The sequence below is a fragment of the Psychrobacter cibarius genome, from assembly GCF_904845955.1.
GTDB classification, from domain to species: Bacteria; Pseudomonadota; Gammaproteobacteria; order Pseudomonadales; family Moraxellaceae; genus Psychrobacter; species Psychrobacter cibarius_B.
Window position 1 is genome coordinate 57,672 of sequence record NZ_CAJGYX010000005.1, and the last position, 115,343, is coordinate 173,014.

The 115,343-nt window shown below is 43.2% G+C and carries 96 protein-coding genes, 4 tRNA genes and 4 pseudogenes (2 of these 104 cut by a window edge); 51 read left to right on the plus strand and 53 right to left on the minus strand.

Going from position 1 to position 115,343, the window contains the following annotated elements:
• The 4 genes and pseudogenes from betA to JMV76_RS10615 form a co-directional block, all read right to left on the minus strand.
• Window positions 1–585: pseudogene (betA, locus tag JMV76_RS10600) on the minus strand (choline dehydrogenase); it reaches 1,115 nt to the left of the window's first position.
• A 116-nt stretch (window positions 586–701) separates the two neighbouring features.
• The gene (betB, locus tag JMV76_RS10605) at window positions 702–2,216 is read right to left on the minus strand and encodes a betaine-aldehyde dehydrogenase (RefSeq protein ID WP_201502660.1); all 1,515 of its coding nucleotides are present in this window, start codon (window positions 2,214–2,216) and stop codon (window positions 702–704) included.
• Window positions 2,217–2,343: 127 nt separating this feature from the next.
• Window positions 2,344–2,916, minus strand: coding sequence for a TetR/AcrR family transcriptional regulator (locus tag JMV76_RS10610; RefSeq protein ID WP_201502661.1), 573 nt, complete (start codon window positions 2,914–2,916; stop codon window positions 2,344–2,346).
• A gap of 1 nt (window position 2,917) precedes the next feature.
• Entirely contained in the window at window positions 2,918–3,262 is a 345-nt protein-coding gene (locus JMV76_RS10615; protein WP_055125113.1) for a DMT family transporter, read from the minus strand.
• Window positions 3,263–3,760: 498 nt separating this feature from the next.
• Between JMV76_RS10615 and JMV76_RS10620 the strand changes: the two genes are divergently transcribed.
• From JMV76_RS10620 to JMV76_RS10630, 3 genes are all read left to right on the plus strand, one after another.
• Window positions 3,761–3,836, plus strand: a tRNA-Asn gene (locus JMV76_RS10620).
• 374 nt (window positions 3,837–4,210) lie between these two features.
• Window positions 4,211–4,552 (plus strand): hypothetical protein, encoded by a 342-nt coding sequence (locus JMV76_RS10625; protein WP_045447190.1) that lies wholly within the window; start codon window positions 4,211–4,213, stop codon window positions 4,550–4,552.
• A gap of 230 nt (window positions 4,553–4,782) precedes the next feature.
• Window positions 4,783–5,517, plus strand: a complete 735-nt coding sequence (locus JMV76_RS10630) for a hypothetical protein (RefSeq protein ID WP_201502662.1) — start codon at window positions 4,783–4,785, stop codon at window positions 5,515–5,517.
• A gap of 91 nt (window positions 5,518–5,608) precedes the next feature.
• On the opposite strand, the gene JMV76_RS10635 is transcribed toward JMV76_RS10630, so the two are convergent.
• The 4 genes from JMV76_RS10635 to JMV76_RS10650 all read right to left on the minus strand — a co-directional run bounded on the left by JMV76_RS10635 (window position 5,609) and on the right by JMV76_RS10650 (window position 9,327).
• Window positions 5,609–5,699 (minus strand) — tRNA-Ser (locus JMV76_RS10635).
• Between the two features lie 83 nt (window positions 5,700–5,782).
• Window positions 5,783–5,873 (minus strand) — tRNA-Ser (locus JMV76_RS10640).
• Window positions 5,874–6,035: 162 nt separating this feature from the next.
• A complete protein-coding gene (locus JMV76_RS10645; RefSeq protein ID WP_201502663.1) occupies window positions 6,036–7,226 on the minus strand; it encodes a type I glyceraldehyde-3-phosphate dehydrogenase in 1,191 nt (396 codons plus the stop codon).
• Window positions 7,227–7,401: 175 nt separating this feature from the next.
• Entirely contained in the window at window positions 7,402–9,327 is a 1,926-nt protein-coding gene (locus JMV76_RS10650; RefSeq protein WP_201502664.1) for an AAA family ATPase, read from the minus strand.
• A gap of 290 nt (window positions 9,328–9,617) precedes the next feature.
• Between JMV76_RS10650 and exaC the strand changes: the two are divergent.
• From exaC to JMV76_RS10695, 10 genes and pseudogenes are all read left to right on the plus strand, one after another.
• Window positions 9,618–11,143 (plus strand): annotated as a pseudogene (gene exaC / locus JMV76_RS10655) (acetaldehyde dehydrogenase ExaC).
• 97 nt (window positions 11,144–11,240) lie between these two features.
• Complete coding sequence (gene adhP / locus JMV76_RS10660; RefSeq protein ID WP_201502665.1) at window positions 11,241–12,269, plus strand: alcohol dehydrogenase AdhP; 1,029 nt, start codon at window positions 11,241–11,243, stop codon at window positions 12,267–12,269.
• 206 nt (window positions 12,270–12,475) lie between these two features.
• Window positions 12,476–12,802, plus strand: coding sequence for a DUF779 domain-containing protein (locus JMV76_RS10665; RefSeq protein ID WP_060491624.1), 327 nt, complete (start codon window positions 12,476–12,478; stop codon window positions 12,800–12,802).
• Window positions 12,803–12,998: 196 nt separating this feature from the next.
• On the plus strand, window positions 12,999–13,463 hold the full coding sequence (locus JMV76_RS15095) for a GMC family oxidoreductase (RefSeq protein ID WP_265090293.1): 465 nt from the start codon (window positions 12,999–13,001) through the stop codon (window positions 13,461–13,463).
• Window positions 13,464–13,474: 11 nt separating this feature from the next.
• A complete protein-coding gene (locus JMV76_RS10670; protein ID WP_374190060.1) occupies window positions 13,475–14,641 on the plus strand; it encodes a GMC family oxidoreductase in 1,167 nt (388 codons plus the stop codon).
• 465 nt (window positions 14,642–15,106) lie between these two features.
• The gene (locus tag JMV76_RS10675; RefSeq protein ID WP_201502666.1) at window positions 15,107–16,747 is read left to right on the plus strand and encodes an ABC transporter substrate-binding protein; all 1,641 of its coding nucleotides are present in this window, start codon (window positions 15,107–15,109) and stop codon (window positions 16,745–16,747) included.
• Between the two features lie 206 nt (window positions 16,748–16,953).
• Window positions 16,954–17,970: an ABC transporter permease gene (locus JMV76_RS10680; protein WP_201502667.1), complete on the plus strand. Its 1,017-nt coding sequence runs from the start codon at window positions 16,954–16,956 to the stop codon at window positions 17,968–17,970.
• Between the two features lie 141 nt (window positions 17,971–18,111).
• A complete protein-coding gene (locus tag JMV76_RS10685) occupies window positions 18,112–19,026 on the plus strand; it encodes an ABC transporter permease (protein WP_201502668.1) in 915 nt (304 codons plus the stop codon).
• Window position 19,027: 1 nt separating this feature from the next.
• Complete coding sequence (locus tag JMV76_RS10690) at window positions 19,028–20,110, plus strand: ABC transporter ATP-binding protein (protein WP_265090294.1); 1,083 nt, start codon at window positions 19,028–19,030, stop codon at window positions 20,108–20,110.
• Window positions 20,107–21,078 carry a peptide ABC transporter ATP-binding protein gene (locus JMV76_RS10695; protein ID WP_201502669.1) on the plus strand — a complete coding sequence of 324 codons (972 nt, stop codon included), beginning with the start codon at window positions 20,107–20,109 and terminating at the stop codon, window positions 21,076–21,078. Before JMV76_RS10690 ends, JMV76_RS10695 begins: the two co-directional genes overlap by 4 nt.
• A gap of 12 nt (window positions 21,079–21,090) precedes the next feature.
• Here JMV76_RS10695 and JMV76_RS10700 read toward each other — a convergent pair whose 3' ends face one another.
• The 4 genes from JMV76_RS10700 to serS all read right to left on the minus strand — a co-directional run bounded on the left by JMV76_RS10700 (window position 21,091) and on the right by serS (window position 26,516).
• Window positions 21,091–22,110 carry an NERD domain-containing protein gene (locus JMV76_RS10700; RefSeq protein WP_201502670.1) on the minus strand — a complete coding sequence of 340 codons (1,020 nt, stop codon included), beginning with the start codon at window positions 22,108–22,110 and terminating at the stop codon, window positions 21,091–21,093.
• A 75-nt stretch (window positions 22,111–22,185) separates the two neighbouring features.
• Complete coding sequence (locus JMV76_RS10705; protein WP_201502671.1) at window positions 22,186–22,842, minus strand: LysE family translocator; 657 nt, start codon at window positions 22,840–22,842, stop codon at window positions 22,186–22,188.
• Window positions 22,843–22,975: 133 nt separating this feature from the next.
• Window positions 22,976–24,973, minus strand: coding sequence for a transketolase (gene tkt, locus JMV76_RS10710; RefSeq protein WP_201502672.1), 1,998 nt, complete (start codon window positions 24,971–24,973; stop codon window positions 22,976–22,978).
• A gap of 256 nt (window positions 24,974–25,229) precedes the next feature.
• Window positions 25,230–26,516, minus strand: a complete 1,287-nt coding sequence (gene serS, locus JMV76_RS10715; protein ID WP_201502673.1) for a serine--tRNA ligase — start codon at window positions 26,514–26,516, stop codon at window positions 25,230–25,232.
• A gap of 433 nt (window positions 26,517–26,949) precedes the next feature.
• Here serS and JMV76_RS10720 point away from each other — a divergent pair, with 433 nt between their 5' ends.
• Window positions 26,950–27,609, plus strand: coding sequence for a YcxB family protein (locus JMV76_RS10720; protein ID WP_055125130.1), 660 nt, complete (start codon window positions 26,950–26,952; stop codon window positions 27,607–27,609).
• Between the two features lie 374 nt (window positions 27,610–27,983).
• A complete protein-coding gene (locus tag JMV76_RS10725; protein WP_045453127.1) occupies window positions 27,984–28,460 on the plus strand; it encodes a Dps family protein in 477 nt (158 codons plus the stop codon).
• A gap of 95 nt (window positions 28,461–28,555) precedes the next feature.
• On the opposite strand, the gene JMV76_RS10730 is transcribed toward JMV76_RS10725, so the two are convergent.
• From JMV76_RS10730 to JMV76_RS10740, 3 genes are all read right to left on the minus strand, one after another.
• Window positions 28,556–29,245: a DUF2057 family protein gene (locus JMV76_RS10730; protein ID WP_201502674.1), complete on the minus strand. Its 690-nt coding sequence runs from the start codon at window positions 29,243–29,245 to the stop codon at window positions 28,556–28,558.
• Window positions 29,246–29,320: 75 nt separating this feature from the next.
• Window positions 29,321–30,124, minus strand: coding sequence for a DnaA regulatory inactivator Hda (hda, locus tag JMV76_RS10735; protein WP_060491634.1), 804 nt, complete (start codon window positions 30,122–30,124; stop codon window positions 29,321–29,323).
• A gap of 332 nt (window positions 30,125–30,456) precedes the next feature.
• On the minus strand, window positions 30,457–31,563 hold the full coding sequence (locus JMV76_RS10740; protein ID WP_060491635.1) for an AI-2E family transporter: 1,107 nt from the start codon (window positions 31,561–31,563) through the stop codon (window positions 30,457–30,459).
• 341 nt (window positions 31,564–31,904) lie between these two features.
• Between JMV76_RS10740 and purM the strand changes: the two genes are divergently transcribed.
• Window positions 31,905–32,954, plus strand: a complete 1,050-nt coding sequence (gene purM, locus JMV76_RS10745; protein WP_201502675.1) for a phosphoribosylformylglycinamidine cyclo-ligase — start codon at window positions 31,905–31,907, stop codon at window positions 32,952–32,954.
• Window positions 32,954–33,646, plus strand: a complete 693-nt coding sequence (purN, locus tag JMV76_RS10750; protein WP_201502676.1) for a phosphoribosylglycinamide formyltransferase — start codon at window positions 32,954–32,956, stop codon at window positions 33,644–33,646. The genes purM and purN overlap by 1 nt, the downstream gene beginning before the upstream one ends.
• Window positions 33,647–33,796: 150 nt before the next feature.
• Here purN and JMV76_RS10755 read toward each other — a convergent pair whose 3' ends face one another.
• Together JMV76_RS10755 and JMV76_RS10760 are read right to left on the minus strand one after the other, a co-directional pair.
• Complete coding sequence (locus tag JMV76_RS10755) at window positions 33,797–35,179, minus strand: NAD-dependent succinate-semialdehyde dehydrogenase (protein ID WP_201502677.1); 1,383 nt, start codon at window positions 35,177–35,179, stop codon at window positions 33,797–33,799.
• A 474-nt stretch (window positions 35,180–35,653) separates the two neighbouring features.
• Complete coding sequence (locus JMV76_RS10760; protein ID WP_045444529.1) at window positions 35,654–36,643, minus strand: LysR family transcriptional regulator; 990 nt, start codon at window positions 36,641–36,643, stop codon at window positions 35,654–35,656.
• Between the two features lie 689 nt (window positions 36,644–37,332).
• On the opposite strand from JMV76_RS10760, the gene JMV76_RS10765 reads away from it, so the two are divergent.
• Entirely contained in the window at window positions 37,333–38,919 is a 1,587-nt protein-coding gene (locus JMV76_RS10765) for an isocitrate lyase (RefSeq protein ID WP_045444527.1), read from the plus strand.
• A 138-nt stretch (window positions 38,920–39,057) separates the two neighbouring features.
• Here JMV76_RS10765 and JMV76_RS10770 read toward each other — a convergent pair whose 3' ends face one another.
• On the minus strand, window positions 39,058–40,299 hold the full coding sequence (locus tag JMV76_RS10770) for a DUF4349 domain-containing protein (protein WP_201502678.1): 1,242 nt from the start codon (window positions 40,297–40,299) through the stop codon (window positions 39,058–39,060).
• 251 nt (window positions 40,300–40,550) lie between these two features.
• Between JMV76_RS10770 and JMV76_RS10775 the strand changes: the two genes are divergently transcribed.
• The gene (locus JMV76_RS10775; RefSeq protein ID WP_201502679.1) at window positions 40,551–42,236 is read left to right on the plus strand and encodes a CYTH and CHAD domain-containing protein; all 1,686 of its coding nucleotides are present in this window, start codon (window positions 40,551–40,553) and stop codon (window positions 42,234–42,236) included.
• Between the two features lie 334 nt (window positions 42,237–42,570).
• Here JMV76_RS10775 and JMV76_RS15195 read toward each other — a convergent pair whose 3' ends face one another.
• The 3 genes from JMV76_RS15195 to JMV76_RS10785 all read right to left on the minus strand — a co-directional run bounded on the left by JMV76_RS15195 (window position 42,571) and on the right by JMV76_RS10785 (window position 43,939).
• A complete protein-coding gene (locus JMV76_RS15195) occupies window positions 42,571–42,789 on the minus strand; it encodes a hypothetical protein (RefSeq protein ID WP_307783667.1) in 219 nt (72 codons plus the stop codon).
• Between the two features lie 42 nt (window positions 42,790–42,831).
• Entirely contained in the window at window positions 42,832–43,185 is a 354-nt protein-coding gene (locus JMV76_RS15200; protein ID WP_307783668.1) for a nitroreductase family protein, read from the minus strand.
• Window positions 43,186–43,399: 214 nt separating this feature from the next.
• Window positions 43,400–43,939: a L,D-transpeptidase gene (locus JMV76_RS10785; RefSeq protein WP_201502680.1), complete on the minus strand. Its 540-nt coding sequence runs from the start codon at window positions 43,937–43,939 to the stop codon at window positions 43,400–43,402.
• Window positions 43,940–44,085: 146 nt separating this feature from the next.
• Between JMV76_RS10785 and JMV76_RS10790 the strand changes: the two genes are divergently transcribed.
• On the plus strand, window positions 44,086–45,384 hold the full coding sequence (locus JMV76_RS10790; RefSeq protein WP_201502681.1) for a hypothetical protein: 1,299 nt from the start codon (window positions 44,086–44,088) through the stop codon (window positions 45,382–45,384).
• A gap of 144 nt (window positions 45,385–45,528) precedes the next feature.
• Here JMV76_RS10790 and JMV76_RS10795 read toward each other — a convergent pair whose 3' ends face one another.
• Window positions 45,529–46,767 (minus strand): argininosuccinate synthase, encoded by a 1,239-nt coding sequence (locus JMV76_RS10795; protein ID WP_201502682.1) that lies wholly within the window; start codon window positions 46,765–46,767, stop codon window positions 45,529–45,531.
• A 327-nt stretch (window positions 46,768–47,094) separates the two neighbouring features.
• Between JMV76_RS10795 and pyrC the strand changes: the two genes are divergently transcribed.
• The 4 genes from pyrC to JMV76_RS10815 all read left to right on the plus strand — a co-directional run bounded on the left by pyrC (window position 47,095) and on the right by JMV76_RS10815 (window position 49,741).
• Complete coding sequence (pyrC, locus tag JMV76_RS10800) at window positions 47,095–48,165, plus strand: dihydroorotase (protein WP_201502683.1); 1,071 nt, start codon at window positions 47,095–47,097, stop codon at window positions 48,163–48,165.
• Window positions 48,166–48,456: 291 nt separating this feature from the next.
• Window positions 48,457–49,116 (plus strand): ribonuclease T, encoded by a 660-nt coding sequence (gene rnt, locus JMV76_RS10805; protein ID WP_227690336.1) that lies wholly within the window; start codon window positions 48,457–48,459, stop codon window positions 49,114–49,116.
• Window positions 49,117–49,414: 298 nt separating this feature from the next.
• Window positions 49,415–49,612 carry a hypothetical protein gene (locus JMV76_RS10810; protein WP_140412980.1) on the plus strand — a complete coding sequence of 66 codons (198 nt, stop codon included), beginning with the start codon at window positions 49,415–49,417 and terminating at the stop codon, window positions 49,610–49,612.
• A gap of 53 nt (window positions 49,613–49,665) precedes the next feature.
• Window positions 49,666–49,741 (plus strand) — tRNA-Glu (locus JMV76_RS10815).
• Between the two features lie 383 nt (window positions 49,742–50,124).
• Here the strand turns inward: JMV76_RS10815 and JMV76_RS10820 are convergent.
• From JMV76_RS10820 to JMV76_RS10870, 11 genes and pseudogenes are all read right to left on the minus strand, one after another.
• Window positions 50,125–50,748, minus strand: coding sequence for a BLUF domain-containing protein (locus JMV76_RS10820; protein ID WP_045444510.1), 624 nt, complete (start codon window positions 50,746–50,748; stop codon window positions 50,125–50,127).
• Window positions 50,749–51,153: 405 nt separating this feature from the next.
• A complete protein-coding gene (ispD, locus tag JMV76_RS10825) occupies window positions 51,154–51,927 on the minus strand; it encodes a 2-C-methyl-D-erythritol 4-phosphate cytidylyltransferase (protein WP_201502685.1) in 774 nt (257 codons plus the stop codon).
• Between the two features lie 123 nt (window positions 51,928–52,050).
• Window positions 52,051–52,359 carry an FtsB family cell division protein gene (locus JMV76_RS10830; protein WP_055125147.1) on the minus strand — a complete coding sequence of 103 codons (309 nt, stop codon included), beginning with the start codon at window positions 52,357–52,359 and terminating at the stop codon, window positions 52,051–52,053.
• A 124-nt stretch (window positions 52,360–52,483) separates the two neighbouring features.
• Entirely contained in the window at window positions 52,484–53,800 is a 1,317-nt protein-coding gene (gene eno, locus JMV76_RS10835) for a phosphopyruvate hydratase (RefSeq protein ID WP_055125148.1), read from the minus strand.
• Between the two features lie 320 nt (window positions 53,801–54,120).
• Window positions 54,121–56,480, minus strand: a pseudogene (locus JMV76_RS10840) (heavy metal translocating P-type ATPase).
• 219 nt (window positions 56,481–56,699) lie between these two features.
• Entirely contained in the window at window positions 56,700–56,924 is a 225-nt protein-coding gene (locus tag JMV76_RS10845) for a heavy-metal-associated domain-containing protein (RefSeq protein WP_201502686.1), read from the minus strand.
• Between the two features lie 233 nt (window positions 56,925–57,157).
• Window positions 57,158–57,412: a heavy-metal-associated domain-containing protein gene (locus JMV76_RS10850; RefSeq protein WP_201502687.1), complete on the minus strand. Its 255-nt coding sequence runs from the start codon at window positions 57,410–57,412 to the stop codon at window positions 57,158–57,160.
• 30 nt (window positions 57,413–57,442) lie between these two features.
• Window positions 57,443–58,318: a 3-deoxy-8-phosphooctulonate synthase gene (gene kdsA / locus JMV76_RS10855; protein WP_201502688.1), complete on the minus strand. Its 876-nt coding sequence runs from the start codon at window positions 58,316–58,318 to the stop codon at window positions 57,443–57,445.
• Between the two features lie 230 nt (window positions 58,319–58,548).
• Window positions 58,549–60,183 carry a CTP synthase gene (locus tag JMV76_RS10860; protein WP_201502689.1) on the minus strand — a complete coding sequence of 545 codons (1,635 nt, stop codon included), beginning with the start codon at window positions 60,181–60,183 and terminating at the stop codon, window positions 58,549–58,551.
• A gap of 195 nt (window positions 60,184–60,378) precedes the next feature.
• On the minus strand, window positions 60,379–61,437 hold the full coding sequence (locus JMV76_RS10865) for a porin (protein ID WP_201502690.1): 1,059 nt from the start codon (window positions 61,435–61,437) through the stop codon (window positions 60,379–60,381).
• 733 nt (window positions 61,438–62,170) lie between these two features.
• Window positions 62,171–64,369: a malate synthase G gene (locus JMV76_RS10870; RefSeq protein ID WP_201502691.1), complete on the minus strand. Its 2,199-nt coding sequence runs from the start codon at window positions 64,367–64,369 to the stop codon at window positions 62,171–62,173.
• A 630-nt stretch (window positions 64,370–64,999) separates the two neighbouring features.
• On the opposite strand from JMV76_RS10870, the gene JMV76_RS10875 reads away from it, so the two are divergent.
• Window positions 65,000–65,752: a tRNA-(ms[2]io[6]A)-hydroxylase gene (locus JMV76_RS10875; RefSeq protein WP_201502692.1), complete on the plus strand. Its 753-nt coding sequence runs from the start codon at window positions 65,000–65,002 to the stop codon at window positions 65,750–65,752.
• A gap of 155 nt (window positions 65,753–65,907) precedes the next feature.
• Here the strand turns inward: JMV76_RS10875 and JMV76_RS10880 are convergent, their stop codons facing one another.
• The 6 genes from JMV76_RS10880 to mtgA form a co-directional block, all read right to left on the minus strand.
• Entirely contained in the window at window positions 65,908–66,111 is a 204-nt protein-coding gene (locus JMV76_RS10880; RefSeq protein WP_201502693.1) for a hypothetical protein, read from the minus strand.
• A 78-nt stretch (window positions 66,112–66,189) separates the two neighbouring features.
• Complete coding sequence (locus JMV76_RS10885) at window positions 66,190–66,588, minus strand: hypothetical protein (protein ID WP_201502694.1); 399 nt, start codon at window positions 66,586–66,588, stop codon at window positions 66,190–66,192.
• Window positions 66,589–66,712: 124 nt separating this feature from the next.
• Window positions 66,713–66,964 carry a hypothetical protein gene (locus JMV76_RS10890; RefSeq protein ID WP_201502695.1) on the minus strand — a complete coding sequence of 84 codons (252 nt, stop codon included), beginning with the start codon at window positions 66,962–66,964 and terminating at the stop codon, window positions 66,713–66,715.
• Between the two features lie 75 nt (window positions 66,965–67,039).
• Window positions 67,040–67,210, minus strand: a complete 171-nt coding sequence (locus JMV76_RS10895; RefSeq protein WP_201502696.1) for a hypothetical protein — start codon at window positions 67,208–67,210, stop codon at window positions 67,040–67,042.
• 371 nt (window positions 67,211–67,581) lie between these two features.
• Entirely contained in the window at window positions 67,582–69,789 is a 2,208-nt protein-coding gene (gene ppk1 / locus JMV76_RS10900) for a polyphosphate kinase 1 (protein WP_201502789.1), read from the minus strand.
• A gap of 224 nt (window positions 69,790–70,013) precedes the next feature.
• Window positions 70,014–70,700, minus strand: a complete 687-nt coding sequence (mtgA, locus tag JMV76_RS10905) for a monofunctional biosynthetic peptidoglycan transglycosylase (RefSeq protein ID WP_201502697.1) — start codon at window positions 70,698–70,700, stop codon at window positions 70,014–70,016.
• A gap of 227 nt (window positions 70,701–70,927) precedes the next feature.
• On the opposite strand from mtgA, the gene JMV76_RS10910 reads away from it, so the two are divergent.
• The 4 genes from JMV76_RS10910 to JMV76_RS10925 all read left to right on the plus strand — a co-directional run bounded on the left by JMV76_RS10910 (window position 70,928) and on the right by JMV76_RS10925 (window position 74,623).
• Window positions 70,928–71,245: a glutaredoxin family protein gene (locus JMV76_RS10910; RefSeq protein WP_201502698.1), complete on the plus strand. Its 318-nt coding sequence runs from the start codon at window positions 70,928–70,930 to the stop codon at window positions 71,243–71,245.
• Between the two features lie 36 nt (window positions 71,246–71,281).
• The gene (locus JMV76_RS10915) at window positions 71,282–72,469 is read left to right on the plus strand and encodes an alpha-hydroxy acid oxidase (protein WP_201502699.1); all 1,188 of its coding nucleotides are present in this window, start codon (window positions 71,282–71,284) and stop codon (window positions 72,467–72,469) included.
• Between the two features lie 136 nt (window positions 72,470–72,605).
• On the plus strand, window positions 72,606–73,580 hold the full coding sequence (locus JMV76_RS10920; protein WP_201502700.1) for a rhomboid family intramembrane serine protease: 975 nt from the start codon (window positions 72,606–72,608) through the stop codon (window positions 73,578–73,580).
• A 230-nt stretch (window positions 73,581–73,810) separates the two neighbouring features.
• Complete coding sequence (locus JMV76_RS10925) at window positions 73,811–74,623, plus strand: MipA/OmpV family protein (RefSeq protein WP_201502701.1); 813 nt, start codon at window positions 73,811–73,813, stop codon at window positions 74,621–74,623.
• A 90-nt stretch (window positions 74,624–74,713) separates the two neighbouring features.
• Here JMV76_RS10925 and JMV76_RS10930 read toward each other — a convergent pair whose 3' ends face one another.
• Together JMV76_RS10930 and fumC are read right to left on the minus strand one after the other, a co-directional pair.
• Entirely contained in the window at window positions 74,714–75,145 is a 432-nt protein-coding gene (locus JMV76_RS10930; protein ID WP_201502702.1) for an ACP-like domain-containing protein, read from the minus strand.
• Between the two features lie 439 nt (window positions 75,146–75,584).
• Entirely contained in the window at window positions 75,585–76,988 is a 1,404-nt protein-coding gene (fumC, locus tag JMV76_RS10935; RefSeq protein ID WP_201502703.1) for a class II fumarate hydratase, read from the minus strand.
• A 195-nt stretch (window positions 76,989–77,183) separates the two neighbouring features.
• On the opposite strand from fumC, the gene JMV76_RS10940 reads away from it, so the two are divergent.
• The 3 genes from JMV76_RS10940 to JMV76_RS10950 all read left to right on the plus strand — a co-directional run bounded on the left by JMV76_RS10940 (window position 77,184) and on the right by JMV76_RS10950 (window position 78,661).
• Window positions 77,184–77,834 (plus strand): 5-formyltetrahydrofolate cyclo-ligase, encoded by a 651-nt coding sequence (locus JMV76_RS10940; protein ID WP_201502704.1) that lies wholly within the window; start codon window positions 77,184–77,186, stop codon window positions 77,832–77,834.
• On the plus strand, window positions 77,834–78,082 hold the full coding sequence (locus tag JMV76_RS10945; RefSeq protein WP_201502705.1) for a hypothetical protein: 249 nt from the start codon (window positions 77,834–77,836) through the stop codon (window positions 78,080–78,082). Before JMV76_RS10940 ends, JMV76_RS10945 begins: the two co-directional genes overlap by 1 nt.
• 141 nt (window positions 78,083–78,223) lie before the next feature.
• Window positions 78,224–78,661, plus strand: a complete 438-nt coding sequence (locus tag JMV76_RS10950; RefSeq protein ID WP_201502706.1) for a hypothetical protein — start codon at window positions 78,224–78,226, stop codon at window positions 78,659–78,661.
• A gap of 94 nt (window positions 78,662–78,755) precedes the next feature.
• Here JMV76_RS10950 and JMV76_RS10955 read toward each other — a convergent pair whose 3' ends face one another.
• Window positions 78,756–80,129, minus strand: a complete 1,374-nt coding sequence (locus tag JMV76_RS10955) for a Na+/H+ antiporter family protein (protein WP_201502707.1) — start codon at window positions 80,127–80,129, stop codon at window positions 78,756–78,758.
• 616 nt (window positions 80,130–80,745) lie between these two features.
• On the opposite strand from JMV76_RS10955, the gene lon reads away from it, so the two are divergent.
• The 3 genes from lon to JMV76_RS10970 all read left to right on the plus strand — a co-directional run bounded on the left by lon (window position 80,746) and on the right by JMV76_RS10970 (window position 85,180).
• Window positions 80,746–83,178, plus strand: a complete 2,433-nt coding sequence (gene lon / locus JMV76_RS10960; protein WP_201502790.1) for an endopeptidase La — start codon at window positions 80,746–80,748, stop codon at window positions 83,176–83,178.
• 144 nt (window positions 83,179–83,322) lie between these two features.
• Window positions 83,323–84,423 (plus strand): hypothetical protein, encoded by a 1,101-nt coding sequence (locus JMV76_RS10965; protein ID WP_201502708.1) that lies wholly within the window; start codon window positions 83,323–83,325, stop codon window positions 84,421–84,423.
• A gap of 199 nt (window positions 84,424–84,622) precedes the next feature.
• On the plus strand, window positions 84,623–85,180 hold the full coding sequence (locus JMV76_RS10970) for a superoxide dismutase family protein (protein ID WP_045444459.1): 558 nt from the start codon (window positions 84,623–84,625) through the stop codon (window positions 85,178–85,180).
• A 169-nt stretch (window positions 85,181–85,349) separates the two neighbouring features.
• Here the strand turns inward: JMV76_RS10970 and topA are convergent, their stop codons facing one another.
• The gene (gene topA, locus JMV76_RS10975) at window positions 85,350–88,016 is read right to left on the minus strand and encodes a type I DNA topoisomerase (RefSeq protein ID WP_201502709.1); all 2,667 of its coding nucleotides are present in this window, start codon (window positions 88,014–88,016) and stop codon (window positions 85,350–85,352) included.
• 288 nt (window positions 88,017–88,304) lie between these two features.
• A complete protein-coding gene (locus tag JMV76_RS10980) occupies window positions 88,305–88,901 on the minus strand; it encodes a hypothetical protein (protein WP_201502710.1) in 597 nt (198 codons plus the stop codon).
• Between the two features lie 500 nt (window positions 88,902–89,401).
• Here JMV76_RS10980 and JMV76_RS10985 point away from each other — a divergent pair, with 500 nt between their 5' ends.
• A complete protein-coding gene (locus JMV76_RS10985) occupies window positions 89,402–89,875 on the plus strand; it encodes a DUF2799 domain-containing protein (protein WP_201502711.1) in 474 nt (157 codons plus the stop codon).
• A gap of 157 nt (window positions 89,876–90,032) precedes the next feature.
• Here JMV76_RS10985 and JMV76_RS10990 read toward each other — a convergent pair whose 3' ends face one another.
• The 3 genes from JMV76_RS10990 to JMV76_RS11000 all read right to left on the minus strand — a co-directional run bounded on the left by JMV76_RS10990 (window position 90,033) and on the right by JMV76_RS11000 (window position 92,259).
• Window positions 90,033–90,434 carry an ExbD/TolR family protein gene (locus JMV76_RS10990; RefSeq protein ID WP_045444454.1) on the minus strand — a complete coding sequence of 134 codons (402 nt, stop codon included), beginning with the start codon at window positions 90,432–90,434 and terminating at the stop codon, window positions 90,033–90,035.
• Between the two features lie 82 nt (window positions 90,435–90,516).
• Window positions 90,517–91,206, minus strand: coding sequence for a MotA/TolQ/ExbB proton channel family protein (locus tag JMV76_RS10995; protein ID WP_201502712.1), 690 nt, complete (start codon window positions 91,204–91,206; stop codon window positions 90,517–90,519).
• Window positions 91,207–91,284: 78 nt separating this feature from the next.
• Window positions 91,285–92,259 (minus strand): energy transducer TonB, encoded by a 975-nt coding sequence (locus JMV76_RS11000; RefSeq protein WP_201502713.1) that lies wholly within the window; start codon window positions 92,257–92,259, stop codon window positions 91,285–91,287.
• Window positions 92,260–92,772: 513 nt separating this feature from the next.
• Between JMV76_RS11000 and JMV76_RS11005 the strand changes: the two genes are divergently transcribed.
• From JMV76_RS11005 to JMV76_RS11020, 4 genes are all read left to right on the plus strand, one after another.
• A complete protein-coding gene (locus tag JMV76_RS11005; RefSeq protein ID WP_201502714.1) occupies window positions 92,773–93,822 on the plus strand; it encodes a siderophore ABC transporter substrate-binding protein in 1,050 nt (349 codons plus the stop codon).
• Window positions 93,823–93,939: 117 nt separating this feature from the next.
• On the plus strand, window positions 93,940–95,040 hold the full coding sequence (locus JMV76_RS11010) for an ABC transporter permease (RefSeq protein WP_265090295.1): 1,101 nt from the start codon (window positions 93,940–93,942) through the stop codon (window positions 95,038–95,040).
• Window positions 95,041–95,156: 116 nt separating this feature from the next.
• Complete coding sequence (locus JMV76_RS11015) at window positions 95,157–96,218, plus strand: iron chelate uptake ABC transporter family permease subunit (RefSeq protein WP_201502715.1); 1,062 nt, start codon at window positions 95,157–95,159, stop codon at window positions 96,216–96,218.
• A gap of 100 nt (window positions 96,219–96,318) precedes the next feature.
• Window positions 96,319–97,089 carry an iron ABC transporter ATP-binding protein gene (locus tag JMV76_RS11020; RefSeq protein ID WP_201502716.1) on the plus strand — a complete coding sequence of 257 codons (771 nt, stop codon included), beginning with the start codon at window positions 96,319–96,321 and terminating at the stop codon, window positions 97,087–97,089.
• Between the two features lie 493 nt (window positions 97,090–97,582).
• Here JMV76_RS11020 and JMV76_RS11025 read toward each other — a convergent pair.
• A pseudogene (locus JMV76_RS11025) lies at window positions 97,583–99,013 on the minus strand (PepSY-associated TM helix domain-containing protein).
• Window positions 99,014–99,144: 131 nt separating this feature from the next.
• Window positions 99,145–101,214: a TonB-dependent receptor domain-containing protein gene (locus tag JMV76_RS11030; protein ID WP_201502717.1), complete on the minus strand. Its 2,070-nt coding sequence runs from the start codon at window positions 101,212–101,214 to the stop codon at window positions 99,145–99,147.
• A 656-nt stretch (window positions 101,215–101,870) separates the two neighbouring features.
• On the opposite strand from JMV76_RS11030, the gene JMV76_RS11035 reads away from it, so the two are divergent.
• Window positions 101,871–103,280 (plus strand): uracil-xanthine permease family protein, encoded by a 1,410-nt coding sequence (locus JMV76_RS11035; protein WP_055124608.1) that lies wholly within the window; start codon window positions 101,871–101,873, stop codon window positions 103,278–103,280.
• A 150-nt stretch (window positions 103,281–103,430) separates the two neighbouring features.
• Here the strand turns inward: JMV76_RS11035 and JMV76_RS11040 are convergent, their stop codons facing one another.
• Window positions 103,431–104,096, minus strand: a complete 666-nt coding sequence (locus JMV76_RS11040) for a TetR/AcrR family transcriptional regulator (protein ID WP_055124609.1) — start codon at window positions 104,094–104,096, stop codon at window positions 103,431–103,433.
• Window positions 104,097–104,350: 254 nt separating this feature from the next.
• On the opposite strand from JMV76_RS11040, the gene uraD reads away from it, so the two are divergent.
• From uraD to JMV76_RS11090, 10 genes are all read left to right on the plus strand, one after another.
• Window positions 104,351–104,872: a 2-oxo-4-hydroxy-4-carboxy-5-ureidoimidazoline decarboxylase gene (gene uraD / locus JMV76_RS11045; RefSeq protein ID WP_201502718.1), complete on the plus strand. Its 522-nt coding sequence runs from the start codon at window positions 104,351–104,353 to the stop codon at window positions 104,870–104,872.
• Between the two features lie 42 nt (window positions 104,873–104,914).
• On the plus strand, window positions 104,915–105,283 hold the full coding sequence (gene uraH / locus JMV76_RS11050; RefSeq protein ID WP_201502719.1) for a hydroxyisourate hydrolase: 369 nt from the start codon (window positions 104,915–104,917) through the stop codon (window positions 105,281–105,283).
• Between the two features lie 113 nt (window positions 105,284–105,396).
• Window positions 105,397–106,722, plus strand: coding sequence for a urate hydroxylase PuuD (locus JMV76_RS11055; protein ID WP_201502720.1), 1,326 nt, complete (start codon window positions 105,397–105,399; stop codon window positions 106,720–106,722).
• 111 nt (window positions 106,723–106,833) lie between these two features.
• Window positions 106,834–107,814 carry an allantoinase PuuE gene (gene puuE, locus JMV76_RS11060; RefSeq protein WP_201502721.1) on the plus strand — a complete coding sequence of 327 codons (981 nt, stop codon included), beginning with the start codon at window positions 106,834–106,836 and terminating at the stop codon, window positions 107,812–107,814.
• A gap of 55 nt (window positions 107,815–107,869) precedes the next feature.
• Entirely contained in the window at window positions 107,870–108,706 is an 837-nt protein-coding gene (locus JMV76_RS11065; protein WP_201502722.1) for a bifunctional allantoicase/(S)-ureidoglycine aminohydrolase, read from the plus strand.
• Between the two features lie 182 nt (window positions 108,707–108,888).
• Window positions 108,889–109,437, plus strand: a complete 549-nt coding sequence (locus JMV76_RS11070) for an ureidoglycolate lyase (RefSeq protein WP_227676499.1) — start codon at window positions 108,889–108,891, stop codon at window positions 109,435–109,437.
• Between the two features lie 241 nt (window positions 109,438–109,678).
• Window positions 109,679–109,954 carry a Trp family transcriptional regulator gene (locus JMV76_RS11075; protein WP_193008648.1) on the plus strand — a complete coding sequence of 92 codons (276 nt, stop codon included), beginning with the start codon at window positions 109,679–109,681 and terminating at the stop codon, window positions 109,952–109,954.
• A 112-nt stretch (window positions 109,955–110,066) separates the two neighbouring features.
• Window positions 110,067–111,485, plus strand: a complete 1,419-nt coding sequence (locus JMV76_RS11080) for an anthranilate synthase component I family protein (RefSeq protein ID WP_201502723.1) — start codon at window positions 110,067–110,069, stop codon at window positions 111,483–111,485.
• Between the two features lie 33 nt (window positions 111,486–111,518).
• On the plus strand, window positions 111,519–112,166 hold the full coding sequence (locus JMV76_RS11085; RefSeq protein ID WP_201502724.1) for an anthranilate synthase component II: 648 nt from the start codon (window positions 111,519–111,521) through the stop codon (window positions 112,164–112,166).
• A 287-nt stretch (window positions 112,167–112,453) separates the two neighbouring features.
• Window positions 112,454–113,401, plus strand: a complete 948-nt coding sequence (locus JMV76_RS11090) for a DMT family transporter (RefSeq protein WP_201502725.1) — start codon at window positions 112,454–112,456, stop codon at window positions 113,399–113,401.
• Between the two features lie 163 nt (window positions 113,402–113,564).
• Here JMV76_RS11090 and JMV76_RS11095 read toward each other — a convergent pair whose 3' ends face one another.
• The 3 genes from JMV76_RS11095 to JMV76_RS11105 form a co-directional block, all read right to left on the minus strand.
• Window positions 113,565–114,308, minus strand: a complete 744-nt coding sequence (locus tag JMV76_RS11095; RefSeq protein ID WP_201502726.1) for an amino acid ABC transporter ATP-binding protein — start codon at window positions 114,306–114,308, stop codon at window positions 113,565–113,567.
• Between the two features lie 91 nt (window positions 114,309–114,399).
• A complete protein-coding gene (locus JMV76_RS11100; protein WP_045444414.1) occupies window positions 114,400–115,137 on the minus strand; it encodes an amino acid ABC transporter permease in 738 nt (245 codons plus the stop codon).
• Window positions 115,137–115,343, minus strand: partial view of an amino acid ABC transporter substrate-binding protein gene (locus JMV76_RS11105; protein WP_201502727.1) — the end only. It continues 630 nt past the right edge of the window; 207 of the gene's 837 nt are visible here — the last part of the coding sequence; its start codon lies beyond the right edge, outside the window; its stop codon occupies window positions 115,137–115,139. The genes JMV76_RS11100 and JMV76_RS11105 overlap by 1 nt, the downstream gene beginning before the upstream one ends.

Below are 115,343 nucleotides of genomic sequence, written 5' to 3' on the forward strand. Positions count from 1 at the left end.
AAAGCGGTCCATCGGCCCAAAACCTTCTTGCTGATAGCCGTTTAAATCATCGGTACTTGGATAGCCTGCTTGCACGCCTGCTTCGATCATCGCTTGGAACAGCGGATTGACTCCTGGCTTTGAAGTGGTCATCTCGACGGGACCACCGACGCCATGATAGTCATTTTCACCAGCATCGCGATTTTCTAACTTTTTGAAATACGGCAAGCAGTCCAAATAGCTCCAATCTTCTAAACCTTTGATTTGAGACCAATCGTCAAAATCCAAGGCATTACCACGGATATAACACATCCCATTAATCAGAGACGAGCCACCTAACCCTTTACCGCGACCACAATCCATGACGCGGTTATTCATATAAGGCTCAGGATCGGTTTTATAACCCCAGTTATAAGTAGTACCTTGCAACGGCATAGCGAGCGCTGCTGGCATCTGCGTGCGAAAGTCTAAGCGATGGTCTGGACGACCCGCTTCTAACAGCAACACCTTAATGTTGGCATCTTCGGTCAAACGGGTGGCCAGCACATTGCCTGCTGAGCCTGCGCCGACGATGATGTAGTCATATTCAGGTGTGGTTGATGTCATAAAACGCTCCATAATATTAAAAAATCCATCACTTCATATCAGTAAGGCGGTGCCAAAAAGACAAATCAGTCCTAATAATTCAGCCTTACCGTTTTAAAATTTCACAGCACAAGTGATTAAAATACCGATTCAAACTTACCAAGCTCTACTTGGATAGATTTGGTCTGCGTATAATGCTCAAGGGCTTCAATGCCGTTTTCGCGGCCGATACCTGAGTGCTTATAACCACCCACTGGCATTTGTGCAGCCGACTCGCCCCACGTATTTAACCAGCAAATACCCGCTTCAATCTGTGCAATCACGCGATGAGCGCGAGTCAAATCAGCGGTCACGACTCCTGCAGCCAAGCCATACTCAGTATCATTGGCACGGCGAATGACTTCTTCTTCGGTTTCGTAAGTCAATATCGACATCACTGGGCCAAATATCTCCTCACGTACGATAGTCATTTCATCGGTGCAATCAGTGAATACCGTCGGTGCGACGAATGCGCCAGTTGCCAATTTGCCTGTTGTGATACGTTCACCACCCGTCAATAGACGTGCACCGCTAGCCTTACCTTGCTCGATATAACCAAGCACTCTTTCCATATGTGGGAAGCTGACCAATGGACCCATATTAATATTTTCGTCCATCGGATCGCCCAACTTAATACGCTCAACACGTATCAAGATAGCTTGCTCAAATTTGGCTTGTAAGGCTTTTGGAATGAAAACCCGCGTGCCATTGGTACAAACTTGACCCGTGCTATAGAAGTTCGCCATCATCGCGATGTCAGCAGCGGTATCGATGTCCGCATCATCAAATATAATCAATGGCGACTTACCACCAAGCTCCAAGGTTACGTCTTTGAGCGACGATGATGCCGCACTCGCCATCACTTTTTTACCCGTTGGTACGCCACCAGTAAATGAGACTTTAGCGATATCAGGATGCTGGGTTAATGCTTCGCCGACTTTATAATCCCCTTGCACGACGTTGAATACGCCATCTGGCAGACCTGCTTCTGTCAATATTTCTGCCAGTTTTAGTGCCGTTAGAGGCGTGAATTCAGAAGGTTTAAAAACCATCGCATTCCCAGCGGCTAACGCTGGTGCTGCTTTCCACATCGCGATTTGAATAGGATAGTTCCACGCACCGATACCTGCGACGACGCCAAGTGGCTCGCGGCGAGTATAGACAAAGCTAGTATCACGCAATGGAATCTGACGACCTTCAATCATCGGCGCACGCCCTGCATAATACTCAACGACATCAGCACCAGTCACGATATCGACATATTTGGTTTTAGAGCGCGCTTTACCCGTGTCTTTGGTTTCAAGCAATGCGAGTACATCATTGCGCTCGCGTAATAATGCAACCGCCTTTAACAATATACGACTGCGTTCAACCGCGGTCATCGCCGCCCAAACTTTTTGACCTTTTTGTGCCGCTTTTACGGCTTCATCAATCTGTTCACTGGTCGTTTGCTGAACGGTAGTTAACACTTCACCCGTGGCTGGATTGATGTCTTCAAAAGTAGCAAGCGATTCGTCGATTGCTAAGTAACGACCATTAATATAAGCAGTTTGTATTTGTTTTAAATCGATGATGTCTGTTAAGTTGTTGAGGTCTATTTTTGAATCTGTCATGCGGTGCTCCTATTAACGACTGGCAAAAGCTCTATAAAAAAGTTAATACCGAATAATGTCGTCATGGGTTAAGTATTTAAAATCAATTTATAGTGTCTATTCCGATAAGTCATTTAACAGCGGCGCTTTATTCTTGCGCAGCTTGTGTCATATTTATCAAGCGCTTATGGATGGATGCTTTATCTGAGATATTAATCCCCGAAAAATCAGAGAGCCAAATACCATCAGCCACCAGACGCACCATACATAATGTTTCGGTATTGTCGGTTGCTTGATGTTTCTTTAATTGTGCATTTGCCCACTTGGCCCACAACTCACGTAACTCGCTATCGCCTAGCATCAATGCATATAAGGTTGCTTGACTATCGAGCTCTTCCTGCCCTTTTTCGCCTAAGCTAATCGTGGCATTGATATAGGCACGAGTAAAAGAGCCATAACGCACAGGGTCTTCTGCCATGGCTTGATTGACTTCTGCCTCAAACCTCGCCATCGCATCATGAAACACTTCAAGGATGAGTGCATTTTTAGTGGTGAAATGATGCATCACCCCGCCTTTGGTCACCCCGACCGCATCAGCGACCGCCTGAAAGGTCACTTTTGATAAGCCCTGCTCTAACGTGATTCGCGCTGCCTGATCTAGTAGCGCACGACGGACAACTTCGGGCTGTTTTTTACGTTTGTAAGCGTTTTCCATTTCCATATCAGTGCACCACAGAATTAGAGAATAAGTTCATCACCACGACACCGCCCACAATCATAGCGATACCAACCACAGCTGCTGTATCAAGACTTTGCTTAAAAAACATCAAGCCTACGAGCGATGTAAGCACAATCCCCAATCCGCCCCACAGTGCATAAGCAATACCAAGCGGTATGGTTTTGATGGTTTGTGTCAATAAGTAAAATGAGATGGCATAAAGCACACCCATAATCAGGGTCGGCACCAAACGCGTAAACTGCTCTGACTTGACTAAAAAGGTCGTGCCAACCACTTCGCAAATGATGGCGATGGCTAGATAACCGTAAGCAATAGTGGTGGGACTCATAATTAGGTTACCTGTTTCAGGTTGATCACATATTAATAATGTATATACATTAAAGAAACCATACGGTCGGTATTCTATAGAAATATTCTAGCAATGTGAAGGGCTGTTTATGATTTTTTTGTTTCGAGGGAGATACAGATTGCTTTACTATTCAAAAAGATAGGCGACTTGTCTAATCAAATTGCCTCTAGATTTTATATCAAACCTACATAAATAAGGGTTTTGACCACTTTTAGCTCATTCTTTAGCCCATTTAGAGATTTATCGATTGAATTGAAGACACGCCCTAGTCAAAAAATAATATTTTAGCGGTCAAAATTTGCCAAAACAGCCCGCTTTATCAGTGATTGCTGGTTATTTTTGATAGATAACAACAATATTTACAATTAATGGCATAATAAGGTTGACAGCCTATAACAACTTGGCTAAAATGTGCCCCACATAACGCAAACAAGACAAGAAATAGCGCTTATCTAACTTATCGTTATACCAACTTATTCTCCAATAGCTCAGTTGGTAGAGCAACGGACTGTTAATCCGTGTGTCCCTGGTTCGAGCCCAGGTTGGAGAGCCATATACTAAAAACCTTCATCATTATTTGATGAAGGTTTTTTTATGGTTGCCGTTTTCAATTAAGAGGATAGCCGCAATCTTAGGGCGTGTCCTCATTTTAAAAGTGGTGACAAAAATGAGATAAATTGCCGTCAAACAAGGACAGTAGCACAAATAATGTCGAGATATTAATAAGCTATTTGACGATGTTTGGCAAAATTTAGCCATTTTTAGCCCATTTAGAGGTTAATAGATTGAATTGAGGACATGACCTAGTGCGATTGGCATGGCTACGGTGTTCTTTTAGGCGTTTTTGTTGTATGGTAAGGATAGTTTTGATTGGGTTAGTTTTTGTCTGAGTGCTTTACTCCTACTCACTAAAAATAATGGTTTATTATGATACCTGTACGTGTGAAAAATAAGTTTTCTGATCATCCGCAAAAAATCATGCGCCCGATCAGTATTCGTTTGTCTGAAGAGATGATTTCGCTATTAGAAGCCACTTCAAAAGAGTTGGGGTTTAAACGCATCCAAGGGCTTATTCGTTTATATATTCGCCAAGGGCTTGACCGCGATCATCAAGACTACACCCTAGCCCATGACGAGGTGTTCATCGAAAGCCTGCGTAAACGCGGAGTCAGCCAGCGTATTATTGATGAGGCCATTGTTGTGACCCACAATAATAATATTACTCACTCACTATCTGAGCTGCAAGAAAATGACCAGACTCATGACTAACCATTCAAACAGTCGTTAGGTGTTACTGCTGTTAATAAAAAAAGACTGAGTTTGCTTAACAGCACTCAGTCTTTTTTTGTGGGCGTAACAAAAATATGCCTATTTTGCTTGCGATACAGCATTTAGCGATAATTAAACACAACCTTTCATCAAACGAGGTATATTAAGAAAACGCTCATTATTTTGTTGTCATTCTTTATTATCCATAAAGATTTTTAAGGAGGTGTACGATGGCGAGTTTACATCAACGCTTGAATAAAGCTTTGTTATTGACGATTGCCTTAGCGATACTACCAATCGTTTCTGGTTGCTCACAGCCAACCGCGGATCCAACCAAAAAAACCATACCGACCAACTCAGATCAGTGGCAGAAAAAACTCGGCACCACTTTTGAGCAGTTACCTGAATCTGAGCAGCAATTACTCAGCCGCTACATGTTGCGAATGAAACTCAGCGGTGCCTATGAGTCGGGGGCGATGCCGCGTACCACTATCAAGCAAGCCCTTTTGCAACAGCGTGAATACGAACGACTACATCCAAACAATCCAACAGGTAAAAAAAGCCCCATCGTCAGCAGCCAACCAGCTTATAGTGCCAATGCGCAGAACTACCCTGTCGCTCTACTACCAGTCAAAACCAGCGATAGTGACAGCTTAAATCAAGTAAAACTTCAGTTTATGCTCTCTAATCACGGCAAGGTCGCCATTCAAAGCTTTAAGGGCACACTGACCATGCAAGATGCGAACTTGGCGCAGGGCAAAAGCTTTAACGTACCACTAACACAGTTTGACCCACCTATTAAACCAGAGCAGTCTGGTAAGATCATCATCGAGAGCAGTATTGAAGACATCAATGTTATGCGTGCCATTAAAAACACCAAAGACTTGACCATCATGATCAGTAAAGGCACATTGATATTGGAGAATGGGCAGGAAATTAAGTTTGATGAGTCGTTAATGAAATAAAAAAACGCTACAGAATATTTATAAAATAATAGGATAAATATCCAGCATAAAAAAAGCCCCAATCATCACTGATTAGGGCTTTTTTTGAATTTGGAGGAGACGGAGAGATTCGAACTCTCGAAGGGCTACAAACCCTTGTCGGTTTTCAAGACCGGTGCATTCAACCACTCTGCCACGTCTCCATTTGTGCATTATTATAACGATATAAAATAAAAATGCAACAAAAAAAGCCGCAATCATTAATAATGATTGCGGCTTTCGAATTTGGAGGAGACGGAGAGATTCGAACTCTCGAAGGGCTACAAACCCTTGTCGGTTTTCAAGACCGGTGCATTCAACCACTCTGCCACGTCTCCATTTGTGCGTTATTATAGCGATATAACATGAGAATGCAAGCAATTAATTGCACGAATTTAAATTATTCTGATGCTATCGTTGATTCAGTTTAAAAAAGAGTCAAGGCAACTGAGTCCAAATGTATATGTAATGCTTCAAGCAAGGTTAACGCGGTCACTTTTTTATAGAGAATTGACGATAGGTTTTTTATGAGAAGCCAGATGTAGACACATATCTAGTAGTCTATTGGCATAACCCCATTCGTTGTCATACCATGCAAAAACCTTGTACTGGCTACCCGCTTGCATGAGCTGCTGACCATCAATGATCAAAGACTCAGTCTGATGGATAAAATCGCTAGAGACCAGTGGCTCATCCGTATAAGCCATGATGTCAAGCAAATGTGCCTGACTGGCAGATTTGAGTGCCTCGCGGACTGCCTCGACAGACACATCGGGCGTATCAAAAACAAAGGTCACATCAATAGCCGCTACATCAATGGTAGGTACGCGTATCGAATGCCCATTTATCTTGCCTACCATAGCAGGTAGGACACGCTCTGTCGCCGCGATACTGCTAGAGGTGGTTGGGATAATGTTATAACCAGAAGCTCGTGCGCGTCTTGGGTCACGGTGCGCTTGATCAAGCACTGTCTGATCAGCGGTGACCGCATGAATCTCCGTCATCATCGCTGACTTTACCCCAAATGCGGTATCAAGCGTCGCAATCAAGGGAACCAAGGCCTGCGTGGTACAAGAAACGCTCGATATAATCGGCAGCTCACGTGTTAGCTCATCAGTATTAACGCCCATAACGATACAAGCATCGACATCATCGAATGGTGCCGCACCGATAATCACCTGCTGCGCGCCAGCCTCTATGTGCAGTTGTGCTTGCTCGTAAGAGCGGAAATGTCCGGTACACTCTAGCACTACATCGACGCCCAACTCCTGCCACGGTAGTTTTTTTGGGTCAGATTTTGAGAGCATCTTAATACAGTACGTTAAATTGTTCTTCGTCAGACAAAGCTGTGTGGCGCTGTTATTGTTACCGTCATCGCTAGCATCATCGTTGCTACTTGCCACAATATCAGCACTGACCCCAAGGCGACTTAGGCGACCATGCGTGCTGTCAAACTTTAATAAATGCAGCAAAATATCCGCGGGTGCTAAATCATTAATTGCCACGACATGGATCGCACGGCCTAATACCTCAAAGCGCTCTAGCAATGCCCGCAAAACGTTGCGCCCTATACGTCCAAAACCATTGATAGCAACCCTCAGTGGCTGTGTGTCATCACTAGATGCATAAAACGCCGCTGCTGCTACTGGGTCAGACGTTAATTGATAAGTGGCGCTCGAAAAATCAGGCATAAAAAGATATCGCTATAAAGGGATAAAAAGTTGAGCACTACAAAGTCAGCGCTACAATGAAACAAAACCAACAAGTCGTTAATCGGCTCTAAGGATTGTTATATAAAAGCTAAATGGCTTTGGTGAATGCTTGAACCCTGAATTGTCATACTCAGTATCAAGACGCCATTCGGCATTAAGGCGTTATAAAAATCAGTGCCAAACGAATGGCATTGTAATCAATACTTTGCTTAAGATGATCGAATATTGGACGCAATTTAATACTGCCATCATCATTGAAATCATTTGGATTATTGGCGACTTTAATCGCGACGTAGGCATTACCAACCGCCGTCATCACCTCATCCTCTGGCCGCAAATGATCACAAGCGAGGCTTGGATCTTGAGATTTTAGGTCAGCAATATGACGCATAATCGTTGATTGTGAAAGCTGACGAGCTTGTGATATTTCTGCAATCGACAAGCTTTCTTCTAGCAACACTCTGGTCGCAAGCAAGGTACTGTCCGACTTATCAGAAACTTGATTGCCCAGTTTCTGTTTTTTGTCTATTTGCGCTTGTTGTTGCTCGCGGCGCTTTTTTTGCAAAGTGGCATAAGCATCAATCACTGACTTACTCAGCGTACCGCCCGATTTTAAAATAAACTTCTCATGTGCCTGCGTCATGCTCTCTTCATCAAGCATCGCATAATTGGCATCAGCTTCTTCTGACAGCACCAAAAACCGTTTGTCCGCGCCGCGTGCTAGCGGATCAAGCTGCAAGCTCATATCATTCATACCCAGCAACTGCAAACCTGCCAACGACTTTAACCGTGACAATGCCACATAGCCCTGCCCTAGCTCAAAGGTGCGCGATAAGTCTATTTCAGCAGCATCGAGGGTCATGCCTTGTGATTTATGAATGGTAATTGCCCATGCCAGACAAAGCGGCACTTGCTCATAGCTTGCCAGCACATCTCCTGTCTCATCTTCGATGATCCATTCTTCAGGCTCAGCGACAACTTCACGCCCTGAATTGAGCCGAACCACGGGCATTTTTTGCGTCGTTGGCTTTTTGGCTTTGGGTTTCTCTTTTATGGCTTTTTTACTTTTGCCTTTTACATTCTTATTCGTCTCACTTTCAGTATTTTCATCATCGTCTTCGATCAAATCATCACTGCTGTCTTTGCTATCATCGATTTTAACAGCGGCAAAGCCAATTAGTTCACCCATCGTACCGTTAGAGACGCCAAGTTCGGTATTGTTTTTAATAAACATCACCTTGGCACCGACTTTTAATACCAAATCATCTTGGGTACGTACCGTTTTTTTAAGGGTCTCAACCAATTTACTATCGCCCGTAGACGTAGCGGTAAAGCGCATCATCTCGCCCTCTAACGCGGCAAGCTCTTTATCATTGATTCTATTAACGTTGAGATTGTGGGTATAAAGGCGGGTACGTTTGATATCGACATTTTGATCAAAGGTTGCTTCTAATGCGGCAATCGATTCAAAAGTGACTTCCTGACGACGAATTTGGTTGAGAATATCGTCCAAATCAAGCCCGCCATTTGCCGCTTCACTAACCTGCCTATGTTGCTCAGACAGATAGCAAATATGGAACTTGGCATCAAGCCACGCTTCCGACATAAAGGCAAATTTTTCACGGTTGGTTTCACCCTTACTACCAATCGGCGGCAGCTGAAAAAAGTCCCCTGCCACGACCACTTGAATGCCACCAAAGGCTTTGTCATTTTTGCGGACATGCTTGAGTACTTGGCTGACCAAATTGAGCTGCTTAGCATGCAACATCGATATCTCATCAATGACCAATACCGCGGTATCTTTTAGTCGGTCTGCCAAAAACTGCTTGCGTGATAACGTAGTCAAGTCGCGGTCGCTTAACTCATCTTTGATACCGATGCCGGACCAGCTATGAATCGTTGTGCCATTCATGTGTGTGGCCGCAATACCGGTACTCGCAGTGACGGCGACAGGCACACGGCGCGCGCGCAGGTAGTCGATATATTGATTGAGAGTATAAGTCTTACCTGAACCTGCTGAGCCAGTCAAAAAGACATTTTGACCCGTTTTTAAGATATCAAGAGCAGAAGATTGACGCATATATCTAAACCAATTAAGTTAATAGTAATAAGAAAAACGGCTTAAGAGCAAATAATAAGAGAAAAAGCTGCCAACAATTATAGCAGCTACATCCGTTTCGCGGACGACTTTAACCCTGATAAGCCACATAACTTAAAGTTATACGATACGAAATATATCATTATAAAAAGTCATTATCGCTCATCGCTAAAGCTCAGTACGATAGGGTCATAGCTTGGTCAGGATGGCCAAATATTTATGCTTAAGTCGTTTGTTCTTAACTAGCCATAATACACAACAAGGAGTCGTTAATGTTATACGCCTATCCCAATACTGAAAATAGTCCTGTTCAATTCCGCAAAAAATATGACAACTTCATCAATGGTGAGTGGGTCGCACCAATCGATGGTGAATACTTTGACAACTCAAGTCCAATCGATGGTAAAACCTTCTGTCAGATTGCGCGCTCTAAAGCTGCCGATGTTGAAGCGGCGCTAGATGCGGCTCATGCAGCAAAAGACGCATGGGGCAAAACTAGTGTCACTGATCGCTCTAATATGTTGCTCAAACTTGCTGACGGTATCGAAGCCAATTTAGAGGCAATCGCTATCGCTGAAAGCTATGAAAACGGTAAACCAGTTCGCGAAACCCTTGCCGCTGATATCCCAATCGCCATTGACCATTTGCGTTATTTTGCGGGCGTTATCCGCGCGCAAGAAGGCGGCATTAGCCAAATTGATGAAGACACGGTTGCCTATCATTTTCATGAGCCGCTTGGTGTCGTTGGTCAAATCATTCCTTGGAACTTCCCTATTCTAATGGCGATTTGGAAAATTGCCCCAGCCCTTGCTGCGGGTAACTGTATCGTCCTCAAACCTGCCGAGCAAACGCCAGCTTCTGTTTTATACATGCTTGACGTCATAGGCGCGGCGGATATTTTACCAAAAGGCGTACTAAACGTCATTAACGGTTTTGGCGTAGAAGCCGGTAAGCCAATCGCTTCCAACCCGCGTATCGATAAAGTGTCCTTTACTGGTGAGACCACCACTGGTCGCTTAATCATGCAATACGCCAGTGAAAACATCATTCCGGTAACGCTAGAGCTGGGCGGCAAAAGCCCAAATATCTTCTTTGCCGATATCATGGATGAAGACGACGACTTCTTAGACAAAGCGGTTGAAGGTTTGGTCATGTTTGCGCTAACCAAGGTGAAGTTTGTACTTGCCCATCACGCGCCCTCGTACACGAAAGCATCTATGATGAATTCATGAAACGCTGTATCGCTCGCGTAAAAGCTATCAAAATGGGCAACCCGCTTGATACCGACACCATGATTGGCGCGCAAGCCAGCTCAGATCAGTTAGAAAAAATCCTATCTTATCTCGATATTGGTAAAAAAGAAGGTGCAAAAGTCCTTGTGGGCGGTGAACTTGCCAAACATGATGGCGACATGGCAAACGGTTATTATGTGCAGCCAACGATCTTTGAAGGCACGAATGATATGCGCGTGTTCCAAGAAGAAATCTTTGGCCCCGTACTCGCTGTCACCACTTTTAAAGACGATGAAGAAGCAATGACTCTCGCCAATGACACTTTATATGGTCTTGGTGCTGGCGTCTGGACGCGTAATGGTACGCGCGCTTATCGTTTCGGTCGTGGCATTAAAGCCGGTCGCGTTTGGACGAATTGCTATCATCTCTATCCTGCGCATTCTGCGTTTGGTGGCTATAAGCAGTCTGGTATCGGCCGCGAAAACCATTTGATGATGCTAGACCATTATCAACAAACCAAAAACATGCTGGTCTCCTATAGTCCTAAAGCGATGGGCTTCTTTTAATTCTGTTTTTCAAAGCACTTTATGGTAGAACTGTAAAGTGCGACCTCGATGCTCGCCGAGCATCTTAATGTAAAGAACGATGACAAGGAGTTACAACGTGAGTAATAAAATGAAAGCGGCCGTGCTGCATGAATTCGGACAACCCTTAGAAATTGAAGAAGTAGATATTCCAACCGCAGGTGCTGGTCAAATCGTCGTAAAAATGCAGGCATCAGGTGTCTGTCATACCGATTTGCATGCCATTGAGGGCGATTGGCCAGTCAAACCTAGCCCACCGTTTATCCCAGGCCACGAAGGCGTTGGTCTTATCACCGCCGTTGGTGACAATGTGCATCATGTCAAAGAAGGCGACCGAGTCGGTATCCCTTGGCTCTACTCTGCTTGTGGACACTGTACCCATTGCTTAGGTGGTTGGGAAACTTTATGCGAAAGCCAACAAAACTCTGGTTACTCGGTAAACGGCAGCTTTGCAGAATATGTACTAGCAGATGCCAACTATGTCGGTATCATCCCTGAAAGCGTTGACTCTATTGAAATTGCACCAGTGTTATGTGCAGGTGTCACGGTCTACAAAGGTCTAAAAATGACCGACACCAAGCCAGGCGATTGGGTCGTCATTTCAGGTATCGGCGGTTTGGGACATATGGCAGTTCAGTATGCCATTGCGATGGGATTGAACGTTGCTGCTGTGGATATTGATGACGAAAAACTGGCATTCGCTAAAAAACTGGGTGCCAAAGTCACTGTCAATGCGAAAAATACTGACCCTGCTGAATATCTACAAAAAGAAATCGGCGGTGCTCACGGTGCGCTCGTGACAGCAGTATCTTCAAAAGCCTTTGATCAAGCATTAGGCATGTTACGACGCGGTGGTACTTTGGTCTGTAATGGTCTACCAACGGGCGAATTCCCAGTATCCATTTTTGATACTGTTTTAAACGGTATTACCATTCGTGGCTCAATCGTTGGTACGCGTCTCGACTTGCAAGAGTCGCTAGACATGGCAGCAGCAGGCAAAGTAAAAGCCACCGTTGCCGCTGAGCCACTAGAAAATATCAATGATATCTTTGATCGTATGCGTGATGGCAAAATCGAAGGTCGCATTGTCATTGACTATAGTCTGTAGCAACCATTACGTAGCCGCATGCTTTATGATATTTTGAGATTCGTAACACCGTCTCAATGACTGGCTAGAGTAATCATTAGTAAAGGGTCGTATCGTTTTCAACCACATATGATAAATGATGTGAGTGAATATGATGCGACCCTTTATTTTCTACTCAGTATGATTATGAAAGACATCCGTTCGGGTCTAACGATAAGGAAATCATTATGAACGTCACAGCGACAGAGTCTTGCAAAGCATTAATCGACTTACTAAAATCTAAGCACGGCGAGCTGATGTTTCATCAATCAGGCGGCTGCTGCGATGGCAGTTCACCCATGTGTTATCCATTAGGCGAATTTAAAGTAGGTGGACAAGACGTACTCATCGGCGAGCTGGTTGGCTGTCCATTTTATATGGGTAAAGCTCAGCATAAGCTCTGGCAACATACCGATCTAACAATAGATGTGGTCGATGGACGCGGAGCCAGTTTTTCGCTTGAAATACCAGAAGGTAAGCGCTTTATCGTACGTTCAGAGATATGTGCTGTATAAGTTTAAATAGCATCCACCAGCGTTTTAACGACCTAGTATTGTTTTGCCATGCCATATGTTGATCGATAAACACCCCTTAGTCATTTTTATTTTATTATTCAAGCAAAATAATAGATACTGTAATGCGTACCCTATTTCAATAAACGCGTTTTAACGAGCACGTTTTACTCAGCATGGATGCTAGAAGGAATGTAAAATGGAATTTGATAAAAAATTTGATTACGTCATCGTTGGTGGTGGTTCAGCTGGCTGCGTACTTGCTAGCCGATTAACAGAAAACTCAGACATTAGTGTCTGCTTATTAGAATATGGCGGTGAAGGCAAAGACCTTGCTGTCCGTGTCCCTGCCGGACTGATTTTGATGGTGCCAGGCAAGCCGCTGGAACTGAATAATTGGTGCTTTCACACCACGCCGCAGATGCACTTGAACAATCGCCGCGGCTTTCAACCACGCGGGCAATGCTTAGGTGGCTCATCTGCGATTAATGCCATGATTTATACGCGTGGTAGTGCGCTCGATTATGAACGTTGGGTTGAGCAAGGCTGCGAAGGCTGGGGATTTGATGATGTACTGCCCTACTTTATCAAAGCAGAAAACAATATCCATGGGGTGATAAGCTGCATGGTGATAGCGGACCACTGCATGTCAGCGACTTACTGAGTCCGCGTGATATCTCCAAAGCATTCGTAGAAGCCGCCATCACCAATGGTTTAGATCATAATCGAGATTTTAATGGCCAAAAGCAAGACGGTACAGGGCTATATCAAGTCACCCACTTTCATGGCGAAAAACAAGGTCAACGCTGCTCTGCGGCAGCGGCTTATCTACATCCAGTACAAAACCGATCAAATCTGACCGTCATCACCCACGCCCAAGCCAACCGCGTCATCTTTGAAGACAAACAGGCCGTTGGTGTCGCTTATGAAAAAGATGGCGTCGAGCATGCGGTTATGGCGCGTCATGAAGTGATATTATCTGGAGGCACTTTTGGCTCACCCAAAGTCCTGATGTTGTCAGGTATTGGACCTGCTGAGCATCTACAATCGCATGGCATAGACGTCATGGTAGATGCGCCCGATGTTGGTGGTAATCTACAAGATCATTTGGACGTCGTTTTTGATTACGAGGTCAATACCACTGGCGTCATCGGTATTGGTATGGCGACGATTTCGACATTGACCAAAAGTATTCGGCAGTGGAGAAAGGATGGTACAGGCCTCTTGTCTACCAACTATGCTGAAGCGGGCGCGTTCTTTAGTGTCGGTGATGATCCAAAAGAGTGGCCAAATACCCAACTGCACTTTGTCATATCCCGCGTGATTGAGCATGGTCGTGATCTCAGACGTGGCTTTGCGGTCTCTTGTCACAGTTGCTACCTACGCCCTGAAAGCCGCGGTACGGTCAGACTGGACTCCGCCGACCCCTCAGACGCGGTATTGATTGATCCAAACTACCTCTCGCACCCAAAAGATATGGAATATATGATTGCAGGCGCGGAGCGTACGCGCGCCATCATGCAAGAATCACCCATCGCCAAATATATTACTGAAGACTACCCTGCCCCCTATATCGAAAAAGACGGTATGCTCGGCTATATTCGCAACAAGTCAGATACCATTTATCATCCTGTCGGCACTTGCCGTATGGGTTCAGATGACCAGTCCGTGGTTGATTTGCAATTAAAAGTACGCGGTGTAAAGGGATTAAGGGTCATCGATGCCTCAATCATGCCGACTCTCATCAGCGGTAACACCAATGCGCCAACGATTATGATTGCTGAAAAACTCGCAGATCTTATCAAAGCAAATTACGGTCATATCGAACCAGTCACGCCATAAAACATGGGAAAATATGCCTCTTATAATTAGTATTTTTATTTAAGAGGCTTATATACTAAAACTTTATATTCAATAAAATGGAAATAAGCGAATTATATAAAATTTTAACCTTTGTTTTTTCGTGATTATTTTATCAGCATTTCTAAAATAAGGAGGAACTCTAACCAATTCGGCAATGAAGATATTAAAACAGAACGTTTTCTATCAAATTAGCTTACGGATGTCTTGCATTACCACTGTTGAACAGAGTATATTCAAACCACTTATTTATATCGTGTATTTGATTTGCAAATCTGAATAATATTTCAGGTTAATACAACCTGAAATATTTTTTATTTTGCATATCAAAAACACGATATAAACAATTGCTTTAAAGGGAATTAAAAGCACGCTCATTGTATTTATAGGTCAAAAACGATCTTATAAATCTATTGGCGACTATTTATCATTACATAGGATGTAATAATGCAAAAATCACTCTTCAAACTGACGATGTTGGCGACAGTTATTCTAGGCATCAGTGCCTGTAGCGGCGACAACAAAACCACCGATGAATCTGCTGCCAGCTCAGATGCTAAAGCAGCCAAAACCTTACTTTATTGCTCAGAAGGTAGTCCGGCTGGATTCGATCTAGCACGATACACTGCAGGTACAGATTTTGATGCGAGCGCCTTTCCCATCTACAACGGCTTAGTGGAATTCAAAAGAGATGGTACTGAGATTCAGCCAGCCTTAGCCGAAAGCTGGGATATTAGTGAAGACGGCAAGACTTATACCTTTAACCTACGTAGAGGGGTTAAATATGGTAAGACCGATTACTTTACCCCAACCCGTGATTTCAACGCAGATGACATTGTCTTTACCCTGGAGCGTATCACCAATCCAGACTTTGAATTTAATAAAGCCTATCCTGCTGAGTTCCCTTATTCGGTCGGTATGGGGCTACCTGATATTATCTCCAATATCGAAAAGGTTGATGACTCTACCGTCAAAATCACGCTCAGCGAGACCAACGCGCCATTTTTACAGAACCTAGCGATGCCCTTCGCTTATATCGATTCTGCTGAGTATGCAGAAAAGTTAATGGCTTCTGGTAATGCTGCTGATATCAACACCAAACCCGTTGGTACAGGACCTTTCGTCTTTACTTCTTATCAAAAAGACGCGCAAATTCGTTATACCAAAAATCCAGACTACTGGAACAAAGACGATATTCATATCGATAATCTCGTGTTTGTCATCACCAAAGATTCAGCAGTGCGTGCGCAAAAAGTGCAAGCAGGTGAATGTCATGTGTCCGCTTATCCAAAACCGGCCGAAATTGACTCTGTCAAAAAATCTGGTAAGGCCACCGTTCTCGATCAACCCGGCTTTAACGTCGGCTATGTCGGCTATAACGTTGAAAAACCAAAGCTTAGCGACCTTAAAGTTCGCCAAGCATTAGATATGGCCATCAATAAAGATGCCATTATCAATGCGGTTTATCAAAGCGAAGGATTAAAAGCCACCAATCCTATGCCGCCCACACAATGGGGTTACGACAAATCTATCAAAGATGCGCCTTATGATGTGGAAAAAGCCAAGTCCCTTATCAAAGAAGCAGGCGCGGACAAACTTGCCATTAATCTATGGTATATGCCCGTGCAACGCCCATACAATCCTAATGCCAAACTCATGGCTGAAATGCTACAAGCAGATTGGGCGAAAATTGGTGTCGATACCAAGCTTGTGACCTATGAATGGGGCGAGTATCTAAACCGCGCTGCTAAAGGTGAGCCTGATGTCATTCTAGCGGGCTGGACTGGTGACAATGGGGATCCTGATAACTGGCTTGGTACGCTACTATCTTGTGATGCGGTCGGTGGCAATAACTACTCACGCTGGTGTAATAAAGACTTTGACACTTTGGTGACTAACGCCCGTCAGATTACCAATCAAGATGAGCGCGTCAACGACTATGTACAAGCTCAGCAGATATTCAAAGAGCAATTGCCTTGGACGACAATGGCGCATTCGGTGGTCACGGTATTCACCGCACCAAATGTAGTCGATTATAAAATTAGTCCGCTTGGCTCAATACGCTTCGATGGTGTAAAGGTTGAATAACCTGAGCTGATGACGTCCGGTAAGACATGCATGATTGTTTAATTTATATTCGGCTGGGTCAGACACTCTGCTCCAGCCGTATTTATATGAGTTAAGCGCCTTATTAAGCATTTTTTAAGCATTTTGTCACCGACTCTCTCATCTCTGCCAACATTCTACTCATCGATCTCAAACGATTGAACCACAACTATTGAATTGAGCAGCCCATGCTACTTTATATTTTGCGTCGCATTGCCATTCTAATTCCTGTCTATCTTGGCTTAACACTATCGACATTTACCCTAATTCGGCTCGTCCCTGGAGATGCCGTCGAGATTATGATGGGTGAGCGTATGGTCGATCCAGAGCTACATGCTCGCGCGTTAGAAAGACTTGGCTTAGACAAACCCCTCATTGCCCAATATTGGGATTACTTAACTGGAATATTGACCGGTGATTTTGGTCAATCCTTTCGTACTCGTACTCCGGTATTACAAGACTTCTTTGCTCATTTTGTACCAACCTTAGAGCTGGCTTTGTGTGCCATTGTCATTGCCAGTGTTGTCGGTGTGAGCTTAGGTATCTTTGCCGCGCTACGACGTGGTACATGGATTGACTATACTCTAATGTCAGGGGCACTGGCTGGCTACTCTATGCCCATCTATTTATTGGGGCCTATCCTGACTGGTATATTCGCCCATTATCTCGGTCTGTTGCCTGTCGCTGGTGTCATATCTGTCGCGCAGTTTTTAGACGTCAAACCTTTATATGGATCATGGTTATTGGGCTCTTTAACATCAGGAGAACCTGGCGCATTTTGGGATGTGGTCAAACACTTTATCCTACCGTCTATTGCCTTATCGACCATACCACTCGCGATGATTGCACGGATGACACGCTCGGCGATGCTAGAGGTGTTAGATGAGGACTACGTGCGTACAGCGCGCGCCAAAGGCCTATCGCCGCGCCGCGTGATATTGGTACACGTCATGCGCAATGCCTTGATTACTGTGGTGACTGTGATTGGCTTACAGATGGCGACCTTGCTCGCTGGGGCTATTATCACTGAGACTATCTTTAGTTGGCCAGGTGTTGGTAATTGGCTGCTCGATGGGTTTTTCACTCGTGATTATCCTATCGTGCAAAACGGTATTTTATTGGTCGCCACCGCCCTGATTTTAGTTAGTTTATTTATCGATATTTTGTATGGTCTTATCAATCCGCGTATTCGACATACTTCTTAATTTAACATTGATAAATACTCATATTATAAATAGTGGTTATTGGTGTTTGTATGGTCTTGAGTGAGTTTTAGCACATTTTAAATGCTTGCTAAAAACGAGGCTGACATACTTTCAACGCGCTAGCCACCATAGGAACTGCTCATGAAGCCTTCTGTTCTTCCCTCTGATGTCAATCTTATGGCAGCGACACCGCCGTCATCTTGGCAGCTATTTTTATCGACATTCTGCCGAAATAAAGGCGCGGTGCTTGGTTTTATTGTACTGGCATTGATGGTCATTATTGCCATCCTTGCGCCTGCCATTGCGCCCCATGACCCTTACGAGTTATTTACTGGTCAAGAGCAGTTGCCGCCTGCCTTTCTAGATGGCGGCAATACCATGTTTTGGCTAGGCACGGATGATGCTGGACGAGACACCTTGTCTCGGGTAATGTATGGCGCGCGTTATTCTCTATCTATCGGTCTGAGCGCGACGACTCTTGCCATGTTAGTCGGTGTTTCATTGGGACTTAGTGCTGCATTTTGGCCCAAGGTTTGGGGCAAAGCGGTCATGCTGGTCAATGATATCTTGATGTCTTACCCGAGCTTACTGTTGGCGATCATCATTGCCGCTATCTTAGGGCCTTCTATGACCAATACGATTATTACGATCGCCTTGGTCTGTACGCCACCTTTTATTCGGCTGACTCGTGCTACTGCAATGGTAGAGCTACAGCGTGAGTATTTTATCGCTTCACAAGTGATGGGCGCTGGTGTGCTTAGATTGTTATTTATCACCATTTTGCCCAACTGTATGGCACCGCTCATCGTGCAGGCGACGATGATTTTCTCTTCTGCTATTTTGGAAGCAGGCGCAATTGGTTTCTTAGGCTTTGGTGTACAGCCACCCGATGCTGAATGGGGTGCAATGCTCGGTACGGCGCGTCAATATATTCAAAGTAATGTTTGGCTAGCGATTTGGCCCGGTGTCGCTATTTTCTTAGCCGCATTGTCGATTAACTTGACTGGTGATGGCCTACGCGATGCGCTAGACCCCAAATTAAAGCAGGTGACCTAAGATGACTGAACCATTAATTAAAACGCCTACCACTCACACTTCTATGAATGACGCATCAAAAAAAGAATCACCATTACTGTTAGATATTGAAAATCTTTCGGTTACTTTCGGGCAAGGGGTGCGCGCTTTTCGTGCAGTCGATGATGTGTCGTTAAAGATTACACAAGGCGAAGTCATCGCAGTCGTGGGTGAATCTGGCTCGGGTAAGTCGGTCACTATGATGGCACTGATGGGGCTACTACCACCCTCTGCAACTGTCCGTTCCAAGCGCGTTATGTTCGATGATAAAGACATGCTCAGTATGTCAGCCAAAGAAAAACGCGGCATCATTGGCAAAGACATCTCAATGATCTTTCAAAATGCCATGTCTTGCTTAAACCCAAGCTTCACGGTTGAGATGCAACTGGGCGAAGTCTTACGCAAGCATCTTGGTTTGCGTGGTTCAGCCGTACAGACACGTATCTTAGAGCTGTTAGAGCTGGTCGAAATGCCCGATGCTAAAAACCGACTCAAGGTTTATCCGCATCAGCTATCAGGCGGTATGAGTCAACGAGTTATGATTGCGATGGCAATTGCTTGTGAGCCAAAGCTTCTGATCGCCGATGAACCTACCACCGCGCTCGATGTCACAGTACAAGCGCAAATAATGGACTTGCTAAGCCGATTGCAACGCGAAAAACAAATGGCGATGATACTGATTACCCACGACTTGGGTTTAGTCGCGCAAAACTCGCGTGATGTCGCGGTCATGTATGCCGGACAAGTGGTCGAAACCAGTACCGTGCCGGAGATTTTTCAAAAGCCTGCTCACCCTTATACTGAGGCCTTGCTACAAGCCATCCCAGAGCTGGCTATCGGTCAAGACCGTCTGAATAGCTTACCTGGTGTCGTACCCAGCCAATACGATCGCCCGAGTGGTTGCTTATTGTCTCCTCGCTGCCCGTACAAAGAGCCTGCTTGTGAGGTACCACCGCCCATTTTAGATACGCCCAATGGCAAAGTGCGCTGTATTCATCCAGAATTACCCAGCTTGCCTTCTCACCTATCTACCTCTCACACTGCTACCTTGGAGTCACAAGTATGAGTAATAAAGTGGTCCTAAAAGCAGACAATCTACATAAACACTACCCAGTATCACAAGGTTTGGGCAAAGCGAAGGCCTACGTTAAAGCGTTAAATGGTATCTCATTCGAGCTTGAAGCAGGCAAGACGCTGGCCGTCGTGGGTGAGTCAGGCTGCGGTAAGTCTACCCTTGCCCGCCAGTTGACACTGATTGAAGAGCCTACTCACGGTGAGCTATTTATCAACGATGAAGGCACCACTGGCTATAGCAGAAAAGCGCTAAAAGATCTGCGTACAGAAATTCAAATGGTCTTCCAAAACCCTTATGGTAGCTTAAATCCACGCCATACTATTGGCTATCAATTAACTGAACCATTGGATATCCATACCAAACTCTCTAAAGAAGACAAGCGCGACAAAATCAACGAGATGATGAGAAATGTCGGTCTGCGCCCTGAACATGCTGGCCGCTATCCGCATATGTTTTCAGGGGGTCAGCGCCAACGTATTGCCCTCGCCCGCGCCATGATGCTCAATCCTAAAATTGTCGTCGCTGATGAGCCTACTTCCGCGCTCGATGTTTCCATTCAAGCACAAGTCTTGAATCTGTTTATGGACTTGCAGGACGAGTATCGTACTGCTTACGTCTTTATCTCGCATAACTTATCAGTCGTGCGTCATGTCGCTGATGATGTGATGGTGATGTATTTAGGTCAGGCGGTTGAGCATGGCCCGAAAGAGGCGATCTATAATGCGCCAAAGCATCCATATACCATCGCCCTCTTAGCTGCTGCACCAACGGTAAATGGCCATAAAAATGATCTAACTCTACAAGGTGAGTTACCAAGCCCGCTTAATCCACCAAGTGGCTGCGCCCTGCACAAACGCTGTCCCTATGCCAAGTCGCAGTGCAGCGAAATAGAGCCACAACTGCGAGAGTGGGACGGTCGATTGGTGGCTTGTTTACGCTTGGAAGAAATCTATGGTTAAGAGGATTAAAGGCTAAGCAATATTAACTACGGATCGGCACTTAGGAAACTGCGCGCACCCATGAAAGGATTGTCCTTGGCGTGCGCCTTTCTTTGCAGTGCGTTTAACCATCTCTCCATTACATTTCGGGCAAGTTGGCGCTTGGACGAGATTAGCAGTAGGGTTTGTCGCCTCAAATATTGTAGGTGCTTCCACCTGTGGCTCAGGCTCTACAATCTCAAACGGTGTAAGAAACACTTTATCACCCATATCATATGGCGTACTTATCTGCTGAGTATTCATACTATTAGTTAGTAACTCGCTAGATTCAATCTCAGTTTGACCAGACCATCGCAGCACTTCTCGGCTTTTCAGCGTGGCTCGTTTAGCAGTTTCTTTTATTACCGGCTCGAGTGTAGGCTTACTGGCAGTTTTAGCAATTGTTTTATCAGTAGAGTTACTGCTAGGCTGTTTGTTTGAGAGGCTATGCTTGTCTTTTAGGTAGGCTTTATGCTCTCTATTGGTGCGCCAAGATTTGCTAAATCTGTTGCTATTAATCTGCTCAACGATAGACTTAACCTCGTCTTCAGTCAGTATCTCATCTTGTTTCTTCTTCACATAAGAGACCATCCCACCTGTTAATACGTGTTCGGGCAACTCATCACGGGTTTTCAGCTCACACTCACCGATGAAAGCAATCATCGAATGGAAGTAGCTCAGCTCCAAGCCCAATAAATCTGCGAGCGTCTTAATGTGCAAGTAGTTTTGACGCAATGGGTTTTGGAATTTAAATTTACTTCCATTTGGGAAAGCTTGCGTCCACTGCTTTTGCTTCTCGCTACCATATATCCAGCCTTTATAGTTTTTGGTTTCGATGACAAAGATGCCGTATATGGAGACGATAATATGATCGATTTGGGTACTGCCACCATTGGCTCTTTGCAAGGTAATACCGTTTAATCGGTGATAGACATCTTTTTCAAGTTTTAGCCACATGGCAACATTGATAACGGTCTCGCCTAGAAAGCCTTTGAAAGTGGATTTGAGGGACATGGTTTTTTTCTTGAAAGTGGTTATGAAAAAATAAATAACGTTCAATATCAATATACTAATTACTTTTGGTTAAAATTACCGATCTACAATTGCTGTTCTGACGATAGTTAAACCAATGACGCCAAGCAACGCCCCTGTAACTTTATCGATGTAATAAGCAACTTGGGTAAATTTAGCGCGTACTTTGCGAGTCGACAATAGAAATATGACAGCAGTGTCCCACGCAAATACCACTACAGTCATCCAAATACCTAAGCCCAATTTGAACACAAAACTTATTTCTGGTGTCAATACTACAGTGAATAAACTGAGATAAAAGAGTAGATTTTTAGGATTAAATATTCCAGACAAAAACCCTGCAATAAATTCTTTTAAAAAAGCTGTCTTAGGAATATTTGAATGGGCTGATTGGGCTACCTGAAATTGGTCATACGCATCTTTTCGTGCGCGTAAAGCCTGTATCCCAAGGTACATTAAAAACAACCCACCAATGATTTTTAGCGTAATCATAATAGGTGCAGAGGCGGCTAAAATTGAGCCAACACCAATTAGACATAGACCAATGTACACTGCATTAGCAAAGGTGATACCGAGCGCAACCCCTATTGCGTCTTTACTGTCGTTCTTAATCGCACTCTTTACGATCAATACAAAATCTGGTCCAGGACTCAATAGTGCAAGAAAATGCGCCAAGCCGACCGTGATAAAAATACTCAACAAATCCCAGTTCATAATTAGTCCGTACTCTGTTTTTTTTAATTATGGACTAAATACCAATATGAATACACTGATTATTTAGCCAATAAAAAAAGCCACCAGATTTCTCCGGCAGCTCTTTTTTTAAATACTGACTAAGTTAGGTTTATTACACCAAACTATTCACCGCATCAACCACAGCATCAGTGGTAATGCCGAACTCTTTATACAGCTCATCTGCTGGCGCTGACTCACCATAAGTGGTCATCCCGATGACCTTGCCATCTAGACCAACGAACTTATACCAGTAGTCCACATGCGCGGCTTCCACAGCGACGCGGGCGCGGATATTGGCAGGCAATACCGCTTCACGGTAGCTAGCATCTTGCTCTACAAAGATTTCTGCACATGGCATAGATACCACACGTACGCCAACACCATTTGCGCTCAATGTTTCATACGCTTCCATCGCAAGGCCAACTTCTGAACCAGTTGCAATGATGATGGCTTTTAGCTCGCCTTGTTCTTTTGCCAGTACATAACCACCTTTGGTAATGTTCGCTACTTGCTCACTGTCACGTGCTTGATGTGGCAAGCTTTGACGGCTAAAGATCAATGCTGATGGATTGTTTTCTGATTTGATTGCTTCTACCCAAGCGCTTGCAGACTCAGTCGCATCACACGGACGCCATGTACGTAGATTTGGCGTGGTACGTAGGCTAGTCAATTGCTCAACTGGCTGATGCGTTGGGCCATCTTCACCCAGACCGATAGAGTCATGCGTATAGACATGGATGACGCGCTGCTTCATCAATGCGCCCATGCGTACCGCGTTACGTGCGTATTCCATAAACATCAGGAAGGTTGCTACGTAAGGGATAAAGCCGCCATGCAATGCGATACCATTGGCAATCGCGGTCATGCCGAACTCACGTACGCCATAATAGATATAGTTGCCGTCAGCGTCTTTTTCGATGCCCTTAGCGCCTTTGAATAGCGTCAGGTTTGAGCCAGCTAAATCCGCTGAACCGCCTAGCAATTCTGGTAATAATGGCTGTAAGGTATTGATAGCGTTTTGACTGGCTTTACGGCTGGCAACATCGCCGCCCGCTTCTTGAGTTTGCTGAATATAGGCTTGTGCTTGATTATCAAAGTCAGCAGGCAAGTCACCATTTAAACGGCGTAACAATTCAGACGCCAATTCAGGATAGGCTTTTTTATAAGCGTCAAAGTCTGCATCCCAGTTCTTCTGTTGTACGTCACCTTTAGCTTTAGCATCCCATGCTTCATAGATTTCATCATCTAATTCAAATGGAGCATGCTTCCAAGACAACGCATCACGAGTTAAAGCGATTTCGTCATCACCTAGCGGTGCGCCATGACTGGCCGCTAGACCTTGCTTGTTCGGGCTACCCGCGCCGATCGTCGTTTTACAAATCAGAAGACTTGGTTTAGTAGTCTCTTTTAGCGCTTGTTCAGTTGCTTGAGTGATTGCATCAGTATCGTGACCGTCAACTTTGATCACTTGCCAGCCGTAAGACTCAAAACGCGCTTCGGTATCATCAGTGAACCAACCTTCGACATTACCATCGATAGAAATGCCGTTGTCGTCGTAGAAGAAGACAAGCTTGCCAAGACCTAACGTGCCAGCCAGTGAGCACACTTCATGACTGATACCTTCCATCAAGCAACCATCGCCTAAGAATGCATAGGTATTGTGATCAACGATGTTGTGGCCATCACGATTGAACTGTGCGGCTAAGGTTTTTTCAGCGATAGCAAAACCAACGGCATTAGCAATACCTTGTCCTAGTGGACCAGTGGTCGTTTCGACACCAGGTGTATAGCCAAGCTCAGGGTGACCTGGGGTTTTCGAATGCAATTGACGGAACCCTTTCAGATCATCAACGCTGACATCATAACCAGATAAATGCAGCAATGAGTAAATAAGCATTGAGCCATGACCGTTCGATAAGACAAAGCGATCACGGTTGTGCCACTGTGGATCGGTTGGGTTGTGCTTCAAAAACTTGCGCCACAAAACTTCGGCAATATCGGCCATACCCATTGGCGCGCCTGGATGTCCAGAGTTGGCTTTTTGAACCGCATCAAACGACAGTACACGGATGGCATTGGCTAATTTACGTTCGCTAATTGGAGCTGGCATAGAGTGTCCTAGTATTGGGCTAAGAGGAGAGTTTACTCAAAGGAGTATAAGCATAAGGACGCCAAATGCGTCCCTAAGTTATAGACTATAAAATCAAAGTGTAATATTAACATATTTGCTATGAGGCTAGCCAAGAAATGGTATGACAGAATCGTTTGTGTTTAATAATTATTCATATCAGTTTTATCAAACTACCCTATATTAAAAAGCTGTGAGTCATCTTAGTAACTCACAGCTAGTACAATCAATATAGATATTAAACTGAAATAGTCTCAGCACCGCCCATAAACGGACGCAATACTTCTGGAATCGTGATACTACCGTCAGCGTTTTGATGATTTTCCATCACTGCCAATAGTGTACGACCCACTGCCAAGCCTGAACCATTTAGCGTGTGTGCCAAGCTGGTTTGTTTGCCATCTTTGACACGTGTTCCCATACGGCGCGCTTGGAAATCACCGCAGTTAGAGCAGCTTGAGATTTCACGATAGGTATCTTGGCTCGGTAACCATACTTCGATGTCATAGGTCTTTTGTGCTGCAAAGCCCATATCACCCGTACATAACTGAACGGTGCGGTATGGTAGGTTCAACTGCTGCAAGATATATTCGGCTTGTCCAGTCATTGCTTCTAATAAATCATCAGATTGCTCAGCGGTAGCAATATTGACCATCTCAACTTTTTCAAACTGATGCTGACGGATTAGACCACGAGTATCACGCCCATGAGAGCCCGCTTCACTACGGAAACAAGGCGTATGCGCGGTAAACTTAAGCGGTAATTCACTGATGTCTAAACGCTCGCCACGTACCAAGTTGGTCATTGGCACTTCGGCAGTAGGGATAAGATAGAAGTCCATGTCTTCATTGTTTGTGTGATTTTTCAGCTTAAATAAATCATCTTCAAACTTAGGCAGCTGTCCTGTACCTTTTAGGCTATCTGAATTCACAATATAAGGCACATAGGTCTCAAGATAGCCGTACTTCATGGTATGGGTATTGAGCATAAATTGAATCAGGGCGCGATGCATTTGCGCCAACTGTCCTTTTAGCACATTAAAGCGGCTACCAGTCAGCTTGGTCGCTGCTTCAAAGTCGAGCATGCCAAGTGTCTCGCCAATATAAGTGTGATCTTGAATCTCAAAATCAAACGTACGCGGCGTGCCCCACTTGCGCACTTCTACGTTATCATCTTCTGACGTACCCACTGGCACATCGGCTGCTGGAATATTTGGAATTTGCATAGCAGCTTTGTTGATACGCTCTTGTAGAGTGCGCAGCTCGTCTTCGGCTGTTTTAATCTCACCACTGACATTCTGCATCTCAGCCAATAGCTCACTGGCATCTTCGCCTGACTTTTTCAAAGCACCCACTTGCTTAGCACCCGCATTACGGCTCGACTGCAACTCTTCGGTTTTGATCTGCAAAGATTTACGTTCTGACTCAACCGTTTGCCAAAAATCTATGTCAAGTGCATAACCACGAGTGGCCAGTTGCTGTTGTAAATCGCTTAAATCGCCGCGTAAGAGTTTTGGATCAATCATAATAGTTGCCTGTAACGCTAGAAGTGAGGAAGAGGTTCGAAAGTGTTATTTTTAAAGGTACTGTTTTTAAAGGTGCTGATTTTATCAAAATAAGTGATAGCCGCTATAATACCAAGACACAACAGATTTGACCATGTTTTGACCTCTGTTGATTGAATTTTCATTTATTACTTTCATTATCCGTAGCCAGTTACATTTACTTTAAATGCGTCTCTTAAAGTTCAGCTTACCTCAATAAGCCTCGCCCATCTTTATTAAAACCATTAATATCACCTCTATCAACGAACAGAGCGGCTTATATGTTTCATTTAGGGGTACTTTTCGGTAAGATAAGCGCATACCTTTTATTCGACTTCTAGCCAAGTACGACGTAGCTGCTACGTTTTGTCGATTTAAACCCAACACTTTCAATACAAGTATTTGAGAAACCTTTATGGCCTTGTACCCCTATACGCTACAACCTGTCGCCTTAAACCTAACTGAGGCAGAATTTCACCAAGCACAATACGAGCTATTTGCCAGTGCCAGCCCTTCTTTCGGTCTAAAAAGTATCAAAATGAAAGAATGGATCATTATGGCGGTAACCGTGGTACTAGCGATCGCAGGGTTGGTTTTTGTGACAGGCTACTCAACCATTATCTTTTGGCTGATGCTAGTTTCAGTCGTCATTTATTTACTGGTTCGTACCCTTGGCTTTAAATGGTATGTGAAAAGAGAGTTTGACAAGCAGGTGGCTGACCAAGAAATGCCAGACGAGATGCGTCAGATGAAATTGGGCGTACAAAAGCATGGCCTCGTCATGGCGATGCCAGTGAATCAGCCTGACACATTTAATAACAACCAAATGCGCGGCATGCAAATGCGAGCAGGCACGACCCAGCAAGCCGTCATTCCATGGTCAGCTGTCAAAAGCTGGGATGAGACGGACGACTATATCTTTATGATGTTTGAGATGAAAGGTCAACAAGGCAGCCAAATTGTGCCAAAGCGCTTAGAAGCACAGAAGTTTCCAATCGATACGGTACGTCAGCATTTGCAAGAAGTTATCCCCGTTAAAGGCTTAAACCCTGAAAACTTACAGCCGCCAGCATAAAATAGTAGAAGACTTCTTTATCGCTTACTATATGAGCGATAAAGAAGTGATCAACAAAAAAACTTTTTACAAAATCAATCATAATTATAAATTTATTGAAATTAACTTATCGATGGTGCTCTGCTATTATAATGGTTATCAGAAGAAAGGTGATAATTGCTCTAAACTATATGAATGTATAGTTATGATTTTAGCTTAAGCTGACTCCATTCTATATGGCAGTTTTATCATACTATTTTCTAAGATTGTTACTTTTTAAGGCTGAAAAGCGTTAATATATTAAAGAGCATAGTAATGCAGCACACGAGTTGCTACACTTCTCATCTTCTTCATTTAATGTTTTATATCAACACTCAAACTATAAGGATAATATTATGAGTAACGCTACTAATCAAATCGGTCTAGAAAAAGCTGACATGAGCGAAGTCATTGCACAACTAAACAATTTATTGTCAACTTATCACGTCTTTTATTTAAACGTCCGTGGCTATCACTGGAATGTAAAAGGTGAGCATTTTTTCACCTTGCATCCAAAATTTGAAGAACTGTATACCGCGTTACAATTACAAATTGATGAAATCGCTGAACGTATTTTAACTTTGGGCGGCACACCGCTGCACGCTTATAGCGATTTTACTCAGCATACTAGTATTCAAGAAGATAAAAACGTCAAAGATGGCAATGCTTGTGTGAAAGGTGTGGTAACGGGTTTACAAGCTTTAATTACAGAGCAGCGTAAAGTATCTGCTCTAGCAGCAGACAGCGAAGATCAAGGGACAGCTGACCTCGTAGATGCGTATGTACAAGAGCAAGAAAAGCTCATCTGGATGTATAATGCCTTTTTGGGTTAATCATTGCTAAAAAAACAGTACATCACTAAAATCTAGATCATAAAAAAGCACCTACTTTAGGTGCTTTTTTTGTGCTTGCTGTTGCTAATGAAACCTTATTTTTGCATCCATTGACGCATTTTTTCGCGCTCAGCAGGCGTGGCTTGTAACCAAATTTGCATAAATTGATCTAAGGTATTAGCAGATGAATTAACGCTAGTGGTTTGCTTAGTAGTCGCTACCGTACCCGTATTCACATTTGGTTGATCTAATGCGGCAATCGCACGCTGATTCTGTAGCTCTGCATCATCTGCTCCGCCAAACACACCACCGAACGCCTTGCCTAAACCTGACAACAATCCACCTTGATTACCAGCGATACCTTGCTGACTTGCAATCACAGTATTGTTTTTCTCTACTGCCAGTATTGGACGCTTGGCATATTCTTTAGCTGCTGCATACTCTTCTGGCTGATTCGGCATAGTCAGACGATAGGTTTGATTGTCCGCCAATTCTGCCGTCACGCTCACATTACCCGAACGTAAATAATCATGCTCATCACGGCGCAAGTCGTATAAGCGATCGTATTTTGCAGTAATCGCATGTTGACCCGGCTGAAGCGTGAACTTTTTAGTCAATGGTTGAAAAGCGCTCTGCTGCACTTCTTGCCCATTAATAGCCGTGACTTTGATATGGTCATCAACCAGTAGCGTTACTTCGGCATGCGACAGCATAGAGACAGAGCCTGCACCAATAAGCAACGTGCTGATGGTCAGTTTTTTTAGCAAAGAAGCATTGGATTTCATAAGTGATTCCATTAATAGTGAAAACGTTTTGGCAATAGTAAAAGCGCTTTGGATAAAAGACTTTAGTTGTTAATGCTAAAAATCAAGTGGCATCGTATGTTGATCTTGTTCCGCTGAATCGTTATCTACCTGTGTCTCTTGCGCAATATCTGCAAGCTCTGCTGCTAGTGTCTGCTCATCAATGGTACGCAATGCGTCAGTGATGACTGCTTTGGATATATTGCTACGCCCAAGGTTCGAAAACATCGGCTGAATATAATTGAGTACTTCCATCATCGCACCGATGCGATGCGGTCCTTCAGTAAGCAAATAATCAATAATTCGATCATCAAACTGCCAACCACGTCGACGTAAGATAGATTGTAATAACGCCTGACGGTCGGCTAAGTCATGACCATTGGGTACTTTAAACGTAGGTGCTTGTGCCAAACGAGTCAGCAAATCCCTCAATTGAAAGGGCAAATCACCAGCAGGCTTATTGGCTGCAAACAACAATTGACGCTGGCCTTCACGACTGCGATTAATCAAATGAAATAAGGCTTCTTGCCATTGACTGCTTTGCTCCAGCACCTCTAAATCATCGATCGCGATTAGATCGAAGTTTTCTAGAGAGGAGAGGACGTGCACATCGGTATGAATCAACTCATTGAGTGACAAACAAATCGCTGACTTGTCCATCTCAATAAATGACTCACAGATAGCAGATAATAAGTGCGACTTGCCCGTAGCAGGACTGCCAAATAGGTACAGTTGACCGATCAGGCCGACATGTAGTTGCCGCACTGCATCAATAATCGACATCCAACCAGGACCGGCGAAGTCACTTAGACTTGCATCATGCTTAATGTCCAGATTGAGACTTAGCTGTGCTTCTGCCATGAATCATCAACTCGTTTTGCGTAATGCAATAAATAAAAGGATAAATTATTAATAACTGTCTTTGAGATGCTCTTATACTACCTGATATAAACTTGCTGCGTTAGCATCTCGTTGTTTTAATCAGGAGTATATCTGAGAATCACCTAATCAAAAGTCATCTTGTTAACGACCAACTGGATAACGGCTGATACTGTCAATACTGCGCCTATATATAACATATTTGCAAAATGACTGACAAGTCTTTTACCTATTAAGCCTTATCCATCGCTGTTTATCCCTCACACCATTTACTATTAATTCCCCATGACTCTATCAATTTAACGATAAAATACTTACCTCTTCTCAAATAAAGCCAATTGCTTACGACCTTTATAAAAATCTGTCGAACGATAGTAGATGTATAAATGGCGAAACAGTACATTAAGCACGGCAGAGACAGGCAAAGCAATTAGCATACCAACGAAACCCAATAAGCTTGCGCCTGCCAATACGGCAAAAATCACCCAAAGCGGCGATAGACCTATCTTATCACCCAATAGTAACGGCTGTAGAATATAACCTTCGGCAGCTTGCCCAACTAAAAATGCTCCGACGATCAACGACAAATACGTCCAATTTAGCCCAAACTGGAACAGGCAGGCGATAATGGCAGCGATAAAACCAATGCCAAAACCCAAATAAGGAACAAAGCTAGCAATACCGGCAACCATACCAATAATAAGCCCAAGCTCAAGCCCAATAAGCTGTAATTGCACCGCATAAATAGCGCCCAATAAGACCATCACCAATAGCTGACCTTTGATAAATGCCATCAATGCAAGGTCACACTCTCGAGCAATTTGAATGACTTTTTCGCTATACGCAGCGGGAATTGCCAGCTTCCATGTCTGTAGACGCTGATCCCAATTGAACAAAAAATAAAAGGTTAAAATCGGTACTAGCACAATGAGTCCAGCATTATTGATGAAGTTCATGCTCGACACCAATATTTGGTTCATCATGGTACTGGCATCTTCAAACTTATAATTGGTCTGCATGTATTCAACCAATGTCTCAGAAAACCCCTTGGACTCCAACTCTGGCAGATTAATACGACTGTTGTTAACGAACCATTCACGTACGACTTCATTATACCAAGTTAAGACCTTAGGCAGGTACTCCCACGCCGCTTGCAACTGATGCCACAAGGTCGGTATCAACCACCAAAGCAGTAGCACCATTCCTAAAGTGATGGTGGAATAGACAATGATAATCGCCACCCAGCGTTTGATATACTTCGATAAGCGTTTGACCAACGGATTGAACAAGTAAGCCAGTACGAAAGCAAAGACAAACGGTATAATGACTGGCATCATCAAATACAGTAATAATATACCCACCACCATCGCAACGACAATAAATAAGCGCCGAAAAAAAGGATCTATTGGTTGGTTCATCATGACAAGGAATCCTATGATAGGCTGATTTAAGATGGGAGCATAATTGAAAGAAATGATACGTCTTATCGTACAACAACGGTGTAATAGCGAACTGTTATCGACAATAAATTTAGCGTTCTATTATCGCAGAGTACAGCAAAAAATCCGTCATTTTTTGTTTCTTAACTTTTTATTTACCACTTAAAGTCAGTCTTCGTGAAATATCCGCCAAATATCCGCAAGTTGCTTTGCGAGTAAGGGTCATTTTTGGGTATAATGTGCGCACTATATTCAGAATTAACACGACCAACTCGATTTTCTACTGACAGACCTTCATTCCCTATAAAATTTGTGAGATGACCATGAGTAACAAGCCTTCTTTAAGCTACAAAGATGCTGGTGTTGATATTGATGCTGGCGATGCGTTGGTACAACGTATTAAATCAGTGGCAAAAGCCACCTCTCGTCCTGAGGTTGTGGGCGGACTTGGCGGCTTTGGAGCGCTTTGTCGTATACCAACTGGTTACACCTCTCCTCTACTCGTGTCGGGCACTGACGGCGTCGGTACTAAGCTCAAGCTGGCATTACAACTGAATCGTCATGACACTATCGGCATTGATTTGGTCGCCATGTGCGTCAACGATTTATTGGTGTGCGGTGCAGAGCCATTATTTTTCTTAGATTACTATGCGACTGGCAAGCTTGATATTGATGTAGCAGCGACTGTAGTCACAGGTATTGGTGAAGGCTGTAAGTTATCAAACTGTGCGCTGATCGGCGGCGAAACGGCTGAGATGCCAGGCATGTATCAAGACGACGATTATGACTTGGCTGGATTTTGTGTCGGTGTGGTCGAAGAAGCGGAAGTCATCACTGGCGAAAACGTCGCAGAAGGCGATGTATTGATCGCTCTTGCTTCAAGTGGTGCACACTCAAACGGTTATTCATTGGTGCGTAAAGTCATCGAAGTCAGCGGCATTGATGTGACTACTAGCGATGAGCAATTAGATGGTCAGCCTATCCAAGACGCGTTAATGGCCCCTACTCGCATCTATGTTAAAGCGATTAAAGCGCTACAAGATACTCTTGGTAGCTCAGCGCTGCATGCAATGTCACATATCACTGGTGGCGGCTTAACCGATAATTTACCACGTGTATTACCAGAGAATTTAGCTGCTAGCATTGATACGACTAGCTGGCAGTTCTCAGAGCTATTCACTTGGTTACAAACCCAAGGAAATATTGAACAAAGCGAGATGTACCGCACCTTTAACTGCGGCGTTGGTTTTGTCATTGTCGTGCCTAAAGATAAAGCAGATGCGGCCATTAGCACTTTAAATGAGGCTGGTGAAAAAGCTTGGCAATTAGGCGAAATGGTGAAGCGTGAAGCGGACGCAGTGGTGTACCGTTAATGTTAGACAGTCAAAAAAAAATTGATAATAACCCTTTACGGATTGCTGTACTGGTCTCTGGTAGTGGTAGCAACTTGCAAGTACTGATAGATGCGATGCAAGCTGGCGCGCTGCCGGTTGAGATTGTTGGCGTCATTAGCAACCGCGAGGATGCTTATGCCGTCACCCGTGCAAAAGACGCTGACATTCCAGTGGCAGTATTGTCACATGTTGCTAGCGGCAAACGCATGGGAATCAAGACTTTTGAGACTCATGCCAGCAGCCAATTAGCATCATGGCAACCAGATCTCATTGTGTTAGCTGGTTTTATGCGTGTCTTGAGTGCAGATTTTATCGATAATGCACCAGCGCCGATGATTAATTTGCACCCCTCTTTATTACCTATCTATAAAGGCCTTGATACCCATCAGCGTGCGATACAAGCAGGTGAGCGACATCATGGCTGTAGTATTCATGTCGTCACCGCTGAGCTCGACGCGGGTACTGTTTTGACCCAAGCGCTGTTAGAGATACATCAAAAAGACACTGCCGATAGCTTGCAAGCACGCGTGCAAAAGCTTGAGCATCAATTGCTCCCTTGGACGATTTTATTATTGGCCAAAGGCGCACTCTCGCTAGACCATGCTCAAGCAGCCAATCAACAAAGTATGTCTTTACCAATGCTACCATTAAAACTATATTTGAACGACTGAGTAAATAGCGACAGTCACAAATTATCAGGCACTAACTGTCAAACTTAAACTCTTCGCATAAAAAAGCCCAGTCACTCAATGAATGACTGGGCTTTCTAATAGCTATCTTTAAAATCTTCTAAAGCATATTAATCCCGAAGACGTCAGCTATTATTGACTTTTATGAACATGTAACCCTTTAATATTTACAAATTCTTTGATACCAAAACCGCCATGCTCGCGACCATGACCTGAGTTCTTCACTCCACCAAATGGCAACGCTGGATTTGCAAGACCATAACCATTGATATAGACCATGCCAGTATCAAACTCTTCACGCGCTAGGCGAATGGCTTTGTCTTCGTCTTTAGAGAAGATAGCACCGCCCAAACCGTAGCGACTGTCATTGGCAATGCGTAATGCATCATCTTGGTCTTTGGCTCGTATTAATGAGGCGACAGGACCAAATAATTCGTCATCATAGGCAGGTTGACCTTTTTCGACATTCTCCAAGATAGTTGCTGGATAAAAACTGCCTTTTCCTTCTGGCAATTGACCACCAACAGCAATCGTTGCGCCTTTTGTAACACTGTCTTCTACTTGCTCATGCAATTTTTCTTGTAAATCTTTGCGGGCTAACGGACCAAGATCAGAGCCATCATCCATCGGATCGCCAGATTTAGCTTCTGCAAATTTTTTGACAATGCGTTCACGAAAATCATCGTATAGGCTATCAACGACGATAAAGCGCTTAGCAGCGACACAAGTTTCACCATTATTAATGAGACGCGCTTGGGTACAAGTTTCTACCGCTAACTCTACATCAGCATCTTCTAAGACAATAAAGGCATCGTTTGAGCCTAATTCTAGCACCACCTTTTTAATGGCTTTTGCTGCTTGCTGACCCACAATGCTACCAGCGCCGTCGCTACCTGTCAGTGTGACACCGCGCACTTTGTCATGACCGATTAATGCTTCTGATTGGTCGTGATCGATTAAAATCGTACGGAACAAATCGTTTGGTAACTCTGACTCATGGAAGATTTTTTCGATTAACAAGCCTGAACCAGTCACGTTTGACGCGTGCTTGAGTAAAATACTATTACCTGCCATAAGATTTGCGATGGTATAACGGAATACTTGGTAAGCAGGAAAGTTCCATGGCTGCATGCCATAAATGACACCGATAGGCTGATAGGTCACAATACCTTTCTTCAAGCCTTCAATATCACGTTCATCGTCAGCAAGTGCAGCCACCCCTTTTTCTGCGGTATAGTCGCAAATTGCCTTACACAAATCTATTTCTTGTAAACTCTGGCTATAGAGCTTACCACGCTCCTCCGTCATGAGCTTAGACAACTCTTCTTTGTACTTGAGCAATGTCTCACCGATAGAATTGATGACTTTTGCACGCGCTTCATGGCTGGTTTTACGCCACTCCAGAAATGCCTGGTGCGAGGATTCAACAATCTTGTTCACCTCATCATTACTCATGTAATCGTATTCTTTGATCGCTTCACCCGTTGCTGGGTTTATAGTAGTAATATCTGCCATGATTATTATCCTTATTTATTAAACTATTTTATTGGTTTAAAAATTTATCGCTTTATCATCTGAAATCTTAGAAACACATAAACCTTAGAAACACATAAACCAAGCATGGTCATTTTTATAAACGTATCTGGTTAGATTGGACAACTTCTTCAACGATTTTATGAAATCCGATACTGTTGTATAACTTAACAATAGGCTATGTATTTATCTTTTTTATTAAGTGGAATTTATCATAGCAAAATGTACAACGAGTAGTTTTACAAGTTATAAAGAAGTGTTCGTAAGATGTTAAGAATGTGACTGACAGATTTATTAGATCAAAATCTTGGACGAGATTTTTCAGCAAAATTACGACAATAAAAAACCAGCGCTTGGGCTGGTTTAATAAATAAGCAACTGATAACCAAAAATAAATGGCTTAAAACAAATGGCTTAAAACAAATGGCTTAAAACAAATGGCTTAAAACAAATGGCTTAAAACAAATGATTCATCACAGGAATTTCTTGTGGTGGATTCTCTTCTTCGTCAACAATTTGACGAGCCACATGCATGATAAGCTGACGCAACCAACGATGGGCGGGATGATGCTGCAACAAAGGCGACCACGCCATCGTTAGCTCAAATTCAGGGATAAAAAATGGTGGCTCGACCATCATGATACTGTCGTTATTAGCCTGCATTTTTGCCACACGCGTAGGCAAAGTTGCAACCAAATCTTTATTGGCTGCAAGCATGGCTGGCATTTGATAGTGGCGGGTAAAAACACTGATTTGACGTTTTTGACCTAAACGTTGCAGTGCTTGATCAATTGAACCTAGGCCACCAGATTTTTCTGGATTGACACCAAATCCCACACCCATACCAGTTTTAGAGACCCAAACGTGCTGCGCCTTAAGATAATTTTTTAGATTAAAGCGATGAGCATAGGGACTGTCAGAGGACAATAGGCAGCTAAAGGTATCACGCCAGACCAAAACTTGGTGGAAACTTTGCGGAATTTCATTAAAGCGGTTGATCGCCAAATCCACTCGCCCCTGCTCCATATCACGATATGAGACGTCCGATGGCGTTAAAAAATCTAAGATGACATTTGGTGCCTCTGAGCGCAATGCTTTGACCAATTTTGGTACCAATGTCGCTTCAGCATAGTCTGAGGTCATGATACGAAAAACGCGCGAGGTACTATAAGGACGAAATTCTGTGCGTGGCTCTAATACTTGTGTCAAATCCGCCAGTATCTCACGAATGCGTGGTTGCAGCTCAAGCGCACGCTCAGTCGGCGTCATCCCTTCTGATGAACGCACCAATAAAGGATCGTTAAATAACTTACGCAAACGGCGCAAAATATTACTCATGGCAGGTTGGGTAATGCCAAGCTGCTCAGCTGCACGAGTGACGTTTTTTTCTCGTAACAACACATCTAGATGTACCAATAAATTTAAATCTACCCGCTGCAAATTCATATATGTCTCTTTACCTTAAAATAAATACCACTACAAACGCGGCGTTTTTTGCCCTGTTATTTAGTATAAATCATCTATAACAGCATGAAATAAGGACAATTTTATATTAATTATTTTGATATACGCTTATTATAACTGAAATCATTCAACATAAGTCATTGTTTTATATATACTATCATAAAATTAAATACCCAAGATAATAATCATAAACTAGATAAATCAAGGCAACCTAGCTATAGTGGCTAGCAAGCGCTTAATCAGGCCTTATTTAATGTTAGGCAGTCGCCGTGCGTTTTGATGGATTGACTACCATAGGTATTTTATCGCATTTTCATACGGAAATACGGACATAACATTTATTACGCAAACTTAATTTTTTGCTCTCATTTGTTTTTAAGCTTGAATGAGTAGTTGGCACTTTTTAGGGCAATAAGCACTTTAACAGTCAAAAAAGGCTTATAAAAAGCGCATTTAACCTAAAACGAAAAACCCAATAATAAAAGCTGACCAATTCGACAGGTTTTATTTGCTTTTATCATAATTTTCTTATAGTTTAGTAGAGATTGCTAACGCATAAGGTTTATATTTTAGATTTTCACTTCTGCCAGCATCTTTCTACATATATCAAAATTACCTCAATACTTGTAATTTTCTAAGTTACTAATTTTCACCACCCCAAGGAGACATAGATGTCAACTGCATATAAATCAGCGATCGACTTAGTACGTGAATTAAAGCAAAAGCACGGTAATTGGCAGAATATCAGCGAAACCGATGCGGCACGTATGATGTCACAAAACCGTTTTAAAACGGGCTTAGATATCGCCAAATATACTGCAAAAATCATGCGTCAAGACATGGAAGACTATGACAATGATACGTCTCAGTACACGCAGTCTTTAGGTGCATGGCATGGTTTTGTTGCTCAACAAACCATGTACGCTAAGAAAAAATATTTTGGTACGACGTCTAAAACTTACATCTACCTATCAGGTTGGATGGTTGCAGCCCTTCGCTCTGAGTTTGGTCCTCTTCCTGACCAATCTATGCATGAAAAAACCTCTGTACCTAAGCTAATCGAAGAAATCTACACCTTCTTACGTCAAGCTGATGCTAAAGTATTGAACGACTACTTCCGTGAGCTAAATGCTGCAGAAGAAGCGGGTCAAGATACCTCAGCCATCCTAGAAAAAATCGAAAACTTTGATTCACATGTTGTGCCAATCATTGCTGACATCGATGCAGGTTTCGGTAACGAAGAAGCCACTTACTTGCTAACTAAGCAAATGATCGAAGCTGGTGCTTGTGCTATTCAGGTTGAAAACCAAGTATCTGACGCGAAGCAATGTGGTCACCAAGCGGGTAAAGTCACTGTACCGCATGAAGACTATATCGCAAAAATCAACGCTATTCGTTATGCATTCTTAGAGCTTGGTGTTGAAGACGGCGTTATCGTTGCTCGTACTGACTCTGAAGGCGCGTCACTCACGCAAAAAATCCCAGTATCAAATGAGCCAGGCGATCTTGCTTCTCAGTACATCGATTTTATCGAGATGGAAGAAGTCACGCTAGAAAACGCCAAAGAGAACGACAGCTTGCTTAAGCATAACGGCAAACTAGTACGTCCAGTTCGTCTTCAAAATGGTCTATATCAATTCCGTGAAGAAACGAACATCGACCGTGTCGTACTTGACTGTGTAACGGCTCTAGAAAATGGCGCGGATCTACTATGGATCGAAACACCGACTCCAGACGTCGCACACATCAAAATGATGGTTGATCGTATTAAAGAGCAACAGCCAAAAGCCAAGCTTGTATACAATAACAGCCCATCATTCAACTGGACACTGAACTTCCGTAAGCAAATCATCGCTCAGTGGGAAGAAGAAGGCAAAGACCTATCTGCCTACAATAAAGATGACTTGATGAGTGCTGATTACGATGGTACTGAACTTGATACCGCAGCTGACGAAGCGGCTAGAAACTTCCAACGTGATGCGTCACGTGAAGCAGGTGTATTCCATCACTTAATCACGCTACCTACTTACCACACCACTGCGCTTAGCGTGCATGAGCTTGCTAAAGGCTACTTCGGTGAAGATGGTATGCTTGCTTATGCTGCTGGCGTACAACGTAAAGAAATCCGTGAAGGCATCGCTTGTGTGAAGCATCAAGCAATGGCTGGCTCTGACCTTGGCGATGATCACAAAGAGATCTTCTCAGGTGAAAATGCCCTTAAAGCTGGCGGCGGCAAGAACACGATGAACCAGTTCTAATCACCGACCACTTATAAGTACATCTCGTAAGTACCAGTTATAGAGAAAGCCGTCCTACCTTGTAGGGCGGCTTTTTTTATGTCTGCTTATTTGCACTCTATTATTGTAATATTTTGAGCATTGTGAGCTTGTTAATTCTTAATTTGAGTGGTTATTATCCTTACTATCAGTCTCTTTCATATTGTTAATGTTATCCTCTACCTGACTACTCTGTATACCGACTGAATCGTGACTTTTTGGATTTTCACCCATTAGCTCACGCTTCATATTTTTTATACGGGGATCATGTTTAAAAAATCTACGATAGATTGCTTTTATCATTCTGTAAATTAGATAAAAGATACCGCCAAGTACAAGCAGCCACCACAGTTGTATCAATCCAAGCGCTACTGATCTAAGTATCTCCCAGCCATCTTTAAATGCTTGACCCACTTGACTACTAAAGCCTGGCTGCTCAGCATCTAATAGCACATCTAGATTTTGTGTGGTTTCTTTATAACTGATATCTGGCTGCATAAAGGTCAGGTTGATGGTGCTATATTGAACTTTATCAGCGATAGCCAGTTGCTCAAGCTTGGCAAGCTCTTGCTGACGACGTGCAGCATAAGTCGCGGTAATAGCATCAACATTGCTGCCTTGGTCTTTATCATTTTTACTACTCAGGCGTTCTTGGCTAAGCTCGCTTGCCATATCACTATTTAGCTGGCTCGCTAGCTGTTCACGATAAATATCTAATGTCACATCTTGAGCACTAAACTGCTGCCCATTTAAAAATGCGACTTGCTGTTGTAATTGCGCTAGGAGCTTACTGACATTGGCGCGAGGAATACGAACCGTCATGTCAGCTTGACGAGTGTAGGTTGTAATCGTGATATTTTTATTGCCTTTTACAAAGGTTCGACTATCACGTGGATGATTACTAATATTGCTAAGTGCCACATAACCAGCCTGTTGCCGTGTCAAACTCTCAATAGCATCACTAGTTTTGACGACATCTTCAACTTTAAAATCAGCACTGGCAGTTATTAATAGCGCTTTGCCCGCAATTTTAATGTCTGCTGCCTGACTACCAAGGGTCTGTTCACTAGTGCTCGATAGGTTTGCAACCTCTAAATCATCAGCGTTAGAGGCATTATCAGCTGCCACATCGGACATGATGCCAACCATCTCCCCTTCTGTAGCGTCTGCAACTTCTTCGGTTGCCACTGCTGTCAGATCTGCGCTGCTTTCTGCATATTCAGAAGAGCTATCGCAGCCGCCTATCAATAAAACAGACCCAAGCATTATTGGTAGACATAAAACTGATGGAAACAAGGCTTTAGGCAGTAATATTGAATGAGATTGATGCGTGTCATACTTCTTTTGATTGCATTGCGTCATTATTTTATAATCCGACATTTTATGAGATATGGTAAACATATTGGATAAAAATATTTCAGCTTTTATTATAAAGCCAACCACCTTTATCCTACTTTTGTTTAATAATTAACGTTAATTATAATGATTACTTACTAAAAGTATATCTCTAATATTAGCTCAGAGTATTTATAGAAAAAATTTTGCTTGTTATTCGCTGATAGCTTTCATACGATGGTAGTCATTCAAATTTATTAAAATAATCGGGAGCCATCATGCAAGAGATAGAGCTAAAGTTTTTGGTACCAGAGTCGCGACTGAAAGGTTTGATGCGCCAAGCACGAGTCAAGTCTTCTGAGGTGACGCAACTGGCTGCCCATTATTATGATACCCCAGACCAACAGCTTGCAGAGGCAGGCATTGGCTTGCGTATCCGTAAAGAAGGCGATGCTTGGGTACAGACCGTCAAAGCGGGCGGCGATGGCATTGCAGCACGCCTAGAGCATAATGCGGTACTGGATAATGAACAAGTACAAGCGATGCTCGATAATAATACGCTCATGCCTGATTTAACCATTTATAAAAACACTTCTGTCACCCCTGCTTTGGCTGAATTTAAGCTAAAAAAACTGGCTAAAAATCTCACACAGTTATATGTGACCGATGTAGAGCGCACTACACGATTGCTGGTGGATGAGGGTGACGATGAAGTGATTAACCATATCGAGATGGCGTACGATTATGGAGAAATTATTCACGGCAATGACGAAACTCAGCGCGCTGCTATTCAAGAGATTGAGTTTGAGCTGGTATCAGGAGATATCGACTTTTTATTTGCAACCGCCAAAACTTGGTGCAAGCGCTATAAGCTTTGTCTGTCTACGGTGACCAAGGCTGAGCGCGGTGGTTTACTCATTACTGGGCAACTTCATAGCCCCGCTGTCCGCGCTGACCTTAACCAGCTAAATATCGATAAGAAAATCAGCATGCCTGCCTTTGTGCGCGCAGCCGTGCATAACTGTCTGTTGCAAATACTACCCAATAGCAGTGCTATCGTCGCTGGTAGCGAAGAAGATGAGCATATATTACAACTGCACATCGGTATTACCCGCTTGCAAGCTGCTCTACAAACATTTGCCAGCTATTCTGATGAAATCAATCCAGACTGGCTGCCAATACTAAAACAAACAGCCACATTATTGGATGAATATCGAGAGCTTGCCCATCTTGCCTCACATATAGAGCCTAACTTACAGCAGCATGGTGCACCTACTGTCAATTGGGCAACAGATATGGATGCGCTGAAGATTACTCCGAAAGATGCCGTCAGTGCCAACGATTTTCAGCTGACCTTACTTGAGCTGATCGCCTTTACCATGAGCGACCCAAGCCTTGAACCGCAAGCTGATCAACTCGCCGTCGATAAACTGGCAAAAACCTTATCCAAACAGCAGGCAAAGCTTGGCAAGGCAGTACAAGAGCTACAGAGTAAAAAAGACGTTGGCTCAGATAACATTAATATAGAAAGCAATGATTTAAAAGATGATGATTTACAAAGTGTTGACTTAGACGATAGTGACTTAGAAAACGTAGATTCAAAAAGTGACGATATAGAAAATATTGATCTAGACGATAATAATGCAGAGCACGAGCTGCATGAGCAGTTAACCACCTTACTTTATATCAGTGAGTTTGCTACGCCATTATTAGATAAGAAAAAGTCAAAAAAGAAAAAAGCCAAGAAGGAAAGTAAACGCTGGCTAAAATACTTAGCAAAAGCGCAAAAGACTTTGAATAAATATCATAATCATAAAATGTACCAACAGCGCTATCAGTTGAAATCAGAGACAGATAGCAATGCCCTATATGGCGCTGGTTGGTTTGCCGCCATGCTAACAAGAGATCATAAGCGCACAGAAAAACGCTTGGCGAAAGTGACAGACAGCTCAGTATTTCAGTAAAAATGCTTTTATAGTCATTCGACTATAAAAGCATTACAGCGTTAGCCTCGCTTGAAGTATCACATATACATCTACGCTCGGTTGCCTTGTACTACTTTTAGATTGAATCGATTATAGCAGCATGAACCAAGCTTAAAATAAGCCAAGCTTGGAATAAAAAAGACAGCTCACTTTATATGGGCTGTCTTTTTTTAAGCGCTTGCTTTGAGGTGCTTTTTTTAATTGAATCCTTAAACTCAGCCATTTGGAAAACGTAATACTTCAACTGAGTTAAGCATATTTCAAAAATTACTATCCGCTTTCTACATCTAGCGTGTTTGTAAGCTTAAGTATTTTATAAACCTAAAACTTTCATACGCTCACTAACTGGCTGATACGTTTTCTCGCCAGCAGGCGCAACAATGTTGCCAAATGGCATTTGTGCCACCAATTCCCAACTATCTGGGATAGCATAAGCCTTAGCTGCGTCTTCATCCACAAGCGGATTGTAGTGCTGTAAGTTGGCACCAACATTTAAAGTACGTAACTCTGTCCACATCGCATACTGATGCATGGCTGAGGTTTGCTAAGCCCAAACTGGGAATCTATCTGCATATTACGCAAACTGCTCTTGCAATGACTCAGTCACGTTTTTATCTTCATAAAACAGTACCGTACCCGCTGCCGCACGGAAGCCATCTAGCTTTTGCTTAGTGCCAGAAAAGTCGCCATCGCCGACGGCTGCACGCAGTTTTTCTTCAGCGATATCCCACAATTTCTGGTGCTCGGCATCAAACAGTACGACCAAGCGCGAAGATTGTGAATTAAAAGCAGAAGGGGTATGCAATAAAACACGTTCTGCCATATTGACAATTGCTTGTGGCTCTACTGGCAGCTCATTACCCAATGCATATATTGAACGGCGCTCATCAAAAGCTTGTTGTAAAGTGACTAAACTTTCTTTAGACATCGATATTATCCTTATAATTATCATAAAATATAGGTCAAACGAGCCATGTTTAGCATGACAAGTCGATCATTCATAAGCAAGCTATTATATCAATATACTAAATAATATCTAGACTCTATAAAGTTTATTTTACTAATCACTCTATAACATTATTCTGTTTTACTTAGGGCGTATCCTGAGCCTGAACGAAAGTACCTAAATGGGCTAAGAATGGTTAATGAGCAACAATTGTCACCGATATGCCCTCTGCAATTTGGTCGAAGAATTCAATAATATCCTCATTACGCATACGTATACAGCCATGCGAGAGTGGCACACCCATCGGTTCATTGTCTGGCGTACCATGAATATAAATATAACGCTGATAAGTATCACAGCCACCTTGACTATTACTGCCTTTATTAAAGCCCTCTTCCACACCACTTAGCCAAAGAATACGGCTTAATATCCAATCGCGTTCAGGATGTCGCTCACCAAGCTCAGTACTATATCTCTCGCCCGTAGGGAGGCGTCCGATAAACACGGCATTCATGGGTTCATTTGCGCCAATCTTTTTAGCGATAAAGTGTTTGCCAAGAGGTGTGCAGCCGCTATCTTGCTGACTGCCAATGCCATTTTTAGCAGTAGACACCGTATATTGAGCCAATTCTCTATTATGCTGGTAGAGCGTTAATGTTTGCTTAGCAATATTAACTACCAACTGCACATCAGAACTTTCGTTATTTTTCTCGTTATAGCTTTCGTGATTTTTCATAGAATGTTTCCAACGGTCATTTACCCAATAGATATCATTATTGACCGCGTGATAAGTAAGTGGATTGATTTTTTCTATTATTAAGGGATTGTATCAAGGCTTTTGGCACCGTAATATAGGGGCACACTTTTTGATGCTAGCAGATTATGACGACTATTTCACCGACACGTGTGTCGATGTATGATTTTCTCTATCAAGATACCAAGCCAATGGTATCTTTATTGGCCGATGCCGCCAAGCTTTCATTACCACAAGCTCGATTGGCAATGGATGCCAGTTTGCAGGCCATTATCAGTGCCTTGCTTGCTTACCAGCAGCACAATGACGGACAAGCTGTGAGCAAAAAGCTATTTAGTCGCGGCGCAGTCAAAGAGCTACGCCAATATAATTCGATGAATTTTTCGACCATGAATGCGACGTTATATCATCGCCATGAAGCGGCGGATGCGATATTTTATGATAATGCTCGCGTGATTAAAGCGAGTGACTATATTGCTCAGCAGATTGACGCAACAACGCAGCAAGTACAGATACTCCTCACGTCCTTATGCGTGATTGTCTTACGTGAACTGGCTATTTTAGCCGACTATAGCCCACTTGATAATGACGAGATGGATAAGTGGTTCGCTTTACAGCCACAGTTTTTATCAGCTGCTCGCTTTGCCATCAATGAGCCAACGTCTGTCTCTGTTAAATTGAATGAGGTAAATGAAGATAACAGTCTAGTCGCAGCATCAGAGGTCAATTTAGACTCGACAGTAAGAACAAAGGCAGCAGCCGAATCCGAAAACAATCCTAATACAGAACGTGCCTTATTAAGTACAGAGCAGCTCGCTGACACCCCACCAGCGTTCAATCCTTACTGGCATGAATTGACGACATTCAAGCCTGAACGTCATGAGCCTGTGCAAGATATGCAACTGGCAACTGGTAATTATTTAAAAGCCATTGGGCGCTCACCTGATAACCTGCAGCAAGGTCGCCATAACGACATGCTAGTCTTTACAGAAATGCAAGCCATTGCCCTGCCACACCAACGCTGGCTATTACAGCTCGCAAAAATCTCAGATATCTATCTCAGTCGTAATCGCCTACGTATTACCTCTGAACCTGCCAGCGCACCCAAACCGCCTTTGGTAAGCTTAGGTTTAATTGGTGGTAATAACGACAATACGCCGACCACCACCAGCGAAAAGCCCATTGAATACGAGGCATCCATACCCCTTTGGAAAAATCCGGTTATCCTGATTATTATTGCTGTGATCGGGGTGCTTGGCGGGCTTGCAGCGCTCAAGTATCAAAGCCAAAAATCTGACGGTGTGTTACTGGCGACAGAAGAAGTCATAGAACAAGATATTATCGAAGAACGTCAACAGCAGGATGTGGCTATTGTCATGGTTGACGATGATGAGCCTGATGACAAAGAAACAAAAGCGGCTCAATGATAAATAAAAGCTCTGAATACAGAACTTTTTGACTAGCAAAAAATCATCGAACAAACCTTCAAAAAATCCACAAAAAAAGGCGCTATTCATATAGCGCCTTTTCTATTCATGTATCTTATTCATGCTTTATCTAGCAAAGCATACTTACTTTGATAAATCACGACCACAGCTAGCTTCAATCGCCAGACGTAGACCATTTAGACGGATGAAACCTTCTGCGTCTTTTTGATCGTAAGCACCCGCATCATCTTCGAAAGTGGCAATTTTTTCGTCAAACAACGAATCATCTGACTTACGACCAACAACGCTGACAGCACCTTTGTATAACTTCACGCGTACTGTGCCATTGACATATTCTTGTGACTTGTCAATCAATGCTTGTAGCATCATACGCTCAGGACTGAACCAATAACCATTGTAGATAGTTTTGGCGTAGCGTGGCATCAGCTCATCTTTTAAATGCGCCGCTTCACGATCGAGTGTCAGTGACTCAATACCGCGATGCGCTTTTAGCATAATGGTGCCCGCTGGCGTCTCATAGCAACCGCGTGATTTCATGCCAACATAACGGTTTTCTACGATATCTAGGCGTCCGATACCATGCTGACCGCCAATCTCATTTAGCTTAATCATGACTTCGTACGGCTTAAGTGCTTCACCATCGATGGCAACGATGTCACCTTTTTTGTATTCTAATTCTAGATATTGAGCTTCGTCAGGCGCTTCTTCTGGGCTGACTGACCAGCGCCACATATCTTCTTCTGCTTCAGCATACGGATCTTCTAAAATACCGCCTTCATAAGAGATATGTAGTAAGTTGGCATCCATTGAGTACGGAGATTTTTTCTTATTACCTGCATAATCAATCGCAATATTATGCTCTTTGGCATATTCCATCAAGCTCTCACGGCTAGACAAGTCCCACTCACGCCAAGGGGCAATAGTGACCACGTCAGGCGATAAAGCAACTGCGCCAAGCTCAAAACGGACTTGGTCATTCCCTTTACCAGTCGCGCCATGACTAATAGCATCGGCGTTGTGTTCTTTAGCAATCTCAACCAAGCGCTTGGCGATTAACGGACGCGCGATAGAAGTTCCTAGCAGATACTCGCCTTCATAGATAGCGTTAGCGCGGAACATCGGGAATACATAATCACGGGCGAACTCTTCACGTAAGTCTTCGATATGGATATGTTTGATGCCCATGGCTTCAGCTTTGGCGCGGGCTGGCTCAACTTCTTCGCCTTGACCGATATCAGCAGTAAAGGTAATCACTTCTGCATCATAGGTTTCTTGCAGCCATTTAGCGATGATGGAGGTATCAAGACCACCTGAATAGGCCAAGACGATTTTATTAATATTTTTTGGATCAAGTTGAGCCATGAAGAACTCCTATTGTGAGCATTTAGTGTTAGGAAAAGCGCTAAGATTCAATCAAAAGATAAATTACTTGCTCAGTGTACATCATATTTACTATAGGCAAAAGTGCAACTGCCCCATGGCATAAGCTTTTGATTTAAATTTTGGGTCGATAGATTTCAATTATTCACATATAGTTGACAGTTGACTGCCGCAAATTAAAAAACAACCCATGTATTATGTACAGATATTTAGCCGCATATTTAGTCAAGTAGGCAAATCTGTTATGATAGCAGTACAGTATCCCTTCCTTTTATTTCCGTATATGACGATATAGAGCGCGACGACATTATGACTGATTCGATTAGAGAGTTGACCATCCTTCAGCCAGACGATTGGCATATCCATTTGCGTGATGGCAAAGCATTGAGCACGACTGTATCGCACGCAGCAAACAGCTTTAACCGTGTCATATGTATGCCAAACTTAGTGCCTCCTGTTAAGAACACTGACGATGCGCGTGCCTATCGCGACCGTATCATGGCGCACTTAGTAGCCAGTGAGCTGAGTACTGAGCGCAAAACTGCATTCGATCCACGTATGACTTTATATCTCACTGACAAAACCACTGCCCAAGATATCGAGATGGCAGCACAATCAGGTATCGTCCAAGCGGTCAAGCTTTATCCTGCTGGCGCGACTACCAATTCGGCTGATGGCGTCACCAATATTAACGCCTGTGTCGATGTTTTTGAAGCATTAGAAAAGTACAACCTACCACTATTGATACATGGCGAAGTGACGCAAGATCATGTGGATATCTTTGACCGTGAAAAGCGCTTTTTGGACGAAGTGTTGGCGCAAATCATTGTCAAATTCCCTACATTAAAGATTGTCGTCGAGCATATTACTACCAGTGATGCCGCTGATTTTGTCTTAGCACAAGGCAATCACATTGCCGCCACTATTACCCCGCAGCATTTAATGTTTAACCGCAATCATCTATTGGTTGGCGGTATCAAGCCACATTTTTATTGCTTGCCTATTTTGAAGCGTGAAAGCCATCAAAGAGTATTATTAGATGTGGCAACCAGTGGCAATCCCAAGTTTTTCTTAGGCACGGACTCAGCTCCACATGCGACGGATAAAAAAGAAGCCGCTTGTGGCTGTGCTGGCTGCTATAGTGCCGCAACTGCCTTGCCATTGTATGCCACCGCTTTCGATAGCGTGGGAAAAATAGACAAGTTAGAAGGCTTTGCCAGTCGTTTTGGGGCTCAGTTCTATGGATTACCAATCAATGACAGCACGATTACGCTTGTCAATACGCCTATGCAAGTGCCAGCAGCCTATCCCTACTTTGATGGCTCATCATTGACCCCGCTTATGGCAGGCGAGACACTGCCTTGGTCTATCAAAGCATAAAACGCACAAAGCAAAACCATCTGTATTCTATTTTAACTTGAGAAGTTTAGCCCTATGATAAGAATGACGTCTACTAACCAGTAGTGTGATTTGTATCATAGGTTATTTATTTTTCATTTAATGTCTTAATTCAATATAACAGTACGACTGATAAAAGCGATTTAACCAGATATGACCACTCCAAACGATGCCGCCTTACCTGACGAAAACCCATCAAACCCTGTAGAAAATAGCCTTAAGATCGCGTCAAATAGTCACACAGAAGATACCGCAGCAGACGAGCTAGCACCCATGCGTCTAAAAGACCGATTTCGTAAGTTTCTGCCTGTCGTCGTTGATGTGGAAACTGCCGGCTTTAATGCGCAAACCGATGCTTTACTAGAAATTGCCTGCATTCCTGTACTACTGAATGAGCAAGGTGTGTTTTATCCTGGGGAAGCATTCAATGCTCATATCGAACCCTTTGAAGGCGCGAATCTTGAGCCAAGCGCCCTTGCCTTCACTGGCATTGATCCCAACAATCCAATGCGTAAAGCCATTGCCGAAGACGAAAAAACAGCACTACGCCGTATCTTTAAGGGATTAAAAGAAGTACGCCGTACTGAGGACTGCCGCCAGTGCGTCTTAATTGGGCACAACGCCCATTTTGACTTAGCGGTTTTGAATGCGGCAGTGCTGCGTACCAATAACAAAAGTCACAATCCGTTTCATAACTTTTCAGTTTTTGACACAGTGACTTTATCTGCGCTGGCATTTGGTCAGACAGTACTAGCACGGGCTTGTAAGGCAGCAGGGCTTGATTTTGATGGCAATGATGCACATTCTGCCCTATACGATACACAAAAGACCGCTGAGCTGTTTTGTCATATCCTAAACCATTACCCTATGCTGGCTAATGCGATGCATACTGAAGAAAATAAAGAGGATTCGACTGAGAGTAGTTACAAATAATCCATTTATCACATATCCTATATTGCCAACTACCCATAATAATGCTATTTGTAATACTTGATGACTTTAACATCTTGGTTTTACAATCAATAGGGATATGATTGATATCACAATAAATCAGCAACTTGTCTAACCGTTGAATATCATATTGTGTAAAACAATTCAAAAACCAGACAAGTTGCTGTAACTACTCACATTAGAACGTCTCGTTATATCCTATAGATGGTTTAAGTTGCCCACATTGTCGCGATAGCCAGTACGATTCATGCTATCGAGGCGTAATAGGAGGGACTCTATTATGGATCCACAGCTTAAGTTATGGGGAACCATCCTCGGTTATATGCTGCTCGCATTGACTATTAGTGCTTGTACTTCTCTATGGATTCGCTATCATTTGAAGCGTAATGACTTACATCCTCGCCGTGCGATCAAAAAAAGATACTTAATTTTAAAAAGAAGAAGAAAAAGGCTTGACAGCAAGCGCAGACGCTATTAGAATACGCACCACTTCAGCATAAAGGTGAAAGCAGCTGAGGTGTTGTGTTACTAGTCCCCATCGTCTAGAGGCCTAGGACACCGCCCTTTCACGGCGGTAACGGGGGTTCGAATCCCCCTGGGGACGCCACTATTTGGCGTCACTTATTAGCAAGTTTGCTGCAAAGCATCTGATAAGACTAATAAGCGTACCACCAAAAAGCCCAATCACATACTATTGTGATTGGGCTTTTTTTATGCCTGTTTTTTATATCATGAGGCTCTTGATACCTTAGCACTCAGTTCGTCATCGCCGATTTACTTGATAAATGAAGCATAATTAATTTTATAGATAAGATTCGGTATTAAGTTCGCTCAAGATATTAAGATATATTTACTAAGTGTCGCTATCTATGGTTTCTATACCTAGCTTGATATTTTGTTTATTTATTGAACTCTTCATCATAAATGTAAGCAAAAAAATCCAGCATTGAATACTGGATTTTTAAATCAAACAGTCTATTTTTACAAAAGCTACCAAATCTTATCTGATAGCATTAGCCACAACAATGTCATCACAATCATGATACCGAGTACTGTTTGAATCAAGAAGAATGCTTGATGCTGACCAACAACCTTACTTAACGTCACCCCTAACGTGCTGTACTTGATAGGTGGCGTGTCAATATTGCCAGTTCTTGCTTGTTCCTCATAATACCCTTGTAAGATATCTAAAAATTCGCGCCATGCGTTAGAGCCCCAATCATAGGGTTTAAATGGCATGAGTTTTTTCAGCTCAGGCTCTTTGGTCATCCACCTTTCAAGTGTAATGGAGCGTAGAGACCAGTTCGAAAAACGGCGTTCGGTAATTTCTGAAAAATCTAAGATTTTTAATTCTTTATGTCGATCGTCTAATAATAAGCGATTTTTTAGATTGGTTAAATCTTGTTCTGACCCTTCTGCACATTGAAAAAAGTAGCCATTGCCATAGCAAAGAATACCCGTAACATTATCGGCTTGGTTACGCTCAATCGCGACCTCTGAGATGTCGTTAAGCGTGCTGGGGCTTGAAAGACCAGTCGAAGTAATTTGGCTTATATATATAAGCTGGCAGAGATCTGTCGTCACTGGATTTGTCGAATCGTTGATTGTTGACAATCAGCTTCTCCCTATTTTCAGGTAAATGTAGCTAAGACAACCATACTAAATTTAGAAAAAACATAGAAACAAGATCTTTGAAAATATCAAATAGGCTTGGTATATTATTGATTTTATAAATGTTTATATTAATTGTATTAAGTTGGTTACATCATAGGCTAGTTTAGTCATCAAAGCAATATATGTTTATCTTATATCATTAATTGAAAAAACCAAACAATAATTCGCAATTATTTATATTGAGAACTTGCACTGTGGTTTATGGGCAGCGATAGGACAAATAGGTAATATGGGAGGGGAAAGTGATGATAAAAATCGTCACCAATGAGCGATAAGACCACTGGCTCATTAATGAGATTGATACAGACTGATGTCTATTACGAGTGTTTAATTATTTTTAGTCTGCTAAGAACAGAACTGAGCGTTAATAATCGCTGCGAGTAAGATAGCATCATCAGGATAGGTAAGCTTTATGTTCTGGCGGCTGCCAGTAACGAGGCGAATGGGTAAGTCTAAACACTCAAATGCACTGGCTTCATCAGTAATGGTGAGCTCGTGTTCAGCGACATAAGTTAATACTTTTTGCAGCTGACCTAAGCGAAACACTTGCGGCGTTTGTGCTTGCCACATATGATGGCGATCGATAGTACGTTTAGCGTAAGAATGAGGGCTACTACTCACTGTCAGGTTAACTACAGGCGTCTCACCTACAAGCTCAGATTGAGCGGTAGACTGCGGATAGGATTCCTTTAAAGTATCAGCCACCGGTGTCGCTAAGATAGCACCATAGGGCTCTAGCATCGCCGCTTCGATGACTTGTTCAATATCATGACTGGGAACCGCAGGACGCGCAGCATCATGAATAATAACCAAATCTGAATCATCGGCTCCTGCCTCAATAATCGCCTTTACCCCTGCCTGTACCGACTGCCAACGCTCAGCGCCGCCCATGGCATAATGTATGGGTAGAGCAAAATCCAATGTCTGTGCCATACTGTCATCTGCTGCGACGACTAATAAACATGTCTCAATATAAGCACTACTAGCAAGCCGTGCCACACTATGCTGTAGCAAGGTCTGCCCTTGCAGCATCGTATATTGCTTGGCAATAGACGCACCAAAACGACTACCGCGACCCGCAGCGACGATCATGGCATGTACATTAGGTGTGATATTCATAGGGCAATATTCATAAAGTAGTATTCATGGTTAGAACCCACGACAGTATTGCTAGGGATAAACTAGGAATAAGATTTCTATTATAGACAATAGAAGATCATAATTTTAGACAGTTAAGAGCAATTAATAACGGCTATGCGTCGTGGGCGCCGTAGATACTTGTACAAAGGTCTCGTTCGGCTTAATCAAACCCAAGTCTAAACGAGCGTGCTCTTCTACTGCCTCAAGACCAGTTTTTAAGTCATGCACATCAGTACGCAATAAGTTATTTGCTGCCACTTGGTTTTCGTTTAAGCGTTGTTGTTCTTCGATTTGAGTCAGCAATTTATTATGCTCAAAGCGACCATTTTCGCCCAGCCAATACTGATATTGCAATCCCAAAAGGACGGCAACGGCTAGAGCAAGTAGCATAAATTGGCTAAAGTATTTCATAAGATAATAACGCCGAGCAACATAGAGACAATAATAAAAATAAAAAACCAGCTAAGCTTGCTAGGCGATATATCACCATATTAATGATGACATATCGCCTAGCTGTAGCAAGAAATCTGGCTTGTTAACCACGTAGACCGATGAACTCTTCACGACCACGATAGCTTGCACGTACTTGTTGCTCGATACGTAGCAGCTGATTGTATTTCGCCACACGGTCTGAACGACATAGTGAGCCAGTTTTAATCTGACCAGCAGCAGTACCAACTGCTAAATCTGCAATGGTGCTGTCTTCAGTTTCGCCTGAACGATGTGAGATAATAGTTGCATAGCCATTTTTCTTCGCTAGATAGATCGCATCTAACGTTTCTGATAAAGTACCGATTTGATTAAACTTAATCAAAATTGCATTGGCAATATGCTTATCAATACCCTCTTGCAAGATAGCAGGATTGGTCACAAATAAATCATCACCAACCAACTGAACTTTATCACCAATCTGCTCAGTCAAATATTTCCAACCATCCCAATCTGACTCGTCAAGCCCGTCTTCGATAGAGATAATAGGATATTGACGCGCCAAGCCGACTAGATAGTCTGAGAATCCTTGGCTATCAAAGGCTTTGTTGCCCTCGCCTGCCAAGATATATTGACCATCTTTGTAGAATTCGCTAGCCGCACAATCTAGCGCCAAATGAATGTCTTCGCCCGCTTTATAGCCGACTTGCTCAATCGCTTGCATAATAACGGTGATGGCTTCTTCATTGCTACGCAGGTTTGGCGCAAAACCACCTTCATCACCAACCGCAGTATTTAAACCTTGTGATTTCAACACAGATTTCAAGCTGTGGAAAATTTCTGTACCAGCACGCAATGCTTCTGAGAAGCTGGTGAAACCAACAGGCTCAATCATGAACTCTTGGATATCAACGGTGTTATCCGCATGCTCACCACCGTTCAAGATGTTCATCATCGGTACAGGCATCGTCAGCGACGTCTGATTGCGCAAGTTTGCAATATATTGATGTAATGGCAGATTTTGTGACTTGGCAGCGGCTTTTGCAGTGGCAAGAGACACCGCTAGCATGGCATTAGCACCAAGGCTGTCTTTGTTTTCTGTGCCATCTAGCGCAATCATTGCATCATCAATGCCTTGCTGTTCGGTGACGTCTTTATCCATCAACGCGCTGCGAATTTGGCTATTGACGTTAGCAACGGCTTTCTTAACGCCTTTACCCATATAGCGACTTTGGTCACCATCACGTAGCTCTAATGCTTCACGTGAGCCAGTAGAGGCACCACTTGGCGCAGCAGCACGGCCGATAGTGCCATCAGCTAAGATTACATCAGCTTCGATGGTTGGGTTACCACGCGAGTCTAAAATCTCACGGGCGCGAATGTCTTTAATTGCGGTGACGTTGGTGGTTTCTTCAGCGTACATAATGTCTGTTAATTCCTTTGGTCATGCCAAGTTTGTGGGATAAATAACGGCAACTAGAATACAAAAAAGATAAAGCAAAATATCGTATAGTGCTATGCTCAAACCAGCTTTGCTTATCTATATAGTCAGCAAGTTTTGAGCAGGATTAAAGGTGGTTTTAATACTTTAATCGTCAGCTATGGTGCTTGGCATCATAGCATAAATTTTGCCAAACTTCCCTTATCTTGCACCGACTGGCGCTGATAAAATCACACTTAGATAAACAAATTACCAATTATGGATTTGTCTCAGCACCTATAATATTAAAAGCCATATGACTCTTATACTTTTGTTAGACGTTCTGTTTTAGCGTGGGAGCCAGATACTGTGTTATCCAGCTCAACCTTTGTTTTAAATTGGGTCAAACGTAAGGCATTCATTAATACAGAAATAGAGCTAAGCGCCATCGCAGCGGCGGCAATCATAGGGTTTAAGAAACCAAAAGCAGCCAGCGGAATACCAAGGCAATTATAAATAAAAGCAAAAAACAGATTTTGCTTGATGTTGCGCACTGTTGCATTAGCGATTTTTTGCGCGGCATCAATATGCATCAGTGACTCACCCATTAGACGTGCAGACGCACTATGCTGGGCGACATCTGTGCCTTCAAACATGGCAAAGCTTGCATCGGCAGTTGCCATCGCTGGCGCATCGTTGACACCATCACCTGCCATTGCAACTTTATGACCAGCCGTTTGCAACAAGGCAATTTGACTGGCTTTATCGCGTGGGCTCATTTTACCATAAGCTTGCTCAATACCCAGCTGCCCTGCCACATGATCGACCACAGACTGCCTATCACCACTCATCAAAATGACATTGATACCTGCGTCTTGCAGCGCAGTAATAGCCTTCGGAGTATCTACTTTTAAGTCATCAGCTAGAGCAAAAGCACCCAAAGCTTCATCATTAATACTAACGGCAACGGTACTGGCAATTTGCCATACCTTTGGCATCAGCTTAGGCAGTGTTAAATTGGCAAACTCTGCGGTACCGACTTTTACCACACCCAAACCTTCAGTATTTGCTTGTATACCAGCGCCTTTAATGACACTAATATCAGTCACATTCATCAACGGCAAGTTTCGCTCAGTAGCCGCGTTAACCAATGCTGTTGCTAGCGGATGACTGGCATGCGCCTCAACGCTTGCGGCTATTTGTAACACATCATCGACTGCGATCGATTTATCCACCATCACATGGTCCACGATAGTCGGCTTACCAATGGTCAAAGTACCTGTTTTATCGAGCACTACTGTATCGATGTTGCCTGCCGCTTCGAGGCTTTGTGCGTCTTTGAACCAGACACCATGACGAGCAGCAACGCCCATACCAGCCATGATAGCGGCTGGCGTTGCCAAACCTAAAGCACAAGGACATGCAATGACCAATACCGATACTGCGTGCATCAAGGCAGTATCAATCATCCCAGTCAGCCACCACGTCACTCCAAAGGTGATAAGCGCAATGGCAACGACGACTGGGACGAATACCGCCGTCACTCTATCGGCGAGACGGGCTAAATTGGCTTTTGAGCCTTGGGCATCGCTGAGGGCTTGTACCATATCACCAAGCTTTGTATCACTACCTTTAGCACTGACGCGGTATAATAAGCTGCCATTTTCAACCAACGCCCCTGCTAATAATTTATCTCCCACTTCTTTTTTAGCGGTACCGACTCACCCGTTAAATGACTCTCGACACACCAGCCACTGCCATCAATGACTACCCCATCCGTTGCGACGCGGCTGCCTTGTTTAGCACGCAAAACATCACCAACTTGCACGTCTTTAAGAGCAACATTATGAAAATCACCATTAGGCTGCTGCTGTTCGACTTCATCGGGCGTTAAGGATAATAATAAATCGATACTATTGAGGCTGTGTTTCTTAGTACGCTCTTCTAGATACTTACCCGTACGCACAAAAGCAATGACCATGACGCCTGCTTCAAAATACACCGCAGGACTGCCACCCGCACCGTGACCACCAGCATGACCACTTTTCAGCAAACTGTTTAAAGTACCATCGCCATGGGTCAGCCACACATACGTTGAATACGCCCAAATAGTCACGGTACCGATGACGACTAGCACGTCCATATTGGCAAGACCACCTTTAATAGATGCCCAAGCGCTTTTGTAAAATGGCAAGGCAAATCCAAACTGTACAATGGTCGCTAATATAAACTGAGTCCAAATCGGCGGCATCCACGCCATACCCTGCCCAACAAGCATACCTGCCATACCAACTAAAAACGGCACCAAACAAATCCATAACCCAATCAAGCGCCATGGGTACTGAGTCGCGGTATCTTCGTCTGTTTTTGCAAACAAACTATCGGCCGCCTGCAAATTGGCAACGAAGCCTGTTTTATTTACCCATTCTGTCACTTGTTCAGGCGTTGTCTGCGTTGGGTCATAATCAACATTGGCAGTTTCGCCAGCGAAGTTTACACTCACCTCGTATACCGACGGCTTTTTATTGAGCACCTTCTCAATTCGTGAGGCGCAGGCTTGACATGTCATCCCCTCAATTGCTAGCTGCAAATGTGCACGCTGCGGCGCGAGCGGCGTATTGGATTGAATGTCAGTTTTTACATCGTAGGCATCATGATTGTCGGTTTGGGTAGTATCATTCATAAATAAAACTCGGTATGGCGTTTATGCGTTATGGCGTTATAAAGTCGTCTGAGCTAGGACAGCAACTCAGTGGATGGAATATCTAAGTCAAACAAATAGCACACTTTTAAATTTGATATTGGTATGGTCACACTGAATAATTAGTACGCTACTATCAATAATTTTCAACCATTAAAAAACCAGCCTTGATAGCCGGTTTTTTAATACAAACGGAGTAGGTTAAGCATTGGCAACAGTGGCATCAAAGCCTGCATCGTCGATAGCAGCAGCAATTGTCTCTACACTGGTTTTGCTATCATCAAAAGTAACCGTCGCTTGATTATCTGCTAGCTCAATACTGATATCGTCTAAGCCATCGATATCGGCAGTGGCGTTATGAATACTGGCCACACAGCCACCGCAAGTCATGCCATCAATTTTAATAATACGGGTTTGGTTTGCCATGAGAGGCTCCTTATTTTTGTAATTGAGTTTTTATAGGTAAATACTTTTATTAAGGAACTGCTTTTATAACTGTTTTTTTAAGACGGCTATCTTTTAAGACCTTATAAAAATAGCACTTAACCAGCTTAAGCCCTATCACGGTTAACAACAAGACTCTTTGATTATCACTTTATTAATAGAACCGTGAATTTATGCCTAAGTGACAGACAATAGCGCTTATTTTAGAATAACGTCTAATCATCATGACGTGGGTTTTGCGGTGCATCAAGAGGAAATGGCTGGGTCACATAATCGACCGTACTAATTGCCGCCGTAAACGCATGGATACTGGTGTCTGTATCTTCATAACGTATGGTGGCAACATTATTATCAAGATCAAGCTCAATAGCTGTTACCCCTGTAATATTTTTCAGCGCTGTCATCACACTCTTTAATCCTTCATCATCATCGATATTTTCGATACTGACTGTTGCTGTTTGCATCGCCATAATCTCAGCCTCTTATTGTCTGTGAATACATTAATGGGTATCTAACACCTCAAAGCCTTTAACCAAGTCATCAATTTGCTTCAGCTGATGCAAAAACGGCTCTAATTGGCTCATACGTAGCGCACACGGACCATCACATTTTGCAGTCTCTGGGCTTGGATGCGCTTCTAGAAACAACCCTGCCAATCCTGTCGCCATCCCTGCTCGTGCCAATGTTGTGATTTGTTCACGGCGTCCACCCGCACTATCGCTACGGCCGCCTGGCTGCTGTAAACTATGCGTCACATCAAAAAATACGGGGATATCCATCTGCTTCATGGTATCAAAACCAAGCATATCAACGACCAAATTATTGTAACCAAAGGCACTGCCGCGCTCACAAAGAATTAACTTATCGTTACCACCTTCAAGGCATTTGTTAACGATATGACGCATCTCATGCGGCGCTAAAAACTGCGCTTTTTTGATGTTAATAATCGCATCTGTCTTCGCCATAGCGTGTACTAAATCTGTCTGACGCGATAAGAATGCTGGTAATTGGATGATATCTGCTACTTCAGCAACGGGTGCCGCTTGATAAGGTTCGTGGACATCCGTGATAATAGGGACTTGATATTTTTCTTTAATTTGACCCAGCCAATCAAGACCCTGCTCTAATCCAGGACCTCGATATGAGTGCAGGCTTGAACGGTTGGCTTTATCAAAACTGGCTTTGAAGACATAGCCAATCCCCAAACGCTGACATATTTCGACATATTGCTCTGCAATCTCGAACGCCAATTCCTTTGATTCTAAGACATTCATACCACCGAACAACACAAATGGCTGGTCGTTGCCGATATTAAGAGTATTGCCATTTGGCGTAGTAAGTTTGATATGTGATTGCGCCGTTGATAAATGTTCCATGAAGTAGTCACCTTCTTTATTGTTATTAATATTTCTATCCCATATTGTAACCGATAGACTCAGTAAAAAAAGGGGTTAAGCGTAATTGCTGACCAACCATTAGAAAAATTGTCATGTTTATTGCTTAGAAACAATCTCATTCATAACCACAGTCATAAAATGAAACGCAAAAAAAAGACCAATCCGAAGATCAGTCTTTTTTATACATGTAAATTTTTATACATTAACGATTATTTGTTTTCGTTATAGTTCTTAGCCGCTTTTACAAAGCTGTTGAACAGTGGATGACCACCGCGTGGGGAGCTGGTAAATTCAGGATGGAACTGTACAGCGACAAACCAAGGATGATCAGCAATCTCGACCGATTCTACTAGATGCTGCTTGGCAGAATAACCAGATATGGTCATGCCTGCTTGCTCTAATGGTTCGATATAGCGATTGTTCATCTCATAACGATGGCGATGACGTTCAGTGATATTTTTGGCGCCATAGATTTGGCTAAGCTTGCTGCCAGCAACCAATTCGGCTTGCTGCGCGCCTAGACGCATAGTGCCACCAAGGTCAGAGTCATCGCTACGAATCTGTAATTCGCCGCGCTCATCTAACCACTCAGTGATGAGACCAATGATAGGCTCTGCCGTTTTGCGATCAAACTCAGAAGAGTTGGCATCGATTTTGAGTACATTACGCGCGTACTCAATCACTGCTAGCTGCATACCAAGGCAAATACCTAAATATGGCACGTTATTTTCACGAGCATAAGTGATGGCTTTTATCTTACCATTGGTACCACGCTCACCAAAACCACCCGGTACTAGGACGGCATCGGCATTGTGTAGCTGCACCAATAAGCTGTCATCGTCTTCTAGACGCTCAGCATCAACATAGTCAATTTTGACATCGGCTTTATGAGTGATACCAGCATGCAGTAGTGCTTCGTTGATCGATTTATAAGCATCAGGTAACTCGACGTATTTACCAACCATCGCTACCGTAAGGCTCATTTCAGGATTAAGCTGCGCTTCAACCACTTTGTCCCAATCACTCAAATCTGCTTCTGGTACATCTAAACCAAAACGCTCACAGATCAAATCATCAAGATCCTGCTCATGAAGCGTGCGTGGAATCTGATAAATACTTTGCGCATCTTCACACATAATAACCGCACGCTCTTCCACATTGGTGAACAATGCTATTTTGCGACGGTTGTCTTGCGAGATGTGGTGATCAGAGCGGCAAATCAATATGTCAGGCTGCAAGCCGATAGAACGTAGCTCTTTTACTGAATGCTGCGTTGGTTTGGTTTTGGTTTCGCCTGCACTAGCAATGTAAGGAACTAGCGTCAAATGCATCAGCATGGCTCTATTGCGACCAAGCTCTACTTGCATTTGGCGGACGGCTTCCATAAATGGTAACGATTCGATGTCACCAACGGTACCGCCAATCTCAATAATAGCGATATCATAACCTTCACCACTGGCTAAAATTTTACTCTTAATTTCATCAGTGATATGTGGAATAACTTGTACTGTACCACCAAGATATTCACCACGGCGCTCTTTATTTAGCACGTTTTGATAGATACGACCACTAGTAAAGTTATTGCTCTTACTCATTTTTGAATGGCGTAAGAAGCGCTCATAGTAACCCAAATCTAAATCAGTCTCTGCACCATCTTCGGTGACGAATACTTCGCCATGCTGGAATGGGCTCATCGTACCTGGATCGACGTTGATGTACGGATCCATCTTGGTCATCGTGACGGTTACGCCACGGGCTTCTAAGACCGCTGCAAGAGAGGCTGCGGTGATACCTTTTCCTAGTGAGGACACTACCCCACCGGTCACAAATATAAACTTGGTCATAGTACTCTGTCGGTAATTGGTAAAGAAGGATTTTACTAAAAATACGTCAAAAAATATAGGGCAAAAGCATAAACTCTTTGAAACATTCAATTTTTAGTACTTAGCTATTATAACGCACTACCCACTCAAAAAGGATATAACAAAAAAAACTCACCCCGAAGGATGAGTTTTTATAATCAGATTCTAATGCTTAGATTAGAATTTGTATTCTAGACCACTACCAACTACGAATACTTCAGCATCGCCTCTAGTCACTATCATGCCATCATCTACATTAAGACTTTTAAGATCATCAGCATTGTTCATACCAGCGTAGGCATGCATGATGATGTTGTCTTTAAAGAAGTATTTGCCACCAACAACGATTTGATCTGAATTAGCATCATTCCAACCATTAAGGTTGTCAGTTTTGTTGTATTGTGCGTATACAGATGCTGGACGAGCAAAGTTAGTTAGACCCATTGCAGCGCTAACCACTAAACCTTTTTCTTTCTTAGTATCACGAGCATAGTCATAGTCAGCTACTTGATATAGTGCACCAAGTGTTACAGGGGCTGCGATGAATTTGCCTAAGTCTACAGTTGCAGTACCACGGATGATATCACCATTGATGTTTTGGTCTTTGTCATAAGCCACACCAGCAGTGAAGCCAGTACCTTGGTCAAACATCATTGCAACGCCAAAACCAGCATCATTGTTGAAATTATCATCGTCAGAGCTATACATAGCAGACAATTCTAATGGTAGGTTGTTGTATTTTGGTGCAGTCCAAATAACTGAGCTATTGATACGACCACTATCAGCCATATTCAACGCTTCAACAACGTCATCTTCCATTTCGTTAGTACCCATGTTATCCCAATAGCCTTCGTTAACAACAACGTTGTTAATTCTGTCTAGGCTAGATTGGTTTTTACCAACACGGAACTCACCGAACTGCTTGTTGTTAATACCAAGATAAGTATCACGGTTAGAGAAAGTAGCATTATCACCATCGATGCTTGTGCCATACTCTAACTGATAGATAACATCAGTATTGGCTGTCATGGCTTCAGAGCCTTTAAAGCCTAAACGTGAAGAATGAGAGTTGATTTCTACTGTGTTTTCATCGAAATCTTCACCAGCCGCAGTTGCATTGAAATCTGCATTGACATAGTCAAGAGCTAAGAATGCTTTACCATAGACAGTCGGCGCTGCATTGGCTGCAGATACAGATAGGGCAGCAACTGCTGTAGCTAAAAGTAGTTTTTTCATGGGGTATCTCCACTTTACAATTTTAGTAATAAGCTAGCTATTATTAGCTGGTGCTCATAATGGTATCGTCACAAATCCTCAAAGATATAATGTGTAACTGGCTACCGAGATTAGTCAGAAACAAGTGTGGCGAAGTTCTATTACAGTAAGATGAAAAAAACAATGACTTACATAACTGGGATTAAAAAGTAACTGCCATGTAATCTTAGGTCTTTATCGCTCCGTTGCGTAACATCCGTTACCAAACTCATACTTCGAATACAAGCATAACAACTTTGACATAATTTGCAACATTTTTTTTAAATTTTTAAACCCAGTATTTGTTGAATGCCATATCTACTATAGAATGTAGGTCATTGTAAAAAAATCCCTATCCGCTCAAATAGATAAAGATATTATTGATTAATATAATTACCAAGAACTTGAAACTAGCGTAATGAATATCCTTTAATTAACAAAAATAAAGCCCTACTTGTTCATTAACAAATAGGGCTAATAAAAAATAATAAATGTGATTTATGACATACTGACAGTCACAATTGAGATCGGAAAATTGCTAAAAGAACAGTAAAAAAGGTGTTTTCACTGCTCTTGTTTCCAGACTATAACCTTAGTTAGTGGCTATCACAGACTTCTTATTAAGTATAAAAGCCAATAACAAGCCTCATTTAGTCATGACAGTATCATAATAGAATGTCAAGTATGCCATATTCTAATATTAACCTGCGCAATATTAGCAGCCTGCTTTTAGATCAAGGCGTGCCTGATGCAATAATGGCTCAGTATAGCCACTCGGCTGCTCACGACCTTTAAACACTAAGTCACAAGCCGCTTTGAATGCATAAGAGTGGTCAAAGTTATCTGCCATCGTCTGATAGTCGCTATCGCCTGCATTTTGCTCATCAACCACTTTTGCCATACGCTTCATCGTATCCATCACTTGCTGCTCGCTCACGACATCGTGATGCAACCAGTTGGCAATATGTTGGCTTGATATACGTAAGGTCGCACGGTCTTCCATCAGACCCACATCATTGATATCCGGTACTTTAGAACAACCAACGCCTTGGTTTACCCAACGCACAACATATCCTAAGATGCCCTGAGCATTATTGTCTAGCTCTTGCTGCTTCTCTTCATCTGTCCAATTGGTATTTTTTGCTAATGGAATGGTCAAAATGTCGTCTAAACTGGCACGCTCACGTGATTTTAGGCTGTCTTGAACGTCAGCAACACTCACTTGATGATAGTGCATGCTGTGTAAAGTTGCCCCTGTTGGTGACGGTACCCATGCGGTACTGGCTCCAGATTTAGGATGTGCAGCTTTGGTGTCCATCATCTCTTTCATCTCGTCAGGCTTCGCCCACATGCCTTTACCAATCTGAGCAACACCTTGTAAACCAGTCTCTAAACCGATATCAACGTTCCACTGCTCGTAGGCTGGCTGCCATGCTTGTGACTTCATCTCACCCTTAGGTACAAATGGGCCTGCATTCATGCTGGTATGCATCTCATCACCGGTACGATCTAAGAAACCTGTGTTAATAAAAATGACACGCTCTTTCGCTTGGCGGATGGCTTCTTTCAAGTTGACCGTCATGCGGCGCTCTTCATCCATGATACCGATTTTAATGGTATTACGCTCTAAGCCTAATAAGTCTTCTACTGCATTGAATAAATCGTTGGCCATTTTGACTTCTTCAGGACCATGCATTTTTGGTTTAACGATATACATTGAACCTTTACGTGAATTCGATAGCGCATTTTTACCTTTAAGGTCATTGAGCGTTAATAGTGGTGTAATCAAGCCATCCATTAAGCCTTCAAATATTTGTTCTTGACCATCACCCAAGTCGACCAATATTGCAGGGTTTTGCATGAGGTGACCGACGTTACGAATCAGCAATAACGAACGACCTGGCAGGATAAGCTTGCCACCATCTGGGGTGGTGTATTCACGATCTGGGTTTTGCTGACGTGTGCGGGTTTTGCCACCTTTTTCAAAGGTTTCTATCAAATCACCATTCATGAGACCAAGCCAATTGCGATACACTTCCACTTTTTCTTCTGCATCGACGGCAGCGATTGAGTCTTCACAGTCTTGAATTGCCGTAATAGCTGACTCTAGCAGCACATCTTTGATATGTGCAGGATCGTCTTTACCGACTGGATGGTTGGCATCTATTTGAATCTCTGCATGCAAACCGTTGTTTTTTAATAAAATACCCGCTGGGCTTTCTGCATCACCGACGAAACCAACGAATTTTTCGGCATCTTTTAGCTCAGTACTGCTATCACCTTGGACAATTTCAAGCTTACCATCGACCACTTTAAAGCCGGTCGAATCGTTATATGAACCTGACGCCAAGGCAAAGTTTTCATCTAGGAATTGTTTGGCATAAGCAACGACAGCAGCACCGCGAGTTGGGTTGTAACCACCTTTTGCTTCTTGACCATTTTCATCACTGATAACGTCAGTACCATATAAAGCATCATACAAGCTGCCCCAACGAGCGTTGGTCGCGTTCAATGCGTAGCGCGCATTACGTACTGGTACGACCAGCTGTGGGCCTGCAATATGAGCAATCTCGTCATCGACATTTTCTGTGCTAACTTTAAAATCATCGCCTTCTGGCAACAGATAGCCAATCTCTTGTAAGAATGCTTTGTAAGCAGGATAATCAATGTTGCCGTCTTTAGCAGGATGCTGCAGGTGCCATTGGTCAATCTGCGCTTGAATCTTGTCACGAGTTGCAAGCAATGCTTTATTGCGCGGCGTAAACTCTTTAATGACCTTTTCAAAACCTGACCAATAACTGTCTGAATCAACACCGACTTTCGGCAGCACTTCGTTTTCAATAAAGTCATACAATTGCTGGTCGATGGCAAGAATGCCTCTTTGAATACGATTGGCGTTAGAAGACTGGCTCATGTTGTTATCCTTATCTGTTCGTGAGGGGTGTGAATACGAAGTTGCTACCGCAATGATTACATATTGTCGGTCTTAGGCATCTATTCCAAATTTAGATGAAATACTAAGCAAACCTACTGATATATCATACAAGCTTGTGGTGAATAGCGAATTAACTATTTATGCTATGCTATGCTATTAACCTATATTTTTGCTGCATTAGCCATTAGCATGGTCAAAGCATTTATAACGGATGATGGTATCAACCTTGCTTAATGTACTCAGTGTACGATTTGAGCTCGGTTGCCTTGCACCTACTGTAAACGGTTTCAACTGCATAACATTGGCAATCATCACCACTTCGACAACACAATATGGCGACACATCAATAGTAAGACAAAATAGCGCTTAAGCAAAATATCATCCTACTATCAAATAAAGAAATAAACAAGAAAACATCATTCATTAGATAAATACCGGGATTGTATTATAATGATAACCTATATGACACAGGCGCTAAGCGGCTTTATTAGCACTTATCGATCAATACTTGATATAGCATAGACAAACTGTCAGTAATCATTACCCCACGGATTTATGCTTAACCGTTATCTATTCAATATTAGAAAAAGACCTTTTAAACGTTCGATTATGGCAAAAACTATGAATAAAGAAGATATAAGAACCAAGGACAGTAACAACAAGGTTGTGAACGACAGCATTATAGAAGAACCTAGTATAGTAAAAGACGAGATAGAAGAGGACGATGTCGATATCACAAAGCTACGCACCCCGATTAAGGTTGACCTATCTGCTGTTTATAATTTTTTGGGTGCGCGCACAGCGCAAGCTTGGGTTGATGCGGCGATTGCGAATGTACCGCTGATCATTCAAGATCATGCCAATTGCGAAAAAAAGGCCGCTGGCACTGCCATGAATCTCATATTTCGCTATGAGTTTTCTTATGATTTGCAGCGTAAATTGGCGCAATTGATACGTGAAGAAATGCTGCATTATGAGCAGGTCTTAGGTATTATGAATGACCGTGGTCAGGCGTGGAAATATCTGAGTGCCGGACGTTATGCCAAAGGCATGTTAAAACACAAACGTACTTATGAGCCAGCAGCGATGGTTGATGTGTTGATAATTGGCGCATTTATCGAAGCACGCTCTTGTGAACGTTTTGCCGCCCTTGCTGAAGTCATCGACGACGAACGTTTGGCAAAGTATTATCGCTACTTACTTAAGTCAGAGAGTCGTCACTTTGAGGATTATTTAGCCTTGGCTCAATCACTGTCTGAGGACAGTATTGATGAGCGTGTCGCATTTTTTAAAGAAGTAGAAGCAGAGCTGATTTCTAGCCCAGATCATGAGCTACGCTTTCATAGCGGTACACCTGCTTAAATACATAAGATTAGGTATCATTTTCGATTAGATCCTCTCTTATACAATAAAAATTATACAGATAACAAGTGAAGTAACTAACCAAGCTTCATCCTCTGGTCTGCTACTTCACTTATTAGCCTTTTATTTGAACTTCGTTATAGCAGAATGAATGGTTATTTATTATCTTTCATTAATGAGCTGTCGTACTGTTTACTATCCTTCGCAACATGATGAGGATCGTGATCATCGGTTGCCCTTTGTGCCGCTGCTGGATTGACTTTTTGTAGCGCATCATCAGGTACGATACCATGGTTATCGTTCGCATCTCTTAACTGATGGTCTTCTTGGTTAACAGCCTTGTCATCTGGCGTATTCATCATTACTCCTTATTATCATAATAGTTATTCTATAAAGATAAAAAAATCTGTATTTAATCAATTTTTTATAAAAAGCTATTAATCTTTTTCATCAGGATTTAACACCCGTGTTTGAGCATTATCGATATTTGCATAACGATTCATGTTGTTAATACCTTCGCTTTTGGATGTCTCGCTAACCATCGTATGCTCATTCACGCCATCATCAAAGGCGTTACCTTCTTGGTCTCGACGATCAGGCTGACGTGCAGGGTTGTCATTATCATTGACATGCTCTGAGTTGACGACGCCTTCTTTAAAAGTATCTGTTCCTTTATTTTCAGTGATGTTCTTTTCAATGCCACTATCAGTATCACTATGCTCCTTGTCATTAGAAGTAGGACTACTAGAGAAACTATTAGCAGAATCATGACTATTGATTGAGTCATCATTTTCACTGATGCGTGTCTTAGTGAGTGCTGGATCATTGGTTTGCATGGCTATATCCTTATTATTGTTATTCGTGTTTTGGCAATTGCTTAATGTGCTTAGAGTTTTGATGGCGGTTTAGCAAATGGTGAGCCTGATTTAATACCCAACTCAACCTAGCTAGCAATTCATACTATTCATTGCCTTCTTTGCTCAAATCATAAGCATTCAAATCTGCGACGTTCTTGCCACCAGCGGGTAAATCCTCTTCTTTACGAGGGTCAACATATATCTCGTCGGTTTCTTGCGACTCTTGTTGTGGACCATCGATATTAGGTTCGTGCTTACGACCTTCATAACTGTCTTGTGCATTGTCTGGGTGTAAAGCGGCTGGATCACGAACTGGTACTGCTTCTTCATGATTTGGATGAGTATTATTTGGCATTGCAGATCCCTCGCATCAATATGTCATTAATAGATAAAATAAGTTAATCCAAATATTTATGTCACACCTTATTTATCATTTATCCGTACGCAAATCATCTTCAATAAAAGAGGTTTGCTCGTCTTTACTTAATGCTTCAGGTGCATCGACCGCTTTATTGTCTTTGAGATTTCGCGCAATTTTCTGACTGTCTGCTTGCTCAGCAGCTTTTTTGATATCTGATGTGTCGTTATCGATATTGCTCATAAGGTGTTTCCTATTTTTATAATTCGTTGATTTAGGCAGTCCCTACTCTTTTTCGTAATACGATCAATGATAGTAATACGAGCAATTTTGCATGAATTACTAGAGTGCTAATTGTTTATTAAACCATCAAATCCGTTTAATAATAGCGTGAGGGCTGACCTTGATTATAAGGATGAGATAACGGCCTGCACCAGTGTGCTGCCGTATCAATATGTGAATAAATGTGAGGTTACAAGACAGTTTGTAACTTAGACAAATCGGTTACCAAAAAAAACCAAGCATAGAGAATACTCTACACTTGGTTTTTTGCTTGGTATTTATTGATCGTAAAGACGTGTTTACCGCTTTGAAGATGTCGTTGAAATATTAAGCTAGCTTGATGCATCAACGCCATTAATCACTTTTAATAAATACTCTTGAGCAGTATGCGGCGTTTCACCTGCGGCTGGTTGCAGCTGCTGCCAAGCACCATCACCGCTAAGTATCCACGCTTGGGTATTGTCTTTAAGATAGTTAAGTAAACCGTCTTGATATACTTGTTTGAATAGTTTTTTGTCTTCGATTGGAAACGCTACTTCGACGCGATGGAATAAATTACGATCCATCCAGTCTGCACTACCACAATATAAGCGTTCGTCGCCATTATTATAGAAATAATAAACACGCGTATGCTCTAAAAAACGCCCAATAACAGAGCGTACAGTAATGTTTTCTGACAGACCTTTTACTTGCGGACGCAAACAACACATGGAGCGTAAAACGAGCTCGATTTTGACACCTGCTTGCGAGGCATCGTATAACTTGCTAATCAATCGACGTTCAGTTAAAGCGTTAACCTTAACGATAATATGAGCGCGCTTGCCGGTTTTTGCATGAGCAATTTCATCATCGATAAAGCTTATCAACTTATCATGCAAGGTAAAAGGCGCATGCAGCAGCTTTTTGAGATTGGCAGGCTTACCCATTCCCGTCAGCTCTTGAAATATATTATGTACATCCTCTGAGATATCAGGATCTGCGCTAAATAAACCATAATCGGTATAAACTTTGGCATTGGCGGCATGATAGTTACCCGTCCCTAAGTGCACATAGCGGCGGATTCGATCATCCTCACGGCGCACAATGAGCATCAGCTTGGCGTGGGTTTTATAGCCGACAATCCCGTAAACAACGACCGCACCCGCTTCTTGCAAATAATTGGCGACGGCGATATTAGAGGCTTCATCGAAACGCGCACGCAGCTCGATGACGGCAGTGACTTCTTTGCCATTACGAGCAGCAGCAGCCAATGCTTTAACGATTTCTGAATTGGTACCTGAGCGGTACAATGTCTGCTTAATCGCTAACACTTTTGGATCGCTCGCCGCTTGCCAAAGCAGATTGATAATCGGTGAAAATGCATGAAAAGGATGGTGCACCAGCACATCGCTTTTACGCATGGCGCCAAACATACTGGTTGCTTTGTCCAGCTTATCCATCTCACGGCGGAACTCTTTTGGCACTACATGGGTAAAGGGCTGATAGCGCAGCGCTGGAATATTGAAATCAAACAATAAGCGCGTTAAGTTGACAGGACCATTGACGCGGTACAGCTGATTGTCATGCAGCTCAAACTCATTGAGCAAATAATCGCTGATAGGCGTTGGACAATCGGTGGTGACTTCTAGCCGCACTTTATCACCGAAGCGGCGGTTTTCTAGCTCGCCCTCCAGAGCCTTAGCAATATCTTCAACATCATCAGCCAAATCTAAATCGGCATTGCGCGTCAGTCTAAACTGATGGCAGCCCGTCACACTCATCCCAGGAAACAGCTCACCGATATGCTCATGAATAATAGCTGAGAGCATGACGTGATGTTCTTTGCCACCTGTCAGCTCATCAGGCAGGCGAATCACGCGTGGCAAACTGCGCGGTGCGGGCACAATCGCTAGATTGATATCACGACCAAAGGCATCTTTACCTTCTAAAGTAGCGATGAAATTTAAGCTCTTATTGACCAATCGCGGAAACGGATGCGCCGGATCGATGCTAATCGGTGTCAACACTGGCGATACTTGCTCAGTGAAGTAGCGCTTCATCCATGCCGACTGCTCAGCATTTAGCTCATCGCGTTTTAGATAACGGATATCCTCAAGCGCCAGTGCTGGTAAGATATCTTCATTGAGAATACGATATTGCTCAGCGATGGCATCGTGCATTACGGTGGATATCTCATTCAGCACTTCACTGGGACGCATGCCATGAACACTGGTCGAGACATCACCAATATTGAGCTTTTGCATAATGCCTGCGACACGAATCTCAAAAAACTCATCGATATTCGATGAGAAAATAATCAAGAAAAACAAGCGCTCAAGTAGCGGATGACGAGGACTTGCCGCCTGCGCTAAGACACGTAAATGAAACTGTAATAAAGACAAGTCGCGATTAATATAACTGCTGGGTGAATAGCTGCCGTCTTCTGAACGCTGCCATGCAACCTCAGTTAAATGGTCATTGCGACTCTCTGTATGGCTTTTATTATCAACTGCTATCACTGTATTATTGCTATCAGTGTCCTGCTTATTATTCACATCCATCACGTCACTACTCCTTTGCGTTATCGATACGCCATCATCTTCAATACCAATTGTCTTTTATAATCGCTTTTCCACTAAGAAATTTATCAGGGTTCTTTCTTCATCCATTACTACTCGAAACTATCACACGAAACTGCCATTCAAAACTATCACTTGAAACCGTCACTTAAAACTATTATTCAAAAACACGGCGCTATTTGTTAAATAGTATTAGGTACAATCCATTAAGCCGATTGTGGTAACACCGCATTGCTCATGCGCTTTTCGATAATACGTTGTTTATTGCGTAAACGTCTATCACCCTGATTGTCTTCGTAGTATTTTGGATTGGTCAACATAGCAATAAGTAAGGCTGATTCATCACGGTTAAGCTTGGCAGCAGACTTATCAAAGTAATGCTGAGCTGCTGCTTCGATACCATAAATACCATTGCCAAACTCTGCCACATTGAGATAAGCGGTCAAGATACGCTGCTTATCCCATAATGTTTCAATCATGACAGTAATAATCGCTTCCTCAATTTTACGAACATACGAGCGATGCGAGGTCAAAAATAAGTTTTTTGCTAGCTGCTGGGTAATCGTCGAGCCACCAGCGGACATCTTACCCGTCTCTTCATTTTTCTTACGTGCCGCCTCAATGCCTTTGAAATCAAAACCATTGTGCTGACTAAATGTCGAATCCTCACTCACTATCGCGGCTTGTTTGGCAGATTTTGCGATGGCATCGTATTCAGCCCAAGTCTGGGTGACAGTACCGCCCGTCAAACGATGAGTCAGCATAAACATGCTGTTATTAATCGGCTGCGTTTTCCAAATTAATAGTAGCCCAGCGACTAATACATGAAATGCGACGACCAATAGCATGATTGCCATCAATAATCGTTTGAAAAATTTGCCAAAACTTGCCATGCGCGATATCCAAGTGATTGAAAAGGTAATAAGATAAGATGAGCTGAAGAGCCAGTAATTAAAAACAGCAGGTCATCTTACCTAATCTCACAATCGCTGTCATTATTTACCCCAATTCTTTATCATGCCATACAGCCTACGTAAAAAAGATCAGGCAGTATTTATGCTGGCAATCGAAGTCCTAAAAACCGAAACTTTGTGACAAGTATTAAGACAAGAGAATAAATATGTACGATGATGATAATGTAAAAGCATTACGGGAACGTATGGTTGCTGCAAACCCCGATCTTGGTCATGCTGAAAATAATGATAAATGGTGGCTACTTGGAACGTCTGGCTGTCATTTGTGCGACATCGCGAAGCAAGTGCTGACTCAATTTCAAGCTGTACAGCCGATTGCCTATCGACAGGTCGATATCGCTCATTTCGATGAACCATTGATGATGGAATTTGCCACCACTATTCCGGTGATTTTGACACCATCAACACGATTAAACTATCCATTTTCAGTCATGGATTTACAGCAACTTTTCATGCAATCATAGCAAGCCGACAATAAAAAACGATGTAGTGAGAACATAATGAAAAATTTGAGCAAAATTACTGAAATTGAAGACCTGCGCCGCGTTGCCGAACGTAAAGTACCGCGTATGTTTTATGATTATGTCGATTCAGGCTCATGGACTGAGACGACTTATCGTAGCAATGAAACCGACTTTGACCGTATCAAGTTACGCCAGCGGGTATTGGTAGATATGGACAATCGCAGTTTAGCAACCCAGATGATTGGCGAAGAAGTAAAAATGCCCGTCGCCATCGCACCCACTGGCTTTACCGGTATGATGTGGGCGGACGGCGAGATTCATGCTGCGCGGGCAGCAGAAAAATTCGGCGTGCCGTTTTCGCTATCGACTATGAGTATCTGCTCTATCGAAGATATCGCCACCCATACTAGCAAGCCGTTTTGGTTTCAGCTATATGTGATGCGTGACCACGAATACGTTGCCAATCTCATTCAACGGGCAAAAGACGCCAATTGTTCGGCGTTGATCCTCACCGCGGATTTACAAGTGCTGGGACAGCGCCATAAGGACATCAAAAATGGCTTGTCTGCACCGCCTAGACCCACACTTGCCAATATCGTCAACTTGATGACCAAGCCGCAGTGGTGTATGAATATGCTGGGCACCAAACGTCATAGCTTTGGCAATATCGTCGGTCATGCAAAAGGAGTGGACGACTTATCTTCTCTCACCGCTTGGACGGAAGAGCAATTTGATCCGCGCTTGAGCTGGGATGACGTGGCACGCATCAAAGATATGTGGGGCGGCAAATTAATTATTAAAGGTATCATGGAACCTGAAGATGCCATTATGGCTGCTCGTAGCGGTGCCGATGCACTGGTCGTCTCAAACCACGGTGGTCGTCAATTAGATGGCGCCCTCTCCTCCATTTCTGCCCTATCCGATATCGTACAAGCGGTGCAGGCTGAAAATAGCGATATCGAGGTGTGGTTAGACAGCGGCATTCGCTCGGGTCAGGATGTACTAAAAGCGCTCGCATTGGGCGCAAAAGGCACGATGATTGGTCGCGCTTTTCTTTACGGCTTGGGCGCTTATGGCGAAGATGGCGTGCGCCGTGCGCTGGAAATCATTCATAAAGAATGCGATCTATCGATGGCGTTCTGTGGTCATACTGATATCAATAAGGTTACCACTGATATATTGGTAAAAGGCACTTATGAGAACCTCAAAGTTGCTAATCGTTAAATTTGTCATTAAAACGGTCGTTAAAACGATCCACTATTAAGAGTACTAGTCGTTAAATCATAATGTCATGCATATGACATTATTTGACCATACCCTTTATACTCTACTTATAACATTCTAATGATATCTCACCTTTATGACCATTCAACAATTATTAAAAACAGCCCCTGTCACCACGCTGTTACTAGCCAGCTTTATTGGGTTATTCATCATGCAAGTACTAACAGGCGTCGACGCCAATAATCCATCGACTGAGGCGCTCTTGAAATGGGGTGCCAATGCATTACCGTTTACCATGGGCGATGAGCCGTGGCGCTTGGTCAGCAGTGCCTTTTTACACATCGGCTTGATGCATTTATTGTTTAATGGATTTGCCATGTATTTCTTTGGGCAGATTGCCGAGCCGATGTTTGGCTCAGCCAAGTTTTTGGCATTGTTTTTACTGGCGGCGATCGGGGGCAACTTACTGAATAACTATGTCACGTGGCATAGTATCGTAGAAGGAACTGGTCAACCGGGTCTATCGGCTGGGGCGTCAGGTGGCATCATGGGTATCGGTGCGGCACTATTAATAGCCGCGCTGTTTAAAATATCGGTCAATGGCATGGTGCTCAATCTTAAGAGCTTGATATTTATCATGGGCATCAACCTTGTTTATGGTTTTGCCGTACCAGGTATTGATAATGCGGGGCATATTGGCGGCGCGGTGACTGGCTTAGTGATTGCGCTGGCATTCGCAATCGCCTACCGTCAGCGTATGACAATAGCGTTACAGAATATGCCTAACCCAGCCACTTATGAAGACCGTTATCGAACGACTTATATTAATTTTCCAGCAAGCAGCGATAGTGATTCTCTTGCTAATAATGAGCACTTTAATAATGTTGATTTTGACAATAACAGCAGTTTCCACCCCGACTCTGCTGTAAATTCACACTTAAATACTCATGCTAATCACAGCCACCTTAGTGAACAAGAAACACCGACCAAATCTATCCTTATTTGGCAATTACTACCATGGTTAATTATGCTACTGATTAGCATTGGCTTTATTTGGTGGTGGCAAGATATTCATGATCAAATACTACAAGTATTAAAAACCATTGAGTAAACCTTCATAGTTATTTATCATTGCTAAATAGTTCATGATAACAGCTTACTGGTTAGGTTTTCCTTACTCGCTTCTTGCTATAAGTCAGAGCGCTTTTAAACCGCTACGGTGTTACCCGCCCTAGATGTACTCAGTTTACTATCTGCGGTCGGTCGCCTTGTAGCGATTCTAAAATTTCTTGACTATACACGATTGCCCCCAATTATTTCATCCATTCACGAGACTCTATTATGTTTAAACCTGTAGCGCTACCTCATATTTCTACGCGCGTCACGCTTAGCGCATTAACGGCTACCGCGTTATTTAGTGTCGCCAGTATGTCCAATGCTGCACTTTTTAAGGACAATTTACCTACTGACCAAGACGCTGTATTAAGCGTGGGCGTCAACGTCATAGCCGTCAACTCAGCCTACGATATGGAAGACAGCCTCGATGTACGTGTGTTGCCGGGCGCGTTTTATGACAACAATAGATTCTATGTGCGCGGCGCCCAAGCGGGTGCTTATATCATTAATGATGGCAAAAATCAGCTGTCGGCTTATGCTCAGCTCGCTGGCAACGATTTCGATCCTGATGATGCTAGAGGCGCATTGCAAGGTCTTGATGAGCGTGAAGCATCAGTCGCTGCTGGTCTAACTTATTTGCGCCGCACGCCCGTCGGTGGTTTCCGTGCTCAAATCGCGACTGATGTTTTAGACCGTAGTGGTGGCAATACTGCCCGCTTGACCTATCTTGCTAGAATTACGAAAGATAAGCTAACGGTCTATCCAAGCATTGGCTTCGAATACAACGATGCTGACTATAATGAATACTATTATGGCGTCAGTGAAAAAGAGTCAGCGGAAACTGGCGTCGCCGCTTATAAGTCTAATTCGAGCTTAAATCCTTACGTCAACATTAGTGCCAACTATGATTTCAATGAACGTTGGGCATTGTTTGCCAATCAAAGCTTAAGCTATTTGCCGAATGAACAATACGATAGCCCAATGGTTGACTCGCGTACTGAGTCAACTTCGACGCTTGGTTTGCTTTATAAATTCTAATCAAGCTTAGATTTTCGATAATAAAAAGACCTTGTCGTATTATGTGACAAGGTCTTTTTAATTTCTCTAAATCTATAAGTCTGCTAGAAACTAGCCTTTAAGCTTTTTGATAGAAGCAACATTACAACCTTTATAAAGGATTTCACTCTTAGCGTTTTGTATATTAGCCGATGATTTATGATAGTTATTTAAACGCAGTGCGCCCGTCATAATACTAAAGTTGTCTTCATCACCAAACACGGTACCAACATTGTCAGAACGACCTAAGTTAATCGGTAAAAATCTTTTTTTGCCGTTCAGATTGGCTTCTGCAAAGGTCGGTAAATACTCTTTATTAAAGCCATAAGTCACGCTTACTTTCTTGTTGCTTTGGCAAGTATAGTTGACTTGTCTAATTTTAACAGCGGTGTCATAGCTTTCGCTTGGTTCCATTACTTGGTCCGAGTAAGCCATGGCAGAACCAGAACCTAACATTGCCATCAAAACACCAGCTGATGATAGAGCGGTCGTTAACTTTTTCATAAATTACCTCAATGATATAATTAGAATGGTCATAGATAAGAGAATACAAACAGGGACGTTAGCGGCGAACTATTTTTAGTTAGTCTAATCGTTCGCTCTTATTGTGCATGTGTTGATTTACTATGATGATTTAAAAATTATTTTTCATCATCACTTACCTATGTGCCTATTCTAACCAAAGTTTTATTTTTACTCGTTATAAATATTAGTTGGCTTGTTGTTTGAGGGTAAGACATTGTTTCTCTCGATGTATGCGCTTCAATTGATAGATAAAAAAAAGACCCTGCACATCCGTATATTAAGGATGGCAAGGTCTTTTTTACAACTTACTTCTCAGTGGAACAAATATGACACTACTACAATGAATACGGGCGCAAATGGCACCTGTCATACATTAAGCAAGTCTGACACCGTAGCAGGTCATTATTTGGTCTACTGCTTACTTAGGATTTACCATATCAGCAGGAATAACCCACTCATCAAACTGCGCTTCAGTTAGCAATTCCAACTCAACCGCAACTTGCTTCAAGGTCTTGTTTTCTTTATAAGCAGTTTTAGCGATTTTCGCAGCGTTTTCATAACCTACATGACGATTCAATGCAGTCACTAGCATCAATGAGTTATGCAAAAAGTCATCGATTTTGTCTTTTACTGGCTCGATACCAACGGCACAGTTTTCGTTGAAGCTGTTGCAGCCATCACCCAATAGTTTGATAGATTGCAATAAGTTAAACGCGATAACTGGCTTGTACACGTTTAGCTCAAAGTTACCCGATGCGCCAGCCATGCTGATCGTTACGTCGTTACCCATGACTTGAGCGACAACCATCGTCAATGCTTCTGACTGAGTTGGGTTTACTTTACCCGGCATGATAGATGAGCCTGGCTCATTTTCAGGAATAGTCAATTCGCCTAAACCACAACGAGGACCTGATGCCAACCAACGTACATCGTTAGCGATTTTATTTAAGCTAGCTGCTAGCGTTTTTAGTGCGCCAGAAGCAAATACTTCCGCATCACGAGCCGCTAGTGCTTCAAATTTATTCGGTGACGTTACGAACGGCAAGCCTGTTAATTCAGCCAATTGCTCAGCTGATTTTACCGCATAATCAGGATGGGCGTTTAGACCCGTACCAACCGCTGTACCGCCTAGTGGCAATTCATATAGACCTTGTAGCGCGTTATCGATACGAGTCAATGAATGGTCAAGTTGACTTACATAGCCGCTAAATTCTTGACCTAAAGTCAAAGGCGTCGCGTCTTGTAAATGCGTACGACCAATTTTAACAATGCTATCAAATTCTTTCGCTTTAGCAGCCAAGGTATCACGTAGTGCTTTTACCGCTGGGATAAGCAGGCTGTTGATTTCACGAGCAGCGGCAACACGAATCGCCGTTGGGAAGCTGTCGTTGGTAGATTGAGCATGATTGACATGGTCATTTGGGTGAATCGGCGTATAGCTGCCACGCTCATTGCCAGCAATTTCGTTGGCACGATTCGCCAATACTTCGTTCATGTTCATGTTTGACTGGGTGCCAGAACCTGTCTGCCATACAACCAATGGGAACTGATCCGTTAGACCACCATTGATGATTTCATCAGCGGCTTGCACGATTAAATCGCGCTTGTCAGCGTCGATACGCTCTAGGCTTGCATTGGTGATTGCAGCGGCTTTTTTGACCAATGCCATTGCTTCAATCATTGGACGTGGCAAAGTCTCGCCACCGATTTTAAAGTTCTCACGGCTACGCTGAGTTTGCGCACCCCAATAAGCGTCAGCTGGGACTTCCACGTTGCCCATGGTATCTTTTTCGGTACGAGTTGCCTGATTCTGTGTCGACATAACTACCCTCTTTGATGGTTTGTTGTATAGCTGCTTCGAAAAAAGTGCAGCACACGCTGCACATAAAGGAAAATACGCGGTAAAGTGGCGTTATGATAGCATGACTAGACCGTGTTGAATATTCACAAATAGCCATTGCTGCTCTCTACAAGCAACAGCCATCATCAATTTAATACATTATTGGATAGTCTATCTATGCATCCTGAGTTAAAACATTCTGAGCTTCAGACATCTACCGTTAGCAATCCGCCGAGACGGCAATTTACCCACCAGCGTCGGCAATTAACGGCTGGCGAACGTAGACATTACGCGCGCATGGCAAGCTTGCACCTATCTAAGCTACAGCAGCGGCTACCAAAAAACGCACGTATTGGACTGTACTACGATGGCTTTGGTGAGCTACCTACTCAGCCACTGCTAACTTGGTGTCAAGGCTCAGGCTATTTACCTTATTTACCAGTCGTCGGCTCGCTTGGTCGTGCCAGCAATGGCAGCGATGATAAACATCTACGTTTCGTACCTATTTATCAATCAAAGCTGTTAAACATACCGACTCGTATTCATAGCTTAGGCATGAAACAAAACCATCATCGCCGTCTACTTTGGGCGCGAGAATTGGATGTGATTATCTGTCCGCTCGTGGCAGTAGATCTCAACGGCAATCGTATGGGCATGGGTGGCGGCTTTTATGATACGACATTAGGCAAAGGCTATCGCTCTGGTGCTAAGAAACCGCTTAAGATTGGTTGGTGTTATGATTTTCAAGTGGTTCAAACACTGCAACGACAGCCGTGGGATGTGCCATTAGATGGCTTAATTACCCCAAGCGGCATAAGGTGGTTTTGATGAAAGAGGATAAGCAAGCGATGGATACTAACTCTAGCGCTGATCATGTGGATGAGTATTTGCAAACGTTAGGTAACGAGGACGCTAGAGAGTTGTGTTACTACAGTCAAGAGCAACCTTTTAGCTCTGAGGAGATGACACTGCTAGTCAATGAAGAACGCTTGAATGAGTTGCTCGAGCAAAGTGATGCGTTTCTGAGTAATTTGAATGGTGAGTTGAAAGATTTTGATAAAAATACAGATAACTAAGAAATAACCAACTGGTCAATTGAAAAGCCACTATATTAGTAGCCTCTTGATATATTACATGATATGGACTATTGTTTATTTTTAAATTATGAAATACAATTACTGTAAATAATTATCATTACAACATTGGTTCAATCTACCATGAATAAAGCAAAAAAAGAGTTCATGTCACCCGCTTCATTACAAGTCTGCTTTTACTTTTGGGTAATTATGTTGTTTCTTACACCAGCTGCTTATATTTATGATTACAATGATTTTGATATTGACGAGCTGAGAATTTTTTCTTTTGCGTTAGTTGCATTTTATACCTTTGCATTGACAACTTATATTGAAATAAAACGAATAAGGCAGCCTAATAATATATTTTTTCACCGCTTTATTGCCATAATTTCTCCTATAGTCTTATTAATTTTGCTAGTTTTATTTGGTTTATCAATCATAGACTACAGTAATGGCAATCTAAAACTAGAGCGGATTTATGATCCTGCGATTGAGTTATTTTTTCTATACCTTCTATCTAAAGGGATAAGAGACTTTAAACAAGGCTCACACAATGAAGAGATAACATTGGTTTCTTAAGATTTTTCCTAATTAAATGATTTTTTGAAAACCAAAAAGACGCTTAGAAAAGCGTCTTTTTTTCATTATCTTATAACTTAGATATTTTACAACCTTACAACACCATCGCCGCAATCCAACCAAATATCAATAATGGAATGTTGTAATGCAAGAATGTCGGCACCACACTGTCCTTGATATGGTCATGCTGACCGTCGATGTTTAGACCAGAAGTAGGTCCAAGAGTCGAATCTGATGCTGGAGAACCTGCATCGCCCAACGCGCCAGCCGTACCAATAATCGCCACGGTTGCCAATGGCGAGAGCCCTAACGAGATACATAGTGGTACATAAATCGCGGCCAAAATAGGAATGGTTGAGAATGACGAACCAATACCCATGGTCACAATTAAACCAATTAACAGCATAATAAATGCCGCTATCGCTTTATTACCTGCGAATAATGACGCGGCACCATCAACTAATGGCTGAATCTGATCAGTTGCTTTCATCACTTCTGCAAAGCCTTGCGCGGTAATCATAATAAAGCCAATCATCGCCATCAGCTTGATACCGTCATTAAAGACTGTATCGGCTTCACTCCATTTAACGACGCCCGTCGCCATAAAGACGCCAAAGCCAAACATTGAGCCAAGCAAAAGTGAGTCGGTATACATCTGCACCACAAATGCCGTCACAATCGCGGCAAGCGCCACCAACGTTTTCATCTTGCTTTGTGTTTGCGCACCAGCCGCGGTTTTGCTTAACGCGTCACCCTCTAACACTTCATCATGCGCAGCTTTATCAATTGCTAGCTGCTGATACTGGCGCGGTTTACGGTAGCTGATAAATACGGCGACGAGCAAGCCTACAAACATACCCAAAGCCGGAATTGCCATGGCTTTGGTGACTGAGATGTTACTGATATCAATGCCTGCTTCGCCGACGTTTTTCAGCATGATTTGATTGAGATAAATATCGCCAAAGCCATACGGAATAAACATGTAAGTAGTCACAAGACCAAAAGTCAGTAGACAAGCAATTAAACGTCTATCGATGTGCATACGATTGAAGGCGAGCAATAATGGCGGTACTAGCAATGGAATAAAGGCAATATGAATAGGAATTAAGTTTTGGCTAAAGCAGCTCATGGTGATTAAACCTGCAAACAGCATGTATTTAATCATGCCACCTGCTTTTATACTTGGGCCGCCCACATCAATGCGTTTGATCACCGCCCCTGCCAGTGACTGTGGCAAGCCGGAATGCGCGATTGCCACCGCAAACGCCCCAAGCAGCGCATAAGACAGGGCGATTTGCGCGCCATTACGGATACCTTCTTGAAAGGCATTCAAAGTATCGGTCATACCCAAACCAGCGATGAGTCCGCCTACCAGCGCACCGATTAATAAGCTGAGTACCACGTGTACACGCGCCAAAGACAGCCCTAGCATGATGACGACTGCCAGCAGTACCGCATTGATGGTCATATATTGCCTCTTATTCTGTCTGCTATAGCCTGATTAAGACCTATTAATATCTCATGGGCGATGGATATCACCCTCGCCTCTAAACCGCTTGACGCTAAAACCACCGTTTAAGACGCGCGTCAGTTTACCTTATTTTGCACACAAATCCTACGCACAGAACCCAATAGGTGTTAGCTACGCACTTCTTACCAATGCTCTGTATACATTGAATGTCAGCTAATATTTAAAATTATGAATAACAATATGACTCGCAGTCTTTAGATAGATATAACTATTTTGCGCAGATAAGCGTGTGACTTTGCCTACAAGCCTTGCAATTTTATCGGTGAGCACCATTTATCTAAACATGAACCACGAACTTGACTTTACAAGTCTGGTGAACGAGGAAGAATATATGAGTGAACATAAAATTGCCCAAGACAATATCGACATCGATGTCGACGTTTCATCTACTATCGCTGATGATCAAGAGCGAGACAACGCGCCTGACGATACGACAGGTGATGTAGCTGCAACAGCTGATCGCTTTGAAGATGGTGATAGCAAAGATAGTGATGATAAAGATAATGATGACAAGGACAACACTGTTGAAGACGATGACGCGAAAGACGATAGTATAAAAGGTGACGGTACAGAAAACTATTTACCACTACTGGCATTGCGCGATGTTGTCGTTTATCCGCACATGCAGATTGCCTTGTTCGTCGGTCGTGAGCCATCGGTAAAAGCCGTTGAATTGGCACAGGCTGAGTATGGCAATAAAGTCTTGGTCGTGGCACAAAAAGACTCACTGACTGAAGACATCGATCAAGATAACTTGTATCAATACGGGACGGTTTGCCGCATCGTCAGTACCATGCCGCATGACAGTGATGAGAACTGCATCAAAGTATTGATCGAAGGTCAATATCGTGCGCGCGTTGATACTATAGAAAATCACGACACATTATTGATGGCAAGCTTTGAGCGTGCTGACCTTGATGTCAGTATGGATGAGAGCCAGCAGAAAAACACGATTCAAGCATTAACTACATTGTTTGAAAGTTATGCAGATGCGCGTCTGCGTAATGCTCGCGAGCTGACTCGTGTGGCAAAACGTATCGATGACTTGCTTGAGCTGGTTTATTTCATCTCAACCCGTGTGTCGATGGATTTAGATATTAAGCAATCATTCTTAGAAAATGATGATCTTAAAACCCATATCAATACCTTAACCGAATATTTGGTTAAACAAAGCGCTGAACAAAATATCGAGCAAGATATCCAAGAAGCGGTCCGTCAGCAAATGGAAGACAATCAGCGCGAATACTTCTTAAACGAGAAGATGAAAGCCATTAAAAATGAGCTGTCAGATATGAATGACGGTGCGTTCGATGGCGAAGATGATGTGGCTGAGCTAGAGCAGCGTCTAGAAGATGCCGACTTGCCAGAAGATGTGCGCAAAAAAGCGGATCAAGAGCTGAAAAAGCTCAAAATGATGCCACCTGCCTCGAGTGAATCGTCAGTGGTGCGCAACTATATTGAATGGATTTTGGACACACCGTGGAATGCCACAACCAAGGTTTCCATCAATTTAGAAAAAGCAAAAACAGTATTGGACGAAGATCATTACGGCTTGCAAGATGTGAAAGATCGCATCTTAGAATACCTAGCCGTACAATCACGTGTGAAAAAACTCCGTGGTCCGATTCTTTGTTTAGTCGGTCCTCCAGGTGTTGGTAAAACCTCATTAGGCGAGTCGATTGCCCGTGCGACTGGTCGTAAGTTTGTGCGTATGGCGCTTGGCGGCGTGCGTGATGAAGCAGAGATTCGTGGTCATCGCCGTACTTATATCGGTGCGATGCCGGGTAAAATTGTCCAATCACTGGCCAAAGTTGAAGTTAAAAACCCGCTGTTTTTGTTAGATGAAATCGATAAAATGGCGCAAGACTTCCGCGGTGATCCAGCATCAGCGTTGCTTGAAGTGTTAGATCCATCACAGAACGATACTTTTAACGACCATTATCTCGATATGGATTTAGATTTATCGCAAGTGATGTTTATCTGTACGGCTAACAGCATGGATATCCCACCTGCCCTGCTGGACCGTATGGAAGTCATTCGTCTGCCGGGTTATACCGAAGAAGAAAAGGTCAATATTGCCCAGAAGTACCTCGTGCCAAAAGCCATTAAAAATAATGGTCTTAAAGAGGGCGAAATTGAGATTGTCGAAGCGGCATTGCATAGTATCGTGCGAAGCTATACGCGTGAAGCAGGTGTGCGTAACCTTGAGCGTGAAGTCAATAAAATCTGCCGTAAAGTGGTTCGCGGTTCGGTTGAAAGCCATGGCGCCCGCGCTCCGAAAAAAGCAGAACGTCAGCTGGTTGTGGTCGATGACAAAAATATCGATGATTATCTCGGCGTGCATCAGTATGACTACGGTCTGGCGGAAGAAGAGCCTGAAATTGGTCGTATTACTGGGCTTGCGTGGACCCAAGTCGGTGGTGAGCTATTAACCATCGAAGCGGTCGCGATGAAAGGTAAAGGCGAGCTGAGCTTTACTGGTTCGCTCGGTGACGTGATGAAAGAGTCAATTCGCGCCGCCATGAGTGTGGTTCGTGCTCGCGGTGATAGTTTGGGTATCGACTATGAAACCTTTAAGACTACTGACGTCCATGTGCATATGCCAGAAGGTGCCACGCCGAAAGATGGCCCATCGGCTGGTGGGGCGCTAACCACAGCGCTAGTTTCTGCGTTAACGGGCATTGCTATTCGTCCAGATATCGCTATGACGGGTGAGATTACACTGCGCGGTAAAATCCTGCGTATCGGTGGTCTCAAAGAGAAGCTACTAGCTGCTCATCGAGGTGGAATCAAGCATGTCTTGATTCCGGCGACTAATGAGCGTGACTTGGCCGATATTCCCGATAACGTCAAAGCCGGTCTGACTATTCAGCCAGTGGCAACGATTGATGAGATATTAAAAGTTGCTTTGGTCAGTATGCCAGTTCCGCTTAAGCCTGCGAAAGTAACAGTCGATAAAACTGCAGGGAAAGCGCTGCATAACTAATCTGATTAGTTACTAATCCAGTCTTATAAATCAAAAAACCGCTCATCGTAATGATGGGCGGCTTTTTTTGGCAAAAACAAAAAACAATCTTGTTAAAACTCTGTGCTATATTTTAAACAAATGTTTATTAATTAGGAAAGTGCAATGTTAAATCATTTAAGGGTGCCTCTAGTTGTAATAAGCACATTACTACCCCTCGCTTTGTTAGGCTGCCAAACCAACAACCTTAATCATTCAGCACAAACCAAGACCGTTATCGACGATAAAAACTGGTCAGCAACCACGCTCGAATCCAGACTGTTTCAAACCACCACAAAATATGAGTGGCAATTAACCTATGTCAGCGATGATAAGGGTCGAATCAAGGCTTTTAACCAAAAGCTGCCTTTGATAATGGAGGTACATCCAAGCCTTTTAATATTTACAGAAGGCTGTCAACGTCACCAAGTTTCTTTTGATATGTGGTTACCATTACCGTACCTTTACGGGCAAATCGATGTCAGAGAACCATCTGATAATGATAACTGCATCACAGTAAACCATTCAATTATCGAAAATTTTAGTAATAAAAACACAATCAAAAACAAAACAGGAAATGTCATAAATAGTGTTTTTATACCCTATTCAGATACAGCTTTCAGATTTGATCCAGTACTACCAAATTCTGCACAGAGTTCTAACAAGACATTAAAACAGCTGGCTCTAAAAACCAATAAAGGAAAAACACTGATTTTTTCGGGTGCGCCCAAGCCTGAATATCCTGTGGCGGGCATACCGCTTATCAATGAATTATTAGAGCGATACCAATGGCGTCTTATTAGTGCAACTGACGACACCAATAAAACTATTAATAAATTTAATCGTCCAGATGTACCTATTACTGCAAACTACAGGCTTGGTTCACATGATTATAGCAATCCTCAGCAAAGTAGTTTTAGCCAAGGTATTGGATTTTCTGTCGGATGCAATGGGGCTGGTGGGTCTTATGCTTTATCTACTAATCAAACGTTGCTAATTGGTGGCAACCCTTCAACGATGGTAGGGTGTGGTGATGACATTGATGATATTGAATCAAGTCTTAGCCGCCTAATGCTTTATAGTTCTAGTCAGTTAACACTGATCAATCTTGATACGCAGAGAGTATCTAATCCTTCTGATAATTCTGAATCCAGCTATCTCCTTACTCAAAAGTTAGAATCAGGCGAAACTTTAGTATGGCAAAACGAAGTAAAGAAAATACCGTAAACAATTTTCAAACCCATACGATACTTACATTTATTAACCGATTGTTGCGCATTTGATGAATAACTATATCTAATCCTTAGCTATACTGATGACGACATTAACGAATGTTTATAGAAATCAAAAGGTATTTATCTATAAACCTTCAAGAGTTAGCTTCTTATCAAAAATAACTAAATATTAAAAATAATTGGAGATAATAATGAATAAGACGATGCTTGCAAGTGCGCTATTATGTGGTTCAGCGTTAGTAATGACGGGTTGTCAAACCGTCGAAGGTCAAATGCAAACTGGCAATCCACTTAGCCAACCTGCCTTAAAATCTACTATCAATGCAGTCGCTGGTAATAAAAATGAAGTGGGTCAAGTATTCTTACGCCCTGTGGATGGCGGCGTACAAGTTTACGGTAAGCTGATGAATTTGCAGCCGGGCAAGACAGTCTCACTACATATCCATGAAACGGGTAGCTGTGCTGATATGGGTAAAGCGGCAGGTGGTCACTTTAATCCAGACAATAAGCCTCACTCTAATCCTGACGATATGAATGGTCATGCTGGCGACTTGCCTAACCTGACTGCCAATGCAGATGGCGTGGCTACTATTAACTATGTGAATAAGAAAATCTCTGTCGCTGATGCTGGTAAATATAGCGTTAATCGTCTAGCCTTTATCGTGCATAGCGGTGCTGATGACTATACTAGCCAACCAGCTGGTAATGCAGGCGACCGCGTTGCTTGCGGTATCATCGAAAAGAACTAATAGCATATGAACTTAGCTGTTATTGATATCACAAATATGAATAGCACAAAAAAACCTCTTAGATTCTAAGAGGTTTTTTTTGTTCAAAATTTTATAGCTTAAAACAATATTGGTGATACAGAAGCTCATATATTAACAATCAATCATCAAGATAAAAAGTAAAGGAGACTTACTCCTCTACCCACTTGCCATTACGCCAATACACACCCCAACGTGTGGCCTTGCCATTTTTCTCAGAGCCGATATATTGCTCCTTCTTCTTACGTGACCAGCGCAAAATGGTGGGATTACCATCTGGATCTTCATCTGGACCTTCAAACAAATACTGGAATTTATCTTCCATTTTATCTTTGATTTCGCGTAGCTCAGCCAGCTTGGGTGCGCGTGTCTCGCGTACTTTCGGGAATTTAGACGCTGCCAAGAACATCCCAGCTGCCCCTTCACGCAAGATAAAGTAATCATCGTGCTTGTTTGATTTCAGCTCTGGCAGATGAATAGGATCCATGCGCGGCGGTGCGGCTTCGCCTGTTTTTAGCACTTTACGCGTATTATCACATTGCTGACAAGCGAAGTAAGGACCAAAACGTCCCGTCTTTAGCTCCATTTGTCCATCGCACTTATTACAGTCAATGGTTGGAGAATCAGAGCCAGGCACTTCGAACTTGCCTTCTTCTAAGACATAACCATCACAATCAGGATTGTTACCACACACATGCAGTTTCAGACCGCCATCGACGATATAACCATTCATTGCCGTGCTACATTTCGGGCAACGCTTTTTCTCCATCAAATCGCGAACTTCTGCCGCTTCATCATCGCCTTCTGCCTCATCAAGATTGGCAAAAGCTTCGACGGGCATTAAATTCTTAGTGCCTTTACAGCGCTCTTTTGGCGGTAAATTATAGCCAGTACAACCTAAGAATACACCCGTTGAGCCAGTACGTAATTGCATTGGACGATCGCAAAGATCGCAATGCACGTCTGGTACGTCAGTTGGATCATTTGGACGCATACCGTCTTTTTCTTTGGCGCGATCAAGCGTTGTTTTGAAGTCGCCATAGAAATTATCGAGGACATCTTTCCAATCTGTATCACCTTCTGCGACATGGTCAAGCTTGTCTTCTAGCGCGGCGGTAAAGGTATAATCCATCAAATCTGGGAAGCTTGCGGTTAGTCTGTCGGTGACGATATCACCCATTTTTTCAGCAAACAGGCGCTTATTTTCAAGCTTCACATAGCCGCGATCTTGAATGGTCGAGATGATAGACGCATAAGTTGATGGACGACCGATGCCTTTTTTCTCAAGCTCTTTCACCAAACTTGCCTCGGTATAGCGCGGTGGCGGCTTGGTAAAATGCTGACTCGGATCGAGCTTATCTAGTATTAATTTATCGCCTTTTTTCACGTCCGGTAATAAGGTATCGTCAGTTTTTGCTGGTGGCATAATCTTGGTGTAACCATCAAATACTAACGTACGACCACGTGCTTTTAACTCGACATCATTGGCAGCGACGAATAGATTCACTGACAAGTATTTTGCTGGCAGCATCTGACAAGCGACAAACTGACGCCAAATCAGCTCGTACAAGCGGATGGCATCACGCTCAACCCCTTTAAGCTGCGTTGACTTCATATTGACGTTAGAAGGACGAATCGCCTCATGCGCCTCTTGTGCGCCTTGTTTGTTGCCGTAGAAATTTGGCTTTTCTGGTACGTATTTTGCGCCATAGCTGTCTTCGATATAGCCACGTACCGCAGCAAGTGCATCACCAGATAAGAAAGTCGAATCGGTACGCATATAAGTAATATGACCCGCTTCGTATAAGCGCTGTGCCAAAATCATGGTCTTTTTAACTGAAAAACCCAATCGCGTGCTGGCTGCTTGCTGCAATGTCGAGGTGATAAATGGCGCACTCGGACGCGACTGCGTAGGCTTCTCTTCACGCTCTTTGACGATAAAGTCACTTGAGTTAAGAATTTCTAAGACTTTATCTGTCTGCTCTTTATTGACGAGCTTAAGCGTTTTGCCGCCTTGCTTGGTCGCCTCTAAGCGAATCGCAATTTGCTCAGCGTCCTTTTTGCTATTGGCAACGTGAGTATCGGCATGAATTTGCCAATACTCTTCTGGTATAAAGGCGCGAATTTCATGTTCTCTTTCTACGACCAAACGCATAGCAACTGACTGAACGCGACCTGCAGAGAGACCGCGAGCAACCTTTTGCCACAGCAGCGGCGATACCATGAAGCCAACGACACGGTCTAAAAAGCGCCGCGCTTGTTGGGCATTGACACGATCGATATCAAGTTTGGAGGGCTGCTTAAAGGCATTTTGAATGGCAGATTTGGTAATCTCGTTAAAAACCACACGCTCATACTTACTGTCAGCGCCGCCGATGACTTCTTTAAGATGCCACGCAATCGCTTCCCCTTCTCTATCCATATCCGTTGCCAGATAGATTTTGTCAGCGTCTTTAGCTAAGGCTTTCAGCTCTTTAATGACCTTAGTTTTATTTGGTAATACTTCATAAACTGCTGCCCAGTCATGTTCTGGATCGACGCCCATGCGCCGTACCAAGGCTTGCTGGGTTTTTTCTTCTTTGCTTAGACTGTCATCTTTTTTAGTCGTTGTTGGTTTTTTTGCACTTTTGCTTGCGCCAACCGGTAGATCACGGACATGACCAATACTGGAGCGCACGATAAAGTCATCGCCAAGGTATTTATTGATTGTTTTTGCCTTGGCAGGTGATTCTACAATCACCAAAGACTTGCCCTTTGGACTGCCTTTGGGATTACCAGCAGCGGGCGCTGGACTTTTTTTGGTTGCGGTTTTTGCCATATGTGACGACACCATTATTATATGAGTAAATTAAAAGTAAGAATAAATACAGCAGCATGGCAATTTATAATTGTGAGTTATAGTAGCGCGGTGAATCATTATAGTAATAGCTGCTTAAAAAAAACGTTTATAAAACAAACAATAACCATAAGATAAAGAGTCAGTTATAAAGACGTTACACTGCTAAGCGTTACACTGTCAACTGTAAATGACTGAGAGTTTGCCAAAAGTGCTTGCATATTGCTTATAAATGGAGATTAAAAAATGATTTTCTACCTTGTAGCCGTTTTATAGGCGCTTTTGCATCTCTGACGCCCATTGTTCAAGCTGTTTTTTGAGCACCAACAAATCTGCTTCAATCAATTTTTGCTGATAAGCGGGATTGGATGAAGGACGCACATAAGCGATATCTTCCCAATAAATCACGATACTATTGGCCTTAGTCAGCAAACCTTTAACAAACGGCTCAATACTGATTGGCAAGTCTAGCGGCGCTTTATCCAAGCTAAAATTGGTCTTCTTGATAATCGTATTATTAGTGCTGTTATTAGCACGAATCGCACTTGGAATCGTGAGCTTAACATCATCTTTGCTTGTATCGACAAAACTACTATCTGGTCTCCATTGCCCATCAATCACTTGATAGCGCGTGTGCGGCAGCTGCACATTATCTAACACTAAACAGTATTGACCTAACATTCCACGCCCATATTCGTTGTCTTTACCTTTGATCCAATCAGGGCAGCTCACCAGCTTTGGATTCAATTGTAAGCGACGCGCGGTCATGCGCAGCTTATCCAAACGCTGATCGATACCGTTAGGTTTGAGCGCCATCATACTCCCTAATACAAATAGTACAATGATAACGCCAATGAATGTTCCCATGATGGTCCGGCCTTTTGGATAAATGAAAATGTACTAAAAAATAAAACCGCTACTATCTATACAACAGGCTAAAACAAAGACAGTGATTACCCAGCTAACTATAAAAAAGCAATCATCGATTGTTTGAGCAGTAACTTTTTAACCAGTCATTTTCTAACCAGTAGCGTTCTAATGAGCGGCTGTTTCACGAATGATTGTCTAAATACTGGCTACTATATAGAAGCTTATAATGAGCACGAACCGTTAAAAATCAAGCATGATAAGTTGATAATCACCAACCACTCACGTTTTCGAATCTCGATGGCTTGGCTATATGTGCTAATAGATCAAACACTTAGCTCGAATAAAAAACAGCATAAAAACGAGATACAAAAAGTTGTCAGCATCAAAAAGTGCTATGATAAACCATAATTTTAAACGCGCGCAGGTTTATTATGAATTATCTTCTTAAGCGAAACTCATCGACCACTTCACTAGCGAGCAAATGTGTCCATAAACTCATGAGTAAAACTGGACTTACCCTCTCGCTAGTAGGCGCTGCCTTATTTACCCTGTCAGGCTGTGCAACGACGCAAAATCTTACCCCGCAGCAATGTCAGGAAAGCAACTGGCAAGAAGTCGGCTATGCTGATGGCTTGCAAGGGCGTTCAGGTGCTTATTTCGGTCATTACGCTGATAGCTGCGCAAAGGTAGGTGGTCCCATGCCCAACCGCATACAATGGGAGCAAGGGCGACAGCAAGGTCTCAAAAGCTACTGCACCGAGCTCAATGCTTATAAACTTGGTCGCGAAGGCTACGACTGGCAGCCCGTTTGTCCGCTCGAAGGCATCGAAAAGCTAGAAGAAGCTTACGCGCAAGGACGTTACTACTATATCCGTCAACGTGATCTCGATTACCTACGTTCGCCTTATCCGTTTGGCTACGGGTCTGGGCGCTTCGGTTACGGCTATCATCCCTTTGGCTATGGCTGGTAAAAAGAAAACCCCAATGAGTACTTAATTTGAGGTTTAAGTACTCATTGAGGCTGGAGAAAAGTTTATTATTTTTGTTTTATTATTATATTAGCTACCTTTTTGATCGTTGGCTATCTAGCAAACATCATATGATAATCACGTTTTTTATAGACTCGCCTTATTCATTGACAAAGGCTATCTTCGTAAGTCCTGCTTGACTGGCAGCGGCTAGCACTTGAGCGACCGTGTCATACTTACTGTCTTTGTCAGCACGCAATTGTACAGAGGGGTCTTTACCTCCAGCACTTTGCTGTTGTAACCGTGCCTCTAACTCCTCCATGCTAATCGCATCGCTGTCCCAAAATATCCCTGCGTCTTTATCGATGCTAATTTGAATAGCCTCTGGTGGCGCCTCATTTAACGCAGCACTGGTCTTCGGCAACTCTAATGGCACTGTCGGATTCAGTACGGTCGCCGTCAATAGAAATATAATCATCAATACCAGCATGATGTCGATAAGCGGAATGAGGTTCATCTCACTCATACTTTGACTGTCATCATCACCCAATTGAAATGCCATAATCACTCTCAATACATTTGGTTATTCGCAATATAGCTCGCTTGGCTATCGCCTAACAAACTGCCCCATCAATGGATAGTCGTTAAGGCTGCGACGCGGCTGAACTGTGATAATGAGTCACTTGCTGAGCATCTGCTGTGTTTGAGTGCATACCCTTTGCTAACGAATCTTGGGTAACAGGCGATTTGCTGTCTGTTAACGGCTGCTGGGTAACAACCATTTCGGCAGAACGTGCTAATAAGTCATGCGCTCTATCGTTGGCGTGATACATCACACGGCGATTGATACGCACTGCAAGGTTATAAAACACCACGGCTGGAATCGCCACGGCGATCCCCAAACCTGTCATGATAAGTGCCTCACCGACTGGCCCTGCCACTTGTCCCAAACCCGCTTGCCCACTCATGCCAATATTATGTAGCGCATGAAAAATTCCCCATACCGTCCCAAACAAACCGATAAATGGCGCAATTGCAGCCGTCGTCCCAAGAATAGGTAAACCGCGCTCGCTGGCAAAACGGTAACGACCAATATGCTTGAGCAAGATCTGCTCAATAACCAAACGGCGAGTAGTGGCATCTGCTGCTATCATCTCAGCCTGCTTTACTTGAATCTGTTGACTCAAATCATCTGCAACATTGGCGGCCAATTTGCGGCTTTGTAGCACACGAATGATGCCTGTCACCCAAGAAAGAATAGATAAAGCAAGCAACAAAAAGAACAAAGTTTTTGTCACCATGTCGCTGATTTGCCAGTATTGCATAAAGTCCATGTCAGACTCCTTTGTATTTTATTACCATTGTTCGATTATTTGCGATTGCGCCGATGCTTGGTACTAATAACCATGTATTTATGGCACATTATAAGTAACAGGTAATGTCACATTACCGACGACTGGCACGCCATTTTTAGTAAAAGGTCTGAATTTTCCAGAGCTTACTTGACGCTGCGCCTCTTTATCTACTATTGAATTGCCTGAAGATTGAGCAACCCGGGCGCTATCAATACCGCCCTGCTTATTCACTCTTAATATCAATACCACTTTGAATGTATCACCCGAAGATGCTCTACGAGCGGCTCGAGTAGGAAAGCTAAAGTTTGGCGCTGATGCCCAGTCTGCAGCACTAGCAGTAAAGCTCACAGGTTCATTACTTGCAGCGGCTGCGGCTTTTTGCGCGGCATCTTTAGCCGCTTTGTCTTCTGCTGCTTTTCTGGCATTCGCTTCGGCTTGAGCCTCTCGGGCAGCCTTGGCATCGGCTATTTTCTTAGCGTCTTGCACTGCTCTATCATGGGCTTCTTGAGCGGCCTTTTGTGATTCTGCTGCTAGCATTTTACGTCGTTCTTCAGCTTCACGTTGACTATCAGCCATTGAGGTATCCACCTTCGATTCTACTATTGGCTTTTTCGACACCTCTTTTTTAATAATATCAGGCTTCTTTTTTTCTACTTTTACGACAGGTGCTATATCAGCCTTTTTGGCTTTTACCACCGGTTTTTCTGGTGCATTTTGCTTAGCCTTCACTACTGGAGCTACTTTAGGTTTTGACGGTGCTTGTTTTTTAGGTTCAGGTTTTGACTCTGTTTTAGGCGCTGCTTTTTTGGGCTTTACTTCCTGAACTTTTTCTACTTCAGGGACGGCTGTTTTGACAGGTAACGTCACCATCTCTATCTCGATAGGTGGTGTGTCTTTTTTTGGTTCAACTTTTATCTCAGGCGTCTTGATCGCCACCAATGCGACTGCCGTCAGCACGTGCAAGCCCACCACTATAATAATAGCTGCGAGTATCAATTTAAGTGGTGGCGCGTCTAAATCCGTTGAACTCATAACACCCTAATATTCATTAACCGAGGTAGAATGGCGTAGATAATAATGCAAACGATAATTATTATCAATAATAAATTTATAATAATTTTACTTATTAGGCAAATAATCGGCCTATCTTTTAGCGTTATTAATAAGCAAAACCTACTTAATCATTCGACCATCCTTTCTCAAATATCGCTATACAGAGTTATTTTGCCAAGGCCGCCACAAATCATAAATAAAGTGACGTAATAAAAACCATTATCATTTGTATTGATAATGAGTCTCAATTAATTTATCATAACCCCTAATCGACTGCGAATCTTTAAGATTACAAAATCTCAAGATATTAAGGCATGTTAAACGTCTCAATAGCTAAGCGTAAAAACAACCCATAAAAAATCATAACGTCAAAAGTAATACCGTTGAGCATTGTATGGTGTGAAGCATTATACCGATGAGGTTCTTTTTACTTTTATATGACCGATTATTTGATACATCCTTTGTCCAACCAGCTGATATACCGAGTTATTTATGTCTATTACTTTATTGCCTAACCGCTCTACTCCTTTTTTCAAACGCCCTTTACTGACTGCTATGGTGACCGCTCTGGTTGCTACGATCAGTGTGACAGGTTGTAGCTCACCTGAATCTAACGACTCCGAGCCCGCTGACGCTAAAACTGAAAATCAAACAGCAGATCATGCCTCGAATGTCGCTAATAACGATGCGGTCTCTGTTGAAAAAATCACGGTCGACACGGTAAAAGGTAATGTCGACTTGGCAATGAATCCATCACCGTTGGTGGTCTATGATATGACGTTGATGCAGGATTTGGCTGCGCTTGATGTTGCTGTCGATGGTATGCCAAGCGGTCTAAAATTAGACAATTTACAGTCTAAGACACAGCCTGAACCAAAAACTGTCGGCACCGTATTTGAGCCAGATCTTGAGGCGTTGAACGCGATGCAGCCGCAAGCTATCTTGGTCGGCTCACGCATGGCAGAAAAATATGATGCGCTGTCCAGTATTGCGCCAACGCTCGACATGACGATTGATACCGCAAATATCTATGCATCGAGCAAGCAGCGTTTGCATGATTTGGGTGCATTGTTCGGTAAAAGTGCTCAAGCAGCGAAACTGCAAGGCAATATTGACGGGCTCATTGATGAGACCAAAACATTAACCAAAGATAAAGGTAAAGGCTTAGTGGTCATGGTCAATGGCAATAAGCTATCTGCCTACGGCGACAAATCCCGCTACGGTTTTATCCATACCGTGCTGGATATTCCAATGGCAGATGACCAAATCGCCGATGCGCGCCACGGTCAGCCAATCTCGTTTGAATACATACAAAAAACCAATCCAGACTGGTTATTCGTCGTCGATCGCAGCGCCGCCATTGGTGAAGATGGCGCGGGTGCCAAAGCCGTATTGGACAACCCATTGGTCGCGCAAACCAACGCATGGAGTAACAATCAAGTGGTTTACCTTAGCCCAGACTCATACCTTGCCTTTGGCGGTTATTATCAATGGATGCAGGATTTGACGACCATTAAAGAGGCTTTTGCTAACGCTAAATAAAGAATGCGTTAAATAAGCAATATGCTACACAAGCAACATGTTAAATAAGCGTCATTCGTTTTTAGGCAACTGTCATCACTGTCAGTTGCCAACCCTCACTTTAAGCCAGTAGCTGATATGCCGTTATTTTCCTCTCGTGCGCAGACCAGCGTTAAAGCCCGCCCTACTTTACCAGCCGCATCAACGAGTTGGCAAAAAAGTGCAAGTTGTGGTCTAAGTTCTAAAAATCGCCGTGCTTCTATACCGCCGTGGGTCATCAACACAGGCAGCCTCATTATTATGGGGCTTTTGGTGTTATTAAGCTTATCAATTGGGGTCGCTGATTTTTCATGGTCAGGTATATTTCACAGCCTTATCAACCATAGCGCCAACTCCGACAGCTCACTGCTACTGGTCAGTCGCCTACCGCGTACCATCGCTATTATCTTGACCGGTGTTTCCATGGCAGTTGCTGGGATGATTATTCAAGTGGTGCTCAAGAACCGCTTCGTTGAGCCATCGATGGTCGGTGCAACTCAAAGCGCCGCACTGGGATTATTGGTGGTTAGCCTGCTATTTCCAGCAAGTGCGCTCATTGTTAAAATGGGTGTGGCTACCATCGCCGCGGTATTTGGCATGATGCTGTTTATGCTGCTGATCCACCGCATTCCGCCGACGGATTTTTTAATGATCCCGCTAATTGGTATCGTCTTCGGTGGCATTATCGAGGCAATGACCACCTTTATCGCCTATCAAACTGAATCATTACAGATGCTCAGCGTTTGGCAGTTTGGTGATTTCTCTGGCGTCTTAGCAGGTCGTTACGAGCTGCTATGGCTGACAGGCGGACTGTGCGTGCTGGCGTATATCATTGCTGACAAGCTGACCATCGTCGGTTTGGGTGACAATATCGCGCTCAATTTAGGCATCAGCAAACGACAAGTAACATGGGTTGGCGTTGGTATGGTGGCGATGATGAGTGCAGTTGTCGTTGTAACTGTTGGCATGATTCCTTTTATTGGTTTGGTCGTGCCTAATATCGTCAGCCGATTGATGGGGGATAAATTGCGCCGTAGCTTACCAGCGGTGGCATTATTGGGCGCTTCGGCAGTGCTATTGTGCGATATTATTGGACGCTCGATTCGCTATCCATTTGAAGTGCCTGTGGCAACGGTTTTCGGAGTCGTTGGTACGGTACTGTTTTTATGGCTATTATTACGTGCACCTGCTGAACAATAAAATAATTCGCCATAAAGTTTTTTATTCATAATGACTGATTAAAACTCTTTGCCTCTTCTCTCTCTTTTATCGTTGTTTTGTCTGATTAGATAAGCCTAGCACTATAGGATTTACGCATGTTTTCACCGTCTAAGCCTAGCGCCACAGCCAATAACACTATAGATGACAGTGCTTCAGTAAATAACGACAAAACTACTTTTGGACAAAGTTGTCTTGCGCGACTCTGGACATTTATAGTCAATCACCCAAAATCCATTGCCGCTATCATATTGCTGATCTCAACCATCCTATTTTTGACAGTCAATGTCAACGGCCATTGGGACTTTGCGCTACCGCTGCGAGGTAAGAAATTACTGGCGTTAATGGTCGTCGGTTATGCGATTGGTGTATCGACCTTATTGTTTCAAACCTTGACCCACAACCCTATCCTGACGCCGTCATTGCTGGGCTTTGACTCGCTATACGTTTTATTACAAAGCCTGTTGGTTTTCTTTTTGGGTGCAATAAGTTTTACCGGTATCAATCCTCTTGCCAAATTCACCCTTGAAATTGTTTTAATGTTTGGCGCGTCATTATTATTATTTAAGCTGCTGTTTTCAAAAAGCAGTCAAGATTTGACACGACTAATATTGGTGGGCGTTATCTTTGGGGTCTTGTTTCGCAGCTTATCAGCCCTGATTGCCAGATTGATCAATCCTGATGATTTCGTCGTCGTGCAATCTGCCAGTTACGCGCAATTTAATACGGTCAATCCGCAGCTGCTTGGTATCAGCATTGTTATCTGTGCCATTAGCGCGCTATTTATCTGGCGCTGGCGTTATCAATGTGACGTATTGATGCTTGGCAAATCACAAGCCATTAACCTCGGTATCAACTATCAACGCCTAGCGTTTGGACTATTAACGGTCATTGCGGTATTAGTCGCCACGGCAACCTCATTGGTCGGTCCAGTGACTTTCTTTGGGCTGTTGGTTTGTGCGCTAACCAATCGTATCGCTCGCCATATGTATCACAGCGAACGCCTGATATTAGTCAGCTTGGTGGCGATGATTTGCTTGGTACTCGGTCAGACGATATTTGAGCAACTATTGGGCATGGCGGGTGTGCTATCGGTGGTGATTGAATTGGCTGGTGGCTTGGTATTCTTAATATTGATTTTTATGACTCAGCGTCGTTAATATCGCGCTTATTTAATAATCACTGACCTAGTAGCCTATCATCTAAAAACCATTGATATAGTAATGAAAAATCAGACCCTTTGTAAAAATAAGAACCATTATGATTAAACTCAATAATATCTCGCACCATATTGGCAAACAGCAAATTCTTCATAACATTACATTGTCATTACCAAGCGCCCAAGTGATTGCCCTGATTGGTCCCAATGGCGCTGGTAAATCTACTTTATTTTCGGTCATGGCACGCTTGCAACCGCTACAGTCGGGACAGGTCAGTTTCGCTGTAGATAATGAGGAACGTGATATTGTTAGCTGTCATGCGCGAACCTTGTCCAAAACTGTGGCGATGCTTGGACAAGACAACCAAGTACAAGGGCGATTGCGCGTGCATGAGCTGCTGATGTTTGGGCGCTATCCTTATCATCAAGGGCAACCGACGGCTGATGATCAGCAAAAAGTGCAAGAAATTATCGAACGTTTTGAGCTTGCGCCGTTAGCCGAGCGTTTTTTATCGACACTATCAGGTGGTCAGCGTCAGCGGGTCTTAATTGCGATGATTGTTTGCCAAGATACGCCGTATTTGTTGCTCGATGAGCCGCTGAATAATTTGGATATGTACCATGCTGGTCGCCTGATGCGTGAGCTGCGCGAGTTAAGCCATACTCAGCAAAAAACCGTGGTCATCGTGCTGCACGATATCAATCAAGCCGCGCAGTTCGCCGATACCGTGGTCACTATGAAAGAGGGTCAGGTGATGGCTGTCGGTCAACCTGCAGAGGTCATTACCCAAACAACCATGAAGGATCTGTATAACGTCGATGTTACCGTGCTCAGTCATCAAGGTCGCCCAGTGATTGTCGATGCGGTTTAAGTACAGAGCTTTGCAAACAATAAAAGGAATTGTTGATGCATAAAATCCTATTGAATCATCGATGGATAAATTACAGAAACTTATCTCTATTAATTTTAATCATTAGCTTTTGTCTATGCATTTATTACGCTGTGAATAAAGAGATAGCAGATACCCTGTTTTGGTTAGGCATGACTTTGTATGTTCTAAGATTATTGGTTATTCCGATGGATTTTACTCAAAATACTGCTTCAGTAGATTATACAAAAAACTTTGACGAAAACAACAGATGGCATAGATGGGTAATGTTGGGTGAAAAATTTGCTTTTTTGATATTTACCGTTGGGATAGCCTACAGTATATTTTTGCAATTAAAGCTTTAGTTAGCGACCTTAATAAATACTATCAAAGATAGCTGTACTCTGTAATATTGACGTTACCACCTTGACCTCTGAAGGTTGCATCATCATTATTATGGATATGGTTTAAGTACAGCATATCTTATAGTTGCTCTTTAATGGCTGGTTTCGCGTAATCGCTTCAAAGAGTTGTCTTTAACCGTCAATTTTTGCCTTTGCTTTAAACGACTTTGACGCCCTTTGACCCATAAATACACACCTGTGCCAGATAAGACCGCCACGGCTAACCCCGTCAATGCTAAAAATATTTGATACAACAAATGACCTACGCCATGGCTGATATGACCCATGTGTAGCGTTGCCATCCATTGATCAGCTTGATTACCAAATGAGCTTTGATACCCAAAATTAACACGCTCGACATTGCCTGTTGCGGCGTCAACCGTGATAGATGACGCACCGCCTTTTTTACCGATATCTTTATTGGTTTTAAAGCGCATTTGCCATTGATTGTCCTCTTCTACCCAACGCACTCCCAATAGCTGCTGGACGCTGACGCCATTTTTTTGCGCGGCTATCTCTGCCTGCCTGCTTAAATAAGCGATGCTATTAGCCTTATCTACACTATTACCGCTATTGGTCTTAGTGCTATTATTATTAATAGTCGCCTCATCACTACTAGATTCAGTATTTATCGCAGGCTTATTTTGTTTCTTTCCTTTGCCTTCATCTCTACCTTCAAGTCCTACTAGCGCTTGCATTGCAGGCTGATATATCGGTTTTAAATTAAAACCAACACTCGACCATGCAATGACAAACAACATGAGCCATAACCATAAGCCAAACGCATGATGCAAGTCATAATTGAGTTTAAAAGCATTGGTTTTACGGCGGATTTTCCAAGCAGGTAGCCAGCGTTTAAAAAATGAAGCGCGAGGTTTGCCAGATGGTTTTCTCAATGCGGCTTGTTGAGATTTATTGGCGCTAACTGCTCTTGGAAAGGTTAAATAAAAGCCGATGAAACAATTAATCGTCCAAATTAAAGACACGATACCCAGTATTAATTTGCCGATATCACCTAGCAATAAATCACGGTGTAATCAGAATACCTTGTACATCGTATTGCGCCATGCCCACACCTCTTTATCACGTGTACCGATGATTTCACTCGTAAAGGGATCGACATATACCTCTTGAAATGGGGCTTTAGGAGCATTATCTGCTGCCTGACCTCGCGTTCTATCTACCGAAAAAACGGCTGATTTGTTCAGCTCTACTGATGTTGGCATACTAGAAAATTGATACTGTGGATAAGCGCTGATAACAGCATCATGCAGTGTGGCGATCGGTAGTGGCGGCTTGTGTTGCGCCTCAATATTTGCCAGCTTGTGATTGAACACATCATCCAGCTCATCATGAAACGCCAATAGCGTGCCCGTAATACCAGCAATGATCAAAAGAGCTGCCATCGCAAGCCCAGTATAACGATGAATCCATAAACAGCTCTGACGCAACGTAGGGGGAAATGAAGTCATTAGTATTGGTTTTTTATTCATCGTTTCTTTATTCATCGTTTCTTTATTCATTGGTTACTTTGATTGGTATTCAAAAAAAGTTGTAATTGCTATCACATGCTTCATCATTTACTGACCATAAAAAAGCCAGCTATCCTATACAGACAGCTGGCTCTTTCATCTATTATCAAGTGACAATAAGATTAGAACTGATATGTCAATGACGCTTTAATATTACGACCTTTCTCAAAGTCAGTAGCAACATCATCAATCGGATTTAGACGAGATGAGTGGCTCGCATAAGCTTCATCAAAAAGATTGTAAACGCCAAGCGTGGCTTTTAATCCATCAACTTGTTTTGGCGAATAGTTCATAAAGATATCATGAACATTATAGCTTGGTTTTTCAATCTCATTTTCAGACGTATTCGGCATCACTGAAGCAACATACGTACTGCGCCAGCCGATATCTGTGGTCTCTGTTGGGGCATAAGCCAGATTGACCATATATTTATCGCCTGATTCTGAGCTGCTTCCAGTCACTGAAGGAATGCTGTAGCCCGTTTTTTCACCTTTGCTGCGTGCGCGTGAATAGCTCAAACCCATACTAAAGTTATTCATTTTATAGTCGGCAGCGAGCTCAACCCCTTTAATTTTAAAATCTTCATCTTTATTGATGACACCTTGGCATTCACCACCTAATTGTCCAGTGACACAGTCTAAGCCAACGCGAGTTCCGCCGGAACGAACAAATTCGATATAGTTTTCGATATCAGTTTCAAAGTACTTACCGCTTAGTTGTAGTGCATCACCGGCTACCGTTAGGTCGCGTAACGTTGTAACGATACCTACTTCAGCGTTAGACCCTTCTTCTGCTTTTAAGTCATTATTAACGTACGTTTTGTCACCATTTGAATTAAAAATGGTTTGGCTTAAGTCAGGACCATTAAATAACTGCGTGTAGCTTGCAAATACTTGCGTCAATGGTGCAATCTCATAGCTTGCGGCAAGTGCACCAACGACATTATCATAGGTTTTACCACCAGAGATAAACTCAGGAGATTTGTAGCGGTCATAACGCACACCAGGTGTTAAAGTGAGCTTACCATTTTTCCATTGGTCTTCTAGATATACTGATGTATTGGTTGCCTCGTCTGACCCTGCTTTGACGAAGTCGCGCTCCATCTCCGACTCTTTTTTGTAATGCTCAATCCCAGAGATAAGCTTGTGTGTGCCAACATTCGTAGCAATGTCACTGGTGTTTTGGATTTTTGCGCCTGTGGTTTGAACTTCAGCGTTAAAATCAAAACCTGGATCATTGATATAATCAGAATCGCGCAAAATGCGGGTTTTGGTTTGATACACGTTGGTATCTACATCAATCAGTGGGTTGCTAGGATTAAAGCTATAATCAATACCATAAGTATCGCGCTTCACCTGTTGCGGAATTGGAGGCTCAGAGCGGCTAGGGAAGTCTGGACGGAATGGGAAAATACCCTTCTTTTCAGTTTGGCTGAAATTTGCGCCAATATGATGGTCATCCGCAATATAAGCACCCGCCTTTAATAAGATGCTTTCAGTTTTACTGTCTTCAAACAGCTCACGACCGTTACCATCTTCGCCAGAATCGCTATCACGCTTGCCATAGTAAGCCAGTAAGTCAACATTGTCCGTTGGTGCGGCATATACAGTCGTTGACGTTAGTAGCTCGTCATTATTACTGGCATAGCCTGCGTGAACTTTCGCTCCTATTCTTTGACCCGGTTTCAGCAAATCCACTGCATCAACGGTTTTAAAAGCCACCGCCCCGCCAATCGCATCGTTACCTAGCGTGACAGAATTGTTGCCAACTGCCACATCCGCTTGCTTAAGCAAGTCAGGGTCAATAGTAATGTCACCCATATGATAAAAAAGTTTGCCTTCTTGACGCGCCCCATCGATAGTGACTTTTAGGTTGCTGTCTTCAAGACCACGAATACGAATACGCTGATTGACCGCAGAGGTACCACCTACCGTAACTCCAGGAACGACATTCAAAAAATCGCTTAAATGGCTGGCTTGCTGCGCTGGCGTATAGTCTTCTATGTAAACAGAATCGGTTTGCACTTTATCACGTACTGAGCTATTGGCTGTCACCGTAATGGTCTGCAACGTGGTGCTTGGCATGTCTTCTGCAGGTGCTGCACTGACTGCTTGTGACCATAATACCGCTGCCACGCCCATGGACAATACCGTCATTTGACTAGATAGTTTTGATAACTTTACTTCACGCATAACACACTCACCTTATGGACTATCACAAATTAGAATTTTTAAGAGCTATTTACTGTTGAGCACAGCTTGTGGCAGTTGCACCGCTTATTGTTGAAAACCATTTTTTAGACGATTGGAGTCTTGACAAAGCCAAAGTCTTTCATACGAATAACAATGTTAATGATAATTGTTAGCATTTAAATAATGAGAGGCATAATAACGAAGTATTAACAATTTGGCAATAATTAATGCGAGAAATTTAATATTAAAAAATAGCGCTAAATCTGGCTGACTTATTCCGTTTTGTTGCTTACTGTTTTTAGACGAGTAAAAATAGCCAGCAAACCAAATCCACTGCGCTATGTTCTTCTAATAGACTGTTATTATTTAAGAAATAAAGCCATCAACATGAAAAAAAACGTTGCAATAGCCAACCCTTTCACTATACCCTTAGATAGTTGACCAATTAGTCAGGTTTAAACCTACGACTATTAATCATATTGATAAATAATAGCTAGCTGCTGATATTTATTAGCACAAGGATAAGTGCGACTCTTTGTGAGACAACTAAGCAATATGAAGATAAACGGTGTGTCGATATCCATCTCTAAACTCATCACACTGCTTAGCTCTCTCCACAGAGCTTGGACTAAAAGTCACTTTAGGAGGAAGCCAAGATGAGCGAACACATTCAAGGGAACCCCGATTTACTATACGGATTGCATGACCGTCCTACCCCTACAAAAGCCTTTTTGGGCGCAGTACAACACGTACTTGCCAGCTTTGTCGGTATTATCACCCCTTCATTAATCATAGGCGGCGTCTTGGGTTTGGGGGAACATATCCCTTATCTCATCAGCATGTCATTGATGGTATCAGGGGTCGCTACCTTTATTCAGACGCATAAAGTTGGACCAGTAGGTTCCGGTCTTATGGCGTTACAAGGAACCAGTTTTGGCTTCTTGGCCGCGGTATTGGCGGCAGGTTTTGTGGTAAAAAACAAAGGCGGGAGTCCGGAGGAGATTCTCTCTGTTATCTTTGGCGTCTCCTTTCTTGGTGCCTTCGTTGAGATTTTCTTAAGTCAATTTATTACCAGACTCAAATCTCTGATGAGCCCTATCGTGACGGGTTGTGTGATTGTGACCATCGGTCTGTCATTAACCAAGGTTGGTCTGACGGATTTGGCAGGCGGCGTGGGCGCTGAAGATTTCGGGAGTATACAGAATTTGCTGCTCGGTGGCGGAGTCTTGGTCAGTGTGGTATTGATTAGTATTGTTAATAATAAAGTCATTCGCTCCAGTGCTATTTTTATAGGGCTGATGCTTGGTCTGATCGCAGCCATTCTTATGGGACGCATTGATTTCTCTTTGGTCTCTGATGCCCCTATCTTTACGCTACCTGTGCCATTCAAGTTTGGCTTTGGGTTTGATTGGCAGGCTTTTATTCCTATCGCCTTTATGTATGTCATTACCAGTATTGAAACCTCTGGTGATTTGACGGCGACTTCGATGATATCGGGCGAACCTATCAAAGGACCTCTATACGAGAAACGCATTAAAGGTGGCGTATTGGGAGACGGTGTCAACTCATTAATTGCGGCGGTGTTTAATACTTTCCCAGTGACGACTTTTAGCCAAAACAACGGCGTTATTCAGATGACTGGTATTGCCAGTCGCTATGTGGGCTTCTATGTTGGGGCTATCTTATTCACTATGGGGCTATTCCCTATTTTGGGTGCTATCTTTACCCAATTGCCAAAACCAGTCGTTGGCGGTGTGACGTTATTGATGTTTGCAACGGTAGCGACCGCTGGTATTCGCATCCTATCAACCGTCAACTTTACCCATCGCAATATCTTAATCATTGCCACTTCGCTAGGTCTGTCTATGGGCGTGGCTTTTGTTCCTGATGTATTCGCACAGGCGCCGCAGCTTTTCCGTAATATCTTTGGGTCAGCAGTTACTATGTCAGGTATTGTGGCCATTACTCTCGATATGATTTTGCCCAAAAACTACGGTGTCGAATTTGATACAGTAGAACAGCATCTGGATGACGGTCTAAAACCTCTTAGACAAAAGGCTTCTTAAACGTACGTTAGGATAGTCAAATTCTTTACCAATCAGCATTGCTGTTCTGGTTCTGCACATTGACTCTTTTAGCGCGCCTTAATACGAAAACATTCATAATGCTTTCGTATTAATGGCATGTTATAGACGTAAAATAATAATACATAAGCATTACTCAAGACCACAGCCACGCAAAATAAACGGCACTAAAAAGTCTGCCGCCCGCGCTTCATCCTGCTGATCGTACTCACTCTTTTCCATCAAACCGACAATTTCTGTCTCAAATTCCGCATATCGCTGCGTCGTTGCCCAAATCAAAATCAATAGCTGTAAAGGGTCAGCGATGCCAATTTTGCCTTGCTCATGCCAAGTTTTCATCACTTGCGCCTTGTCTAGCGCCCACGCCTTCATGGTCGCCGACATAAATTCATGCAGGTGCGGGGCACCGCCGATGACTTCCAGCGCAAACAATTTATGGCGATTGGGATGAGCAAACGCTTGATGCAATTTGGTACGGACAAACTTTTCGATGACCGTTTTAGGGTCACTATCGACACTCATAGCGACCAAGCCATCGTTCCACTCTTGAATAATAGAATGCAGCACTGCTTGGTACAGATTTTTTTTATTCTTAAAATAGTAATGCACGTTGGCTTTTGGCAGCTCGGCTCTATCGGCAATACCTTGCATCGTCGCACCGCGAAAACCTTGCAGCACGAACTCCTCTTCTGCCGCCGCCAAAATGACGGTTTGATTGTGGGCGCGGATATCTTGCTGATTGCGCTGTACAGGCGCGTCAGACGCAGCTTGTGGTTCTATATCGTTATGTTGAGCCATGATAAATGTTACCTGTCATTATTGTGATGAATAAAGAGCCATATCCCAGCCAATAACTGGATTCATATGCTAATTTTTATGAAATATCACCAGTCTAAATAAAATATTTGCATAAAGTAGTTGACCAAATGGTCAGGTTTAAGCAGAATAGCTCATAGTAAACCAATTATTATTCGATAAATACTACTTTAGCATGAGATGTTATCAAGAAATGTTACTCCACCGCTTTTGTCAGAAAAGAAAAGGATGTCATAGTGAAATTATCTTTACAGCAGTTTAATGAGCTCTCAACAACTGAGGCAATTTCACATCTATTGACCTGCTGTACCAGCACCCATTGGGCGCAGACTTTAGAAAAAAAACGTCCTTTTGCTGATATATCTACATTACTTGCTCATAGTGATGATGCTTGGGCACAAGCACAGACAGCAGAAGCCCAGTTACTAGAGGCTTTTGATGGTCATCCACAAATCGGTAACGTCGACTCGTTAAAAGAAAAATACCGCAACACTCAAGACAGTGCTGCCCATGAGCAGTCGGGTGCTAATGATGCCAATGACGAGGTGATTGAAGCTTTGGCACAAGGCAATCAAGACTACCTTGATAAATTTGGCTTTATCTTTATCGTATTTGCTACCGGTAAAAGCGCACAGCAAATGCTCGATTTATTGTTAGCACGCTTGCCCAATGATCGCGCTACTGAACTGGTCAATGCGGCGGCTGAGCAAAATAAAATCACCCGCTTACGTTTACAGAAACTGCTGAGTGACGCTTAAAGCATTCAGCCCATCTGACTCATTTATATAAAAGGAATTATTATGTCAGGTACTCTCTCATCGCATATTTTAGATACCCATCTGGGCAAACCAGCCGCTGGTATTGCCGTGACGCTAGATCGCGTAAGCGCAAATGGCGAGGCTTCTCTATTAGCCAATGGCGTCACCAATGCGGATGGACGCGTGGCACCAGATAGCTGGTCGTTTGACCCAACGATTGATATTGCTGAATATCACTTAGATGTTGGTCGTTATACCTTAACCTTTGATACGCAGTCTTATTTCGATGCACAAAATCTCACGGCTTTTTATCCACAAGTTGTCATCGATTTTATGATAAGTGATAACGGTCACTATCATGTACCGCTACTGCTTAGCGCACATGGCTACAGCACATATCGCGGCTCTTAGTTTTTGACATCACTATATAAAAACACATCATAAAAGAACGTCGCCATAGCAAAACGCGTCGAAAGATTGAAAAAAGCTGAACAAAAGAAAATTGTAAAAAGGACATTTGCAACATGGGCGCTTATTATCTCGATTGGTTTAACTTATTTTTTCGCTGGTTCCACGTCATCGCTGGCGTGGCATGGATTGGTGCGTCTTTTTACTTTGTTTGGCTAGATCTTAGTTTACGTAAACCACCACAGTGGAAGGCTGACAAAGGCATTTCAGGCGACCTATGGGCGGTACATGGTGGCGGCTTTTATGAAATTGCCAAATACAAGCTTGAACCCGAAGAGATGCCAAAGACCCTGCACTGGTTTAAATGGGAAGCTTATACTACTTGGCTGACGGGTATGGCGATGCTCTCTATCGTCTATTATGCCAATGCGACTGCCTACTTGATTGATCCCAGCAAAGTCGATTTTGGTAGTAGTATCGGTGCCATCTCGACCAGTTTGTTGTTTTTATTCGGCAGTTATTTCATTTATGAAGTGATTGTCCGCAGCCATTTAGGCAAAAACTCCTTCATTTTTAGCCCCATTATTTTTATCCTATTAATCATCGCCTGCTGGGGTTCTTACCAGCTATTTAGTGACCGTGCTTCGTTCATTCATATCGGTGCTATCTTAGGTACTGTGATGGCAGGTAATGTGTTCTTTGGCATCATGCCCGCTCAACGAGCGCTGGTAGAATGCGTGAGGCGTGGCGAAAAACCAGGCAAAGAAGTAGCGGACTTGGCACTACAAGCAAAAAACCGCTCGCTGATGAACAACTATTTTACCTTACCGCTGATCTTTACCATGATTAGTAACCATTATCCGATGATGTACTCTCATGCTCACGGCTGGTTAGTATTGGTATTTGTGGGTATCATCACGGCTATTGTACGTCACTATTTTAACCAAAAGCATTTAGACAATCATAAGCCGCGTTATTTGATCATCCCTGCTGTCTTAACTGTATTATTAATTATTTGGATGCGCCCAGAACCAATTGAGCCATTACCTATTGTCAATGCTGCAGTCGCTGCTGAAACGGCGACACCAAATAGTGTGCCACCAACAACTACTGATAGCGCAGTCGACGGTTCTAGTATAAGTAATGACGCTGTCTCAAATGAAAATATCACTGCCGACGTCGTGCCAGTAACTGCTTCTGCTGACGATGCCATTATGGATGTCGTGCACACGCGCTGTAGCACGTGCCATGCCGCTCAGCCTACTCAGCAAGGATTTGCCGCGCCGCCAGCTGGTATCATCTTGCAGACACCAACCGACATGAAAACTCATAAAGCAAAAATCGTCACTGCTGTACAAACAGGCTATATGCCACTGGGTAATCTCACAAAATTGACGGATGAAGAACGTCAGCAAATGGTGGCTTACGCATCGGGATTATAGATAAAGGTCGCAGATAAAGGTCGTAGATAAAATATTACATGGATCCAAAGTTACGCCTTATTTTGCTTTAGTTGACTTAAGTTGCTTTAAAATATTTAGGATATATTGACAATGAGTAAAAAAATAATCAGCGATTTCAATCAAGACGCCTACCCTCGCGACTTAAAAGGCTATGCTGACACGCCGCCAAAAGCCAACTGGCCAGGCGGCGCTAAAATCGCTGTACAGTTCGTCCTCAATATCGAAGAAGGCGCAGAAAATAGCGTGATTCATGGTGACGGTCAATCAGAGCGGTTTTTATCGGATGTCTTAGGTACGCCAGAATTTAACAATCGTCATCAGTCGATTGAGTCGGCATTTGAATATGGTAGCCGTGTGGGTGTTTGGCGAGTATTGGATACTTTTAAAGAATACGGTTTGCCTATTACGACCTTCACTTGCGCCGCTGCTGCCGAAAAAACGCCTCATATTATCGAGCGAGTATTAGAAGATGGGCACGAAATCGCCAGTCACGGTCTACGCTGGATTGCTTATCAAAATATGTACCGCGAGACCGAGCGCGAGCATGTGCGCCGTGCCACTGAAATATTCGAGAGCATGATCGGTGGTCAGCCGCTTGGTTGGTACACGGGACGAGATAGCCCGAATACTCGTGAGTTGGTCGCCGAACAAGGTGGCTATATTTATGACTCCGACTCTTACGCAGATGAGCTCCCTTACTGGCTCAATGTCAAAGTAGAAGACGGTAACAAAATCGCTCGTAAGCCGCATTTGGTCATTCCCTATACCTTAGAGACCAATGACATGCGCTTTGCCTCAAGCCCAGGCTTTACCAACGCCGAGCCTTTTTATCAATATTTAAAAGACAGCTTCGATACCTTATACGAGGAAGGCGCGCACACACCCAAGATGCTGACCATCGGTTTGCACTGCCGCATCATTGGTCGCGCCGGTCGCATCGTTGCCCTCAAAAAGTTTTTGCAATATATCACCAGCAAGCCCGATGTGTGGGTATGCCGCCGTGATGACATTGCCAAACACTGGTATAAAAACCATCCAGCCACAGCCGATAACACTGCAAACTGGATGTAACCATACGTTTAGACACAAATTTATTGCGGCACAACACCACTAAGGAACATCAACAATGTCAACAAAGAGTACTTATTACGCACCAACTGGCGGTTTGCCTCCACAAACACAACTATTATCAGATCGCGCTATCTTCACCGAAGCTTATGCCATTATTCCCAAACGTGTACTGACCGACATTGTTATTAGCTATCTGCCGTTTTGGACAGGTATGCGCATGTGGGTGCTTGCACGCCCACTTTCAGGTTTCTCTGAGACTTTTTCACAGTATATCGTCGAAGTTGTGCCTAACGGCGGCTCAGAAAAGCCTGAGCTAGATGCAAACGCTGAAGGGGTTATATTCATCGTTGAAGGCGAAATGGATATCACTATTGAAGGTGAGTCTCATCATCTTGAAGCTGGTGGCTATGCTTTCTTACCACCTAGCTGCAAATGGACGCTAAAAAACAATAGCGACAAGCATGTTAAATTCCATTGGATTCGTAAAGCTTATCAACACTGTGAAGGTATTGAGGTGCCTGAAGCGTTTGTAACCAGCGATCACGATGTTGAAGCGATTGAAATGCCGGGTACCGATGGCGTATGGGCAACCACCAGATTTACCGAGCAGTCTGATATGCGTCACGACATGCATGTGAATATTGTGACTTTCCAACCAGGTGGCGTGATTCCATTTGATGAAACTCATGTGATGGAACATGGTTTGTATGTCCTAGAAGGTAAAGCGGTCTATCACTTAAATGGTGAATGGGTAGAAGTTGAGGCAGGTGATTTTATGTGGCTACGCGCATTTTGCCCACAATCTTGTTACGCCGGCGGACCGGGTCCATTTAGATATTTACTATATAAAGACGTGAATCGTCATATGCCGTTTATTCGCCCAGCACGATAAGCCCTGCGCAATAAATAATAACCAGAACAACAAAGCATTCAGAACGATGAGCAATATAGCGGCATAATCGTTCATTCGAATATGTCATTTATTCCCAGATTTTGATTTAATTCGCGTACGGGCTTATGGCAAAGTGGCTCATAGCAATTATAAACAGTGATCACCAAAAGTAAGGCAAAGTCATGAGTACTCTTATGAAGACTACGATCGTTGCAAGACCTTTAACCAAAGCTGAGTTTGCGCCCTACGGTACCGTAATAGAACCCTATGACAAGGAAGCACAGACGCCTGAAAATAGCTACCATATCAATAAAGGCTATGCCTGCCGCCATCACGCCATCGCTGAAGCCAAACTTGACGGCGGCGATGTCGGCATGAGTATCTTCCGCGCCAAAAAGCGTGAATTTCCTATTGCCTTATCGGTCATGGAATATCATCCGTTTGGCACGCAAGCGTTCTTTTCGATGAATGGTCAGGATTATATCGTCATCGTTGCGCCTGCTGGTGCGCCGCCACAGTCTGCAGATGATTTGACCGTGTTTTATGTCCAATCTCATCAAGGTGTGCAATACGATGCCAATGTCTGGCATCATCCACTACTTGCCCTCGGTTGTGACTCTGATTTTTTGGTGATAGATCGTATCAATGGTGAAGGCAAAAACTGTTATGAGCTGGATATAGAGGATTGGCAGGTGCAAATTGAACTTGCCAGTGAGCACTCTTCCGTTTAATTAGGGTCTGTAAACGAGCTGTTAACCATTCATAAACATAAAGCCAGTTAATAAAAATTAGTTGGCTTTATGTTTATAAATGTAGGATCCATCCTATATAAATAATCATCTTCCAAAACACAGTGCCCATTTAACAGCAGTAGCAAAACATCTACATAGGCTACTTGCCTTTTATGTACTATCGTACTAGAATACTGAAACGAAGCAAGCTTCCCTTTTCTTTTCCATTAAGATGAATGTTATGAGCACAGACCCTTATCAAAGCTTATTAAGCCATTTAGCCAGTTGTCATGACAGCACCGCTATCGACCTACTATTCAGTGCGCTATTGACGGAAAAAGAGCAGCAGGAAATCGCCAATCGTATCCGCATTTTTGACTTGCTGGAGCGCGGTGTCACCCAGCGCGAGATATCTGAGCAGCTAGGTGTCGGTATCGCTACCGTCTCGCGCGGCGCCAAAGCCATGCAAGTTCACGATGTGAGTGCCTTACTAATTACTCATAGACATGACTCATAGAAAACATTCATAAAAGACACAGCTGAAAAGGCCGCTTAATTCATCAGAAACTAGAATTTTAATTTGTCTTACTTTTTATTTGATCAACCATTGAACCAATTTGGATATTGTTATGACCTCTCCTAACTCAAAACCTAACCAACCTGCTGCTATTGATATCCCTAGTAAACCACAGCGCATTAAACTCACGCAGGATATTGATTTCTTTGCGTTGTTTAAACGTATTGAGCGCGCTTTTGAGACCTGTTATCTGCTCGAATCATTGGGCGAAGATGGACATATGGCGCGTCATCATGCGATTGGTTTCGACCCCGTTATGACCATTGCTGCCATCGATCGTGCAACCCTCGCGATTACTGATAATAAAACTGCTGAAACCACTCATTATCAAACGGATAATCCTTACGAGCTACTGCGCAAAATTACGCCGCAGCACGTCATTGCTCGCGACCAAAGCGGTGGTCTTGTCGGTTATTTGGGTTACGACAGTGTCAATTTCTTTGAACCCAGTCTCAATGCTAAAACGAGCGATGACTTTGAACCGTTTAAATTTGGCGTATATTTGGATGGTCTAACGCTCGATAAGATGACCGGTGAGATTTTCTACTTTTACTATCCAACTGCGCAGCAAGAAAACCGCATCGAGCAAATCAAAACCCTACTTGATGCACCAATCCCACATTATCAGCCGCCGACGGTTGAGTTTTTGGGTGACGGCATGAGTCAAGAAGAGCACGCTAAAGCCGTCATGCAAGTCAAAGAAGACATCATCTCAGGGCGTATCTTTCAGTGTGAGGTAGGTTTTAAATCCAAATACCGTATTGCCGGCGATAAAATGCCCATTTATGAGAAATTGCGTTCGGTCAATCCCTCGCCGCACATGTATTTTATGAAATTTGCCCAGCAATGCATCATTGGAGCGTCACCAGAGCTGCTATTTCGCTTGCGTCAAGGTGAGATGGAAACCTATCCACTGGCAGGTACTGCCAAGCGCGGTGTCGATGTCATCGAAGACCGACAGCTTGCCCGTGCATTGCTCAACGATGCCAAAGAAATTGCTGAGCACAATATGCTAGTCGATTTGCATCGCAACGATATCGGCCGTGTGGCACAATTTGGTACGGTAAAAGTACGTAGCCTCATGGATATCAAACGCTTCTCTCATGTGCAACATATCTCTTCTGAGATCGTCGGAATCTTGCATCCTAATGAAGATATGTTTAGCGCCCTTGCCAGTAACTTCCCCGCTGGGACGTTGTCAGGCGCACCAAAAGTTGAAGCGATTAAAGTCATCAACGAGCTAGAACCAGATGGGCGCGGTGCTTATGGTGGTGCGCTTGGATCGTTTAATTTTAACGGTGATTGTATTTTTGCCATCCCTATTCGCAGCCTATTCATCAACGGCGAATCTGCCTATGCGCAAACCTGTGGCGGCAATGTCTATGACTCCAATCCTGCTGATGAATATCTAGAAATTCAGCGTAAATTGTCTGCCATGAAAGTGGTATTAGACAGTTTTATGAACCCGTAAATTGCTTATATTTTGCCAAAGAGTTGATAACCCATGAATGTTTTAATTATAGATAACTACGACTCGTTTACCTTTAATCTTTACCAATATATCGGCGAGATTTTGCAGACGATGGACGGCGATAAAGCCGCAAACGTCATTGTTAAACGTAATAATGAGATAACGTTAGCAGATGTACAGGCAATGAATCTTGACCGCATTATCATTTCACCGGGCCCTGGCGCTCCTGAAGATCCCGCCTACTTCGGTATTTGTGCCGAAGTAATTGAAGTCATGGGTAAGACGACGCCGCTATTGGGTGTATGCTTAGGTATGCAAGGGATTGCGCATGTGTTCGGCGGCGATGTAGTACGGGCGAGCGTGCCAATGCATGGCAAGGTATCCTCCATTCGCCATGATGGCGCGGGTGTCTATCAAGGCTTGCCACAAGAGATAGAAATCATGCGCTACCACTCATTGATGGTAAAAGCAGACACCTTACCAGATTGCTTGGCTGTCACAGCTGTCGTCGCCAATAATGCTCATGCTGAGTTCAGCCTAACCGAATCTGCGCTAGCAGGTGAGGAGATTATGGGACTACAGCATAAAGACTATCCCATTCAAGGTGTGCAGTTTCACCCAGAGTCATTTGCGACGGAAGGTGCCAAACGCTTGCTGACGAATTTTTTACTACAAGTATAAGTCTTGATGCTTAAGTTTGGGGGATATGACACCAAAGAGTGATCAGCTAAAGACATAAGCCATAAACAAGCGTACCTCTAACTCAAATAAATTGAATTTTATGTCTAACTGACTTGTGTTCGAACTTAATTAACGCTTTAATGATAGACTGAAAAAATAAACAAAAGACAGCCCTTACTTGGGTTGTCTTTTTCTTATTCCAGTATTGTATGATGCCATTAGCCAAAAGATTTGAATAGTTTGAGTTTGGGCATAGGTTTTGATATCACATAAAAATAGAGAGCGATATGGCAAATACCGATGGCGTAATGTCAGCACGGCAGTCATGGATAGGCACTATTCAAATTATCACAGCCGCTGTCTGCTGGGGTACCTTGGGGATATTCTCGACCTACCTCAATCAAATCGGCTTTAGTGGCTGGCAAATTACGATCTTACGTATCGTGACCGCGGCTTTTCTTATTCTTGTCATGCTACCAAAACTATGGCCGCACCTTATCAAGCTTCGTCGAAAGCAGTGGCTTGGACTGGCATTGCAGTCTTTGATTGGCGTACTTGGTATGTCGGTATGCTACTTTTTTGCTGTGATCTATGTCGGTGCTGGGCCTGCGGTTGCCTTGCTTTATACTGCGCCTGTTTTTAGCTTATTGTTTTCGGCATTCTTGCTTGATGAATCTATCACTCGCCAGTCGGCATTACTGGCGCTCATGGCGGTATTTGGTGTTGGATTGACGATGCTGGGTGATGAGGCGCAAATCAATTGGGGCATCCTATTAGGACTGCTAGCAGGCGTCTGTTATTCCTTATACGGGGTACTGGGCAAGCGCGCGATGCACGATGCTCACCCTGCCCCTTTGGTGTTTTTTACCTCTATTATCATTAGTGCTGGTGTACTGCTATTATTACCTGAAACCTATCAAACCTATGGGCGGTTATTGAGCTTACCTTTACATACTTGGGGCTATGCCTTGGGGTTGTCTTTGATTGGAACCGTCGTGCCCTTTGCCCTTTATATGAAAGCATTAGAGAAATTACCTGCCACTCGTGCATCAGTATTTACGATTTTTGAGCCATTGACTGCCATTGCCCTTGCCATACTATTACTGCATCAATCCTTATCTTGGATTCAATATGTGGGCGTGGTATTAATCTTACTGGCAGCTTTATTTAATGCCATATTAAACGGCACTGCCACTCGCGTACCACGCTGGCTAAAAAGACGACAAAGAATTTAGTGGTGACTTTTGATTGTTTTAAATAGTTTTATATCTGTATTATCAAACGAAAAAAATCCCCAACTATAATTAATAGCTGGAGATTTTTTATTGGAACGTTACTTTAGAGCAAAGCATTGACATCATAGACAGTTGCTAAATAACTTGGACTGTCTTGATGATATTACTGTTCAATACGCTGCAAAAAGGCCTGCGTACGTGGATGAGTAGACACTTCGAACATCTGCTTAGCGCTACCTTCTTCGACCACATGACCATCCTCAATTAACACCACATGATCTGCCACATCACGAGCAAATTTAATCTCATGAGTCACAACGACCATCGTCCAGCCTTCAGATGCCAGTTGCTTCATCGTGCCCAGTACATCTTGTACCAATTCAGGATCGAGCGCAGACGTTGGCTCATCAAATAATAATAATGACGGCTCGATAGCGAGTGCACGAGCAATGCCGATACGCTGCTGCTGACCACCAGATAGCTGAAACGGATACAGATCTGCCTTATCCGATAAGCCTACTTTATCAAGTAATGCCAGTGCCTGCTCGCGGGCTTGCGCCTTAGTTTGCCCTTGCACTACCGTCGGCCCAAGCATTAAATTCTCAATCGCAGTCTTGTGTGGAAACAAGTTATAAGATTGAAATACCATGCCTGATAGACGCTGTAGCGCCAGCAATGTTTTTTTCTTAGGCTTGGTAGCGAAATCAACCGTTAAGCTACCATCATCAAAAGCAATGATGCCTTGATCAGGAATTTCCAGCGCATTCAAGCAGCGTAAAAAAGTGGTTTTACCAGACCCTGACGGTCCTAATATCACCACTACCTTGCCTTTTTCGATGGTCAAGTCGATGCCTTTAAGCACTTGATTGCCACCAAAAGCTTTGTGAATATTAGTGACTTGAATCATAAAGCTTCCTGTTGTACTGATATCTGTTTGCTAATAACACACGCTTATCGACGCGGTATTACCATACTATACTGCTACCATTATCAAGGGTTTATTTCGCCACGTAGCGATCAAGTCTGGTTTCAAGCTTACCTTGAATAAAGGTTAAGAACAGACAAATACCCCAATAAATAATCGCCGCTTCGGTGTAGACCAACATAAATTCATAGTTACGTGCGGTGATGATTTGCGCCTGCTTAAATAGCTCAGTCACCAATACCAATGACGCCAAAGACGTGTCTTTTACTAGGCTAATAAAGGTATTGGATAACGGGGGTACTGACACCCGAAGTGCTTGCGGCAAAATGACATGACGAAAGGTTTGTAGATACGTCAAGCCTACCGTCGAGCCTGCTTCCCACTGTCCTTTTGGAATGGACAAAATAGAGGCACGCACCGTCTCCGATGCATACGCGCCAATATTGAGCGAAAAGGCAATAATAGCTGAGGGAAAAGGATCAAGCTTTACCCCGATACTTGGCAAGCCGTAGAAAATAATAAATAGCTGAACCAGCATTGGTGTCCCGCGAATGGCGGACACATAAATACGCGCAAGTCTATATATGATTTCATGGAACCAGCCAGCACGCGGTACGATACGAATCAGCGCTACTGTCAGCGCAATAGCCATACCAATCGCAAATGAGATCAACGCCAGCGGTATCGAATAATAAATACCGCCTTTAAGCATTGGCCAAAATGAATTGATGACAATTTGCGCCCGCGCAGGATCCATAAATGGTAGTAGTGCCAGTAACTCAGCTAGCATTGACGTGATAGACGCTAGCATTATTTTTGTTGACTTATATCAGCACCAAAGAACTCTTCGCTAAGCTTGGTCAGCGTCCCATCGGCTGCTAATGCGGCCATTGCTTCATTCAATTTTGCCACCACAGCGTCATCCCCTTTGATGAGTACTAAACCTGAACCAGTCTGCTCACTCGCAGGCGCTGTCAGTTTGATCTCAAGTGCTGCATCTGGGAATTTTTTGAGATA

Coding starts and splice junctions, on each gene's coding strand:
- betB (WP_201502660.1), bottom strand. CDS start 2,216: ATGACAGATTCAAAAATAGACCTCAACAACTTAACAGACATCATCGAT.
- JMV76_RS10610 (WP_201502661.1), bottom strand. CDS start 2,916: ATGGAAATGGAAAACGCTTACAAACGTAAAAAACAGCCCGAAGTTGTC.
- JMV76_RS10615 (WP_055125113.1), bottom strand. CDS start 3,262: ATGAGTCCCACCACTATTGCTTACGGTTATCTAGCCATCGCCATCATT.
- JMV76_RS10625 (WP_045447190.1), top strand. CDS start 4,211: ATGATACCTGTACGTGTGAAAAATAAGTTTTCTGATCATCCGCAAAAA.
- JMV76_RS10630 (WP_201502662.1), top strand. CDS start 4,783: ATGGCGAGTTTACATCAACGCTTGAATAAAGCTTTGTTATTGACGATT.
- JMV76_RS10645 (WP_201502663.1), bottom strand. CDS start 7,226: ATGCCTGATTTTTCGAGCGCCACTTATCAATTAACGTCTGACCCAGTA.
- JMV76_RS10650 (WP_201502664.1), bottom strand. CDS start 9,327: ATGCGTCAATCTTCTGCTCTTGATATCTTAAAAACGGGTCAAAATGTC.
- JMV76_RS10665 (WP_060491624.1), top strand. CDS start 12,476: ATGAACGTCACAGCGACAGAGTCTTGCAAAGCATTAATCGACTTACTA.
- JMV76_RS15095 (WP_265090293.1), top strand. CDS start 12,999: ATGGAATTTGATAAAAAATTTGATTACGTCATCGTTGGTGGTGGTTCA.
- JMV76_RS10675 (WP_201502666.1), top strand. CDS start 15,107: ATGCAAAAATCACTCTTCAAACTGACGATGTTGGCGACAGTTATTCTA.
- JMV76_RS10680 (WP_201502667.1), top strand. CDS start 16,954: ATGCTACTTTATATTTTGCGTCGCATTGCCATTCTAATTCCTGTCTAT.
- JMV76_RS10685 (WP_201502668.1), top strand. CDS start 18,112: ATGAAGCCTTCTGTTCTTCCCTCTGATGTCAATCTTATGGCAGCGACA.
- JMV76_RS10690 (WP_265090294.1), top strand. CDS start 19,028: ATGACTGAACCATTAATTAAAACGCCTACCACTCACACTTCTATGAAT.
- JMV76_RS10695 (WP_201502669.1), top strand. CDS start 20,107: ATGAGTAATAAAGTGGTCCTAAAAGCAGACAATCTACATAAACACTAC.
- JMV76_RS10700 (WP_201502670.1), bottom strand. CDS start 22,110: ATGTCCCTCAAATCCACTTTCAAAGGCTTTCTAGGCGAGACCGTTATC.
- JMV76_RS10705 (WP_201502671.1), bottom strand. CDS start 22,842: ATGAACTGGGATTTGTTGAGTATTTTTATCACGGTCGGCTTGGCGCAT.
- tkt (WP_201502672.1), bottom strand. CDS start 24,973: ATGCCAGCTCCAATTAGCGAACGTAAATTAGCCAATGCCATCCGTGTA.
- serS (WP_201502673.1), bottom strand. CDS start 26,516: ATGATTGATCCAAAACTCTTACGCGGCGATTTAAGCGATTTACAACAG.
- JMV76_RS10720 (WP_055125130.1), top strand. CDS start 26,950: ATGGCCTTGTACCCCTATACGCTACAACCTGTCGCCTTAAACCTAACT.
- JMV76_RS10725 (WP_045453127.1), top strand. CDS start 27,984: ATGAGTAACGCTACTAATCAAATCGGTCTAGAAAAAGCTGACATGAGC.
- JMV76_RS10730 (WP_201502674.1), bottom strand. CDS start 29,245: ATGAAATCCAATGCTTCTTTGCTAAAAAAACTGACCATCAGCACGTTG.
- hda (WP_060491634.1), bottom strand. CDS start 30,124: ATGGCAGAAGCACAGCTAAGTCTCAATCTGGACATTAAGCATGATGCA.
- JMV76_RS10740 (WP_060491635.1), bottom strand. CDS start 31,563: ATGATGAACCAACCAATAGATCCTTTTTTTCGGCGCTTATTTATTGTC.
- purM (WP_201502675.1), top strand. CDS start 31,905: ATGAGTAACAAGCCTTCTTTAAGCTACAAAGATGCTGGTGTTGATATT.
- purN (WP_201502676.1), top strand. CDS start 32,954: ATGTTAGACAGTCAAAAAAAAATTGATAATAACCCTTTACGGATTGCT.
- JMV76_RS10755 (WP_201502677.1), bottom strand. CDS start 35,179: ATGGCAGATATTACTACTATAAACCCAGCAACGGGTGAAGCGATCAAA.
- JMV76_RS10760 (WP_045444529.1), bottom strand. CDS start 36,643: ATGAATTTGCAGCGGGTAGATTTAAATTTATTGGTACATCTAGATGTG.
- JMV76_RS10765 (WP_045444527.1), top strand. CDS start 37,333: ATGTCAACTGCATATAAATCAGCGATCGACTTAGTACGTGAATTAAAG.
- JMV76_RS10770 (WP_201502678.1), bottom strand. CDS start 40,299: ATGACGCAATGCAATCAAAAGAAGTATGACACGCATCAATCTCATTCA.
- JMV76_RS10775 (WP_201502679.1), top strand. CDS start 40,551: ATGCAAGAGATAGAGCTAAAGTTTTTGGTACCAGAGTCGCGACTGAAA.
- JMV76_RS15195 (WP_307783667.1), bottom strand. CDS start 42,789: ATGCATCAGTATGCGATGTGGACAGAGTTACGTACTTTAAATGTTGGT.
- JMV76_RS15200 (WP_307783668.1), bottom strand. CDS start 43,185: ATGTCTAAAGAAAGTTTAGTCACTTTACAACAAGCTTTTGATGAGCGC.
- JMV76_RS10785 (WP_201502680.1), bottom strand. CDS start 43,939: ATGAAAAATCACGAAAGCTATAACGAGAAAAATAACGAAAGTTCTGAT.
- JMV76_RS10790 (WP_201502681.1), top strand. CDS start 44,086: ATGACGACTATTTCACCGACACGTGTGTCGATGTATGATTTTCTCTAT.
- JMV76_RS10795 (WP_201502682.1), bottom strand. CDS start 46,767: ATGGCTCAACTTGATCCAAAAAATATTAATAAAATCGTCTTGGCCTAT.
- pyrC (WP_201502683.1), top strand. CDS start 47,095: ATGACTGATTCGATTAGAGAGTTGACCATCCTTCAGCCAGACGATTGG.
- rnt (WP_227690336.1), top strand. CDS start 48,457: ATGCGTCTAAAAGACCGATTTCGTAAGTTTCTGCCTGTCGTCGTTGAT.
- JMV76_RS10810 (WP_140412980.1), top strand. CDS start 49,415: ATGGATCCACAGCTTAAGTTATGGGGAACCATCCTCGGTTATATGCTG.
- ispD (WP_201502685.1), bottom strand. CDS start 51,927: ATGAATATCACACCTAATGTACATGCCATGATCGTCGCTGCGGGTCGC.
- JMV76_RS10830 (WP_055125147.1), bottom strand. CDS start 52,359: ATGAAATACTTTAGCCAATTTATGCTACTTGCTCTAGCCGTTGCCGTC.
- eno (WP_055125148.1), bottom strand. CDS start 53,800: ATGTACGCTGAAGAAACCACCAACGTCACCGCAATTAAAGACATTCGC.
- JMV76_RS10845 (WP_201502686.1), bottom strand. CDS start 56,924: ATGGCAAACCAAACCCGTATTATTAAAATTGATGGCATGACTTGCGGT.
- JMV76_RS10850 (WP_201502687.1), bottom strand. CDS start 57,412: ATGGCGATGCAAACAGCAACAGTCAGTATCGAAAATATCGATGATGAT.
- kdsA (WP_201502688.1), bottom strand. CDS start 58,318: ATGGAACATTTATCAACGGCGCAATCACATATCAAACTTACTACGCCA.
- JMV76_RS10860 (WP_201502689.1), bottom strand. CDS start 60,183: ATGACCAAGTTTATATTTGTGACCGGTGGGGTAGTGTCCTCACTAGGA.
- JMV76_RS10865 (WP_201502690.1), bottom strand. CDS start 61,437: ATGAAAAAACTACTTTTAGCTACAGCAGTTGCTGCCCTATCTGTATCT.
- JMV76_RS10870 (WP_201502691.1), bottom strand. CDS start 64,369: ATGAGCCAGTCTTCTAACGCCAATCGTATTCAAAGAGGCATTCTTGCC.
- JMV76_RS10875 (WP_201502692.1), top strand. CDS start 65,000: ATGGCAAAAACTATGAATAAAGAAGATATAAGAACCAAGGACAGTAAC.
- JMV76_RS10880 (WP_201502693.1), bottom strand. CDS start 66,111: ATGAATACGCCAGATGACAAGGCTGTTAACCAAGAAGACCATCAGTTA.
- JMV76_RS10885 (WP_201502694.1), bottom strand. CDS start 66,588: ATGCAAACCAATGATCCAGCACTCACTAAGACACGCATCAGTGAAAAT.
- JMV76_RS10890 (WP_201502695.1), bottom strand. CDS start 66,964: ATGCCAAATAATACTCATCCAAATCATGAAGAAGCAGTACCAGTTCGT.
- JMV76_RS10895 (WP_201502696.1), bottom strand. CDS start 67,210: ATGAGCAATATCGATAACGACACATCAGATATCAAAAAAGCTGCTGAG.
- ppk1 (WP_201502789.1), bottom strand. CDS start 69,789: ATGGATGTGAATAATAAGCAGGACACTGATAGCAATAATACAGTGATA.
- mtgA (WP_201502697.1), bottom strand. CDS start 70,700: ATGGCAAGTTTTGGCAAATTTTTCAAACGATTATTGATGGCAATCATG.
- JMV76_RS10910 (WP_201502698.1), top strand. CDS start 70,928: ATGTACGATGATGATAATGTAAAAGCATTACGGGAACGTATGGTTGCT.
- JMV76_RS10915 (WP_201502699.1), top strand. CDS start 71,282: ATGAAAAATTTGAGCAAAATTACTGAAATTGAAGACCTGCGCCGCGTT.
- JMV76_RS10920 (WP_201502700.1), top strand. CDS start 72,606: ATGACCATTCAACAATTATTAAAAACAGCCCCTGTCACCACGCTGTTA.
- JMV76_RS10925 (WP_201502701.1), top strand. CDS start 73,811: ATGTTTAAACCTGTAGCGCTACCTCATATTTCTACGCGCGTCACGCTT.
- JMV76_RS10930 (WP_201502702.1), bottom strand. CDS start 75,145: ATGAAAAAGTTAACGACCGCTCTATCATCAGCTGGTGTTTTGATGGCA.
- fumC (WP_201502703.1), bottom strand. CDS start 76,988: ATGTCGACACAGAATCAGGCAACTCGTACCGAAAAAGATACCATGGGC.
- JMV76_RS10940 (WP_201502704.1), top strand. CDS start 77,184: ATGCATCCTGAGTTAAAACATTCTGAGCTTCAGACATCTACCGTTAGC.
- JMV76_RS10945 (WP_201502705.1), top strand. CDS start 77,834: ATGAAAGAGGATAAGCAAGCGATGGATACTAACTCTAGCGCTGATCAT.
- JMV76_RS10950 (WP_201502706.1), top strand. CDS start 78,224: ATGAATAAAGCAAAAAAAGAGTTCATGTCACCCGCTTCATTACAAGTC.
- JMV76_RS10955 (WP_201502707.1), bottom strand. CDS start 80,129: ATGACCATCAATGCGGTACTGCTGGCAGTCGTCATCATGCTAGGGCTG.
- JMV76_RS10965 (WP_201502708.1), top strand. CDS start 83,323: ATGTTAAATCATTTAAGGGTGCCTCTAGTTGTAATAAGCACATTACTA.
- JMV76_RS10970 (WP_045444459.1), top strand. CDS start 84,623: ATGAATAAGACGATGCTTGCAAGTGCGCTATTATGTGGTTCAGCGTTA.
- topA (WP_201502709.1), bottom strand. CDS start 88,016: ATGGCAAAAACCGCAACCAAAAAAAGTCCAGCGCCCGCTGCTGGTAAT.
- JMV76_RS10980 (WP_201502710.1), bottom strand. CDS start 88,901: ATGGGAACATTCATTGGCGTTATCATTGTACTATTTGTATTAGGGAGT.
- JMV76_RS10985 (WP_201502711.1), top strand. CDS start 89,402: ATGAGTAAAACTGGACTTACCCTCTCGCTAGTAGGCGCTGCCTTATTT.
- JMV76_RS10990 (WP_045444454.1), bottom strand. CDS start 90,434: ATGGCATTTCAATTGGGTGATGATGACAGTCAAAGTATGAGTGAGATG.
- JMV76_RS10995 (WP_201502712.1), bottom strand. CDS start 91,206: ATGGACTTTATGCAATACTGGCAAATCAGCGACATGGTGACAAAAACT.
- JMV76_RS11000 (WP_201502713.1), bottom strand. CDS start 92,259: ATGAGTTCAACGGATTTAGACGCGCCACCACTTAAATTGATACTCGCA.
- JMV76_RS11005 (WP_201502714.1), top strand. CDS start 92,773: ATGTCTATTACTTTATTGCCTAACCGCTCTACTCCTTTTTTCAAACGC.
- JMV76_RS11010 (WP_265090295.1), top strand. CDS start 93,940: ATGCCGTTATTTTCCTCTCGTGCGCAGACCAGCGTTAAAGCCCGCCCT.
- JMV76_RS11015 (WP_201502715.1), top strand. CDS start 95,157: ATGTTTTCACCGTCTAAGCCTAGCGCCACAGCCAATAACACTATAGAT.
- JMV76_RS11020 (WP_201502716.1), top strand. CDS start 96,319: ATGATTAAACTCAATAATATCTCGCACCATATTGGCAAACAGCAAATT.
- JMV76_RS11030 (WP_201502717.1), bottom strand. CDS start 101,214: ATGCGTGAAGTAAAGTTATCAAAACTATCTAGTCAAATGACGGTATTG.
- JMV76_RS11035 (WP_055124608.1), top strand. CDS start 101,871: ATGAGCGAACACATTCAAGGGAACCCCGATTTACTATACGGATTGCAT.
- JMV76_RS11040 (WP_055124609.1), bottom strand. CDS start 104,096: ATGGCTCAACATAACGATATAGAACCACAAGCTGCGTCTGACGCGCCT.
- uraH (WP_201502719.1), top strand. CDS start 104,915: ATGTCAGGTACTCTCTCATCGCATATTTTAGATACCCATCTGGGCAAA.
- JMV76_RS11055 (WP_201502720.1), top strand. CDS start 105,397: ATGGGCGCTTATTATCTCGATTGGTTTAACTTATTTTTTCGCTGGTTC.
- puuE (WP_201502721.1), top strand. CDS start 106,834: ATGAGTAAAAAAATAATCAGCGATTTCAATCAAGACGCCTACCCTCGC.
- JMV76_RS11065 (WP_201502722.1), top strand. CDS start 107,870: ATGTCAACAAAGAGTACTTATTACGCACCAACTGGCGGTTTGCCTCCA.
- JMV76_RS11070 (WP_227676499.1), top strand. CDS start 108,889: ATGAGTACTCTTATGAAGACTACGATCGTTGCAAGACCTTTAACCAAA.
- JMV76_RS11075 (WP_193008648.1), top strand. CDS start 109,679: ATGAGCACAGACCCTTATCAAAGCTTATTAAGCCATTTAGCCAGTTGT.
- JMV76_RS11080 (WP_201502723.1), top strand. CDS start 110,067: ATGACCTCTCCTAACTCAAAACCTAACCAACCTGCTGCTATTGATATC.
- JMV76_RS11085 (WP_201502724.1), top strand. CDS start 111,519: ATGAATGTTTTAATTATAGATAACTACGACTCGTTTACCTTTAATCTT.
- JMV76_RS11090 (WP_201502725.1), top strand. CDS start 112,454: ATGGCAAATACCGATGGCGTAATGTCAGCACGGCAGTCATGGATAGGC.
- JMV76_RS11095 (WP_201502726.1), bottom strand. CDS start 114,308: ATGATTCAAGTCACTAATATTCACAAAGCTTTTGGTGGCAATCAAGTG.
- JMV76_RS11100 (WP_045444414.1), bottom strand. CDS start 115,137: ATGCTAGCGTCTATCACGTCAATGCTAGCTGAGTTACTGGCACTACTA.